The sequence below is a fragment of the Thiomicrospira cyclica ALM1 genome, from assembly GCF_000214825.1.
Classification (GTDB): Bacteria; Pseudomonadota; Gammaproteobacteria; order Thiomicrospirales; family Thiomicrospiraceae; genus Thiomicrospira; species Thiomicrospira cyclica.
The window spans coordinates 1,613,785-1,729,127 of the sequence record NC_015581.1 but is presented as its reverse complement, the minus strand read 5'-3'; the positions used below and the strand labels follow the sequence as shown (position 1 = coordinate 1,729,127).

The following is a 115,343-nucleotide window of genomic DNA, read 5'->3' as shown; positions in this document are numbered from 1 at the left end:
AAATTGATTGTGAACCCCGATGATGACGCAGCGTTTTTGCGCATTATTAATACGCCCCGGCGTGAAATTGGCGCGACCACCCTCGAAAAATTGGCGACCTATGCTACCAACCGCGGGATCAGTTTGTTTGATGCTACGCAAGAGTTTGGTTTAACCCAAATTCTGTCGGAAAAATCGCTCAAACGGGTGCAACTGTTCGGTCAGGTGTTGCTTGATTGGGTCAAAGAAGCTGAGGTGTTGGAAGGCGCAGAGATGGTCACCTTTGTTCGCGGTGTGCTGGATAAAATTGAATACGATAACTGGTTAATGGAAACGGCCAGTTCGGTCAAAACCGCAGAAAAGCGGATTGAAAATGTCCGTGATTTATTATTGTGGATTGAGCGGATTGTTAAAAAAGCCGATGAAGAAGATGGTGACCAGCTCAAACTGGCAAAAGTGGTCTCGCACATGACGTTGATGGATATTATGGAGCGCAATGAAGACGAAAAAGAGCATGACATGATTAGCCTGATGACCCTACACGCCTCAAAGGGCTTGGAGTTTCCGCATGTGTTTTTGGTCGGTGTCGAAGAAGAAATGCTGCCGCATAAACAAAACCTGGAGTCACCCGGCTTGGAAGAAGAACGGCGCTTAGCCTACGTGGGTATTACCCGGGCACAACGTTCGCTGACTATGACTTATGCCCAAAAACGGCGTAAATACGGCGAGGATATGCGCTGTGAACCGAGTCGTTTTTTATACGAACTGCCCGAGGATGTTCTGCAGTGGGAGGGCAAGCCGGGTGTTGAGTTAAGCAAAGAAGAAGCGAAGGCGCACGGCAATGCGCAATTAGAGCAAATTCGCGCGATGCTGGCGGCGAAGGCCAAGTAATCTATGCTAGGTTGGTCGTAAAATCTGGAATGTTATAACAGCACAGGACAAAACAAATGATCAATAGTTTTTCATTGGCACAAATGCCGGCGATTGAGTTTGGTTGGGGCTGTACCGATAGCCGCTTGGCGGATGCGATTTTGGCGCAAAGCCAAAACCAGGTCATGTTGATTAGTGGCGGTTATGCCGATGCGCATTTTGTGGAACCGCGTCTGGCTCGGGTGTTTGAGTGCCGTAAAGTGCATCGTGTGGTGGTGCGCGGAGAGCCATCGCCAGCGGTTGTGGATAAGTTAGTCGCTGAAGCGCCACAGGGCATTGAACTGGTCATTGGGTTTGGTGGTGGCAGTGTCTTGGATGCCGCCAAAGCAGTAGCAGGCCTGCTGCCAGAGCGTTTTTCGGTGGTCGATTATTTAGAAGGCGTGGGCTGTGGTCGCAAAATTCAGCACACGCCCGTGCCGTTTATGGCGGTGCCAACAACGGCAGGAACGGGGTCGGAAACCACCAAAAATGCGGTCATTTCCAAACTCGGCGAATACAAAAAATCCTTTCGTGATGACCGACTGCTGGCCAAGCAGGCCTGGTTAGATCCCGCGTTTTTGCCACATTGCCCGGCTTCGGTCCTATATCCTACTGCGATGGATGCCTTCACCCAGTTGTTAGAATCCTACGTGACGCTGAAGGCCAATCCGATCACCGATGCACTTGCATGGCAAGGTATGTGCTTGTTTAAAGGCGCATTTGATTTGATCGCATCAAATGACCCGACCTGCCAACAGCAGGGTTATGGTCAATTAATGTTAGCCGCCAGCCTTTCCGGGATGACCCTAGCTAATGCGGGTTTGGGTGCCGTGCATGGGTTGGCCGGACCCATTGGCGCCTATTTTGAAGCCCCGCACGGGGTGGTTTGTGCCCGATTGCTTGCGCCCATTACTCGCGCCAATATCGAAGCGTTACAAATCGCATCATCCGAGCAGGCTACGACGGCGCTCAATAAGTATGTCCAGGTTGCCGAATTGCTAACCGGGCATCGTGGGTTAGCAGGCCTGGTGGCTTATTTGGAGCAGATGTCGGCTGATTATGTGCCACAAGGTTTGGCTGAATTTGGCTTGCGTGCTGATAACTTGGCGCCGGTGTTAGCGTGTTGCCGGGCGGGTAGTATGCTAGGCAATCCGCTGGTGTTATCAGACCAAGCTTTAAAACAGGCGATGATGGCCGCGCTTTAAATCGGATGAATTAGTCGTCCGAGCGCTTGTTTTTGTTATACTTTTGAAATTGAAATACGTCAACTTTATAGGGAGTTAACGCAATGAAAAACGGATTGTTAGTCTTTGCTAGCTTAGTGCTAGGTGCTATTTTAATCATGCCACAGCCCGCTGAAGCCAAGCGTTTTGGCGGTGGCGGCAGTTTTGGCAAGCAACATTCTATGCCGGCTCATCAGCGTCAACAGCAGCAGGCCCAGCGTCAGCAACGTCAACAGCAACAACAGCAACGCCAAGCCCAGCGTCAGCAAGCGGTGGCCAATTCAGGTACCTCACGTTGGTTAGGCCCGTTAGCAGGTCTGGCGGCAGGTGGTTTATTGGCGTGGATGTTCTTTGGTGATGGTTTTGATGGCTTACAGTTTATGGACATTTTGCTATTCGGTGCTCTAGCATTCGGGCTGTATATGTTGCTTCGTACTTTGCGGGCGCGTCAGTCGGGGCAGTATGCCGGTACCCCTGGCGCTTCTGCACACAATACCTCATCGCAAGAGCGTGCCTCAGCTCAATCCCAGTATCGTGAGGCGCCCCCAGCGAGCCCGGTTAATCAAGCCCAGCAATACGATCCGAATTACAGCGGTTCGATGATTGGCTCAGGTTTAGGTATTAATGCGCTACATCATGTTGAAACCCCGAGCTGGTTTAACCCAGATGCGTTTGTGGAAGGGGCCAAACAGCATTTTGTTGCTGTGCAAAAGGCTTGGGATCAGGGGGATGCCTCCGAAATTGAAAGCTACTGTACGCCCGAATTGTTTGCTGAGCTTCAGGCATTGATGGCCGATATGGTGCCCGGTGAAAATTATACCGAAGTCGATACGCTACACAGTGAATTGGTTGATCAATCCATTGATGGCGACTACTTTGTGGTTAGTATTCGTTTCAGTGGCTATATTAAAGAAAGCCGCGATGATGATGCACACGCCTTTAATGAAATTTGGCATATTCGTCGATTACAGGCGGGCGAGGGTAACTGGCAGATCGCCGGTATTCAACAGCAATTCTGACCTCCACATGACGCACATGGCACAACTCCCTTATGCGTACGGTGGTCCTTTAGGCTGTGCGCAACTGAAACAACAGCCAGCGGACTTTCAGGTCGAAGAAGTTTTATCCTACCCGTTGACCGGTCAGGGCGAGCACTTGTGGTTGTGGGTCGAAAAGATCGGCCAAAATACCGACTGGGTGGCGCAACAACTGGCCAAGTCGGCCAATATTCGCTTACGAGATGTGGGTTTTGCCGGTCTTAAAGATCGTCATGGTATTACCCGTCAATGGTTTAGTTTGTATTTGCCAGGGCAAGCCGATCCGCAATGGGATCAGTGGTCTATCGAGGGTGTGCAAGTATTGTCGGCAACCCGCCATCAACGTAAATTACAAACCGGTGGCTTAAAAGGCAATCGGTTTATTATTCGGTTGCGCGATGTCACCGCGAATCAAGCGGCGCTTAATTCGCGGCTACAACAAATGGCAGGAGCGGGTGTACCCAATTATTTTGGTGCGCAACGCTTTGGCCGTAATGAGCATAATTTGGTGATGGCGCAACGTTTATTTCATGGTGAGCTCACCCGTTTGAAACCCGCACAGCGCAGTTTGTATATTTCCGCGGCGCGTTCTTTTCTTTTTAATCACCTGCTGGGCGAACGCGTCAAACAAGGCAACTGGAACCAGGCCTGCCTGGGCGACGTTTTTCAGCTTGAAGGGTCTGCGAAGTGGTTTGTCGATGATGCCAGTGCCGATTTGGCACAACGGGTAGCCAGCTTTGATATCCACCCAACAGGGCCGTTGGTCGGTTTTGAACCCACGCCGGCTCGGCAGGCGGTCCAACAAATCGAAGATCAGGTGCTGTCATCGCACCAGGCCTGGTGCCAAGGACTAACGGACTTAAAATTAAAAACCGATCGTCGTGCTTTACGGGTTATGGCGCAGGGTGTGCATTGGGAATGGCAGGCCACTGATGGGCAAAAGCAACCAGAGCAAAGCTCGCGCGATCTAATCATTCAATTTGAATTAGCCGCTGGACAATATGCCACTAATTGGTTGCGAGAAGCCTTAGAGGTTCTCCATGCATAGGCGGCCTAAACTATGACCTCCCGAGTAGCGTTTTTTTGCATGGCACTGGTTTGGTTCAGTGCTTCACTGCTTATCAACGCCGCATCTGCTTCACAACCGCAACCTCAAACGATTACCTTCAGTGTTTTTGAAGACAAAACTACTGAGCTGACTTTGGCGGATGTTTTTCAAGCCAGCGAGCATGGCGAATTTATTCCGCACCCCTCAACGTCATTTTTGGGTGGTTATACTCGTTCCGCATTTTGGTTTCAGCTAGATTTAAGACCGTTTAAACAGCAAGCGATATATGAAAACGGACTGTGGCTTGAAATCCAGCCGCCTTATTTGGATTTTCTAGATCTGCATTATCAAGACGATCATGGCCAGTGGCAGCATCACCAAGCGGGTAACAAACGGCCATACGCCGATCAGCTTCACCCTCACCGTAGCGCTTTATTTGTTATCGAAAACCTGCCCGACTATGCTTATTTACGTCTGCAAACCCATTCCACCACAATATTAATTATGAATGGCTGGTCGGAACAAGCATTTTTCAGCAATGCGCGTAACAGTTATGTTTTGTTTGCTTTGGTATTTGGGATTTTGTTAACACTGCTTGTTTTCAACCTGTTTCAGGGCGACTGGATTAAAAATCGACTTTATCAATTTTTTGTTATTTATCTCGCCATTTTTATATTAACCATGGTGAGTGTTAACGGTTTTTTAGGCTTGTATCTACTGCAAAATTGGCCGACATTGGATGCGATGCTGGTTCCGCTGTCGTTTATGATGTTGCTAGTTGCCGTTTCGGTAGTTTACATCGAGTTTTTAGAACTTTCTTTAAGGCGAACCCCAATATTATTTGGCATGACACTGCTAGCAATCGCTGCGGGTGCTATTGGTATTATTGGGGTTTTCTTCCATTTTTATGTTGATGTGATACCTTTTATTGGCCTGTATGTCATTCTGATGTACAGCACTTGGCTTATAAAAGCCTTCTATCTAACTTTTACCTCGGTTTTGAAATTTGAGCAAATACTGATTTTTTTAGCCACGCTTAGTGGTTTATTAGGCTCGATAACCATGATTTTGGTGTTATTGGGCTGGCTATCGGTTGAGGTATTTGGGCTGTATTTATTCCAGATGACCTCGTTTGTAGCGGTTTTGTTGCTGCAGTTTGTTATGGTGTTAAAAATACGCCACGCTATTACACAGCGGCAATCAATGGAGAAACAACATCAGATTTCTAGCGAGCGGTTGGCGATTACTGAAAAAGTAAAACTCGAAAAAGAACGCTTTTTAGCCATGTTAAGCCATGAACTAAAAACCCCTTTGTCGGTGATTCAAATTGCATTGGAACAGAACCTATCCCTACCCAATTCCAAGCCACACGCCTTGATGGCTTTAAAAGATATTGACCAGGTTATTGAGCGCTGTACCCATGTACAGCGGTTTGAAGAACGCAAAACTCTGGTTAATCCGGTTGAGTTTGAGCCTTACGAATTGCTGAAACGGGTTGTGGGCTACTATGCAACCATCGGCGATATTCGATTCACGGCACCAGCGACTCTAAAGTCATTAATTTGGGTGAGCGATAGCAATATTTTTCAGGTGATTTGCAATAACTTGATTGATAACGCAGTTAAGTATTCGCAAGACAATACCGAAATTTCCGTGTATTTGGGCCAAACAGATTCGGGTGAACTGTTGCTTGAGGTTAAAAATTGTGTCGGCGAATATGGTCCACCGGATATTGATCGCGTCTTTGAAAAATACTATCGCAGTCCGGCCGCTAAAAAAGTGACGGGTTCTGGGCTAGGGCTTTATCTTGTGCATGGTTCCGTTGATTTATTGGGTGGCCATATCCAGGTAAAAACCGACGACGATCTCGTTATTTTTACCGTTATCCTTCCTCGTTTGTAAGTCACTTCGTTTAGCTTGCAGTTTTCTGTAAGCTAGTTTTTTAAGCATGGGTTATTCTATTGGCATAATTATTAATTTTTGTCGTTTGGATGGTCTTATGCCGAAAGTCCTTTTAATTGAAGATCATAAAATGCTGCGTGATAGCCTTAAGCACTTGATGCTTAATCAGGGCTATGAGGTAACCGCGCTAGAGTCGGTTGAAGATTTGTTTGACCATGCTTTGGATTACTGGGATTTGGCGATATTAGATGTCGGATTACCCGGTGAGGATGGCCTTTCGTTCGCTTCACGCTTACGCAAAGCTCGACCTGACATGATTATTATCGTTCTAAGCGTTAATGACCATTCGGAAAATAGAGTGGCTTGCTACGAGAGTGATGCCGATTTATTTCTAGCCAAACCCTTGGATTCAGAAGAGCTTTTAGCCGCAATGGCAGCCTATTTGCGCAAAAAGAAACGCCGTCAAGACACAGCTCCGATGGTACTTAATTTAGAGGCTAACCTACTTACCTATCATAATCATTATGTGCGACTAACGGCGAACGAAACCCGTTTATTGCACGCTATGTTAATGGCGGAAGCGGACTTAGTGGAGGTTTGGCAACTGAAAGCTGCGCTAGGTTTTATCGATGATGATGGCAAAAACCGCCTAGAGGTCTTAATTTCACGGCTGCGAAAAAAACTATTCCAAGCTTTTGATCTTGGCGATTTAATTCAAGCTGAGCGAGGGCAGGGTTATAAACTCAGCCAAGCAATCGTGGCAGAGGATTAGCGGTCCGGTTTTCTTTAAGTTTTTTATAATATTTTCTCTAAAATCTTCTCAAAACCCCTAACCTTACAGTTTTCTGTAAGGGAATAAAAAAATTGTTTGCTAAGATTCGTATTAATTAAGTCTATTAATCGAATTTGCATACATTTGTTAGGGGTATTTTATGGCTATCAACCGCAGGTATTTTGGGCAAGCTAAACCGCTCACTGGGGCGTTGGCACTGGCATTCGCAGGCCTGCTAGCCAGCTCACCCGCTGTGGCACAAACCCAACCCGATGCCGGGTCGATTTTGCAACAACTTACCCCGCAGATTCCTCAAATCGCGCCTGCGCTCCCTTCAGTGGAGTCGCGTCAAGACGATCCGTTGGCGCCGATTCCGGCGGCCGGACCAACGGTATTGATCACATCCATGACCATTGTCGATGTGGACGGTGTGCTCACGGAGGAAGAAAAGTTCGCACTGGTGGGGGATGCGGCAGGGCAACGGTTGGATTACGCCGGTATGCTTAGCTACCGCGATAAGGTCACCGCCTATTTGCGTGCCAAAGGCTATTTAATGGCCCGTGCCTATTTGCCGCGTCAAGATGTCACCGACGGCACGGTCGAGATCCATATTCTGATTGGTCGGCTGGACGAACAGCAGTCGTTTTTATTTGAACGTGAAGACGCAAATGATGCCGCCGACGATGCGCGACCCAGCAGTGAGCTTGATGTGGATTTTCTTACCCGCATGGCCGCCGCACATCTCACCCCTGGTGAAGCGCTGAGTGAAGCGCCGCTCAATGCCAGCGTGTTAAAAATGAGCGATTTGCACGGCATTAACGCCACCGCCACGCTCACGCAAGGGGCGGAGTTGGGTGAGCTGCGGGTGCGTTATCAACTGCAAACCGAGCCGCGGCACAATCTGTTGGCCTGGGTGGATAACCAAGGCAATCGCAGTACCGGCGAAACCCAAGCGGCGGCGCAATACCGATTGGTCAACCCCAGTGGCAAGGGCGATCAGTTGAGCCTGTTTGCCAACCACAGCAACGGGGTCGATCTGGCGAACCTCAGTTATGCTACGCCTCTTAACCCACACGGCCTAATGCTCAATCTGGGCTATTTAAACCTCGATTACCGGGTGATGACCGAACTCGGCCGTACTCAGCAATCGCGTGGCTCGGTACAAGGCGTTAATGCTGGACTGACTTATGCGCTGATTCGCTCGCGAACGCACAACCTGTATCTGAGCGGGGAATTTAGCAAGCAACAACTACTCGATGAGCAGTTGGGTGAGCGCACCAAACAGCGCGACAAGCACAGCCTAAAGCTTGGCCTCAATGGCGACTGGCTCGACGGGCGCTATGGTGGCGGCTTTAACAGCTGGTCGTTCAACTGGACCCAAGGGCAATTAGACCTGCCGATTGGTTTAGACGCCGACCAAGGCGGTTTTCAAACTGCCGGCGCTTATACCAAGCTCAACCTGAGCTTTAACCGCATTCAACGACTTAACGCCGACTGGACCGCATCACTGGCCTATCGCGGTCAACGGGCGTTTAAAAACCTCGACTCCTCCGAACAAATGAGCCTCGGTGGTGTCAGTGGCGTGCGAGCCTATCCGGGGTCTGAGGCCAGTGGCGATGAAGCCGACCTGATTAATTTTGAACTGCGTTACGAACTGCCCCAAACCGGTTGGTTCGACAGCGCGCAACTGACCGCTTTTTATGACATTGGCTGGGTGCAGTTGCACAAAGATTTGGGCAACCAGCGCCCAAACAATCAACAAGAAATTAATGCCTACAGCTTACAAGGCGCGGGCTTGGGCATTCGGATGACTCGTCGTAATAACCTGATGCTGCAGTTGCAACTGGCCAGCAAAATCGGCACCAATCCCGGCGTGGATAGCAATGGCAATGACGCGGATGGTCGCACCGACGACACGCGGGTGTGGGCACAATTGGTCAAGTGGTTCTAAGCGAATTTAAGAGGGCAGGGCAATGAACAAGGCATATAAGTTAGTCTGGAGTGCGGTGAATCGGACTTGGGTAGCGGTCAGTGAAGTGATTAAGACCGCCCAAAAAGGCCGTGGCAAGGTGCGTCGGGCAAAAGATAACCGACCCGCCGAACCCCATGGTGGTTTAGCAGGCCTGCTGGCACCCCCCTTAGCGATCAAACCGCTGGCCTTTAGCCTACTGGTTGCCATGACGCCTGTCAGCACCGCCTATGCGCTGGATGCCAACGCCCTACCCACCGGTGGCCAGGTCAGCGCCGGCCAAGCCGACATCAGCCAAACCCACAATGCCTTAGTGGTTCAGCAACACAGCCATAAACTCATTACCAACTGGAACAGCTTTAACATTGGTCGAGATGCCAGTGTGACCTTCCAGCAACCCACCGGTGGCCATGCCCTGGCGCGGATTAGTGATAACAACCCCAGCCAAATCCTCGGTCAGCTCAATGCCAATGCCAACCTCACCCTAGTCAACCCCTCGGGGATTATTTTTGGTGCCGGTGCGCAAGTCAACGTCGGCTCGCTCGTAGCCACCACGCTCAATATCACCGACCAGGATTTTTTAAATGGCCAATACCGTTTTGATGGCCAAGGGGCGCTGGGACAAATCCTCAACGAAGGCCAGCTGGAAGCCTTTGAAGGCGGGCGGATTGTGCTAATGGCCAATCAGGTGACCAACCAAGGACAGATAACCGCGCCCAACGGCGATGTGGCGCTGATTGCCGCCAACAAAGTCACGCTCGATTTTAACGGCGATGGCAGTTTATTAGTTGAGATAGAACAAGGCACTTTAAATGCGTTGGTTGAAAACCAGAACGCCATACAGGTGGGCGGTGGCCAAATTCTACTCAGTGCGCGGGCGCTCGACCAGTTGAGTAAATCGGTGGTGAACAACACCGGCTTATTAGAAGCCAATAGCCTAACCGAACAAGGCGGGCGCATTATCCTTGAAGGCGATGACATTACCCTGACAGCCACCAGTAGCCTAACCGCGACCGGCGCCACCGGTGGCGGCCAAGTGCTGGTCGGTGGTGATTGGCAAGGTGGACAAAACGCAGAACGCCGCGTGTTTGACAACCCGAATGCCCTTTACCAAGCCACCACAGTCACCATGGAAGCGGGCGCAATCATCGACGCCAGCGCCACGGATAACGGCGATGGCGGTACGGTAGTGCTGTGGAGTGATATCAGCAAAGCCGACTCGGTCACTACCGCTAGCGGCACTATCTACGCCAAAGGTGGGGCCAACGGTGGTGATGGCGGGCAGATAGAAACCTCGGGTGCTGAGTTGATTTTTGACGATATAGTTGTTGACACCAGCGCAGCTGACGGTACTGCCGGTGACTGGCTGCTCGACCCCTGGAACTTCTTTTTTAATTCCAGTCAGTTAAATACATTGGCCTCTAACCTTGCTGGTGCCAATATCACGATTGCCACATCGAATTCCAGCGCATCAGGTGGTTCAACGACTCGTTTTGGAACAGGCCACATTGTTTTCCAATCGAATTTTAACTATTCGGGCAGTGCTGCGCGAACCTTAACACTCACATCTAATGCAGACATTTGGATCAACGGTAATATCACTTCAACAGGCGGTGGATTGAATTTGTCGTTTAATGCGCCTACAGGAAAAAGAGTTCTACTTGACGGTGATATTAACACCAATGGTGGTTCGGTTAGTTTTCAAAATGGCGCGTTCGTGCATTTTCAAAAAGCCAGTGGCGATCAAACGGTCACAGCCAACGGCATCAACTTTAATGGCGTTTCCAACTTGCGGCTATTGCGACACGACGGAACGCTAACACTAAATAGCGGAACGGGCAGCTTAAATATTTATGCCAATGGAACCGTAGAGCAAACCAATACCCGTTATACGATTAGCGCACCACAGACATTGATCGAATGGGGCGGAAGGCATACCAATGGTACCAAAGTTTATACGCCTGACATCGTAGCAGGGCAAGAATACACGGTTCAGATTTATTATTGGCCTAATTGGGTGACTGGTGATCTTGGTCGTCTTGGTATTCAAACAGGTGGAAGTACCAACAATGAGTACTATCGAGCCACCAAAAACTCGTCCACATCGCTTGGTAGCATCACAGTTCGTAGTGGCGTGCTGCACCAGCAATCCAATCCTTCCGGTAATGATGTTGTCGCTGAAATTGCCTTTGTTGCACAGCACACAGGAAAACTCTATACGATTTCCCCCTCAAGTGGTTCAGAGATCGAGTTAAGACTTTTAAGGGAAACCGCCTTTTCAACGACCACGCATTCTACGGGCAGTCGCTCTTTGGTCATGGCTTCTAATGGTGGTCAGCTGCAACTAAGGGAGACTGAGTTTAAGGACTTAGCCAATATTACGTTTAATATAGAAAATAATGATATTGCTTATTTAAATGGCGTTATTTCCGGTTCTACCAATGTCATCAAAGAAGGAACGGGGCGGATTCGTTTTTCCGGAGCCAATACCTATACCGGTACAACAACGGTTAACGCCGGTCGATTGAGGCTTGTTCCCTTTTATTCTGGAAGTACATCTTTAACAGGTGACTTCATCAATAATGCTGAGGTGACCTATGAAGCAGGAAGCGATAATAATCGCGCAGCCATCTTCTTAGACGGTAATATTTCCGGGACAGGCACTTGGACGATAGATAGTTTGGTAGCACCGTCAACCGATACTGCAAGCAGACTGATATTTAGAGGAAACGCCACAACATCCGGCCAGATTACGGTTACGAATAACGGAAATTTTTGGTTTGAAGGGAATGACATCAACCTGACCTCGGCTATCCACCTCGATGGTGAGAATACCAGGCTTAGGCTTTATGGTGCAGTGGGTGATGTTATCAAAACAGGAACCATTACGGGAACTGGAACGGTTGACTTCACAAGAGGCGGTGGCGGTAATAATCTGACCCTAGCCATTAATATAGGAAGTAGTGATGCGCAGTTTGATGGAGTTTTTTCAAACACAGGTATCTCTTCAGGCCCAACGACATTAAACATTCGTAAAGAGGGTAGTGGCACTTACACTTGGACGAACAACCATACTTATACTGGTATTACAACTATCCAAGACGGCATGCTGGTGCTGGCAAACAATGTGCCTGTTACAGACAGTGCGGAATTTGCGGGCACCGGCAAGTTACGTATTGAGCCGGCGGGCGCGTCTTTCACTAGTCCGTTCTCCACAGCTGGCTGGTCTTTTAACAGCACGCTAACCGGCTTAACCATCGGCAAACAAGACAATAGTGGTAATGTAACAATCGCTAATGCAATCAATATTGCTGGCCCGATTTCGGTGTATGGCGGAGTTGTTACGGTTAATGGCGCATTAACCGCAGCGGGTGACATCACCTTAAAAGCCAGCGGTAACAACGATGTATTGTTAAATGCCGCCATTACGAATACCGCAACCACAGCCACGGCACTGACAATCGAAGCCGGCCGGCATATCCGTTTGGGCAATACAGCCGCTATTACTTCAAACACTGCGGCTATGGCCACGCAATTATGGGCGGATACCAATAGCACGGGCGACGGTATTATTTATTTTGAATCAAGCGGCATTAATACACGTGGCGGCAGCTTAACTTTTGGTAAAGATGGGCAAACAAAAACTATCGGCGGTAATAGTGTATTGGTGGGTGGCGATGTGTTCTTCCAGAGAAGCACTGCGCAAACGCTGACCAGCGGCGGTGGAGCAATAAACATCTATGGTGAAACCATTGTTGCCAATACGGCTGGGTTAACCATTAATAGTGGTAATGGAAATGTGACACTGCACGGTTTGCTCAATTCCGGCAACCGATATGAAGGCATTAACCATGGTAGTGGCTTAACCTGGGGGACTGCGCGTGATCTAGCGAAAGGTAGCATTGGTGGTGCTGCAGGCGAAGGGGATAGTTACTTGGCCACCATTACCTCTAGGCTAGAAAACTCGATTGCCGGTTTGGCTGTCAACTACCAAGCCGCATGGCTAGGTGGCCAGCGAGTAACAGGGGTGGGAACAAATAGTCTATGGCGCTGGGTAACAGGCCCTGAGAGTTTGCAGGATACTCATGGGTTGGTGTTCCATGATGGCATTAATGGCGGGGTTGCTGTTAATAATGCCTATACCAATTGGAATACAGGTGAGCCTAATAACAACGGAAACAATGAAACAGTCTTACAATTTGTGGGCTCGCAAGGTCAATGGAATGATTTAAGGGACACAAGTACATCGCCTAGTCATTATGTGAAGGAAACCAACCTTGCCCCTTCATCAGTCACCATCAATGCCGGCACCGGTGAGGTGCATATTGACGGCGGGGTGGGTACGGCTAAAGCGCTGGGTTCGCTAACTGTCACCTCAAGCGCCACAACGGTCACCGGTAACGGCTTGGTAACCACCGGTGCGCAAAGCTACAGCAGCTCGCTGACGGTAAATACCAATGCAGCCAATAACCCGGATGTGCGCCTTGCCGCTGGCGAAACAGGCATTAGGGTAGCAGGGCCAATTTCGGTTTATGGCGGCACCATTGCCATTCAATCGAATTTGTCATCTACGGCTTCAAATGCGGCCATTTATCTTGAAGGCACACGCATTTCACAAAATTCTGGCGTGAAGGTAGAGACCAACGGCGGAAATATCACCTACAAGGTTGAAAATGCAGCTTGGACCAGCGCGGTTGACCAAGCCATCCTTATTGGCTCTGGTGATGGGACACTGACAGAAATACTCGCCAAGGGTGGTGATATTGAAATTACAGCGTCCTATGCCACAACCGGCACAACGGGTAACAATAATGATCACGCGATCTTTATTAATAATGCAAATATTGTGACCACTGGTGCGGGCACCATCAGCTTGGTGGGCGATGCGACCAACAACGCGAATGCAGGCAACTCTATTTGGGGTATTACGTTTAACGCCGGCGGAACACTCCGTACCGAAAGCGGAAGCATTACCCTTGAAGGAACCGGCGGCAAAGCAGGCAGCAATGTTCGTGGCATAGTCTCTGATGCCAGAAATGCGCAGATTTTGTCTAGTTCTGGCGATATTACGCTGATCGACCGCAAGCCTGTTGGTTTAACCGGAACTTATTTTGGACTCTATTTAAGACCTCGCAATGATAGTAATATCGTTATTGGCGCTGATGGCACAACGGTTGCAAGCAGTAGCTCAAATGTGACCATTCAGGCAGACAGGTTAACCTTTGAGCCGAATTCCACTAGCAAAGTCAACATCAACACCTCGGGTGATGTTGTTCTGGAGTCTTTGGCCGCGACTATCGAAGGTACGCCAAACTTTGACGCACTCACTATCACGGGCGCACCGTCAAGCTTGCGCATCGGTAAAACCACAAACGCATCGAACATCACCCTAAACAATGCCATTACAGCGGCAGGGCCGATTTCAGTTTATGGTAATGCGCTCCATATAAATCAAAATCTAGAAACAACGGCATCGGGCGCGAATATTCTGCTCAAAAGCTTTGGTGCAGGCACAGGGAATGACCACGGGTTTATTGTACTTGCCTCCGGCAAAGACCTAACCACCAATGGTGGCGATATTATTTTATGGTCCAATGCCGCCAATCGCACTAGCGGGACGGCAAACAACGAAATCATCCTGGCAGGCGCTAACACACTCACCTCCAATGGCGGACGCATTGTATTAGCCGGTGGTTTGGATGATGGCAGCAATGGCGGCACAGCGGGCGACGGCATTCCCGATGGCTATGCCTATCGGGGTGGTAATACCGGCAGTGCCGTTGAAATTAGAACCAATGTAAGTCTGCTTTCCGATGGCGGTGATGTGATTATTCGTGGTCATGCTAACCCGAGTGGCGTGGCGGGCAGCTACAACACCAACTTAAGGGGCTTTGGTGTAGCCGCTCGCGAGGGTTTTGTGTTGGATTCAGGCACTGGCACTGTGGGCGTTTACGGCCTAAACAACAGTGATCACGCCATTTGGTTAGGACCCAACGGAACTGTTGGCCCAAGTTCGATCGCCATTACTTCGGCCAGTACTGCAACAAGTGCTATTACCATTCATGGCGAATCAACCATAAATTTTGCGGGCTTTGGCGTTAATTGGGACGGGCAAGATGGTGGTAGTCGTGTACTAATACAGTCAACCGCAAGCTCTGGCGGTGGCGTTTCTATAACGGGTATGAATAACGGCAAGAATGATGGAATTATTTTGGGGCGTTTGGGGACTGATCAACCCATCCAAATATTGAGCCAGGCCGGCGATATTTCGCTCATATCTAACAGCCGAATTTACCTGCGTGGGCATGATATTTATTTAGGTAATCGCAAAGACGACATCGATGTTAACGGTATTACACCTACGCCAAATGCATCTAGCAGCAATGTTTTAATTCGGACGGATTATATAGATGAAGGCTCGAGTGCTAATAATTTTATAATTTCGACTACTGGCAGCTTCACCTTCGAGCCTTTTGGCACCGCTTGGAGTACTGAGGATGTGGGTACTACATTGGATGTTTCGGGAACGCTGGACAACAATAACTTTACAGGGTCTGGTGATGTAAGGTGGTTGAATATTCTTGGTGTCAGCAACCTTACCGGTTTAACAATTGGCAAAGAGGGTAACTTAAGTCACATTAAGACTTATACCCCATGGTCGATTAATGGCCCAATTTCATTGTATGGCAGCAATATCACCATCGATCAAAACCTCACCACCTCTGCAGCAGGCGCAGGTGTTTTACTGAAGGCTAGCGGCAACATCACGCTTGAGGCAAGCCGTGCCGTTGTTACCAATGGCGGGGATGTCACGTTTTGGTCAAATAGCGATGGCGAAACGATCAACGGTGGTTTTATCTATCTAAAAGATAACGTGACGTTGGATTCCCGTACCGCATCTGACAGAACCGCCAATAATGGTACGGCTGATGATGAAGGTGGCGGGTCTATTACCTTGGGCGGTGGTGCTGACTCGACCACGCTCACCAGTGGAACTATTGTACCGACAGGATATGCACTCAATACCAGCACTACGCTTAGAGGTGGCATTAACCTTGGAATAGAGAGTGGCGCCGGAAGACATAACAGTAATGTGACTGTGCTGTCCGGCGGTGGCGATATTTCATTTAAAGGGCGGCAAACATCGGTATCTGGGAAAACATCATCATATGACGGTGACTCTGCCGGGATTAATGCCTACGAAGGGTTTACCTTGGATGCGGGTAAGACAGGAAATATTACCTTAGTTGGAAGTGTGGAGTCAGCGGCTGCCTACTCAGATGGTTTGAACCTTGGTAATTATGCAACGACAGCTGGTGTTGGCTGGGCATCCTACATAAAAACGGTCAATGGTGATATCTCAATACAGGGCTCTGCTTCTAACGCCACTACACATAGCCGCGGTGTCATTCTTGCGGGCGGCGATGTGGGCATATTTATCCAGAGTACCGGCACAGGAAGCATTGATATTTCAGGCACGCCAGGGGGATCAGGCGACCAGTACAACATTCTGTTAATTGGCGCCAATATTCTTGCCAATAGCGGAGCAATCAATCTTACCGGCGGCAGTACAGGTAAGATATTCAGCAACAACTTTGCTTCGACTATTGGCTACAAACCTGGTTCAACTGTGACCAGTTCAACCAGCAATATTACGGTAACCGGCGATAACTTTGATTTAAGTTCCGGGTTTAACTTTAATACCGCGGGCACCTTGACGGTTAAGCCTTATAGCGCCTCATTTACATCGGCTTTCAACACCGATCAGTTGACCTACTCGGCGGATTTATCTGGCCTAACCATTGGTAAGTCAGGTAATACCGCCAATATTACCATCGGCAGCGCCACAGCTATTGCCGGTGATATTTCGCTGTATGGTGGCGATATTGCGATTAATGGCGCCTTGACTGCGACGAATGGTGCTACGCCTACTCCAGTTCTCAGCAATATTAATATTTTTGCCTCTGGCAATGTGACGCAAACGGCTGCGATTGCCGCGGATCGGTTGCGGTTATTCAACGGTGGCAATTTTAATCTGACGAACGCCAGTAATAGCGTGAACGTACTTACCGGCGGAATGACTATTCAGCGCCTTGGTAGTTTGGCGTTCACCAATGCCGGTGCGTTAACTGTTGGTGATAGCAATCCCACGGCTATTGCAGCTATTGGAACAGTGAATATCGCCACGCATACGGGTAACTTAACGCTAGCGCATAGTATTGACACGTTAAATGCCAGTAATACAGCAGTTGTGCTGAATGCTGAAAAGAATGCGGCAGCTGGCACGGCTGCTGGCGGTAATATTCTCTTAGGTGGCGGTAATCCATCTATTACCGTTGGATCGGGTGGCCGGGCAACGCTCTTTACTGGCAGTGTTACGGGTAGCACAGGCCTGGTTAGTGTGGGCAGTACTTATGGTCTGGTTGCAAATGGCTCAGGCCGTTTCCGCTACGGCAGTGATGAAACCACTACCAACTACACCGCTGCATTGGGTGGCGGCATTTACGCGATCTATCGTGAGCAACCCACGCTCACTTTAACACCGGAAGCGCAAGCCATCGTTTATGGTGAAGCACCAGCATTAACCGTGACTGCGGGCGGTTCCACCGTTAATGGCGACACCTTGGCACAAGCGGTACCGAATGCCCCGAATGCTGAGGTTTTTGCTGATGCCAATGCAGCCACGGCTGAAGTCTTAAATGCCTCTGGGTTTTATAATGCGGGTAGCTATGAATTGCGGGTTGAGCCTGTCACCACTTCGGCGTTGGGCTATTTATTAGCTACCACAACCAATACATTGACCATTGATAAACGGGCCGTGACGGTTACCGCGAACAATGCCTCGAAGTTCTATTCACAAACCGATCCAACGGGCTTTGCTGGGGTCAGCTTTACCAACTTGGCGGCGGGTGAATCGACTACGGGCAATACTATTACCCTAGCACGTATTTCTGGCGAAGCCCCTGGCGACTATGTAATTACTGCAAGCGGCGACTTAACTACGACCAACTACAACATTACCTATGCCCCTGGTACGTTCACCATTGTTCCGGTGCAAAAACTGCGGGTAGAAGTGGGGCAGCAAACCGCTACTTATGGCACCGAGGCCGTGTATACCGCCACCAGCGCTAAGTATGTGACTGGCCCGATTGTCACCTTAGGCAATGGTGAGGCCGCTGGTTTTGCTCAAAATGATATCGTGGAGTTGTTGGATAGTGGCAACAACGTTTTGACCACCGCGACCGTTCAACTGATAGAGGGCGATGTGGTGACTTTGGCCGCTGCTGATCCTAACAATTTTGCTGGGGTGGCGTCTATTCGTAAAGACGTTGGTGGTACTGTTACCATGGGCACTGTCAGCCAGGCAGATGTAGTGGAAATTGCTCTGACGCTAACCGACGCTTCCGGCAGTGCTTTTGCGGCTACGAACAACAACGCCCTAGTCTTTACCGATGCCAATGATCAAACCATCACTTTTAATATCGATGGCACAGGTACCCGCAACAGCAATGGCTGGTGGAATGTGGGCACCTATTCTCTGGCGGCAACGGATATTACAGATAATATTGTTGGGGTGACCAATGGCATTCACATTGATGGCAATTTGGTGGTTAATCCTAAGCTGCTAAATATCTCCACCACCAAGGTCTATGATGGTTCCCGCGCTTTTGATGGCACCATCGATACCGGCGTGACGGGTACTCTAGGTGCTGAAACCCTGACTTACACCAACGCGCAGGCCAACAGCGCCAATGTGGCTGATGCAACGCACTTCACCGCGATGACGTTGGTAGATGGTGCTCATGGTGGTGTGGTCAGCAACTATGTATTACCGTCCTTAACGGCATTCAGTGATGAAAATACCGTCAGCATTACCCGCAGGGAGCTGACATTGGCGGCCACTAAGGTGTATGACGGTACAATCAACCTGAGTGAATCCAATATCACGCTTACCGGGTTGGTCGAAGGTGAAACCTTGGCTATTACCGCAGCAACCGGTAGCTCGGCACGGGTGGCGGTTGAGGATAAGTTTATCGACTCCATTACCCTGGCCGATGCCAGTGGTTTGGTGGGTAACTACGTTATACAGGAGCTGAACCCAGTCAGTGGCGCAGCATTGGCACTGACTAACTTTGATGCAGCGAAAAACACCCTCACTATTACACCGCGCGAACTGCAAATCACGCTGGGCAATACCAATGTGAGCAAGGTGTATGACGGTACTACTGATGCTAAAGTCGGCGACGGGGTGCAGGCAAATGCCGATTTTGTACCGGTGTTTGTTATTGCTAATGCGGTGGGGGACGATAGCTTCGTTTTTGACTATACGGCGGTTTACAACTCAAAAGATGTGGTCAGTGCAAATAGCCTGGATGTCACCGGCATTGCCTTTAGCACTAACGGCATTACCACCAGCGTGGGCTCTGAAACATCGGATTACACCTTTAACACTGAGACCAGCGTCGCAGCCAGCATCACGCCGCGCCCACTCGCTGTTTCAGGTACGGGTGTTAGCAAGGTGTATGACGGCACCACCAGCATGGACAATGTTTCCGTGGGCTTGGTGGCGGTTAGCGGTCAGGTTGAGTCGGGTTTGATAAGTGGTGAAAGCATAACTGTATCGGGCGGGGTAGGTGCCTTTGACTCGGCTAATGCGGGTACAGGGATTCGTTACACCTTAACCAGCACAGTTGACAATCCGTTAACTGTGACTGCCGTTGGCAGCACCCTGGCTAGCAACTACAGCATTCCCGGCGGTGGCACCACCACCATCACCGGTAACGATGGAGTGATTTTCCAGCGTCCATTAGCGATTACCTTTACCGGCGACACGCGAGTGTATGACGGCTCAACAGCTGCAACCGTGTCGGTCAGCTTTGCCAACTCTGATTTTGCGCCAGTCGCGAATGACGACCTGGTGATTAATCGCACAGCGGTGTTTGACAGTAAAAATGTCGGCAGTGGTGATGAGCGTGTGACGGTCAGTAGTGTCAGCTTGTCAGGTGCCGCGGCGGATAACTATCGTATTACTTTTGATGAAAACAACGTATTGCACCTGCATACCAACGGCGGTTCGGGCAATGATGCGGCTGGTTATAACGCCGCTGCGGCTGGTGAAATCACCCGTCTTGATTCCGTCACCTGGATTGGCACCGCAGACGGCAATTGGTTTGATCCCGCTAACTGGGCCTCAACCGCTGACGAAACCATCACCGGGACTGTGCCCGATTTGGCCAACGTCGCCAATGTGGTCATCCCGACCGGTCATACGGTGAGTTTTGGCAGTACGGTGTTGGTACCGGCAGAAAGTGGTGCTGTGGACATTGAATCCCTGATCGGTTCAACAGCGACGCTGGATATCTCTGCAGGCACGCTTAACATCGGTAGCGGCGGCGCCACATTAGCAGACCTGGTTCAAACCGGCGGCAGCTTCACCAGTACAGGTGCGGTGACAATTAGTGACAGCTTTAGCCAAACCGCGGGTACCTTGACCACGACAGGTTCGGCTGCGCATCTGAGCATCACGCAAACAACGGGTGATTTAAGTTGGGTTAGCTTGACCTCCGGCGGCAACTTGACAATTACCAGCCCTGGTAAAACCCTGTTTGGTGATACCACAGTGGGCGGAAATCTTTTAAGTACCACGTCAGGTGCTGGCGCAGCGGGTGGTGTTTCTCAGGCGACAGGAAGATTGGTTGTTACCGGCACGTCAGCCTTTATCGCCGACACCGGCACTGCACAAATCGCCTTGCTAAATGCCGCCAGCAATAACTTTGGTGGCGCAGTATCGTTTGTGGGCGCTAATGACGGCAGCTGGCAAAACATCACGCTGGTTAATGGCGTGGGTGGTCTAACGCTAGGCACGATCAACGCGGCTGGCTTCCTAAATGTCACCAGCACCAGTGGGGCGATTGATCAGGAAGAAGACAGTGAGATTGTTGTCACCGGTGCCACCACACTGCTAGCCAGTAATGGCGGGGATCCGGCCACTTTCTACGACATCACGCTGGATGGTGACAATAATTTTGGCGGTGTTGTGAATGTTTTAGGCGGTAAGGATGTGACCCTCAATGACATCGACAGCCTAACGCTAGGCAACGTAACCACCACAGGCAAGCTGGATGCAACGGCTGGAACTAACCTTGCTCTTAATGGCACAGTCAATGTTCAAAGCTTGGATTTAGAGGCGACGGCGGGCAACATCACGCAGGGTGTTGACAGCACGCTGACAGTGACCCAAGGACCAACCAATCTTGAAGCCGGTAACGACATTACGTTGGATAAAGCGAACGACTTTAACGGCGTGGTGAATGTGTTGGGCGGTAAGGATGTGACCCTCAATGACATCGACAGCCTAACGCTAGGCAACGTGACCACCACAGGCAAGCTGGATGCAACGGCTGGAACTAACATTGCCCTTAATGGCACAGTCAATGTTCAAAGCTTGGATTTAGAGGCGACGGCGGGCAACATCACGCAGGGTGTTGACAGCACGCTGACAGTGACCCAAGGACCAACCAATCTTGAAGCCGGTAACGACATCACGTTGGATGGGAATAGCAATGCCTTTACAGGCAAAGTTACCGCCGACGGCGACAACGTGAATCTAGCCGCCACCGGTAACTTGGATGCGGATGTGACGGCCAAAACCGATGTGACGCTCAATGCCAGCGGTAATCTCACCGCCGAGGTTGAAGCGGGCGGAGATGCTGACCTCACCTCCGGCGGAAATATGACCGCTGATGTGAGCGCAGGTGGAAACGCCACCGTGGATGCGGGCGGTGTGTTGACTGCGGCACTGAATGTCACCGGCAACAGCACCCTAACCTCGGTGGGTAATATGGCGGTTTCTGGCAACAGCCAGAACCTGACCACGACCACCACCGGTGCGGGCAGTAGCACCAGTTTTGCCAATACGACAGTTCGTGGCAACTTAAATAGCACCACCAACAACGGCAACATTTCCCAAACTGGTCCGTTGAATGTGACCGGCACGACAAACCTGGTAGCAGGCACGGGTGACATCACCCTTAACAACGCGGCTAATGACTTTGTGGGTGCGGTGACGGCCAGTGGTAAGGATGTGGCGCTTAAAGATGCCAATAATCTGAACGCTACGGTCAATGCGACCGGGAATGCCACCGTGGATGCGGGCGGTGTGTTGACTGCAGCATTGAGTGTTGCCGGCAACAGCACCCTCACCTCTGTGGGCAATATGACGGTCTCCGGCAACAGCCAGAACCTGACCACGACCACAACCGGTGAAAACAGCACGACCACATTTGGGGTGACGACGGTGCGCGGTGATTTATTGACCACCACCAACAACGGCGCCATCACCCAAACCGGACCACTGAACGTGACCGGTACAGCAGGCCTGGTGGCAGGCACGGGTGACATCACCCTTAACAATGCGGGTAATGACTTTGGCGGCGCAGTAACCGCGACCGCTAAGGATGTGGCGCTTAAAGATGCCAATAATCTGAACGCTACGGTCAATGCGACCGGGAATGCCACCGTGGATGCGGGCGGTGCGTTGAATGCAGCACTGAATGTCACCGGCAACAGCGATCTGACCTCCGGCGGTAATATGACAGTCTCGGGCAACAGCCAGAATCTGACCACAACCACTACGGGCGCGGGCAGTAGCACCAGTTTTGCCAACACCACAGTGCGTGGCAACCTAAGCAGCACCACCAACAACGGCGCCATCACCCAAACCGGCCCGTTGAACGTGACCGGTACAGCTGACCTGGTATCAACCAATGGCGACATTGCGCTAACCGATTCAAGTAACGCCTTTGGCGATAAAGTCACGGTCGATGGCGACAACGTGAATCTAGCCGCCACCGGTAACTTGGATGCGGATGTGACGGCCAAAACCGATGTGACGCTCAATGCCAGCGGTAATCTCACCGCCGAGGTTGAAGCGGGCGGAGATGCCAACTTAAGCTCTGGTGGCACAATGACCGTAGCGTTAGATGTGGATGGCAACAGCGATTTGAGCTCTGGCGGTAACATGAGCGTTGAAGGCAGTGCAACGGATCTGAATATCACCAGCGGTGGCAGCACCACATTCGGTGAAACCACCTTAGCGGGCAATCTTGATGTCACGAGTGCCGAAAACATCACCCAAACCGGACCACTCAACGTGACCGGTACAGCCGGCCTGGTGGCCGGCAGCGGTGATATTGTGCTAACCGATGCCAATAATACCTTCAATAGTCCAGTCAATGCCGAGGGCAATAACATTGGCTTGACCGCCAAAACCAATCTGGCGCTAAACAATATTGCGGCCAGGGGTGACCTCAATGCGCGTTCGGTTGAGGGTGAGCTGACCCGAAACCGGGATGCTAACTTTACGGTAGGCGGTCGTCAAAGTCTGTTTGCCCGTGGTGGTGCGATCAGCTTTGATCCAGCACCGATTGTGCCGATGACCGATGTGAATGCGGCGGTAGCGGGCATGACATCCGGTAATGAATTGTTATTACCGACGCTGGTCAGTGCCGATGCCGGCAGTGATTCGGGCGGCTCCAGTGAGGGCGGTGCCGGCAGCACCAATGTGGGTTCTGCGACCAGCAGTAGCCAGTTCGGTGCCCGTCGTAACGACTTTAGTATTGAACTCAACGAAGTGGATGTGGTGGTGCAGTCAAGTCTGCAAGCCTCAGACATGGGAGCGGCGCCTGCGACCGCTAAGCTGCGTGTGGGCAATCAAACGCTTGAGTTGGGCGTGAGCTCGACGTCACAGACCAGTGTGGTGCGCACCAGCCAAGCCAGCTCGGATGTCAGTAGCGTGCGCACACTCAGTGTGACCCAAGTGAATGGTGCCGGCGCAAGTCGTACCGAGGTGTCGGTAGCGCAAAGTGGCGGTGTCTTGAGCGTCAATCAAGGTCAAACGGCGGTGAGTGAGTCGGTTGAGCCGGTGGCGTTGAACGCACTCAACGTGGTGGATCGCGTAGAAGCTCAGGTTGAGCTAGGGGTTGATGCGTTGGTGGACTTGGTGGTAGAAATCACCGATGATAACCAACTGATCCTCAATCTAACGGATGAGCAACTTGCGCGTTATCTGATGCCACAATTAGTATCCTTGGGCTTAATGGCCGCGAGCTATAGCTTTGGGATCACGGTTGAGGCGGTGAGCAACATCGTTATTCGTTCCGGTAATTAAGCTCTATTACATGGCTGTATTTTAAGGCCTCCGCGCGTTGAAACTGACGCGCTGGGGCTTTTTTCTTCGGACTGAGTAAGTAGCTGAGTTCGTAGCGCCGAGTTTATATGCCGCCATTCATCCTGCGGGTTGGTTTTTGTTATACTTAGTCACTATCTCATAGCGAAGAATCATTAGTAGAACTCTTATGTCGCTCAAAAAACTCCCAATTGGTATTCAAACCTTTAGCGAAATCCGTGAAGACGATTATCTGTACATCGATAAAACGGCGATGGCTTATGAGCTGTTGCAAACCTACAAATACGTGTTTCTAAGCCGTCCGCGTCGCTTCGGGAAGTCGTTGTTTTTGGATACGTTGCGCAATATATTTGAAGGCAATCAGCATTATTTTTCTGGCCTAGCGATTGAGGATCAATGGGATTGGTCGGTTAGTTATCCGGTGATTCGAATTAGTTTTGCGTCGGGCAAGATTGAAAACCGTACACAACTTGATGAAAGCATTTTACGCACGCTGAAAGAAAATCAGCAGTATCTAGGCATAGAGTGTGAAGAAAAAAACAGTGTTGCCGGCTGTTTTAGCGAACTGATTCGCAAGGCCCACGCCAAATACCAACAAAAAGTGGTGGTGTTGGTCGATGAATACGACAAACCGATTCTCGATAGCATCACCAATACACCTGTCGCGCAGCAAATCCGTGACGGCTTGGTCAATTTTTACAGTGTGATTAAGGGCAGTGACGAGTTTTTGCGCTTTGCGTTCTTAACTGGGGTGAGTAAGTTTACCAAAACCTCAATCTTTAGCGGCTTAAACAACATTACTGACATCTCGTTACAACGCAAATACGGCGATATTTGTGGTTACAGCCAGCAGGATGTGGAAACGAGCTTTGCACCCTACCTAGACGGTGTGGATATGGCGAAGCTGCAGGCCTGGTACAACGGCTATAACTTTTTGGGTAGTCAGATGTACAACCCATTTGACATTTTAAAGTTCATTGCTAATGAACACACGTTCAGAAATTACTGGTTTGAGAGCGGTACGCCGACCTTTTTAATTGAGTTGATAAAAACCCAGCATTACTTTTTGCCGAGCTTGGCGAATCTGCGGGTGGATGAAAAACTGCTGAACAGTTTTGATATCGATAACCTGGATTTAGAAGTGATTTTGTATCAGAGTGGGTATTTGACGATAGACCGGGTGCAGACCACCCTGTTTGACACGCTGGAATACACGCTAAAAATTCCCAACAAGGAAGTCAAACAATCTCTTCATGATTATATTATTGATCAGCTCGTGCAGGACAAACGCCCAATACCTACTAAAACAGATATTTACAAGAGCCTGTTAGAGGCCGATCTGGACAACTTCAAACACGCCTTAACCAGTATGTTTGCCAGCATTCCCTATCACAACTACATCCAAAACGACCTGAAGCACTACGAGGGCTTTTATGCCAGCGTGATCTATGTGTATTTACAAAGCCTCGGCCTCAACATAATTGGTGAAGATGTGACCAATAAAGGTCGGATTGATTTAACGATCATCATGGATCAGGCGATTTATATTTTGGAATTCAAAGTAGACCGCCCCGACCAACCCAACTCCAACGCCTTAGAACAAATCAAAGCCAAAGGCTACGCCGAAAAATACCTGAGCGCTCAAAAACCCATTTACCTGGTGGGCATTCACTTTGATGCCGAGCAAAAAAACCTCAGCCGGTTTGAATGGGAGACGGCTTATTAGCTCCCTTCTATTTAGCGGCGTTTTGGGCTCTTTTTAGCGGGTTGTTTAGCCAGCTTTTTAGCCAATTTCTTTTTGTGCGGCTTTTTCTTAGCGCGGGTGGGTTTGTTTAAGCTCAACCGGGCTTCTAAACCAGGCATGGTCGTCACATTCAAACGTTTATTCAGGTGATACTCTATCCGTGCGATGTCTTTGAGTTCATGCCCTTCGGCCAGGGTAATCGCCAAGCCGACCTGCTGTGCACGTCCGGTTCGTCCAATTCGATGAATATAGATATCACCGCGTAAAGGGACATCAAAATTAATAACGTGGGTTATGTTGGCAATATCAAGCCCTCGTGCCGCCACATCGGTGGCAACTAACACTTGTTTGGGGTGGTCAGTGAAGCGCTTTACCCGTTCTAAGCGAGCGGCTTGGATAAAATCACCATGAAGTACATCCGAAGCAAGTCCTTCCGCATTTAACCAGTCATTGAGCTCAATCGCACGTGATTTTTTATTACAAAAAACCAACGCTTTTTCACAGCTGGCATCTTGTAGTAGCGTTCGCAATAGCGTCTGTTTATGCTCGCGATCGTCTGCAAAGTACAACAGTTGTTGCACTTGATTGGAGTCGTGATTGGCCGCATCAACTTGAATAATTGTTGGATCATCAAGCATCCGTTGTGCAAAGCGTTCAATGCCACTCCCCGATAGGGTGGCTGAAAATAAACCGGCTTGAAAACTATCTGGAATCGCATCCAATAACGCATAGACATCGGGCCCTTGACCCATGTCGAGCATCCGGTCGGCCTCGTCAATCATAACTAGCTCAAGGTCGGACAGGTCAATGGCATCTTGTTCAATGAGATTCAGTAAGCGGCCTGGGGTGGCGATCAGGATTTGATACGGCTGGGTTAATAAGGCCCGTTGTTTATCTTGGGCAAGGCCACCGGTAATTGCGACCGAGCGAAGATCTAAGTGACGGCTGAGCGATTTAACCACCTGGCGAATTTGTAAGGCTAACTCTCGCGTTGGAGCCAGTAATAGCGCACGCGGGTTAGGCGAATAACCCTGAGGATTATCAATAATATGTTGCAGTACCGGGAGCACAAACGCAGCGGTTTTACCCGTGCCTGTTGCGGCGCCAGCTAGGACGTCTTCGCCGTTCATTAAGGCAGGAATCGCCTGCTGTTGAATGGGTGTAGGGCGATTAAAATGGACGTCAGCTAAGGCGTCAAGTAGGCGGTCATCAAGTTCAAAATCGGCAAAATTCATAGGGCACGCCTTGTTAGGTTTATTGGGTAGAACGTAAAATGTCATAGCAGGGCTGGTAGTCCTCGGCATCGAGTTTCATGCGTTTTTGATCCACCAAAAACGCAAGTAAATCATCCAGAGCCGCCATAATGTCAGGGTCGCCTTGTAATTGATAAGGGCCTTTTTCAGCAATGGCTCGAATCCCTTCCGCTTTGACATTACCCGCCACAATCCCAGAAAAGGCACAGCGTAATTGTGATGCCAATAAATGCAATGGTTGATTGCGCGTTAAGTTTAAACCGGCCATCGCTTCATGGGTCGGTTGAAAGGGTTGCTGTAAGGGTGGGTCGATATAAAGCTGCCAATTAAAGTAATAAGCATCGCTAGTATCTTTACGATCTTGGCGCACTAAATTCAGTTGCTCCTTCATATAAAGCGCGACAGCCTCGGGATCATTAATAATGATATTGAGCTTGGATAGGGCTTCTAATCCCAGGGTTAATTCAACAAACCGTTCAATTTTTTCAAAGTAAATGTCACTATGCCGGTTGCCTGTCAGCACTAATGGTAGAACTTGTTCTTGGTTGTTGGGGTGCAGTAGGATGCTTAAAATATAGAGCAGTTCTTCAAGCGTACCAGGCCCACCCGGGAAAATGATAATGCCATGTCCTAGTCGGACAAACGCCTCTAGGCGTTTTTCAATGTCGGGTAAAATCACTAACTCATTCACGACCGCGTTGGGAGCTTCGGCGGCAATGATGCCGGGTTCGGTTAAGCCCACATAGCGACGGTTAAAAAAGCGTTGATTATGATGGCCGACCGCTGCTCCTTTCATGGGTGCTTTCATAACGCCAGGACCACAGCCGGTACAGACATTCATTGTGCGTAAGCCCAACGAATAGCCGACATGTTTGGCATATTCATATTCGTGACGAGGTACGGCATGACCACCCCAACAGACCACCAGACTGGGTGGCTCGTTGGTGTGCATCACTTCAGCGTTACGCAGCATGTGAAATACCGCATTGGTGATACCGGCAGATTCATTTAAATTAAAATTGCCGGATTCTAGAATACTGTTTTGAGTATATAGCAGGTCGCGAACCACTGAAAAGAGGTGTTCTTTTAAACCAGCAATGAGTTCGCCATCAATAAAGGCTTTCGCCGGCGGGTTGCAGATGATCAACTCAATGCCTCGACCGCGGGTAGTGACTTTAATATCAAAGTCTTTATATTGTTCGAGGAGTTTTAAACCACTGTCTAAATCACTACCGGTATTGAGCACCGCTAGACAGCACTGGCGAAATAATTCGTTCAGCCCTCGCTCACTGGTATCACACAACTGTTCCGCTTCATGTTGTGATAGCACTTGTAGCGTGCCCTGGGGGCGAATGTATAACGCGTTTGGATGATCGCTCATAGAAACCTCAAAAGTCAGCTTGCCTATTATCAAGGGATTGACTGAATTGAGCAACTGCTAATAGTTGGGATTGAAAGCACAGGTCACTTGAAAACGGTGCGGCTCGTCCTTATAAATAGCTAATAAAATAGCAAAAGGGATGTCATGGAGTTTCAGGATTACTACAAAACGCTGGGTGTCGAGCGCAATGCTGATACCGCCACGATTAAAAAAGCCTATCGAAAATTGGCGGGGCGTTATCATCCGGATAAACCCGATGGCGACGAAAACAAATTTAAAGCGATCAGTGAAGCCTATGAAGTGCTTAGCGATGATAAAAAGCGTGCCATGTACGACCAGCTAGGCAGTAATTATCGCCAAGGTCAGCAGTTTGAGCCACCACCCGGGTTCGAGCAGATGTTTGGTGGTGGTATGGGTGGCGGCGGTGCCGGTGGTTTCAGCGATTTGTTTGAATCCTTGTTCCGAGGCCAAGGCGGTTTTGGTGGCGCCGGTGGCAGTCCCTTTGGGGGTGGGTTCGGTGGTCCACGTCCGCAAAAAGGGCAAGATCAGCAGGTGACTGTTAGCTTGACATTGGAAGAAGCCATGTCAGGTCAAGTACGTCGGATTAAGGTGCAAAAGGGTGCCGAATCACGGTCGTTAGAGGTAAAGATTCCTGCCGGTGTGAAGGATGGGCAAAAAATACGCTTGAGTGGTCAGGGTCAGCCTGGGCGTCATGGTGGTCCAAATGGTGATTTGTATTTGGCCGTTAGCCTATTGCCGCATAAAGTTTATCGGCTTGAGGGCGAGCAGCTGGTATTGGATTTGCCGGTTACGCCTTGGGAAGCCGCTTTGGGTGGCAAGGTTACGGTGCCGACCCTACAGGGCAAGATTCAATTAACCCTGCCAGCGAATACGCCATCCGGTAAACGCATGAGGTTAAAAGGGCGTGGCTATGGTAAGCCCGCCGGCGATTTGGTGGTGCAAATCTTTATTCAGATACCACCGGCAAATAGCGAAGCAGACCAGGCCTGGTATCAAACTATGGCGCAAGAGCGTGGCTTTAATCCGCGTGTCGATTGGGATTAATTTGAATTCACTTTTTGTGGCTATGGTTATGGCCGTAAAGGTCGTTTGGATCAATCATTGGATCTGACAAAATAGTCAGGTGTTGCTGATCGATACCGTTGTAGAAGCAATTTGAGCGCCCTGTGTGACAGGCTGGACCGGTTTGATCAACCTGCAGTAATAGTGTGTCGCCATCGCAATCAAGGCGCGCGGCAACTAGGCGTTGAATTTGCCCGGATGCCTCGCCCTTACGCCAAAAAGCTTGGCGTGAACGCGACCAGTAGCAGACGCGTCCGGTTGCCAGGGTTTCTTCTAAGGCGGTAAGGTTCATATAGGCTAACATCAGTACTTCGCCGGTATCATGCTGTTGCGCAATCGCCGGCATTAGCCCGTCTTGATCAAACTTGAGTTGGCTTTTAAATGCCGACCAATCGAATTGGTCGCCTTTTTTGGCGGCTTCCAGATCTAAAAAGGTTTTAGGTTGTTGCATGCTAGGACCTATTTTTTCTTGGCCTTGGCAAATGCCATGGCAAATAAATTATTTGAAACTTTCGCGTCAGTTTTTGGCGGCTCTTTCGCCTTAATATCTGATTTTGCACCCAATTTTAGCATGGTTTGCATTAACTCGGCCGTTGCGCGTGCATCGGCGAGGGCATCATGGGCGTCACCAGGAAACGGTTTATTCAAAATGCGCTCATAAGCCATGGTCAGTTTCGGCGTTTTCCAAAACCAATGCATTCGTTCTGAATGCCAGCGCATGGCACCGACCAATTCTTTACTTAATTCGGCCACATCAAGCCACTTTGCGTAATCCAGCTCAAATGGCAGTTGTTTTTTTTCTGCGCTATTTTTGAGATAGCTAAAATCACTTTCGGTGCTGTAGGCTAGGATAATGTCGGCTTGTTGTAACAAGGCATGAATCTCGGGCCAGCAATCTTCAATTTTAGGGGCATCGGCAACCATTTCTGTGGTGATGGCATGTTTTTCATTCGGTGGAATAGGATAGCCGGGGTTGTAAAGTTGATTGAGCTTTTCGTTACCCTCAAGGTCGCATACCGATAATTGCAGAATGTCAGCTTCCAGGTTAGTGGAAATGTCGGTTGCCTCAATATCTAAGCAGAGAATGGTTTTGTTATTGAGTTCTTTGGCCTGCTGTTTGAGTTTGTATAAGGCATCATTGCGGTTATCGCGAATCAAATCAGTCACACTGGATTGAGTAAACTCACTAATCAGTGCTTCAATAGCCAAGGCCAACTTATGCTTCGATTTTTGCAGATTGGTGCAAACCGTTTCGTCTTGACTGGCTTGGCTAATAAACTGATCACAGCTGACCAGTTGCTCATCTATAAGCAGTTGATCTAGGGTGTGTTGAGCTATTTTTCGGGTATCAAAATCAAAGTCTTCGAGCGGGGGGATTCGCAAGCCGGCCGTGAGTAGGGCTTTTTCACCTTTAGCGGGAGAGGCGATGATTTGTACGCCTTTAATATCCAGGCCATCAGAAGCGGCAACCGCCACAATATAGTCTTTAAGCGGTTGGTTGCGTTTATCAATAAGAATAAGTTGGGCTGTGTTCATGAAGATAGGGCGGGCTAAATTTTAAAAAAGTTTATTTTAGCAGTTATGCCCTGTTTTGCTCAGTTTTCTTTTGGTGATGTGGTTTGCAGTCCGCTCTGTAAACTATAGCAAATATTTATGACGCTAAAACCGGGGGTGATGTTTTAGCGTCAATAGAAAATGGAGCTTAGAATTAGTCTTCGTTTAGGGTTGAACGGGTGCGTTCTACACGTTTGGTTTTGATGTGCAGTGCCGCTTTGGCCATCAAGTGCGCACTGACCGGTGCGGTTATGAATAGAAACACGGTTACCAGTAATTCATGCAAACTAATCCCTTCACCGCGCACCGTAAAGAATATAGCTGATGCAATCAGAATGGCGCCGACGCCAAGTGTGGTGGCTTTAGTTGGACCGTGTAGGCGCATATAAAAATCGGGTAGTTTGAAAAGCCCAATCGAGCCGACCAGCGTAAAAAAAGCACCAATTAAAATTAACGCCGATATGATAACTTCTAACATAGTCTATCCTTATTCCATAATATCGCCGCGCAGCAAATATTTGCTGAGCGCAACGGTGCCTACAAAGCCCATGACTGCAATCAACAGCGCGGCTTCAAAATACAGCGCACTGCCTAAGTGAAGGCCGAGCAAAATCAGTAGAGCAATGGAGTTGATGTAAAGCGTATCTAAAGCCAAGATGCGATCGGGTAGCTCGGGTCCAATGATCACTCGATAAAGGCTTAGCAACAATGCCACGCTTACCATGGCAAAGGCAATCGGAATGACAATCTCTAGCATGGGGCAAATACCTCTTTCAATGGACGCTCATAGCGTTGTTTAATATCGGCAATCATTTGCGCTTGATCATCAATATGTAGCGCATGAATAATCAACTTGGTTTGATCGGGTGATAAATCACAAGATACCGTACCGGGTGTTAATGAAATGGTGTTTGCCAAGATACTAATTCCAATCGGGGTGGTGATGTCTAATGGGACTTCAAAAAAACCAGGCTGTAGTTTGTCATTACGTCCCAAAATCAACTTAGCCACTGCAAAGTTGGCAACCATAATATCCCACAAGACGACAGCAAGGAATTTAGCCAGGGTGCCCGGTTTTTGTACTTCGATTTTTTCAGGCCAGAAAGCGGCGGTAAACCATGGGATGAAAATAGCCAAAATCGCACCAAGTACCATATGACCGGGATCAAATGTATTGTTCAGTAGCAACCAGGCAACCCACAACACAAACGATAATATCGGATGAGGTAAGATTCGTTTTAACATTAGTTTCTCTCCGTGGCTGGCGTGCTCAATACCGCGTCAATATAGCTGCTGGCATCAAATACCTGAGCAGCAACCAAGTCTGTGTAGGCGGTAATGGGGTGTGCAAAAATAATCATAATTGGTGCCGTCGCAAATAAGGCTATAACGGCAACAAGTGCGGATTTATTTAAACGCTCACCTGGCGCCTGTTCGCTCGGTTGGGTGCGATAAAATAATAATGACCCTGAGCGAGCCATCGCAACAATGCTGAGTAAGCTGGCTACCAATACGATCGCAAATATTGCCGCTAACCAGGCATGCTCCATCGCCGCCGCTAAAATAAGTAGCTTGCCAAAGAAGCCCGATAGCGGCGGCATGCCGGTCATCGCAATGGCCCCAAACATAAAGGCACTGCCGATAATCACGCCGTTGGCCATAATCGGTGACGATTCAAAGCGATCATCCATGTCACCGCGTCCGCGCGCAATGATATCGGCTAACAAGAACATGCCACCGGCAATGAGTGTGGAATGAATCATATAGTAGATGGTCGCTGAAAGTGCCGCAGGCGTGGCAATACCGACACCAACCAGCAAGGTTGCAACCGATGCGAGGACTAAATAAGCCACCTGTTCACGTAACCCGCGAGCCGCCAAAATCCCCAGCGCCGCTAAGGCTAGCGTAATAATGCCCAGTCCTAATACCCAGGGCGCGAAATAGAAGGCGAGATCACCCGCGTCTTCGCCAAAAATGGTGCCATGTGCACGGATAATAGAATAGATACCAACCTTGGTCATAATCGCAAACAGTGCCGCGACTGGCGCCGAGGTGTTCGCATAGGCGGTGGGTAACCACAAATACAAAGGAAACATGGCGGCTTTAATGCCAAATACAATCAGCAGTAGCAGGCCTGCTGCGGCAATAAGCGCGCGATTTTCTGCCGGTGCTTCGGCAACTTTAACGGCCATATCGGCGATATTCATGGTGCCGGTTGCCCCATACAAGGCGCCTACGGCAAACAAGAACAGGGTCGCACCGATCATGTTAATCACCACATAATGCAAGCCAGCTTTGGTGCGCAAACGGCCGCCACCATGGAGCAGTAGTCCGTAAGAGGCGAGCAACATGACTTCAAAGAATACGAATAGGTTGAATAAGTCACCGGTCATAAAGGCGCCGTTTAGGCCAAAGACCTGTAGCTGGAACAGCACATGAAAGTGACTGCCTTTGGCATCATAATTGGTTGCAATGGCATACCAGAGTGAACCCAGTGCAAGAAGGGCGGTGATAAATATCATCACAGCCGATAAGCGGTCTAGTACAAACACAATGCCAAAAGGCGCAATCCAGTTACCAGACAGATACACTTCTTGCGCACCGGTGCTGGCCACTTTTAGCATTTCGATGCTGACAAAGATTAAACCAATTGTCAGTAATAGGTTAAGCGCACGCTGGAGCTTTAAGCCACCCATACGCGCAAACAATAGAATAAAACCGGCGACTAATGGCAGTAATACCGGAAAAGCGGTCAATTGCATCATTATTTAGTCTCCTGCTCATCATGGGCACGGTGTAGGCCGTCAACATGGTCGTTGCCAAGCTCACTGCGTGCTTTTAGCGCCAATACAATCAAGAATGCGGTCATGCCAAACGCAATAACAATCGCGGTTAAAACCAAGGCCTGAGGGAGTGGGTCAGCATAACCCGCCGCCGCGGCATCAATAACCGCTGGTTGACCAATCGTCAGGCGTCCCATGGTAAACAAGAAGACGTTTACGGCATAGGCCAGCAAAGTTAGCCCTAATACCACTGGGAACGTACGTGCCCGCAGGGTGAGATAGACACCGGCGCTAGTCATTACCCCAATTACAATTGCTACAAGCCATTCCATTAGTTTTTCTCCTGTTGGGGTACATAGCCATGAGAGGCGCGACTGAGTTTACCTAGCTGAACTAGACTTAAGACAGTTGCCCCTACAACGACTAAGAACACGCCAATATCGAATGCAATCGCACTGGCGACTTCAAACTTACCGACCACCGGCCAGGTTAAATATTCAAAGGTTGAGGTCAAGAATGGGAAGCCAATCGCAATCGAGACCAAACCGGTACCAGTTCCGATGAGAAGGCCATAAGCAATCACGGTATGCATATCCACTTTCATGCGTTCGCTAGTCCAGTCGATACCATTTGCTAAGTACTGAACAATGAGCGCCACTGAGGCGATCAAGCCGGCAATAAAGCCACCGCCGGGTAGGTTATGTCCGCGTAAGAAAATAAATACGGCGACTAATAACATTAACGGCAGTAGCAAGCGAGTTAGGGTTTGCATAATAGCTGGATGGGCATCAGGGTTCCAGAAACGGCCTTTGGCATCCTGGTCGGGTGCCGGCAGTTTCATGCCTTCCAGCATTGCATAGATACCCAGGCCTGCTAGGGCGAGAACCACAATTTCACCCAAGGTATCAATGCCACGGAAGTCAACCAGAATCACGTTAACCACGTTGGTTCCACCACCACCAGGCACCGAGTTTTCTAGGAAGAATTCGGAAATCGGCGCAAAGTCACGCGTCAACACCGCGAGGGTTAGCAGGGTTACGCCGACACCACTGATAACAGCAATCACCGCATCACGCCCTAAGCGGAGCTTGCCAATTTCTTTTGGGCTGGTCTGTGGCAAGAAATAGAGCGCCAGTAACAAGAGCACGATGGTGACAATTTCCACGGACAGTTGGGTTAAGGCCAGATCGGGTGCCGAGAACTTCACAAAACCTAACGCAATAATCAAACCCACCACACCAATCGAAATCAAGCTTAAGAAGCGTTGTTGGTGAATAACGACGGTCATAATCGTGGCGGCAATCAGGACAATCGCGGCGGTTAGAGTGACCGCATCAATAGGTAGTGCGGCACGGTCGCCAAATAATGGCGCATCCACCGTCATAAAGCCAATGATGCCAGCCACTAAGCTCGCGCCAATGATCCATACCGCAGCATGCTGTAATGAGCCTTTATCAAAGCGGCGAGTCACGCTGAGTGACAGGGTTAGGGTGGCATTCAGAAGTGCGTTGTAGCCGATACGCGCATCGACACGGCCGAGGATCTGGTCATGTAGTTTGTATAAACGCTCACGAATCATATACACCCCAACACCCAAAGCAAGCGCTAGCATACTCATGAATAAAGGCAGGTTAAAGCCGTGCCAAATTGACAGGCTATACTCTGGCGGGGTCGCCTGTAATGTACCGGCCACGGCCACCGCCAAAATGGGCGCCACAGTAAACATCGGTAAAATACCCACGGCTAAACAAATCACCACCAATAAATCGACCGGGATTTTCATAAAGCGGGGGGGTTCATGCGGCACTTTCGGCAAATCTTTCGGTTCGCCATCAAAGAACACATCATGAATAAAGCGCAATGAGTAAGCGACTGAGAAGATAGCTGCAAGGGTGACTAGGACGGGAATAGCCCATGCCCAAGCACTGGTTTCGGCAGCAAATACGGCTTGCTCAAAGAACATTTCTTTACTTAAGAAGCCGTTCATTAAAGGTACGCCGGCCATCGCCGCCGCAGCGATCATTGCGAGCACTGCGGTGTGAGGCATGTATTTTAGTAGTCCACTGAGTTTGCGCATGTCACGGGTGCCAGTTTCATGGTCGATAATCCCGGCGACCATGAACAGTGACGCCTTGAAGGTGGCGTGGTTGATAATATGGAAAATCGCCGCGACGGCGGCCATTTGGGTACCAAAACCAAACAACAGGGTAATTAAACCCAAGTGACTGATTGTGGAGTAGGCCAACAAGCCTTTCAAATCATGTTTAAACATGGCGGTATAGGCGCCAATCATAAAGGTTAGCAGGCCTGCTGTACCGACGATCCAAGTCCATTCTGGGGTGCCGGATAGCGCTGGGAAGAAACGCGCTAATAGGAAGATACCTGCTTTAACCATGGTCGCCGAATGCAGATAAGCCGATACCGGCGTTGGTGCCGCCATCGCGTGCGGTAACCAGAAGTGAAACGGAAATTGGGCTGACTTAGTAAAAACACCAAGCAGAATTAGGATCAGAATCGGCAAATAAAGTTCATGATTACGAATCATCTCACCTGCGGCTAGCACATCGGTTAGATTGTAACTGCCCACAATGTTACCGAGCAATAACACACCACCGAGTAACGCCAAACCACCGGCACCGGTGATGGCTAATGCCATCCGCGCGCCGTGTCGTGCATCTTGACGATGTTGCCAATAACTAATCAGTAAAAACGAGCTTAGGGATGTGAGCTCCCAAAATACCACCAGTTGTAGTAGGTTTTCAGATAATACTATCCCGAGCATCGAGCCCATAAACATCATCAGGTAAGCAAAGAAGCGTCCCATCGAGTCTTTTGCCGACAAATAGTAGCGAGCATAGATAATGATGAGTAGGCCAATCACTAAAATAAGTAAGGCAAATAAGAGTGCCAAGCCATCTAAGCGGAAGGCGAAGTCTAAGCCAATGCTAGGCATCCAGGCCCAACTTTGAATAAGCGTTTCACCTGCAAATGGCAGAGCCATAGCTGGGGCAAGGAAGGCAAGCGCAAGGACAGTGATCCCGGCTGATACCCAAGCCGATGCAACACGATGAAATTTTGAAGCCCAAGCGGCCAAAGCGGCGCCAAGGAAGGGCAACAAAGCTACTATGGGCAAGTTAAAGGCAAGTAGGCTCATGTTTTTCCTGATCGAAGTTATAAATAAAGTTTATTAGCCGAGAAGCTTACCATGTAGGGCGTGCAAGTCAATAATTTGTAAGCGAAATTGCCGTGTTTTGATAGGGTGGGATGCAAATAAAAAAGGCCGCATTATGCGGCCAAGTTGAAGCGCTTAAAACTGGTAGCGAACCCCCGCCGTAAAATTGCGACCGCTAATTGGTGCTTCGTTTTTAAAGAAGCTTTGATGTAAGCGACCACTTTCGTTGGTCAAGTTGCGCCCTTGTAAAAATAAACGCAGGTCTTTGATGTTTGCAGGATAGTAGGCTAAATCAAAGCCCAGCGTAGCAAAGCCATCGGTGGTGTCTTCCGCTTCTGCGGTTTGGGTTTGTTTAAAGTGATAACGATAATCGACACTCAACTTAAAGTCACTCCAGCGGGTATCGGCGCCTAGGCCAATACGCGGCGGGGTCATACGCGGCAGGTTGCCGCCGTCACGAAGTTCACCACGCAAGTAATCACCGCTGGCGCGAAGCGTTAGGGGTAGCTGAGTGGCTAGATCGACCGCACCGTTGAGTTCGACACCATAAAAAATCGCGTCATCTTGAGCGTTATAGACCAGTAGTTCTCCATCGGCTTTATCGTTACCATTACCATCCACACGGCGATTATCCGTGTCGTTTTGGTAATAAATAAAGTTATCCACCAGATTCACAAACGCGGTTGCTTCATAACGCAGGCTACCCTGTTGGCGCAATAAGCTGATTTCGGTATTTAAATAGGTTTCTTTGGTTAAATCCGGATTACCCACCTCAAACAGGCCGGCCGCACCATGGCGACCAAAGGCATAAAGCTGTTCCGGGCCGGGCGCGGCTTCAGAGCGGCTAATGCCGGCACGCAGTTTATGGTCACTATCCAGGTCAAATAACGCACCCAATGCGATTCCAGTGTTTAAATAAGATTTTGTGCCGGGATTAGGGTCAAAGTTAACGGTACCAATTGAGGCATTATCAAAGGTAACGCTATCGCCGGCTACAGTTGAATTACCTTGACGTTTTGGGTTGAAGTGATCGTAACCCAATCTAAACCCTAGCTCGAATTGTCCCCAGGATGTCGGTCTTTCTTGCATACTAAAAATGCCGATTGAATTGCGCTCGCTGGGGCGAATAAAAAAGGCATCACCATCGTCTTCAGCTTCGAACTTGGTGTTATTGAAGTCGAGCCCAATCACCCCTGTCCAGTTTGCAATCGGGTCATGGGTCAATTCCAAGCGCAAATCCAATTCTTGTTGTTTAAAAATCGCTTCAAGCTCTCGAGCGCCGACTTCGTATTCCCATTCTTCTTGATAGAAGTCGGTGTAAGCTAAGCTAAAGCGTGCGGTATTAAAACCGGGCAGCGGATCGTACAGCTCACCTTTTAGATCAAAGCGCTTGGATTCCGCTTCAATGCGGTCATAGTCATCCTCGTCGGCTTCTGGAATCCCATACTCGCTATTCCACTGACTAAAGCCTATGCCTAAAAATCCGCGCTCGCCCGCATAAATACCGGTTATGGCTAGATTGCGATTTTCGACATCACTGTTGAGTAGTTCATTGCGCTTGCCCTCGCCATCTGACGTTTGAAAACCGTTAATCGAGAAATTATCGGTTTGGCGATAATCGGCGTCTAAACGAATCGCCATTTCGCCGGATACTGGCAGCTCTAACGCCACACCGCTGCGGCGATCATGACCATTAAGCCCATAGGAGGCTTGCACCGCACCATTGGCGCGGTCGCCGATAATCGGACTAAAACGACCGGATACCACATTCACCACGCCACCGCTGGCGCCTGAGCCATAAAGCAAGGTCGCCGGGCCACGAATCACTTCAACCGAATCGGCACGTAAGGTTGAACTGGCGACCGCATGATCGGCACCTTCACCGGATACATCGCTGACTCGGGCACCGTCTTCTAGAATCGCCACCCGTGAACCTTGTAGGCCTCGAATCACCGGACGACCAACGCCTGGACCAAAATCAGCATTACTAATGCCAGGTAAGCCATCCAAGGCTTCACCAATCGTGCCAGCGCGGCGTTGTTCCATTTGTTCGCCTTCAATGACCGCTACCGGGCGCACCACTTCACTTTCGGTTTGGCTCATAATTGAGCCGGCTTGAATAACCGAAATACGTTCCAATGAGGTTTCGGTATTGGCAAACAGCTGTGGGCTAATCAAAGCAAGGCTGCTGCTTAGGCTAATAAAGCCTAGTGCGCGGGTAAGTCGTGCTGGTTTTAGCATATAAAAACTCCCGTTTTTTAATTTCAAAAATAAATTATTATCTGGGTTTATGTTTGAATATGCTATTTAAAATAAAATATTTAGTCAAGGCTAAATTATTATTTATATAGATTTGTGAGGCGATAAAACAACGGAATGGTAAACAGCGTTAGCAGGGTAGATACGCCAATGCCCCAGACAATAGCGGTCGCAACCGGACTAAACATTAACGAATGCCCACCCATGCCAATCGCTAAGCCCATCAAACCCGCCATAGTGGTGAAGGTGGTGATTAAGATGGGCACCAGTCGACGGCGGGCGGCATAAACAATAGCATGTAGGTTAGACATACCACTGGCACGACGCGAATTAGCGGCCGAAATCAACACAATCGCCGCATTGACCGCAATACCGGATAAGGCAACCACGCCATACAGGGTGTATAAACTTAATGGGTAACCACTCATCCAGAGGCCATAGGCGACACCGGTAAAGGCCATCGGAATAGTAAGCAAAATAATAAACGGTTGAAAATAGCTTCTGAATTGCGCGCCTAAAATCATATACATCAGCCCAACACCCATCACAAACAGCATCAGCATGGCGTTAAGTGATTCATTGATTTCATCGAGTTCGCCGGAAAAATCGAGGTTAATGCCAGGATGATTCGCAGCAATTTCGTTCCAGGCTGCCTGTAATTGCGCATTGGCACTGAGCGTATCAATTTGACTGCGATCGATGTCGGCTTCCAAGGTAATCGCGCGACTAAAGTTATGATGTCTTAAACTGACAAAACCCTGGCGAATTTCAACGGTTACCAGTTCAGCCAGGGCAATCCGCTGACCGCTTGGACTGGTAATTTGGGTCGATAACCAGGCCTGGATATCGTCGGTTTGGGGCAGGCTGCCACGCACGCGTAAATCGACTTGCTCACCTCGGTCATTCAGTTGCGCGACTACTTCACCATCGGTTAGTAAACGTAAACTGCGCACCACGGTCATTGGGTCCAGACCTGCTTGACGAATCGCCGGCATATTGAGTTGGGTCACCAGTTGCGGGCTACCCAGGGTGGCATCGTTTTGAATGTCTGTCACCCCCGGAGTTTGCTCGAGTAGCGCAGTGAGGTCAGCCACGGCAGCGGCAATTTCGGTGTAATCATCGCCTCTGACTTTGACGCTAATCGGTTTAGAGCTGGGTGGGCCGCCGGACAGTTTAAGTACACTCACCTCGGCAGGTGTGGGTGCATTAGCTACTATATAATCGCGCAGCCCATCAATGATGGTGTCGGCACTGCGCTCGCGCTGCGAGGCGGGGTGCAGGCTAATAAACACCTGCCCAAGGTTTTCGCCGATTAGCGGCTCGGTTTCGGTAAACATCTGTCCGGCGTAGCTGACTAGCGCACGGCTTTCGCCGTCCTGTAACCAGGCCTGGGAAAGTCCCTCTATTTCACGTGTCTTAGCCAGGGTTTGATCAATCGGCGTGCCAGTGGGGAGTTCGACATTTAAATAGAAAATATCCAGTGTGTCGGAGGCAAAGAAGTTGGTGGTGATGCGTTCTGAAGACACTAAATAAATAGCTGATGCAAAGGCACTGGTTAACACAAACAGGGTTAGCCAAGGGTGTCGAAAACTTTTCACCAATGCCCGCCCGTACAGGTTGCGCAGTTTCATTAAGCGTCGTTCGCGTCCAGGCGTCAGGTGGTGCTTTTGGTCGGCTTTCAGATGCAGAGCATGACTTTGCGAGGGTAACATCCAAAAGGCTTGAATCAGACTGATAATCAGTGCGATGGTTACCACCAGCGGCACAATGCGCATAAAGTCGCCCAAAATACCGGGCAATAGCATCAAGGGTAAAAAGGCCGCAATAGTGGTCAGTACGGCGGCTACTAGCGGCCAGCCCACCTCTTGCATGGCTTCAATCGCCGCATCCAGGGTGTTGCGACCTCGGTGCATCTGATGGTGCATGGCTTCAACCATCACCACCGCCACATCCACCAACATACCCAGCGCAATAATAACCCCTAACAAGACCGTCAAATTGAGGGTTTCGCCAGTAAGATTAAGCACGATAAAAACCCCGGTCAGCGAAAAAGGAATCGCCATCGCCACCAGTAGCCCAATACGCCAACCTAAAAATAACCAACTGACCAGCAATACCAGCGTTAAACCTTGCAGGGCATTAGTTTGCATCATACTAATGGCATCACGCGTGGATTGAGTTTGGTCATCGGCGAGGGTTAGGATTAAACCTTGCGCGGCATATTGGTGGTTGTAATCCGTGATAAAGTCGGTAAGACGTTCAACCAGTTCCAGGGTATTGGCTGTGCCGGATTTCATAACGGCGAGAATAACGGCCGGTTGGTCATTCATCGACACCATTTGAGTAGCGTCCTGGCGGGCACGCAAAATCTCTGCCACATCCTCTAGCAGCACATCACCTTGGGTGGTCGGGAGTGGCAGTTGTGCTAGGGCTTCTGGGTCGGCGCTTTGGCCTACATGACGAATTAACCACTGCTCTTGGCCAACGCGCAGCTTGCCTGCGGCTTGATCTTGCCACTGAGCGGCAATCATATCCGCGACTAAGGGTGGGCTGACCCCCAGTTGCGCCAGGCGATTAAAATCGAGGCGGACTTGTAATTCGGGGTCTTCGAGCCCAATAGTATCAATGCGATCGACACCCCGCAGGCGTTCTAATTCGCGTTTGAGTTGAAAGCCTTGTGCGCGAAGGGTTTCATCAAACGCTTGCCCTTTCAGTACCAGCGTAGCCGAGGGATAGGCGTTAGCGCTGGTAATTTCCATCACCATGGGCTCGACAATATCTGCAGGTAATTCTGGGCGTTTGTTTTGAATTTCGCGGCGTAAATCGTTAATGCGCTTGTCAAAGGTGCGATCATCTAAATCGCGAAAACGCACTAGGATATTAGATAGCCCGACTCGCGAGGTGCTGGAGACAAAGTTGACATCGTTGAGTTTTCGCAAAGCATCTTCAAGCGGTTGGGTGACGCGGGTTTCGATATCTTCGGCGCTAGCGCCCGGTAAAGCGGTCACAATAATAATCCAGTTGAAATTAATCGTAGGATCTTTTTGGCGCGGCATATCCAGATAGGACATGACGCCTAAAGCCAATATGAGCGCAAATACCAGATTGGCTAACACGGCATTGCTGATAAATCGCTTAATCATTGGGCGTGCGCTCGGCTTAGGCGTTGCTGGCCTTGGGTAACGATCAGCAGGTCATCAGCCCAATCGTCGGGCAGCGGGTGTGGGCGTCCTTCTTGGACATGAGCTAGGACCAGAAACCGCAGTTGATCTTGCTGGACTGCAAATACGCCCATTTCACCGTCTCGTTGCACAATCACTTGGGTGGGTAAAAATCGTTTGGGGTGGGTTAATGTCAGCTGCCCACTCAGCCCAATCGGTAGGTTTGTGTCGGCCTTAAACCAGACCGCTACACTGCGACTGTTCGGTTCAAGGTTGGGCGCTTGGCGTAGCAGGTTCACAGGTTGATCTGCAATGCCGAGTGCTTGAAACACCGCCTTTAGATGGCTGGGTTCTGCGATGTCACTCACGGAACGTAACCAACTGACCGGGAGTTGGCTGCGGATTTCGGCATCTTGGGTTTGCACCAGATTGAGCAGGGGTGTGCCGACACTGACCCATTGACCTTCACCAACTTGGTGGTTAACAATCGCACCATCAAAGGGTGCTTTAATCCGACAACGATCGATTTGACGTGCATTAATGGCTTGCTCAACCGATAGAATTCCTTGCTGGGCTTCGAGTTGATCGATCTGCGTGTTTAATTCATCCAACTGACTCAGCGTGGCTAAATCGCGGTTTTGCAAGGTTTTTAGCCGGGATAACGAGAGTTTGGCAAGGTCAAGTAACGCCTGATTTTGGCGTTGTTGAGCGATTAAACTCTCAGCGTGGAGTTGTTGGTCTTGGCAATCTAATTCGATCAATAGCTGATTTTGCAAAACCACAGCACCGGGGCGGGTGTGAATTCGCAAGATGCGAGCATTTAGCTCACTAGCCAGTTGTGATTCGTTGGGACTAATTACCTCGGCCGCAAAGGATTGTGACCGTGTAATGGTCACTTCAGATACGGGCTGGGTTTCTATAAAGCTGCGCCAATCATCATCGGCATGAGCGCTATTAGCCACACTACCTAAGACCAGCGCCCCGAAAAGACTGATTAATAAAAGCCTAGTCATTATCAACCCGTGCATGCAAGACTCCTGGATTCGATCAAATTAGGACTCAGCGTAATTCGATTTGATTGTAGCGTAATCATCACAGACCTGTTGCATCGCCTCATGGTCGTATTCACGTAAGCCGCTCAATAGCATGACTTTGTTCCCATAGCCTAGCAAGTTATTGCCATCTAATATAGAAAATTTTAGGGTCACTTGGGCGCGTTTTGCTTGTGAATCAATAGTATAACCGGCATATTCCAGACGCATGTTTGCGGTGGGTGTTTGTTCAAAATGGACAGCCATGCTTTCATACATCACCATGGGGCGAGCTGGGTTAATCATAATGTTATGCTCAGCCATAATTGGAACCAACAAATTAGGAAAACTTTCGCCCGAAAAGGCAACATAAGCTTCAATAAAGGGCGCGATAATCTGTGGGTCTTGGCTCAGCGTATTTTGGTGTGTCAAACTCAAAAAGGTTTTGGCATCACTATCTTGAATCAAGTAGCTGTGGTCTTGATCAGGTACAAAGTTGAGTTCACGGTTATCACTTAACATGCCAACAAATTTGACCGAGATGTATTTTGCTAAGCCCAGTTGCGCAAGGCTAATCGAAAACAACAGATCGCCAGGGACACAAAAACGTTTTGAATCGGGGTTATGCAAGGGATTAAAGTCACCCGCTACGCGCTTGGCAAAACGACTCGCTTGTTCTGGCTGAACAACAAATGACGGTAATTGGGTTGCGTTTGAGCGAGTTTGGTAGAAATCATCTAGAAACATGGCATAATCCGATTAAAAAGTTTAATGATACTGTAACCTAGCTAGGGAAGCTAGATTTCTGCGTAATCGCAACTATCACCCCTCAAAATAAAGGACATCGAATGACTCAGCAACGGAAAGCCCCATCAGTCCAGCCTATTGAAGCTATCAACACAAAGACGACTAGCGCCCTGGGGCGACGCGCGCTGTTAACGGGTGCGGTGGCGGTCACTGCGCTCGGACTATCCGGTTGCCAAAGCGAGGCGGATGGCGTCGTTATTGATCGTGAGCGGGTGTTTCATTGGAAAATGGTCACAGCATGGCCCAAAAATTTTCCAGGCCTCGGCACAGGCGCGAATGAGCTGGCCCAGCTGATTGAGCAAATGTCGGGTGGCAGGATCAAAATAACTGTCTTTGGTGCGGGTGAATTGGTCGGGCCATTTGAAGTTTTTGATGCGGTATCGCAAGGGCAAGCCGATTTAGGCCATGCCACCGCCTACTATTGGAAAGGAAAACTGCCTAGTGCCGACTTCTTCACCGTCGTACCTATGGGCTTAACGGCAGAAGAAATGAACAGTTGGTTATACTACGGTGGTGGTATGGCCTTATGGGAAGAGGCCTATAAGCCGTTTGGATTGATTCCGAATGCGGCGGGCAATACCGGCACTCAAATGGGCGGCTGGTTTAATCGAGAAATTACTAGCATCGCCGATTTGCGTGGTTTAAAAATTCGGATGCCAGGCCTGGGTGCCGAGGTTTATGAGAAAGTCGGCGCTGTCACGGTAAATCTGCCGGGCAACGAGCTTTTTCAAGGGATGCAAACCGGGCTGATTGACGCGGTTGAGTTTGTGGGACCCTATAACGATTTAGCGTTTGGTTTTCATCGTGTTGCCAAATATTACTATACGCCGGGCTGGCAAGAACCGGGTTCTGCGTTAGAGTGTATGATTAATGAAAAGGCTTTTGCAGAGCTGACACCTGATTTACAAGTGATTGTACGCAGCGCCATGAAGGTAGCGAATTTAAATATGCTCGCAGAATACACCGCACGCAATCAGCAGGCGCTTAATACCTTAGTTAATCAGCATGGCGTCCAGTTGCGTCACTTCCCGCAGGATGTGCTCCTTGCCTTGAAGAAAACGAGTGCTGAAGTGGTGGAAGCCGCCGCAGCGCGCGATCCGTTAGCACAAAAAGTCTGGGCATCACAAAAAGCGTTTCGGGATCAAGTGGCACCCTGGACGGAGCAGTCTTTAAAAGCCTTTTTAGATTTACGTTACCTGTAACGAGTGCCACATTAGGAGAGTTATATGAAAGTCGCCGTTTTTAGTACCAAGCCTTACGATAAAACCGCCTTGGGTCATTATGATAATGACGAGGTCGATCTTAATTTTCTGGAAGTCCCCTTAAATGAAGCCACTGTGCATTATGCGCAAGGTTTTCAAGCGGTCAGCGCTTTCGTAAATGATGATTTGAGTGAGCCAGTATTAACCAAGCTCGCGGCACATGGCGTCGGCTTAGTCACTTTGCGCTGTGCGGGTTTTAATAATGTTGATTTAGCAGTCGCAAAACAACTGGGTATTAAAATCACCCGCGTGCCGGCCTATTCTCCCTATGCGGTTGCCGAACATACCATCGGAATGATGCTCGCGTTGAGCCGGAAACTTTACAAAGCCTATAACCGCGTGCGCGAGGGCAATTTTTCGCTAAATGGACTGTTGGGGTTTGATTTTTATGGCAAAACCGTCGGCATTATTGGTGCCGGTAAAATTGGCTTGTTGGTCGCTAAACGTCTGCAAGCCTTTGGCTGTCGTGTGTTGATTTATGATCCCTATTTATGCGAATCATGTGCCGAGGAAGGTTTTGAGCAGGTCGAGCTTGACGTGCTTTACGCCGAATCACACATTATTTCGATGCATTGTCCGCTGACCGAGGAAACAACGCGCATGATCAATGCCGCTGCGATGGCTAAAATGCGCCAAGGGGTGATGATTATTAATACTGGCCGTGGTGCGCTGATTGATACTAAAGCCTTGATTAAAGGCCTAAAATCACGCCATATTGGCTACGTTGGTTTAGATGTTTATGAAGAAGAGGGACCGTTGTTTTTTGAAGACCATTCCGATGACATCATTCAAGACGATCATTTTGAACGCTTATTGACCTTCCCGAACGTGTTGGTGACCGGGCACCAGGCCTATTTCACCCATGAAGCGCTAGAGCATATTGCAGAAACGACCATTGAAAATCTGATGGCTTTCAAGTATCAGCGTCCTTTAACCAACGAAGTGCCCTTTAAGCCCGCCTAGAAAAAAGCCCCCGAATCCAAATGGAGACGGGGGCTTTTTTATTTGGCCTAGCTTATCACTAAGTAGGCCTGCTTAGGATAACTTAGGACGATTAAACCGAACCCATGCTACGCTTAGTGCGTGGAGCGCCAGCTGGCTTGCGGCTCAACTTTGGACGCGCACCCGGTGTCGCAGCGGTGTCACGAACTTCCGTTAAATCGGCAGGTTGGCCACAAATCCAGGTTTTCTTCAGTGTCGCTAATTGCGCTTTCGATAAATCAGCTGGCAAATCAACTAGGCTAAAGCCATCCTGAATATTCAACTGACGAATCGATGCGCCATCAATATTCGCTTCATTGGCAATCGCGCCAATAATATTGCCTGGCTTAACGCCATTGGCAAAACCAACATTAATGCGGTAACGCTTCATGCCAGACTCAGGTGGGCCGTCTACGCGTGGGCGACGTGGTGCGCGTTCTGTACGATCACCGCGCTCGCCACGGCCACGGGCTGGACGATCACGTCCAAAGTCGCGCGCCCCACGTGAGCCCCGATCGTCATCACGGAAGCTGGCTTGACGAATTGGCTTATCTTCTAAGAAGAAAGGTGCATCACCCTGAGCCAGTTTTGCTAAGGCGGCGGCAATTTCTAATGCTGGAACATTCGATGATTGCTGGAGGTCTTCAATCATTTGTTGATAGAATTCCAAACCTTCTTGCTCGAGGGCATCGGTAATGCGCGCCTTAAACTTTTCAACGCGTTGATCGTTGATATCTTGGGTGCTTGGTAGCGTTAACATATCAATTTTTTTGTTAGTCGCACGCTCAATTTGTTGTAACAAACGGCGTTCACGTGGTGCAACAAACAAAATCGCATTACCAGAGCGGCCAGCACGACCGGTACGACCGATACGGTGAACATAGCTTTCGGTATCATATGGAATGTCATAGTTCACCACGTGGGTAATACGCTCAACGTCAAGACCACGTGCGACCACGTCGGTTGCAATCAAAATATCAATTTTGCCTTTTTTAAGCTGGTCAACAATACGCTCACGGTGATTCTGCGCAATGTCACCATTTAAGGCGGCGGCGGCATAACCACGAGCTTCGAGTTTTTCAGCCAATTCAATGGTAGCGGTTTTAGTGCGCACAAAAATAATCATGCCATCAAACTCGGTGGCTTCTAAGATCCGGGTTAGCGCATCTAATTTGTGTAAACCACTGACCAACCAATAAGACTGGCTAATCGTTGAGGCGGTGCCGGTTTTTTGTTTGATAATCACTTCAACCGGATTGTTTAAATGCTTGCTGGCAATCTTATGAACTTCTTTTGGCATGGTCGCTGAGAACAAGGCAATTTGACGATCTTGTGGCGTTTGCTCTAGTACCCATTCAACATCATCAATAAAACCCATGCGTAGCATTTCATCGGCTTCGTCTAAGACTAAGGCTTGCAGATTATCAAGCTTAAGTGTGCCTTTGCGCATGTGATCCATTACGCGACCTGGCGTGCCGACAACCACTTGTGCGCCACGTTTAAGTGCGCGAATTTGACCGCCATACTCTTGACCACCGTAAATCGGCAGTACATGAAAACCTTTCATATGATGGGCAAAGCTTTGGAAAGCCTCAGCCACCTGAATCGCCAGTTCACGGGTTGGCGCTAAAACTAAAATTTGGGTGTTGGTGTTTTGAATATCAACACGTGATAGCAAAGGTAGCGCAAAAGCAGCGGTTTTACCGGTACCGGTTTGCGCCATACCTAAAATATCACGGCCTTCTAAAATAGGGGGAATCGCTTGTGCTTGAATCGGTGACGGGGTTTCATAGCCCACATCTTGTAAGGCTTTCAATACTTGTGGGATCAGGTTAAAGCTTTCGAATGTTACATCTTGGATAGTTTCGCTCATAGGGTTTTCCTTTTAGTGCTAATGAAAAAACGCTTATGGCTCAGATCAACGGAAAAACGGCGGTCTGGACAAGTCCTATGGCGATGGTGCGCACACCTAAACACTATGATGTGATGACATCGATGCTGGACTGATGCAGTAAGAAAGTAGAAATGACGCTATCAAAGGTCATTAAAAAGTTCCCGAGCTCCGTATGGCTCTCGGTCTAGCGAAATCAATCTGTGAGCTAGCACAGAGATAATAAGTCGTCACTAATGAGAGAGCAAAGCAATAAAGCTCGGCTAGAATAACAGAATCAGGGCAAGTTGCAACAAGTATATTGATTTTATTAATGGTGTTATTGGAAGATTTAGCGCATAAATGTCTTGAAACCTAGGGTTAAAAAAATAGAATGAAAGTTCATTCTATTAGTGACTAATTAGATTTTATGGTCTTTTCAAAAACGTTTTTTAAGCATCAGCAAGGTTCGCCGCTACAAACCAAAGTGCTTAATAGTGCGCTGAGGTTGTTTGTTGAACAGGGGTTTCACAAAACCTCTATTCCTGATTTAGTAGCCGACTCCGGTGTCAGCATTGGCAGTATATATAAACATTTTGGTGATAAAGAGGGTGTGGCGAAGATTTTAATGGTGCGGTTATTTGATGAATTGACCCAGCAACAGGAAGCGATTATTGCCCAATATGCTCTATCGCGTGACCAATATCGTGCCCTAGTGGAGTGGATGTTTGGCTTTGCGTTAGAGTTTCCGGATGTGATGGCATTTTTACTCTATGCCAGGCATCAGGATTTTTTGCCAGATACCCGTTCGGCCTGCTCTGCCAAGCCCTTTATGGTGTTGCGCGATGTGGTGGCTCGGGGCATTGCGCAAAATGAGATAAAGCAACAGGATGCGTTAATTATGGCGGCCGTGGCATTCGGTCCGGTATTGCGCATTTTGCAGCTTTATTTAGATGGTGTGTTACCTAAGCCCTTGGCTGACTATCGCGATGAACTGATTCAAACAAGTTGGCAGGCGATTGCACTCTAGACGATTCAAAACAAAAACTAGATAAAAACGACATTAAAGGAAGATAATCATGATGAAACGACGCGACTTTTTACTCGCTGGCCTTGGTGGTGCCGCCGCACTGACGAGTGGTAAAGCCTTAGCGCAAGATCCGCTAGCGCGAGCTTTACAGCACTATATGCAAGAGCTAGAGCGTGCCGAGCGCCAAGCCGGTTATTTAGGGCCACGCATTCAAATTCCGCAGGCTCGTAGAGTTACGGATGGTGTTTATACCGTGGTGGGCAGCATGATTTGGCATAACCCGACCAACTACGGCTTGAATAACAATTTAAGTTTCATGATTTTTGAAGATGGTGTTTTTGTCTTTAATGGCAGTGCTAACCCGGCGTTATCACAAGCACTGCATCGCCAAATCCAGCAGATAACCGATAAGCCGGTTAAATGGGTGGCGGTGGAAAACCACCAAGGTCACGCGCATTTAGGGTCCAGTTATTGGTATGACATGGGCGTGCGTAATTTCTACTCAAACCGTCAAGCTCATGCCGATTTTCATGCTAGCTGGGATATTATTAAAGACCGCTGGTCACGCGCAGTGGGCTATCAGTTAACTGCCCCAGCCTATGACATTTCTGATGAGTTTACTGTGTTTGATGACCGCATGGATATCGATGTGGGCGGCGGTGAAGTAGTACAGATGCACTACTTTGGTAAGGGTCATACGCCCGGTTCGACCTCCTTGTACATTCCATCACGCAATGTGATTTTCCCAGGCGACAACGCCTATGAAAGCAGGATGTTGGCTTTGTTCAGTTACACCGACACTCAAGAATGGGTGAAAACCTTTGAACGCTTTATGGACTTTACCCCTGAAGGGACGATTATTGTGCCAGGCCATGGTGTGCCGACCGATATGGCGACCGTTAAGCGTGATACCTATGACTATCTACAATGGATGCACCGTGAAATTCAGGCGATTATTGATCGGGGTGGCGATCTGCGTGATGCCGAGAACCTCGATCAGTCACAGTTTAGTCATCGTGAAGTCTATGCACAAACCTTTGCGGGTAACGCGCGGCACATTTATCGTGAACTCAAAGGGCTAGACTTAGGTGATTCCACCGATTAGTTAGCCTATTGTTGTTTAGATAGCCTTGTTAAGCCCCTTTTGATAGGGGCTTTTTCGTTATAATGCGGCTAACAAAAGAGGTTGGCTATATGATACAAGTGGCTATAGTGGGTGGTGGACCGGGTGGTTTGATGGTGGCAGAACAGCTGGCAACCGATCCCCGATTTAAGGTTACAGTCTATGATGGGATGCCATCACCAGGGCGTAAGTTTTTGCAGGCCGGGCGGGGTGGCTTAAATATTACCCATGATATGCCTTTCGAGCAATTTGTTGCGGGTTATGGTCAGCAAGCAGCACGGATTAGACCTTGGTTAAGCATGTTTGGCCCAGATCATGTTCGTGAGTGGGTGCATAGTTTTGGTCTAACGACCTTTGTCGGTTCGTCGGGTCGTGTGTATCCTCAGGATATGAAAGCCGCTCCCTTATTGCGTAAGTGGCTGCAGCGTTTGCGTCAGCAGGGCGTGCAGCTATTAATGAGACACCAGTGGCAAGGTTGGGATAACTTGTCTTCTTCTAAGCAGTTATTAAAATTTCAAACGCCCGATGGTGAGCAGGCTATCGCAGCTGATCGGGTTATTTTGGCACTCGGTGGCGCCAGTTGGCCACATTTGGGTTCAAACGGGGCTTGGATTGATTATTTTAATGACGATGAAATAGCACCGTTTTTACCGGCCAATTGTGGCTTTGAGCAGGCCTGGTCGCCGATTTTTCAACAGCAGTTTGCTGGTCAGCCGTTAAAAAACGTGCGTTTAACGGTAGTGGATGCCCAGCAGCAGGCCTGGTCGCAGCTTGGTGAATGTCTGATAACCCAAGCCGGTATCGAGGGCAGTTTGATCTACAGCCTATCTCGGATGATTCGTGATACCTTGATGCAGCAAGGACGGGTTCAGGCTCATTTGGATTTATTGCCAGCCTTAACCGAGGCGCAGTTGCTACAGCGTTTAAGTAAGCCGCGAGGCAAATTGAGTATCAGTAACTTTTTAAAGCGCACCGGTATTGATGGCGTGCGTTTGGGGCTATTGCGTGAACAATTAACCAGCGTGCAATTAAACCAAGCAGTGGCAGATCCTGCGGAGTTAACCGGTCTGCTGAAACACTATCAATTGCACTTAACCCAACCAAGACCTATTGCAGAGGCGATTAGTAGTGCCGGCGGTGTGCGTTTTAGTCAGGTTGATGGGGTGGGGCAGTTGATAACCAGACCTGGTTGTTATTGTGCTGGAGAGATGTTGGACTGGGAAGCACCTACAGGTGGCTTTTTGTTGACTGCGGTTTTATCGCAATCGGTTGCAGTGGCACAGCAGATAAAATCGACTGTGCCTTAGATTCCGCTGAGTAATTAGTCAGCCGCAGCTGATTCTAGTTCGCTGTCTTGATTATTCAAGCCAGGATCACCATCTTCTAATACTTCAAATTTATAGCCAATACCATAAACGGAATGAATGACATCCGTTGCCGGCCATACTTGATGCATTTTTTGACGCAATTTTTTAATATGACTATCGACTGTGCGATCAGAAACAATACGCCCATCTTGATAAATACGATTCATCAACTGAGTGCGCGAGAAGATTTGTCCTGGGTGCTCATAAAGCACTTGAAATAACGCAAATTCCACCGCGGTTAAGGCCACAGATTGCTCTTGGTAGTGAATTTGTGAGCGGGTTTCATCCAGTGTCCACTCGCTGGGTTGTTTCATCTCGTAATGACGACGAAGTACAGCGCGAACGCGAGCCATCACTTCGCGTGGGCTAAAGGGTTTGCAGATGTAATCATCGGCCCCCAAATCAAGCCCTAAAATGCGATCCATTTCTTCCACTTTTGCACTGATCATAATGATCGGAACCTGGGAGGTTTTACGCACGTTTTGACAAATGCTAATCCCGTCTACCTCGGGTAGCATAATATCCAGCAAAACCAAGTCTGGGTGCGATTCCCGAATGGTTTTAACCGCATTAGCGCCGGTGTTAAGTTGCTGAGTCGAATAGCCTTCAGCCTTGAGATAATCCTCGAGCAAATCGGCAATGCGTTTCTCATCTTCAATAATTAAAATGTTCATGATGCATAAGCCTCCTGAGGCAGGGTTAGAGTAAATTTAAGGCCGCCTAATTGGCTGGCAGAAACGGTCACATCACCTTGATGCGCTTGCACAATTTGTTGTACTAACGCCAAGCCAATCCCCGCCCCACCAAAGCGGCGGTTACGTGACCCTTCGGCACGATAAAAGCGTTCAAACAGATGTTGCATCGCTTCTTCGCTCACGGTCGGTGCCGTATCTTCTAGAGTTAAGTGTAACACTTTTTTGTTTTGGGTAAGCGTTAGGTGAATCTCGCCAGGCGCGTCAGTGTAGGCAATGCTGTTGGCGAGTAAATTTGCCAACATTTGATGTAAGCGGTCACTATCGCCGAGCAAAAACAGGTCCTGTTCGGGCAGGCGAGCGTAGAGTTTAAGACCTTTTGTTTCAGCCTGGCCATGGAAGTTATCAAGGGCATTTTTAATGAGGTTGGTGACGTTGACGCGATTCATTTGATAGCGTAGACCACCGACATCATTCAATGCGATTTGATAAAGATCGTCAATCAGTCGGTTTAGATGCACCACTTCACTATGCAGGTTATCGAGGGTTTGTTGGTTAAGCGGGCGAACACCGTCTTTCATTGCCTCAATATCGCCACGGATAATCGTTAATGGGGTGCGTAATTCATGCGAAATATCAGCAATCCATTGATTACGGCTTTGTTGGTTTTTTTTCAAGCTTTTGGCAAGATGATTAAAATCTTGTAACAGCTGCCCCATTTCATCCCGGCGGTTAACTTTTAAACGCGTATCAAAGCGCCCTGCGGTTAAAGCGCGCATCCCTTGGGTAACTGCTAGGACCGGGTGAATAAAATAATGGGCAATCGGGAGCAGGAGCAGGCCGGTGATGAGCACTAAAAAAGCAACGCTGTATGTAATGAGCTCGCGCTGACGCTTTTCTAGCTGAATATCCAAGCTTTCTGTGAGCTCTTCACGATGGGTATAGCCAATATAGCCAATTTTCTCATCATTCAGTTCGATAGGTAAAAACAAAGTACGGTTACTGGTTTCGTTGCCAAAAATGCACTGGCGTTCTGTTGTCATAAGACTCAAGCGCTTTTCGGTATAATCCGGATGAAAGCGTTTGAATTCCGAGAAAGGGTGAAATAAAAATACTTCGGCGGGTACCATGGTTTCGGCAAAATCGACTCTGCTGGAAATACCTACCAGGTTTTTCCAGGTAACTTCATCCATCTGCGATAGGTCATGCTCGCCACGTTGCGTAAGCACATGTTGCAGATTCTTTTTGATCCGTTCTAGATGCAGTTGATCGCGTTGATCGACATATTCAATCAAGCTGGTCTTGAGCATATAGTGGTTGGTGACAATCGTACCAATCACTAAAAATAGTCCAAACAGCAACGCGACTAAAATTAATTTTAGCTTAAAGCCTAGCATATGCTTGAGCGTTTCCTTGGCTGTCATCCATTGGGATGGCATATAGTCGTATTTAAAAATGCGATACAAGTATAGCGAGTCCTTTGCTAGGCATTAAGTAAATAGATGGAATGCTAAACGTCTCGTTTAACGCAGTCCATCGCATAAACCGTTTTGCCATCTTTTTCGATTTTTTCCAGACCATGAACATCCGTTTCAAAGCCAGGGAATTTCTCGTTAAACGTTTGCGCAAACTTTAAGTAGTTCAAAATCGTTTTATTGACGCGTTCGCCAGGGATCAGTAATGGAATACCCGGTGGATAAGGTGTCAATAGTACCGCGGTAATGCGGCCTTCTAGATCGTCAACTTCAACACGCTCGATTTTGTTATGCACCATCATCGCGTAGGCATCAGCGGGTTTCATCGCTGGCTCCATGTGCGAGGTATACATCTCGGTGGTTAAGCGCGCGACATCACTTTCACGATACATGTTGTGAATGGCATTACACAAATCACGCAGACCAATACGCTCATAACGAGGGTATTTTTTAATGAACCCAGGTAACACGCGCCATAACGGCATATTGCGATCATAGTCGTCTTTAAACTGCTGTAAGGCGGTTACCATCGTATTCCAACGGCCTTTGGTAATCCCAATGGTAAACATGATAAAGAAGGAGTAGAGCCCTGTTTTTTCAATAATAACTCCGTGTTCGGCGAGGTAGCGCGTCACGATGGCTGCTGGAATACCAGACTCTGAAAAATCGCCATTGACCGCCAGGCCGGGTGTAATGATGGTCGCTTTAATCGGATCGAGCATATTAAAGTTAGACGCTAAATTACCAAAGCCATGCCAGGGATCATCGGTGCGCAATACCCAATCATCACGTTCGCCAATCCCTTCTTCGGCTAACTCATCGGGACCCCAAACCTTAAACCACCAAGAGTCACCGTATTCTTCATCGACTTTGCGCATTGCGCGTCTAAAGTCAATCGCTTCAGCAATCGATTCCTCAACCAGTGCCGTACCACCCGGGGGCTCCATCATGGCCGCGGCGACGTCACAACTAGCAATAATCGCATATTGCGGGCTGGTGGAAACGTGCATTAAGTAGGCTTCGTTAAAGCGGCCGCGGTCTAGCATACGCTTGGGTGATTCTTGCACCAAAATTTGGCTGGCTTGGCTTAAGCCGGCAAGTAGTTTATGGGTGGATTGACAGGCATACACCATAGGGCCTTCGGAGCGATTGGTATCGCGTCCAATGGCGTGCATCCCTTTGTAGAATTCATGGAAGGTCGCGTGCGGTAACCAGGCTTCATCGAAGTGGAGGTTCTCAACCGACTCACCGAGAGTTTTTTTAATTTTATCGACGTTATACAAAATACCATCATAAGTACTTTGGGTGATGGTGAGCATTTGCGGTTTGGCATTGGGGTTTTTCACCAATGGGTTTGCGGCAATTTTCTGCTTAATGGTATCCGGGTGGAATTCGCTTTCCGGAATAGGGCCGATAATGCCGTAGTGGTTGCGGGTCGGCATCAAAAACACCGGCACGGCGCCAGTCATAATAATTGAGTGGAGAACGGATTTATGGCAGTTACGGTCCACTACCACCACGTCATTATCGGCGACATTGGCGTGCCAAACAATTTTGTTGGAAGTCGAGGTGCCATTGGTGACAAAAAACAAGTGATCGGCCCCGAAGATGCGTGCCGCATTGTGTTCGGAATCGGCCACCGCGCCGGTATGGTCGAGTAATTGACCCAGCTCATCCACTGCGTTACAGACATCGGCACGCAACATATTCTCACCAAAAAACTGATGGAACATTTGTCCCACTGGGCTTTTTAGAAATGCGACACCACCGGAATGGCCTGGGCAGTGCCAAGAGTAAGAACCATCAGCCGCATAGCCGGTTAGTGCACGGAAAAAGGGTGGCGCCAAGCCGTCTAAATAGACGCGCGCTTCACGCATAATATGCCGCGCCACAAATTCGGGCGTATCTTCAAACATATGAATAAAGCCGTGTAACTCTTTTAGCACGTCGTTTGGAATATGGCGCGAGGTGCGGGTTTCACCGTATAAAAAAATCGGGATATCCGAGTTACGGTTGCGGATTTCTTCAACAAACAGTCGTAGCTTGGCAATCGCACTGTCTTTGAGTTCTTCGTCGGCAAACTCATCATCGTCAATGGACAGGATAAAGCAGGAGGCTCGGTTTTGTTGCTGGGCAATCATGGCGGTGTCGTTAAAGCTTGTTACACCAAGGGTTTCCATTCCCGCCGATTCAATCGCATCGGCTAAAGCACGAACACCGGTGCCGGACGCATTTTCAGAGCGAAAGTCTTCATCAATAATGACGACGGGGAAGCGAAATTTCATAACCTGTCCAATCCTTATCCGAGTAGGAGAATAGTAATTTAATTGTTTTAGCATTATACAAAACGCCACTCAAAATGATATGAAAGTTTTGCGATGCTGTGCTTCCGTTTAGTAGCAGGCCTGCTTATACTGGGGCATCATTTTTGAACGGATAGGCAGGTTATGCCACGCGGTTACTTTTGGGTTGGGTTTCTACTAGCGGTTATCGGCACATTACTGTTTTCGGTCAAGTCTATTTTGATTAAGCTGGCGTATGAAGCGGGATCTGATGCCGATGGTGTTATGTTTTTGCGTATGCTATTTGCTTTACCGATTTATGCGCTAATAGCAGGCCTGCTATGGCAACGCTATCCAGGCAAGCGCGCGGTTATGCAGTGGCCATTATGGGCGAAATTGGTCGGCTTAGGGTTTATGGGTTATTTTTTATCCTCCTGGTTGGACTTAAAGGGTTTAGAAACCATTTCGGCGCAGCTAGAACGACTCACCTTATTTACCTATCCGATTATGGTGGCGATTTTAGGGGCGTTGTTTTTTAAACAACCGCTGACCCGCAAAATCATTGCCGCCTTAACCCTTTCCTATTTGGGTATATTAGCGATTTATGGCGAAGAAGCGCGCATGGCCGAAACCGGCACGGCATTAGGCACCATCTTAGTAGCCTTGGCGGCGCTCAGTTTTGCGTTTTATGTGTTATTTAGCCGCGCGATTATCGCCCAGGTGGGGAGTTTGTGGTTTACCTCTTGGGCAATGCTGGCGGCTTGTGTTTGGGTAGTGGTGTTTTTTGCTGTTTGGATTGATTTTGACAGCTGGGTGTTTAACCGTGAAATTTTACTCTGGACGTTTTTATTGGCCATTTTTAGCACGGTGATTCCGAGTTTTATGATTAGTGAGGCGATTGCCCGATTAGGCCCGGCACAGACTGGGATTATTGGTAGTTTAGGGCCGTTATTTACCATCGGTTTGGCGGTGTGGATTTTGGCCGAACCTTTTACGCTATGGCATTTATTGGGCTTTACATTGGTTATGCTTGGGGTGGGTTTGCTCACCCTTAAAAACCGCTAAAGCATAACCGTCACTAATTCACCATGGAATGGGGGTTTATTGTAAATAGCCCGGTAGCCAAGTAGCCAGACTGGGCCAGGCGGCGAGCAAGGCAAGCAAGCCCAGTTGTAGCAATATAAATGGTATAACACCTTTGTAAATATCGACTGTTTTTAAGACATCACTGGCCACACCGCGTAAATAAAACAGCGCAAAACCAAATGGCGGGGTTAAAAATGCGGTTTGGAGATTAATCGCGATCATAATTGCCAGCCAAATCGGGTCTGCGCCTAGCAGTAATAAGACCGGAGCGACAATCGGCACCACCACATAAGTGATTTCGATAAAGTCTAAAAAGAACCCTAAAATAAATAAAAACAGCATGGTCAGTAGCATGAGGGTAAATAACCCACCGGGCAAGTTGCCGAGGAGATCATGTGCTAGGTCGTCACCGCCTAAACCTCTAAATACCAGCGAGAAAAATGCCGCACCAATAAAAATTAAGAAGATCATACTGGTGAGCTTAAGGGTGTTACGCATGACATAGTTAAGCGTCGCCATAGAGAGTTGGTTTTTTAACAATGCTAAGGCCAGTGCGCCCAATGCACCTAATGCACCCGCTTCCGTTGGGGTGGCAATACCTAAAATAATCGAGCCTAACACCAATAAAATCAAAGCAATCGGCGGAATTAAACTTTTTACCACGCGAACCAGCAGGCCTGGTTGCGTTTGCGTCACACCGTGTTGTGTGGCTGCTACAAACTTTGGAACGCGATGCGGTTGAAAGAAAGCAACGCCGAGCATGTAAAGCAAATACAACCCCACCAATACCAGGCCTGGTATCAGTGCACCGGCAAATAAATCCCCTACCGATACGGTTTCGGGCGCAAAAATGCCTTGCTGCAGTTGCGCTTGTTGATAGGCGTTAGAAATCACATCGGCCAGTAAAATTAAAATAATCGACGGTGGGATAATTTGACCGAGTGTGCCGCTGGCGCAAATGGTGCCACTAGCCAACTTGGGGCAATAACCTTGATGCAACATGGTCGGTAAGGCTAATAAACCGAGCATCACCACGGTTGCACCAACCAATCCGGTGCTCGCCGCTAATAAAGCGCCGACTAAAATCACCGCAATACCCAAACCGCCACGTACGCCCTTAAAGACCTCGGCCAATGTGAGTAGTAACTGATCGGCAATTTTGGATTTTTCTAGCATCAATCCCATAAAGATAAATAACGGCACCGCGAGTAATGTTGAATGGGTCATTATCGAATAGATGCGGCTGGGTATCGCATTGATAAACGCCATATCAAATACACCGACTAGGATGGCACCAAAGGCAAATAACAAAGATACGCCGGCTAGGGTAAAGGCCACGGGAAAACCGATCATTAGTGCGACTAGCACCAGTAAAAATAAGACTAACGACAACCATTCCATATTATTTGGTGTCCTTTGAAGTGTCCAAAAGCGCTAAGCTGTACTGCGCGATAAAACCCAGCGTTTGCAGGATCACCAGGCCTGGCATAATTAAAATCAAGGTTTTTAGTAAATACACATAGGCTAGGCCACTGGCATCGAGCGACTTTTCTTGAATCGCCCAGCTGGCACCAACATAGCTCCATCCCGCCCATAAAATAAACCCCATCACCGGCAACACAAACAACACCGCACCAAGCAAGTTTACCCAGGTCTGGTGGCGTGGGGATAGGCGCTGGTAGAACACATCCACGCGCACATGCTGATTTTGTTGATAGGTATAGGCAATACCCAGCATAAACAGCGTGGCGTGAATATATATCAAACTTTCGTCCAGTTTACTGGCGCTAAAATTGAAACCGTAACGCAGTAATACCGCCGCCGCCGTTGTTAGAACCAGCGCCAGTGTTAGCCACGCAACGCCATGCCCAAGGGTGCGCTGAAAGCGATTTTGGTAGGTTATAAAAAGTGCTATTGCTTGCATATAAAGTCTATTAAACACTCGGGTTTTTTTAGGGTTAAAATAAAGGCTTTAAAAGCTTCTATCAAATTATTGTGCTTATAGTTTTACTGTGCGCTTTTGGTGTATACAGCCTATTTTTGTTCTGCTACCTTAGCTCAGTTTTATCAGTCATAAAAATAAACCAACAGTATAAAGTATTTGGGAAAATGGTCTTGCATAAAAATTTACTGCAGCAGCCTCTACTATTTGGTAATGAGGAAAGTCAAACTTTCACCAATCTAACGGCATTGGTTGATAATATTGAACCGCATGTGACTTCGGTAAGCTCGAGAAACGAACAAGAGTGCTTTTACAAATATAGCCAGATTAAAGTTAATGACATCAAGGTTACTTCCGAGCTATTAAGCTATTTTGAGGTAGGCGCGGTCGTGAATAGCCACAGTTTGTTAATTGCGTTAGATGGTCACTATGAAATCAAGACCAAAAAGACCTCGCATCAAGCCTACAAAGCACATGGATTAATAATCCCGCCAACCAGTGAAATCCCTTTGTCATCGTCTAGGAATGAGATGACCAGCGGTTTAGTCATTAATTTTGATTTAGAGCATCTTAACAAAACCAGTTTAATCATGCGCGGTGAGCCTATCGATCGGACGAGCATTCAGCCTATTTCATTACAAATTAATCAAGTTGATTTTTTGCATCTGTTGCTGGCATTAGTGGCTCAAATTAATGGCGTAAATGGTAATACGCAATTACTCGCCTTAAATGGATTTGATGATCAATGTTACCGGCTGCTGGTAATGATGATGCAGCCTGAATTTTTTTTGAATGCCAAGCCCACGCAGCAAGACGAAGTCATTATCAGTAAAGATTTTATTAAGATGATAGAGAACTATCTTGAGCAACAGGTTCACCGACCCATCAATGTTACGCAATTGCAAGAGTATTTAGGCTTATCGGCGCGAGGGCTTCAATATGCCACCAATAAATATTTTGGTTGCTCACCAAGACAGTATCTCAATAACAAAAAACTGGATTTAGCTTACGAGTTATTACGGGATATCAATAACCAGAAAACCATTCTCGAAATCAGTTCAGATCTCGGTTTTTCCAGTCAATCGCGTTTTACGACATTTTTTGTCAAACGCTTCGGTTTAAAGCCTTCTGAGATCGTCAAAAAACGAGTCATTGGGTAGGGCTTTCAGCTCACTTGGTTTAATGTTCTGCTAAACCTTCTTCGGGTATCCCCATTGATCGCTAACAGCTGTTCAGACTATACCTTGCATATACTCCATCTTCTTCAGTTTTCTTGTTTCTCTTACTCTTCTTTGTAGTGCTCTTTTTTTTAATCAATTAATCCGTAAAAATAACTTATTAATAAAATTATTTAATTAATTAGCGCTAGTTAGCGAGTATTTTATGCTTTTAGTGATAATTTATGATAATTTATGATAAATCGTGATAATGAGTAACATTAGGTTATTTTGCGTGTTTTTTAGTCGAAATTTAATGTTATTCTCCTGTTATATTTATCAATCTAAATTGCGTGTTTGGTGTATTTGGTTGCAGTAAATCCGGAATTAACTCAATTAAGCTAATTGTATTGGCAGGAGCCTCTGATGAACGGTCGTCAAAGTAAAATCAAGCGCGCGTCACTCAATCACACCTATCGCTTAGTTTGGTCCGATAACAAACAAATGTATATTGCTGTTGCCGAAATTACCCCGGGCAAGGGCAAGCGTAAGGGTGGTGTGGTCGGTGCCATCGCGGCAATCATGATGGGCTTTGGCGGCATGGCTCATGCGCTCGACCCCGGCACTCTGCCAGAGGGTGGCAAGGTCACCTATGGTCAAGTGGATATGACCTATTCAAAAAATTTGTTGCAAATGAATCAGCATTCGCAGCGTGCGATTACCGAGTTTAACAGCTTTAACATCGGTCGAGATGCTGAGGTGAGCGTTTCCCAGCTTAATAACGCGACGATGTTAATTCGCGACAAAAATCACGACCCTTCTCAAATCATGGGGCGAATGAACGCAACCGGCAATATCGTTTTGGTCAATCCGAATGGGGTGTTGTTTGGGAAAAATGCACAGGTTGATGTCGGCAGTTTAATTGCCTCTACCTTAGAAATTAACGACCAAGACTTTATCAACGGTAACCTGATGTTTAAAAACCTCGGTTTTAGCGATGGTGAAATTGTGAACTTGGGTCATATTCGTGCCAATGGTGGTGTTGTAGCGCTGATTGCCAACACGGTGGTAAACCAGGGTGTTATTGAGGCACCGCAAGGCCAGGTTGCCTTAGCCGCAGGTAATCATGTGTCATTAGACTTCAGTGGCGACGGCTTGATGACGGTGACCGTGGAAGAGGGCGTGATTGATGCGTTGATTGAAAACGGCGGTTTAATCCGCTCGCCAGAAGGTGTGGTGATTATGACCACCCAGGCCAGAAATGATATTTATCGTAACGTTATTAACAATACCGGCGTGGTTGAGGCAACCAGCCTAAACCGTGATGCGAGCGGGCGGGTGATGCTTTTTGCCGGCAGTCAACAAGGCCAAGTGAATCAAGCAGGCCTGGTTGATGTGAGTAACGAACAGGGCGTGGGTGGTCAGGTTGATATTACCGCTAATCGAGTTGGTCTATGGGCAGAATCGACCATAAACGCTAGCGGGAAAGAGGGTGGCGGTAGCGTACGCCTGGGCGGGGGTTATCAGGGTAATGAAGCGGATATAGCTAATGCGCAAGCGGTTTATGTTGCACAAACAGCACAGATTAATGCTAATGCACACCAAACTGGTGACGGCGGAAGGGTCATTGTCTGGGCCGATGAAACTACCCGCTATTACGGCCATATTAACGCCACCGGCGGCGCCCAAGGCGGCGATGGTGGTTTTGCTGAGGTGTCGGGCAAGGCGTTCCTAGACTTCCGCGGCACGGCCGATATGACCGCGGCGGCGGGGCAGACGGGGACGTTGTTGTTGGATCCGACGGATTTAAAAATTAGTGATGAAACACAGTCCAATATCGATGATAGTGGTGACCAGCAGTTTGCCCCGCATACCGCTGGTTCTGAATCAATTTTAAATGTATCCACTCTCACAGATGCGTTAAATTTAGGCAATGTTATCGTCACCACGGTGAATTCGCCAGACAGTGACCAAACCGGAAATATCACCGTAGCGTCTGCCATAATTTTTGATGGGCCTACCAGCACGCTAACGTTAGACGCCGCTGGCAGTGTATTTGTGAATGCTGTGATTTCTAGTAATAGCGGCAATCTCACGATTAACGCGCAAACAAATATTTCAGGTTCATCACCCATTAGTATTGCTGGCGCTACTACATTGACCGCTACTGATGGCTTTATCAATTTGACCAGTAGTTCGAGCAACTATGAGGTGCTCACAGCAACGGCTGAAGGCAATATTAGTTTGCGCGACGCCACGGGTATTGAACTTGGTGACATTCGTGCGGGCGGGAATTTTACGCTGGTTACAGGCTCGCTGATTCGGCAGGCTGCTGGCAAAACTATTAATGTGGATGGGGTAACTACCCTGACTGCTGGTGGTGGTGGTGGGTTGGGGTTAGATACTGCCAATATCACATTGAATAACGAAGGTAATGAATTTGGTACCGCGTTAGCCATCGAAGCTGGCAACGATGTCATTATTCGCTCAGCACAATCTACATTGACACTGTCTGGCAACACCGCGGTGGATGGTGCGCTGACGTTGACAACCACGAATACGACAGACGGCAATATTGCTTTTGGTAGTGGTTCCGTAACTGCTGGTCAGGTATTAACGATAACTGCAAAGGGCGACATAACGGGTAGCGGCGACCTAACCAGCACCAACCGAAATATTAAAATCTCTGCCGACGGCAGTGTAGATCTCTCTGGCAAGCTTTCCGCAACAAAGGCATATGCCGCTGAAATTGTGGGTAGTAGTGTTATTTTCCGTGGTGGGTATATTCAGATCGATAGTAAGGGGGGTGGCGGTATTGTATTGGGCGGTGAATTAGATACCGATTATTTGATCGGCCTAACTGCCACTGGCGGACCTATTAGCGCGACTGGTGCGCTGAAAATTCAGCAGGCTAATCTGTTATCCGCCACATTTTTCGGCCAAACATTTGACAGTCGCGTTGAAGGTGAATTAAAACAATCGCCTGGCCTTAACTTATCGGCCCCAACGGCCAGTGATATTACTGCAACCGATATAGGTAATGCCGTCCAAAACCTAATGGTGAGTGGGGGCAATAATGTCAAATTTTTTGATAGTGGTAGTTTGTTCGTACAGAGCGCTAGCTCGGTTGCTGGAAACCTAACGCTGACAGCAGATAATGATCTTACGGTTAATAGTGCAAATGTTACTGGTGATGCCACTCTAACTGCGAAAAATATTCTCCGCGTTGATGGTGCAAATGTTACTGGAAACGCCACACTCAAGGCAGAAACAGGCAATATTGTTCACCGTTCGGTAACTATTGATGGTGATCTTTCCCTTACCGCAGCTGAAGCTGTCACAGGTACATTTTCAGGAACGTCCACTGTTGGTGGTAACTTTTCTGTTACCGCGGGTGACCATATCAATTACGGCACTAGTTTTGCTTTCAATGTGACAGGAGATTCCACATTTACGGTCACAGCTGCCAATAAAAACCTGACTCTGAGTGCTGCTTCAAACGTTTTTTCTGGGAACGTTACCATGGCAACATTGAATGGTGGTACTTATCAGGATCTCAACTTCAGTAATAGCACCAGCAGTGCTAGTGTCATCAATGGGTTTCCATCGAGCTCTTTGCGCAATGTCACATTCACGTTTGCTAACTTGAATACTTTTGAAATCCCGACCATGTTGTTGACCGGGACCCTGAATGTACAGGTGCCAACAGGCAGCATTACCCAGGAAGTGGGTGGTATTGTTATGAATGAAACTGCTACAACTGTTACCGCAACTTTTAGGGCCGGTTCAAACAGCATTACGTTGTTAGACAATAACAATCGAATTAACAATTTGATTGTTCAGAGTGCGAATGGGTTGGATTTTTATAATGGCCGTGCCCTAGTCATCCAAAACATGGAATCACTTTCAGGTACCATCACCATCGAAGCGAAAGGGGCTATTACTCAAAATACCACGTCATCTTCTGGGCGGATTAATGCATCAGGCACTATAGCAGCGTCTTTTATAGCCCGTGAAGGTAGTGCAGCTAATGACGCGCGATATGATATTACACTCAATAACTCCAGTAATCTTTGGAGTACCTTGGCGTTTGATGGCGAAAATGTTGCTATTCAGAGTAACAGCAATCTTGTTTTGGCCGAAGCTGAGGCGAAAGGCACGCTGACATTGCAAGCCAGCACAACGAGTCGCGATCTTACGCAGTCAGGCACGGTTATTTCTGGTTCGACAACGACCCTCAACAATTGGAATGTGGTTACGCTTGACAATGCAGCAAATAAGTTTGGGCCGTTAAGCATTTCTGTCAATTCTAGCTCTAGTAATTCAGGGCAGATTACCATTCGTGAGGATGACGCCATTACCCAGGCGTCTGGCTGGAATCTGAGTTATGGTTCTTCCTCCTCTTTATTACGGTCTGTGGAACTTACCACCAATGGTCAGGCCATTGATCTTGATAACGCAGGAAACCGACTCGGGGCTTTGAAGTTAACCCAATTGGGTGAGGGCGACTCACCTGGCGATGTCACCGTGCGCAATGAGCGGGCAATCACGCAATTTGGTGCTTGGGATACACGCGGTGTTACTATCCTAAAAACAGATAATAACGCTAGCATCACCCTTAACCAAAATACCAGTACACTCGGTCCGCTTCAGATATTGAGCGGCAGCGGTTTGGTATTTATTGATCTGAATGCGCCTGACGCTTCGACGGCAGCCATCAGCGACTTCTTCGATACGAATTACACCAACAATGGGGCATGGCGGACTGGCACCACCACCTTATTGGCGCGCGATGCAAGCGGAACAGCTCGGGGTGGTGATATCAGTCTGACGAATAAGGGCAATGTGCTGGGCGGCCTGCGCATTGAAGCGAACGCGGTAACGATTACAGAGAATGATGCGATCACGGATCATAGCTACTGGAACACAGGAAATACTGTACTAAGAGCAGCTGCCGGTAAGTCTATAACCCTTGATTCTTGGTCTGGAACAGTTGGCAATGTTCTTGGCGATATTACTATTGAGGCGTTTGATACTAATGGTGATAGTGGGGCGACGCTAACGTCGGTCACCATTTCGGAGCAAGATGATATAACCCAAGGCGCAGCATGGAAGATTGGCGATACTCCGGTGACCCTAAATGTTGTCGGCTCTGGTTCCAATCCGGAGTTTTATAATGGGAAATACGCCATCGACCTTAGCCAGTCTGGGAATGTCCTCGGTGACATCAACATCGTTACCATCAAATCTGGTACGACCCCCACCGCACGACCAAAATCGGTTGCGATCACCGAAAATGACGCAATAACGCAGGGAAGCGCTTGGGAGCTCAGTGCATCTGGCAAGGCACCCGTTACACTGATCGCTGAAAACAACAATGCGGTGACCCTTACGCACGCAGCGAACATTCTTGGTGACCTGTCTGTAACGGGAGGAACCGTATCGATTACCGAAAATGATGCCATTGAGGATGGGGCCACGCCCTGGAACACTACGGGAACCACCACACTTAATTCATCCGGTCATGCAATTAAGTTGGTTAATGAAGAAAACGTCTTTGGCGATATTGCTATTACTAATGGCGCCGCGATCACATTGGTTGAAAATAGTCATTTAACACAGGCATCTGCATGGAATGTGGGTAGTAATGCGGTTTCTGTGACCGCGCGTAACGGCAATGATATCGTGCTCAATCAGCTCAATGTGTTTGGTAATTTAAGCGTCGTCACTGAGACCTCAGGTGAGATTTCGGGAAATGCCACCATTTACGAAAATGACGCCATTGTTGAGGGAGATGCTTGGTCAGTACCTGGACTACTCACCTTGCGTGCGGGAGACAGTAGTTCAACCAATGAAGCAATTACGTTAGGCGCATCGGACACCGATATTGGCAGACTACAAATTGTTGCAGCCAGTACAGTTAATATCACTGAATCGAACGCCATCATGTTTGATGGAGGTGTCAGTTTTGTTGATGGTGACTTTAGTTTGCAGGCAGGTGGAGAAATCACAAACACTATCGATGGCTCCATCAAGGCGGAACGTTTAATTATTACCGGCGCAGACGCATCTGTGACTTTGGATAATGAGCTCAATGAAGTGGCAACACTTGATGTAGAACACGGCGGTGGCAACTTAACTTTCGTCAATAGCGACACTTTCGCACTTGCTAAAGCAATTATTGGGGCAAACGAGGTCGATTTAACGGCAGCTACGGGTACGATCAACGGTCTAAATCTCATCCAGAACATTGCAACCGGATTGACACTTACCGCTGATACCTTAACGCTACCTGACCTGTCGGTAGCCGGACCGATGACATTTAATACGACCAACATCGATGGTGATGCCATCAAGATTAATGGCAGTTCAGGAACCATTACCAGCACGGCCACGGGGAAAATTACCTTCAACGGTAATATCACTCTTGGTAGAAGTGTAACTGTTCAAAGTAACGGTGCTGTTGGTGATGAAATTATCTTTAATGGACCAATTTTAGGCGCTGGGAATCGGCTAACAATTGATGCTGGTGCCGCGACCACCACGTTTGAGAATAGCCTTAGCGATATTGGTAGCTCCGGGGATAATACCGCTCTTAATTTGCTGAGCACTGGCGAGACTATTTTTAAAGCGACGTTGGGTGCCGCAAGTGGCATCAATGCATCCGGTGCCGTGGCGTTCCAAGACACGGTAACTCTGGCCGATGGGGCGGGTGGCTCGACGTTTACCGGTGTGGTTACGCTGGGTAAGTCCGGTGGTATGGATTTCAGTGGTTTTGACAATCTAACGTTTAGCAGTGGGCTGGTGTTGGCAACTGGCGCGGCGACGATTGATTCCAACAACTCCACATTAACAATTGGAGGCGCAGTTTCTGGTGCCTTTGACCTCACTTTAAATGCCGGGAATGGCACTATCACCGGGTTAAGTGAAGTGGGTAGTTCTAATTTGACTTCCTTGACCGCGAGCGCTAGAAATCTGGCGATTTCCGGAGACTTTTCGATTGCTGGAGCTCAGACCTATACGGCAACTGACGGAACTCAAATTACGCTTAATGGCAGCGTCACCAGCACAGCGGCTGGCGATATTACCTTTAATTCAGCGATTAATTTAAACGCTGCAGCAACTGTTTCGTTTGACAGTTCTGGCACAGGTGTTGATTTCAGCAACTCAAAAATTGTTTTCAAACAATCGATTCGTGAGAACTTCGCGCTCGTAGTTGATGCGGGTGCTGGTGATGTTGCATTTGAATCTGCAATTGGCCAAGTTAAGTTAGCCAGCGTTGATGTGACTGCCGCCAACATTACTCTGAATGATGTAGCGACAGTGGGCTCGCAAAGCTATGTGGGCGCAATCAACACCAACAGCACGTATACCTCTGATGGCTCCAGCATTACCTTTACGGGTGCCACGGTCGCTAACTCGGCGCTGGTGATTGATACGGGTGCTGGCGCGGGCGATGTGACCTTTACCAGCACGCTGAACTCCAGTGATGGTGGTTTTAATGATGTCACCATTACAGCGGGAACAGGCAGTATTGCGTTTGATGCAGCCGTGGGTGCCGCGGGCACAGAAAACGACGGTCGCTTGGGTGCCGTGACCATCCACAGCGCTGAAGATGTGACCGTGGCCAATGGTGCAGCCTTCAATGCCCTGAGCATTGAGCAGGTAGCGGGCACAGGCATCACCACCTTCGGTGGCACCGTGAGCACCACAGGCCAGATCGGTGGTAGCTCAAGCAACGATAACGGCATTGATCTGAACGGCAACAACGTTCGCTTTTTGGCGGGTGTTACCACCACCAACGACGGTGCAGTGCGCATCAACAACGCAGGTCTCTTGACCATCGATAACGGCGCGAACTTCGACCTCGATGGCGCCTTTGCTCAGGTCAGCACCGCCAACTCCGGTTCGGTGAATCTCGGTGGCAACATCACCACCGCCGATGCCAACATCAGCTTCGCGAAGGGTGTGACCCTGACTCAGGCCGTAACTCTGGATACCGACACTGATGGTGGCAATATCACCTTCAGCGAGACCCTTGATGGCACGCACAACCTGACACTGACCGCTGGCACGGGCGATATCACCTTCAGTGATGTTGTCGGTGGCAGTGGCAATGCACTGGGTGCGGTTTTGATCACGAGTGCAGACGTGACCTTTGCTGCTGAAGCGTTCAATGCCGCGAGTTTGGTTCAGTCAGCTGGCACGCGCACGCAACTCTCAGGCAATGTAACGACGACGACATCCGCGGGCTTGGACCTCACGGCTGGTGTTATTGAGTTGGGCACACAGCAGATCGATACCTCGGCGGGCAACGGCATCGTACGTATGAATGGCGCCACCGAGTTGGCGGTGTCCAATGTCACAATCACTCGTGGCTCAGGTGCGGTGACCTTTACCGGGACGCTTGATAGCTTGCCTAACCCATCTGAAACTGACTCAGCCTTTAATAGCCTGACCATCAACGGCACAGATGGTGGCGCTGTTACTTTCCAAGATAACGTCGGTGCGGGCACCAACGGTCGCTTGGGAGTGGTGACGATTGCGACAGCAACTGACGTTACGGTTGTTGATGGCAAGTCGTTTAACGCGGTGAGCTTCGAACAGCAAGCGGGCACCGGCGCCACCACCTTCGGCGGCACCGTGGATCTGAGTGGTGCATTTGACTTCACCGGTCAGGCGCTGACCTTCAACGCCAGTGGCAGCACCATCGGTGGCACCATGGATGTGACCAACGCAGGTCTGTTCACCACGGCTGATGTGGCAGATATCACAGTCACCGGTCAGTTCACGCAAGACGGCACTGGCACCAGCAGCTTGGGCGGCAACCTGACAGCTACCGCAGGCATGCGCTTCGATACCGCCATTGCACTGACCGGTACTGACGCTGTGGTGCTGAGCACCGGCGGCGCTTCGGGCCAGAACATGGTGCTGGGTGCTACCAATACCGCGACCATCACCGGCGCCGCTCAGGCCTTGACCTTGGATGCTGGTACGGATGGCAACATCACAGTGCGCGGTGCAGTGGGTGCCGCGGGTGCCGACGCGCTCGGTGCGATCGTTGTGACTGAAGCCAACGAGGCTACATTTGAGCAAAGCGTCACTGCAGCCAGCTTCACGCAGTCTGCCGCGAACACGACCACCGGCCTGACCACCTTTGATGGCACCGTGGCTCTGAGTGGCGCCTTTGATTTCACAGGCCGTTCGTTGACGTTGAATGCGGCGAACAACACGGTCGGTGACACGATGACGGTTAATAACACCGGTGTGTTCACCACCGCCGATGTGGCCAACATCACCGTGACCAATGCCTTCCAGCAGTTGGGCGGCGGCACAGTGACCTTGGGTGCGAATCTGCAGAGTACGAGCGCTGGCGTGACCTTCGCCGATGCCGTCACACTCAATAGCAGTGATTTGATTACTGTGACCTCAGGTGGCGCGTCGGGTAACAACATTAGTTTCTTGAGCACGATCACCAGTGCGGATAACGAGTCACTGACCCTGAACGCTGGTTCGGATGACGATATCTCTGTGACCGGTGCCGTGGATCTGGGTACAGGCAACCTGACGATCACTAATGCGTCAGCGGTCATCTTCAGCAACCAGATCACCGCAGGTCGCTTTACGCAATTAGCTGGTAGTGACTTAACCGCATTGGCAGAAGTGCTGCTGTCAAACGATTTTGCGTTCACCGGTCAGAACCTGAAGATCAATGGTCACATTGACAGCGCTGGTACGGTCACCGTGACCAATGAAGGCACATTTGCAACTTTAGGCGGTCGCTACATCACCGCCGATCAAGGCTTTACTCAGAACGGCGCGGGCACGAGCACCATTGGCGGTAATATCACGACCACCAACAGTGCCATCAGTTTTGCCACCGGTGTGACCCTAGCTAATGCAAGTGCGATAGCAATGTCGACGGGCACAGGCGCCGGCAACATCACCTTCTCCAGCACCTTGAACGGTGGTCCGAACCTCACCCTCACCGCTGGCGAAGGCAACATCACCTTCACCGGCCCAGTTGGGGGTACGACCCCTCTGGGCGCTATCCTGATTAAGAGCGCCAACCAGACGCTGGCTTCGAGCACGATTAATGCCGCGAGCCTGGTGCAAGAAGGCGGCACGCAGACCACGTTGACGGGTAATGTGACCACCACGGCGGAAGAGGGCGTTGACATCACCGCCACCAACATCCGTCTGGATGGTCTGACCATCGATACCACCAACAACAACGGCATCGTCCGCATGAACGGCGCCACACGCCTGGATAACGACGTCACTATCACCCGCGGCACGGGTGCGGTGACCTTCACCGGTACCGTTGACAGCATTGCCAACGATACCGACACCGCCAGCGAGCTCCACAACCTGACCATCAACGGTACCGATGGCGCGACCATTGCCTTCCAGGACAACGTCGGTGCGGCGAATAATGGCCGCCTGGGAGCCGTCACCATCGCTACAGCGACCGGTGTCACGGTTTCCGACGGCAAGTCGTTTAACGCGGTGAGCTTCGAACAAGTTGCAGGTACAGGCGCGACCACCTTCGGCGGCACAGTCAACACCAGTGGCGAGATTGGTGGCACCCCTGCTAACACGAACGGCATCGACATCACGACCACCGGCACGGTGCAGTTCAAGCAAGCGGTGACCACCACCGGCAGCGGTGCGGTGCGCATCAGCAATGCCGACACCCTGACCATTAATAACGGTGCGCACTTCAACCTGGCTGGTGCGTTTGATCAGCTAGGCGGAGGTACGGTGAACCTGGGCGGTGACATCACCACGGCCGATGCCGCAATTGACTTTACCAATGCCATCACACTGACCAATGGTGTGACGGTTGATAGCGGCGCAGGTGCTGGCAACATCACGTTTGGCACTACCATTAACGGTGCGCAGGCTCTGACCTTGACCGCTGGCACTGGCAATGTCGTGTTCCAGACGCTTGCCCATGTGGGTGCTGGCACAGCCCTGACCTCACTGGATATCACCGCGGCCAACATCACCCTGCGTGATGTGACCACCACGAGCACTCAGCATTACACTGCTGGTGGCACGATTGACACCAGCAGCACCTACACGACCGATGGCTCGAACATCACCTTTGCCGGTGCCACGATGGCCAACTCGGCGCTGGTGATTGATACGGGTGCTGGCGCGGGCGATGTGACCTTTACCAGCACGCTGAACTCCAGTGATGGTGGTTTTAATGATGTCACCATTACAGCGGGAACAGGCAGTATTGCGTTTGATGCAGCCGTGGGTGCCGCGGGCACAGAAAACGACGGTCGCTTGGGTGCCGTGACCATCCACAGCGCTGAAGATGTGACCGTGGCCAATGGTGCAGCCTTCAATGCCCTGAGCATTGAGCAGGTAGCGGGCACAGGCATCACCACCTTCGGTGGCACCGTGAGCACCACAGGCCAGATCGGTGGTAGCTCAAGCAACGATAACGGCATTGATCTGAACGGCAACAACGTTCGCTTTTTGGCGGGTGTTACCACCACCAACGACGGTGCAGTGCGCATTAACAACGCCGGCACGCTGACCATCGACAATGGTGCGAACTTCACCCTAGATGGCGCCTTTGCTCAGGTCAGCACGGCTGATACGGGTTCCGTGAGCTTGGGTGGCAACATCACGACGACTAACGATGCGATCAGCTTTGCCAAGGCCGTGACCTTGACCCAGGGCGTAACACTGGATACCGACACGGCGGGTGGCGACATCACCTTCAGCGAAACGCTGAACTCGGCCGCCGAAACCGCACACACGCTGGGTCTCACCGCTGGCAGCGGCGACATCACCTTCACCGGCCTGGTAGGGGGTACGACCCCTCTGGGTGCGGTGACCGTGAGCAATGCCCGCGACGTGACGGTCAACGGCCTGCGTGCTGCCAGCTTCGTGCAGACGACTGGCACCGGCACCACCACCTTAAACGCGGGCACCTTCGGCTCCGATACCGAAGCCATGGCGACGACCACCAGCGCAGGTGTGCAGATCAACAACCAGGCGATTACAGTCAACCATGGCATCAATACCACTGATGATGGCGTCGTGACCTTGAATGCCACCGCAGGCCAGCTAATCATTGCAGCCGACGGTGACATCAACGCTGACGGCGCTGTGCATCTGACTGGCGACGACGGCATCGAAACCGCGGGTGACATCATCACCAATGCAGATGAAGTCACCTTCGTCTCGGCCACGACCCTGACCGGTGCGGTCGACATCGACACTGGATCCGCCAACATCAAGTTTAAACAAGCGCTTGATGGTCGTCACAGACTTACCTTGACGGCAGGATCAGCAGGGATTGACTTTGAGGGTGCGGTCGGTAGTTCGTCAGGATTGGGTGATGTTCTTATTCAATCTGCTGAGTTCCTAACCGCTGAAAGCACTATGAGAGTCGGCAGCCTCATTCAAGTAAACACCGGAGAGACAAGTCGTCTAAAAGGTCATGTAACGACCACTGATAGTGGCGGTTTGCAGCTGAATACACGGCAAATCTTTTTGGAAGCATTGACAATCGGTGCCACTGAAGGCGATGGCATTGTTCGCCTAGCTGGTAGCACGGATCTTGAAGGTGATGTCGTCATCACTCGAGGCACGGGTCCAGTCACTTTTGCGGGTTCAGTTTTTAGCTCTGCAAATCATTCGCTTCAAATAAACGAAGACGGCTCTGGCGGTGATGTCACCTTTGAAGAAACGATTGGGAATTTGGCTAACAGTGAACTCAGTAGCCTCACCGTAAATGGCGGCAATGATGCACTCATCACAGTTATGGGTAATGTCACCACCACGGGTGTGCAGGATTACCAGCAGCAGGTCGTGATTGCCGATGATCTGACCATGAAAGGCTCACAGATTGATTTTGGCAGCACGGTCAATTCGAGTGCGACGGATTCCAATTCAGACAACCACAACCTGACCATTGATGGTGGCGCCAGCTTTGCCGCGTCTGTGGGTGAGACAGCCATCGGCGACCTAGAAGTAACAGGAACGGCAGCCCTGAATGGCGGCACGGTCACAACAAGTGGCACCCAAACCTACAAGAACACGGTCACTTTGGGTGCCGCCACGGTTCTCACGGCCACCACGGTGACCACCGAGGGTACTGTTGTTGGCACTACAAACAGCTTGAAAGTGTCTGGTAATGCGGTGTTTGGTGATGGTGCAGCCGACACTCTGACCGGTTTAACGACGCTTGAGGTAACGGGTACCACACGGATCAATACAAAAACCATTACCAGCCGCGATGCCCAGACTTATGGCGGCGCAGTCACGCTGGGTGAAACCACCACGCTTACCACGACAAATGCTAATGTCACCTTTAACAGCAACATCGATTCAGTAGCCAGCGGCAGCAAAGCGCTAACCGTTTTGGCTGGCACGGGCGACATAGAACTCGGAGCCGCAGCAGGTTTGGCCGAAAACGGCGCACTGGGTAGCATCGACTTAACGGGTGCCAACATCCAGTTGAGTGACGTGACCACCACGGGCACCCAGACCTACACCGGCGCGATTACCACCAATAGCACCTACACCAGTGATGGCAATAACATCACTTTTGACGGAAACCTCATTATTAATGATGCTTTGGTGGTGACGACTGGTGCCGGTGCGGGTGATATCACCTTTAAGGGCACTCTAGATAGTCAAGCCAGCGGAAACTATAACGTTACCCTGACCGCCGGCACTGGCAACATCGGTTTTGAACAAGCGGTTGGTTCTACAGATGCCATCGGTGATCTGCTGATTCACTCGGCTACTGCTGTAACCGCCGATAGCACAATCGAGGTCAATAGTTTCATTCAGAGTGCTGGGTCGGGCACAACAACGTTAAGTGGCAACTTGACAGCCAGTGGCAGCAATTCGAGCGGTGATGCCGTAAATATTACTGCCAACGTCATCGCAATACCTAGCATTGTTATCGACGCCTCGGCTGATAGCGGTAATGTGGTATTCAACGCGCCGGTAACGATTGGTGCGGCGAACACTATATCCGAAATTATAACCGCTGATGGTGTTATTACTTTCGAAAACACCTTAAATGGTCCTGGAAACCTTACGCTTCAAACCGATGGCACGGCTACCATTACCTTCATTGGTAACGTCGGTTCATTAGAGCGTCTTGGCTCAATTTGGATTAAAGACGCTGGTTCAATCGTAGGGGGTGCCAATGGCGGCAGCTCCTTCAAGGCCGAAGCCTTCGGTGCCAACGTCGCACAGTCACTCACCTTGGATAACGCTGACAATAACTTGAACATTTTGGCTGTTGCATTAGGCGCAGGTTCTAACCTGACCTATGTCGATAGCGCTGGCGTCGAGATTGGCATTGTTGGCACCGGCGACTCACAAGTGACCGGTATTACAGGCGGCTCGGATAATGGCAACAATTCGGATGCCACCCTCACGCTCAAAGGTGGTGCATTGACCCAAGCTGCAGGCGCGTTAATCAACTTGCCAGGTTCTTTCACCGTTGATACGTCTGAATTTGATGCCGGTGATGTATCGCTCACAAATGTTAACGCCGATGGCACAGTGCTCGACGACACCTTTGTGGGTGGAAACTTCACCATCAATAGCACCAATGGCGACATCACTCAGCTTGACAGCAAATTCCTGCGAGTGGGCGGTAATTTCATAATCACGTCGGATAACTTCGTTGAGGGTGAAAACAGCACTAACTTCTTCGCCGGCTCGACGGGTGAGAGCGATGCCAATGTCATCAGTCTCAGCGGCATCATTACGTTGTCGATGGATGGTGATAATCTTGTTGGATCAGCTGGCACAAATACAATTACCATTAGCGCTGCAGATCTAACCAACGCAGTGCAGGTTATTAGCACCTCTGGTGGAGAGTCCATTAGTGCGCCAACATCCGGGCCTGCAATTACTTTAAATGAAAACAACAGCATTGCCGGCCCGGTTGCTTTTACGACGAGTGGCTCTTTCGACGGAACAGGTACTCCTGTTGCAACGGGTATTAAGCAACACGGTGCACTTACCCTAACGGATGCCATCAATTTCCGCGTCGAAAGCAGTGATGAGAACCAAGAATCAAATATTGTCGGCGCTGGCCAGATCAATTTAGGCCTTTCGACAAATAGCTTCGGTGGAGATGTCAGTATTGATGCATCTAGCATTGATGTGCTTTTAGCGAGCAATCAAGCGTTAACGCTGGGCGATGTATCAGCGAAAAGCCTTGAGTTACTCAATGCTGGCGATGCAAGCTTCACGCAAAGCACGAATCGATTCATTACTACCGAGACACTGCTGCTGCTTGGTTCGACAAATGCCAATGGCACCTTCGACCTCACCAACAACAATGTGATCAGCAAAGTCGCAGCCGATGTTCAGGGTGAGGTTTCACTCAAAGTAACGAATACCTTTAATGGCACCTCAGCGTTAGAAGTTGCTCAAGAGGGGCTGACCGGCATTTCGAATGACTCCTATAGCGGATTTGTTGCTCATAATGCTGATTTCAATCTCACGACCGCTGTTGATTTTGCATTTAGTGACCCCATCAATTTGGGTACAGGATCGTTCAGTCTAACGGCAATTGATCAAGATATATATTTGGTTGCTAACTCAGCGGGTAACGGGATTGCGTTGCTCCCCAGTGATCCAAATTTATTGACAGCAAGTAGCGCCAAATTCAACGCAACGAACATTGAATTGGGTGGGTCGATAACGACCAGTGACGTTAGCTTGATTTTCAATGCGCCAGTGCGCTTATCAGGTAACACGACGCTGAATGTTGCCTCGGGTTCAGTGAGCTTGCGTGATAATGTGACAACAAATGGACATAACTTAGCCTTCAGTTCATCGCTCAATCTTCTTGCGGATGCAGACGCAAATACTCAGACGATTGAGATTTCCTCGGTATCAGAAACAGGTGACGGTAACCTGCAGTTTGCCGCCATTGAAGGAAACAATAAAAGCTTGTCGCTTATTTCTGGCACAGGCACCACCACGGTTTCTGGTGCAGCGACTGGTATTGATGCCCTGACATTGCAAGACTCCGGCGCAACGGGTGCCGTGACCTTTGAAGACAATTTGACGGCCACCAGCCTGACCACGGCAGCCGGTGGCTATGACTTAAGCCTGTTGGGTGATCAGACCACCATTACCGACAACGTCGAATTCAGCAACATCGGCGACTTGACGCTCGGTAACGACGACACCGATACCCTGGTGTTCAAAGGCGGCATGACGGCGGCGACCCAAACGGGCGTTGAAGTCCAGGGTATCGTGCGTGGTGAAGGCGCCTCCCAGATCAGCTTAGGCGACGCCACCACTGGCGTTACCGTAAGGGGTACGACCCTCATTGGCGGCGTGTCCACAGGTAACATCACGGTGGCTGCCGTGACCTTGGCTGACGGCGCCGATCTGACGATTGGTGACAACACAGCTAGCAACATCACCGTGACTTCCGTCACCGGTACCACGGGTGGCGCGGTGTCTGACCTGACTTTTAACACCGCGGGCACAGTGACAGTGACCGGCAGGGTCGGCACCGACATCGGCACCATCACATTGACGCGCGGTGAAGGCATCACGTTTGCAGATACCGTGGATGCTGGCACCCTAACGATTGCCAACGACGTAGCGCAAAGCGGTGAGTTGCTGTCATTTGAAGACAACGTCACCATTACCACGGGCATGACCGTGGACACCGGTAGCTACGACATCAGCTTCACCGGCAGTGACAACACCATCGGTGGCACAACCGATTTTGCCAACACGGGCAAAGTGACCTTGGGTGCAACTGATGCGAGCAACGTCTTTGTGTTTACTGATGGCTTGAGTGTTGGCAACAACGCCGCCATTGATTTGGCTGCGACCATCCGCAGCGCTGGCGGCACCCTGGACTTCGGCAACAGCACATTGACGCTGTTGACTGATAGCACGGTTGATTCAACTAATGATGGTGCAGCCACAGCTGGCGCCAACCTGGACTTTAATGGCGCGATCAGCGGCGCGGGCAAGGTCCTTACTATCAATGCCGGTGAATCCCAAGCCAGCTTCACCGAAAACGTCACGCTAGCCAATCTGGTGACAGAGGCCAATGCCTTTTCTGTCAGCCTGATCGGCTCTTCCAACACCTTCACCAGCGCTGTGAACTTCTTGAATACTGGTTCGGTGACGCTGGGTGATACTGCAGGTGATCACTTCAACTTCAATGCTGGCCTGGCTGTGGATGGCAACGGCCCAGTGAACTTAAGTGGAACGATACTCAGCATCGATGATGCAATGAACTTCGGCACTGGCGCGCTAACATTGTTAGCAGATACAACCATCGATACCACCAATAACGCCAACAACGGCACTGGAGCGAACCTTACACTGGGTGGCTCAGTTAACGGCGCCTTTGCGCTGACGCTGGCGGCGGGCACCGGCGACATTGAAGCGGTCGGCGTGATGGGTACCAGTGCCAATAGCACTGATCGCCTAGCCAGCCTGACCATCAACAGTGCCGCCAATGCCACGCTGAACAATGTGTTCACCAGCGGCAACCAGACCGTGACGGCCGGCAACATCAATCTGACCAACGGCACTTATACCGCGACGGCGGGTGATATCACCTTCACCGGTGCGACCACGCTCGAGCAGAACACCACCTTCACTGCGGGCACCACCACCTTTGCGGGTACGTTGGATAGCATTGAAAATGCCGGCAATTCGGCGCTACGCACTCTGACAGTAACCGGCAACGCCACGTTTGAGGGCAATGTCGGTCAACTGTTCAAAATGGGCACCATTGAAGTAACCCAAGACAGCACTTTCGGCAAGACGGGTGTAGCGGCGATTTCGGTCAACACCGATGGCACCCAGACTTATACGGGTGCGGCGACGTTGTTGAGCGATGCGACCTTAGCAACGAATAACAACACCATTCTGTTTAGCAACACCATCAAGGGTGCAAAGGTGCTGTCCTTGACTGCAGGCACGGGTGACGTGACCTTGAGCGGCGTGGTGGGCACAGCGGCGGATAGTGCGAATCGCCTCGCTAGCCTAACGGTCAACAGAGCAGGCACCGCTAGCCTGAACAACGTGTTCACCACGGGTGCGCAGTCTGTAACGGCCGGTGCGATTACGTTGGCTGGTGGCGAGTATGCGGCGGGCGGTACAGCGACCTACAGCGGCCCAGTGACTCTCAGCCAAGTCACAACTCTGGCAGGCACCACCGTCACCTTTAACGACACACTCGACAGCAGTGCAACCGGTGCATCGAGCGACGAAGATACGCTTGAGATCACTGGCAACACCGTATTCAACGCGTTGGTGGGTGATACTGCAAAGCTCGGTAGCCTGACCGTTTTCGGCGCAACCGCCCTGAATGGCGATGGCACGACCATGTCGGTCTCAACCACTGGTGGCCAGGCCTACAGCAACACGGTCACACTCGGTGCTAACACCACCTTGAATGTCACGGGCCTGGATGCTCAGGCCATCAGCCTAGGCTCGAATACGCTGACCGTTAATGAGTCTGGTAGTGATGCTGATGCAGGTGAGATTGCCGGCATCATCAGTGGCGGCGGCGAATTCACCATGACCGGTGCGGGCGAGCTCACGCTCTCGGGTAGCAACAGTAATGACGGCGACATCACCATCGATGATGGCCGCGTGATTGTGACTGGTAGCGTGAACAACAACGTGAACGTCATTGTGAACAGTGACGGCACCTATGAGGTCGGCTCAACCGACACTGTCGGTTCGATTGAAGGCGCGGGCAACCTGGTGCTGGGTAGCACCGTTACCCTAAGTGCCGGCGCTAACAATAACTCCACGGAGTTCTCAGGCGTGATCTCGGGCGATGGCGCCTTTGAGAAGCTGGGCACTGGCACCCTGACCTTAACCGGCACCAACACCTATACCGGCAAGACCGCGATTGATACCGGTACCTTGCAGTTGGGCGCGGGCGGCACAGAGGGCAGTCTGGCATCAAATAGCAATGCCGACTTTGTGAACAACGGCACATTCATCATCAACCGCAGCGACGCGGTAACGATCTTCCAGAACATCAGTGGCACGGGTAACTTGGTGCAGGCGGGCACGGGTACGACCACCTTGACCGGCACCAACACCCACACGGGTATCACCACCATTAATGATGGTACTTTGGTGGCGGGTTCTGCAGAGGCTTTGACCAACGCGCGCGTGGTGATTGCGAATGCGGCCAACGCTACGTTGCAGTTGATTGATTTCGATAGCACCATTGATCGCTTAAGCGGTGATGGCAGCACAGGTGGTACGGTGAATCTCGGATCGCGCACCTTGCGTGTGGGTCGTGACGATCAAAGCACCACCTTCGCTGGTGTGATCCAGGGTACTGGCGCACTGGTCAAGCAGGGCACGGGCACCTTCACCCTATCGGGCGATAACACCTTCAGTGGTGGCACCACGGTTGAAGCGGGTGTGTTGCAAGCCGGTGTTTCCAGCACGGAGAGCCCAAGCTTTACCGATGGACCATTCGGTGTGGGGCGCGTGACTGTTGAGAGCGGAGCAGGCCTGGATCTGAATGGCTTGACGGTTGCCAACAACCTGACTCTGGCTGGCACGGGCCATGACGTAGCGGGTGACGGCAGTGATTTGACCGGCGCCTTGTTTAACTCGGCGGCGGATACGGCTACGGTCAATGGCAACATTGAGCTGTCCGATAACGTGACGGTACGCAATGTCGGTGCCTTGGTGATCAACGGCACTATCAACCAAGCTACTGGTGCTGCTAACTCAGCACTGACCTTCGCGAATACCGGTTTGGTGACGCTGTCCGGCGTTGTCGGTGCAGGCTCTGCGATTGCTAGCCTGCAGATCGATGACGCCAGCGTGATTGACGCCAATATCACCACCGCAGGTACGCAAACATTCGGTGGTGCGGTGACCTTGGGCTCCTCGGTGACATTGGCTACGACCAACACCGCGGTTCACTTACAGAACACGTTGAATTCTGAAGCAACCGAAGGCTACAACCTGACGATTAACGCCGGCACAGGTGACGTGACCTTTGACGGTATCGTCGGTGGTGCAACCGATGGCGCGTTGGGTGATTTGACCGTGAATAGTGACGGCCAGACCTGGTTTAAGTCGGCCGTGACGGCGGCGACCATCACTACCGATGTGGGTGGTACGGTTCGGATTGATGGTGGTTCGATGACCACCACCGGCACCCAGAGCTATGGCGAGGCCATGACGCTTGGGGCTAACACGACCTTCTCGGTCACCAACTTCAGTGCAGCCGCCATTAATAACGCGGGCTTTGACCTGACGGTGGAAGAGTTCGGCAACAATGGCTTGATTGCAGCAGCCATTAGCGGTGGCGGTAACTTCATCAAGCAAGGCCCTGGCACGCTGCGTATGGCGGGCGTGAGCACCTACAGCGGTAACACCACCGTGGCAGACGGTATCTTGCAAGCCGGCGCCAACAGCACCTTGGATGGTCATACGCTGACAGGCGGTGCGTTCGGTACTGGCGCTGTTACCATTCAAAGCGATGCCGCGCTGGATCTGGATGGCCGCACCGTCGCCAATACCATCGCCGCTCAGGGGCAGGGCGTTGACCAATCCGGCACCCGCACCGGCGCCATCTTTAACACCAGCAACACACTGGGCACCGCCTCGGGCGCCATCACCCTCGATGGCAACACCCTGATTCGCAACAACGGTGCACTCACAATTTCCGGCACCATTAATGCCGCTTCCGCAGGCAGCGCTTCGGCACTGACTCTTGGCAACACGGCTACGGGCACAGGCCTGATCACCCTCTCGGGCACGATTGGTGGCACCCACGCCATTACCAGCCTGAGCGTTGAAGATGACTTGGCTTTGCTGGCAAATGTAACGACTTCGGGCACCCAGACCTATCAAGATACGGTCACCGCCACCAGCACTACGCTAACCGGTGCCGCAATCAACATTGACCAGGCCTGGAGCAGTACAGGTAGTACAACGATTACCAATGCCGGTCTACTGACCGTAGCGGCGGGTGCCAACATCACCGCTGACGGTGGCTTTACTCAAAACGGCGCCGGCCTAATGAACTTGGGTGCGAACATCACCACTGACAATGCCGCTCTGACTATCGGCAGTGCGCTGACATTGTTGGTTGATGCCGATAGCGACGAACAAACCATTACGTTGTCTAGCGGATCAGGCGCGGGTGCGATTCAATTGGCCAGTGTGACGGGCGCTAATAACAGCCTGACGCTTATTTCTGGCACAGGCACCACCACGGTCTCGGGCGTAGTGTCAGGCATTGATGCGCTGTCATTGCAAGCAACTGGCGCCAGCGGTGCGGTGACCTTTGAACAGAATTTGACGGCCACCAGCCTGACCACAGCAGCCGGTGGCTATGCGCTGAGCCTGTTGGGTGATCAGACCACCATCACCGACAACGTCGAATTCACCAATACCGGCGCCTTGACGCTCGGTAATGACGAGACCGACACACTCACCTTCACCAGTGGTCTAGATACAACGGCTGTCACTGGCACAGTCAGTTTGGGTGGAACGATTGTGACCTCAAACAGCGCGATGGCGCTGGGGGATGTGAGTCTCGCGGCAAATACAACCCTTGCCAGCGGCAGTGGCAAACTTTCAGTTGCTGCAGTGAATGGCAGTTCCGAGACTCTTACTTTGGGGGATGCAAGCCAGAGCGGCACTATCACAATCAATGGTCACACCACGCTGGGTGGTTTGAGCGCAGCGAGTGGAGGTTTCGATATTGCTCTGCTCGGTGAAACTAACGCTAGTGCTGGACTCACTACCTTTGCCAACACCGGCAAGGTGACCTTGGGCAATGCCAATGGTGATGCGTTTGATTTCACCGGTGGTGTTGTGGCCACTGCACCAAGCAACGTGTCTGTGCATGGTCTGATCCGTGCGGCTGGGTTGGGTGTTATTACTCTCGGCGATGGTGATACGGATGTAACGATTGTCGGTGATACCACTATTGGTGGCTCCTCTACCGGCACCATCACCTTGGGTGATGTGATTTTAGAAGGTGGCGTAACGCTGACGGTGGGCTACGGATCTGCTGCGGATCTGAACCTTGCTTCGGTTAGCGGCGGGGGCACAGCGGCCAACTTAACACTGAATACCACGGGTGAAGTTACCGTCGGTGGTTCAGTTGGTACTGATTTTGATACGTTGACGCTCACCAACACAGGTGGCGCCACCTTCCAGGCCGTGACAGCAAATACCGTCACACTCACAGATACCAGCGGCACCATCGCTTTTGCAGGCAACTTCTCAACAACGACGCTGAACACGACAGCCGCAGGTTATGCCGTGAGCTTCACAGGGGCAACGACTCAAGTCACCAATGCGGTCACCTTCAGCAACTCAGGTGGTGTCACGCTAGGGGATGCTGATACCGACATACTCACCTTCACAGGTGGACTTGTGAGCACGGCAAGCGCAACAACCGTTGCAGGTTCGCTTGCTACGTCAAATACGGCGATGACCTTGGGGCAGGTCACCCTCTCAACTGATACGGTTTTGCGCTCTGGCAGTGGTTCGATCACAGTCGCATCCATCGACGGTGGTGTCACGCATGGCCTCACGCTTCATGACAATACCGCTGCTTCAACAGGTTATGTCAGTTTTACTGGCACAGTCACCGCAAAATCACTGACCACATTTGGTGAAGATGCTGGTTATGGCCTCGACTTTAATGGTGATGTGACCATTGTTGATGCGGTGACATTGAATGTGACTACACTTACATTAGGCAATGATTCAGACGATGTGTTGACTTTTGAAGGCGGGTTAACGACGAATATCGCTTCTTCGAACTTTATAAATATTGGAGGTCTCATTCAAACTGAGGGTAATGAGCTTCGGTTGGGTGATGAAAACTCAGAACTGCTATTGCGTGGCACTACAATTTTATCAACAGGCTCAGATGTTGGTGGAGATATCATAGTTGCTGGCGCTATAGAAAATCAGTCATCACTCACGATTGATGCTGGCACTGGTGGCGTTGAACTTTTGAAAAATTTAGGTCAAAGTTTTTCGCTTGCAAGCGTAACTGTTAGTGGCGCTTCAATTTCGATGAAGGATGTGACCACCACAGGCCAACAAACCTACACGGCTAATAGCATCACGAATCAAAATATCATTCTACGGAGTACCTACACTTCTGCCGGCAGCGAAATTCGCTTCACAGGCGACGTCATTATTGGTGACAGCTTTACAGCGGACACCACGGGTGGTTCGAATCCATCAGGTGCCAACATCATCATAGACGGTGAACTGCGTAGCGTAGATGGTGAAAGCAATAGTGCGAGCTTTAATGCAGGTACCACTGGACATCTAACAGTGACCGGCGCAGTGGGTCTGAATCAACATGGTGAAGATAATAAACTGGGTTCTTTAACGATTGTTCAGGCTGCGAAAGCAACTTTTGCTGACTCGCTAAAAGCGGCCACGGTGAACATCACGGATACTCAGGATACGGTCGCGTTTGAAGGCGATACATCGCTATCAACAGGGTTGAATACCTCGGCTGAAGCGTATTCGGTGAATTTTACAGGTGCAAACAATCATATTGCTGGGCTCACCACATTTCTTAATACGGGCAGCCTGATACTGGGTGATGATGCGGCTGATTCAATCACATTTGAAGGTGGTGTGTTAGCGACGGCACCGAGTCAAATTGAGCTAGCCGGGGTAATCGAGGCGACTAATGGTGACGCTAAGATCACCTTGGGTGGCACAAGCACGGCTATTTCAGTGACCGCAAATACCACAGTGGGTGGCGCTGCAACGGGCGACATTGACCTGAGTGCTACAACACTTCTGAGCGGGGTAGAACTTACGCTGGGTACCGGTATTAGCAACGACATAAATTTGGGCTCGGTCTCCGGCACCAGCACAGGCTCAACTTCTGATCTCACTTTGAATACGGATGGTTCAGTGGTGGTATCTGGTGCTATCGGCACCAGCATGGGTACGTTATCAGTAATGAATACGTCCAGCACCACATTTGAACAGAGCATTGCCGTGAACGTATTTGACTTTACTGGGGGTGCGCTGACGTTAAATGCGGCTGGCAACACCGTGGGCGGGGCCATGACGGTCACCAACTCGGGTCTGTTCACCACCGCTGATGCAGCAGAGCTAACAGTTACTGGTCTGTTCAAGCAAGATGGCACTGCAACTAATCGTCTCGGCGGCAAACTGACGGGCACCGGTGGCATAGACTTTGCTTCAGCCATTGAACTGACCGGTAACGACGCAGTGGTGCTGAGCACCGGCGGCGCGAGTGGTCAGGACATTGTGTTGGGTGCGACCAATACTGCAACCGTCACCGGCGCCGGCCAGGCCTTGACCTTGGATGCGGGTACGGATGGCAACATCACGGTGCGTGGTGCAGTGGGTGCCGCGGATGCCGACGCGCTCGGTGCGATCGTTGTGACGGATGCCAATGAGGCCACGTTTGAGCAGAGCGTGACTGCAGCCAGCTTCACGCAGGACGCCGGTACCACACTGACCACCTTTAGTGGCCCAGTGACCCTAAGTGGCGCCTTTGCTTTCACCGGTGAAGCCCTGGCCCTGAATGCAGCCCTAGGCAGCGGCAGCACGGTTACAGTGACCAACGAAGGGGCCTTCACCACAGCCGCCGCAGGCAACATCACCGCACCTGGCGCCTTCAGCCAAAACGGCAACGGCACCAACAGCCTGGCCGGCGACATCACGACCACGAACAACGACATCAGCTTTGCAACGGCTGTGACGCTGACCGGTTCCGCCGCCATGACCACCAACATCGGTGCCGGCGACATCACCTTCACCGGCACTCTGAACGGTGGCGAGAATCTGACGCTGACCGCAGGCGAAGGCAACATCACCTTCACCGGAGTCGTCGGTGACGATGAACGCCTAGGTGCGATGACCTTAGTGAGCGCCGCCAATGTGACCGCGAATGCGATCGACGCTGCCAGCTTCACCCAGCAAGCCGGCACAGGCACAACCACTTTCAACGGTGCTACAGACTTCACCGGTGCGGTTGCTTTCACCGGTCAGAACTTGACCGTGAACCAAGCCTTGAGCGCGGGCGGTAGCATGACGGTGACCAATGATGGCACTTTCAGCACAGCCGCGGCGGGCAACATCACCGCCACAACAGGCTTCACCCAGAATGGTACGGGCACTAGCAGCTTGGCCGGTGACATCACCACCACTAATAGTAATATCGATTTCACCACGGCAGTCACGCTGACCAATGATCTGTTGATGACTACAGGCAATGCTTCAAATAGTGCGGGCGACATCACCTTCGGTCATACCATCAACGGTGCACAGGATCTGACCCTGACTGCAGGCACGGGTAACGTGACCTTGAACGATGTGGTAGGCACAGCGGCGGATAGTGCGAATCGCCTAGCCAGCTTGACCATCAACAGCGCCACCACCGCTAGCCTGAACAACGTGTTCACCACCGGTGCACAGGCCATCACCGCAACGGGTATTACCTTGGCCGGTGATGAGTATGCAGCGGGCGGTACAGCGACCTATAACGGTCCGGTGACGCTGAGTCAGAACACCACCATTGCAGGTACGACCGTCACTTTCAACGACACGCTCGACAGCAGTGTCACCAGTGGAACAAACAACGAAGATACGCTTGAGATCACTGGCAACGCGGTCTTTAACGCGTTGGTTGGATTCTTTGAGGAACTCGGCAGCTTGTCCGTCTCAGGCACCACCGCCCTGAATGGCGATGGCACGACCATGTCGGTCTCAACCACCGGTGGCCAGACCTACAGCAACACGGTCACGCTCGGTGCTGACACCACTTTGGATGTCACGGGTCTAGATGCACAGGCCATTGGCATGGGCAACAACACCCTGACGATTAATGAGTCGGGCACGGCTGCAGGTTCGGATGCAGGTGAGATCGCTGGCACCATCAGCGGTAATGGCGAATTCACCATGACCGGTACGGGTGAACTGAACCTAACGGGTATCAATACTTACAGCGGCGTGACCACCGTCAACAGCGGTCGACTGATTGTTAGCGGCAGCTTGAATGACAACGTGCGTGTCATCATCAATGAAGATGGCACCTATGAGGTCGGATCAACCGACACCGTCGGTTCGATTGAAGGCGCGGGTAACCTGGTGTTGGGTGATGGCTTTACCTTTGGTACCGGCGCTAACAATAACTCCACGGAGTTCTCAGGCGTGATCTCGGGCGATGGCGCCTTCGAGAAGCTCGGCACTGGCACTTTAACGTTGTCGGGCAGCAACACCTACACCGGGGAAACCAAGATCACCGAAGGGACTTTATTGTTGGTCAATAATGCGCCGACAAGCCAAAGTAGTGCTTTCACTGGAGCCGGTCATTTGCGGATTGAGTCCGCGGGTGATGACTTCACCAGCGCCTTTAATACGGCTGACGCTGGCTTTGTTTTTGGATCTACACTGGGCAGCTTGACCCTGGGTAAAGCAAGCAATGCTAATGGTACGAATGACCAAGCCGTCACACTCGGCAGTGCAACTAATTCAATTGCAATCGCTGGTCCCATTACTGTATTTGCGGGCGACTTGGTGGTTGCCGGAGATTTAATCGCGAGCACGATTAATCTGCACGCTTCTGGCAATGTCACCCAAACAGCAGCAATGAGCGCTAGTGCGTTGGGCTTGAATGGCTCAGGCAACTTTACACTGACGCATCAAAATAACGTTATCGCAACGCTGGCGGCGGGTAGTGCTGGTGCGCGTGTGGGTGCATTGTCATTCGTTGATGCCAGTGGTGGCTTGACGATTGGTTCAGTGAACCCTACGGGCATTTATTCCAGTGGTGATGTGTTTATTCGTACGCTGGAAGGTGATCTCACGATTGCAGAAAACATTAGCACCACAAGTACTTCAGCGACTGCAATTAGAGTGGCCGCGGGTACCAGTGCGCCTCGTGGGGGTGATGGCACCCCGGCTTCAGGCAACATTTTGATTGATACCACGAGCGGAACACCGGTTTTGACGGTCGGTACTGGTGGCACGATTGCCCTCTACAGCGGTAGCGTGGCCGGTAGCTCAGGGCTGACGAATATGGTTGGTTCAGGTACAGGGCGGTTCCGCTATTTCACGGACATTGACTCAGCGGGAATCGAAACAGCGGGTTATGCCACGTCACTCGACCCCAATGTCATTAATGCGTTGTACCGTGAGCAGCCAACAATCACCGTCACACCAGGCGCGCAGACCATCACCTATGGTGATGATGATGCGACAAACTTTACGGCCACTTTTAGTAGTGCAGTCAATGGAGATAGCATTGCCGAAATCGTCACGGGCGAGGCAATTTGGACTGTTGAATCCTTAACACCCGAGACTACTTCTAGCGCAGGTAAGCGTATTGTTGGAGATTACGATGTCGCTTATGCAAGTGGGCTAGCGACTGGTTTGGGCTACGCCTTTACAGACAATGCAGGCAGTGTTGGTGAGCTGACTGTAATAAAACTGTCACTTGAGACGGTTGTTGCTGATGTCACAACAACTTACGGTACCTCGGCAAATGCCGGTGCAGTGAGTTTTGCTAATCTGCTGTCGGGTGATGCAGTAATCGCCAACGCGTTTATTGATAACCAGAAGTTGAGCAACAGTGGCAATCTGAGGGCGGGTAGCTACACACAAAGCGTGGCGGCGAACAGTCAGACCGGTGCAGATGCTGCTAACTACAGTTTGTCTGCTTTCACGACCGACACCGAAAATTACGTGGTTAGCAAGCGTAACCTGAATGGTGTGATTGCGACTAGCACTACCACTTATGGTGAAAGCTTGGTTGATGGTGTCGTGAGCTTCAGTAACCTTGTGAGCGGCGATGAATTGGCTACGCCCACCATAACCATCAACACCGCAGGCAACACCAGCACTAGTGGCAACCTCAATGCGGGTACCTATGAAGGTATCCAAAGCATCGCGGCATTGCTCGGTGATGATGCGGCCAACTACAGCATTGGCAGCTTCACCGGTGGTGATTACACCGTTGATAAGCTTGACCTGAATGGTGCGATTGCGACTAGCACTACCACTTATGGTGAAAGCTTGGTTGATGGTGTCGTGAGCTTCAGTAACCTGGTCAGTGGCGATGTATTGGCTACGCCCACCATAACCATTAACACCGCAGGCAACACCAGCACCAGTGGCAACCTTAATGCGGGCACCTATGAGGGCATCCAAAGTATCGTGGGATTGCTCGGTGATGATGCGGCCAACTACAGCATTGGCAGCTTCAGCGGTGGTGATTACACCGTTGATAAGCTGGCCCTAAGTGGTACGGCGATCGCGGGTGTCACCACCACCTACAGCACGGCGGCTGCAACGGGTGCTGTGAGCTTCAACAACGTGGTCGGCGCGGATGTGATCAGCGTGACAGCGCTCATTGACGATCAACAACTCAGTAGCAGTAACAACCTGAACGCGGGTAGCTACACACAGAGTGTAGCGGCGGATAGCCTGACCGGCACAGACGCTGGCAACTACACACTCGCAGCGTTCACCACGGATAGCAGCAACTACGTGGTCAATCAGTTGGTGCTGACGGGTGAGATTGCAGCCAGCAGTAACGTGTATGGTTTTGATCTGGTGGAGGGCGCAGTCAGCTTCGACAATCTGATTGCTAATGATGTACTTGAGTTGCCCACAGTGTCGTTCGACACCCAAGGCAAGACCAGTACCAGCGGTAACCTGCGTGCAGGTGAGTACACCGGCATTCAGAGTGTGACCGCACTAAGCGGCACCGATGCCGCCAACTACAGCATTGGCAGCTTCAGCGGTGGTGATTACACCGTTGATAAGCGTAACCTGAATGGTGCGATTACGACTAGCACTACTACTTATGGTGAAAGCTTGGTTGATGGTGTCGTGAGCTTCAGTAACCTGGTCAGTGGCGATGTATTGGCTACGCCCACCATAACCATTAACACCGCAGGCAACACCAGCACCAGTGGCAACCTTAATGCGGGCACCTATGAAGGTATCCAAAGCATCGCGGCATTGCTCGGTGATGATGCGGCCAACTACAGCATTGGCAGCTTCAGCGGTGGTGATTACACCGTTGCTCAAAAAGAGTTATCAGTCGTAGGTTTGGTCGCTTTAAACAAAGTTTATGATGGCACCGATGTTGCTCAAATTAGCTCCTCAGTGGCTTCCTTGGGCAGCGGGGTAATTGGAGATGATGAAGTTTTTATTATTCAAAGACTCGATGGTGCAACAGGAACTTTTGACTCTAAAAATGTCGGTAATCACGAGGTGACTGCGACAGGTGTTGAATTGAGGGGTGAAGATGCGGGTAATTACACATTGGCACCTGTGAGCGGTTTGTCTGCCGGTATCACACCGTTCACCTTATCAGCTAAAGCTATTGCGGCACAAAGTCGTGTTTTTGATGGCACAACCGATGCGAATGATATTGTTACGCTGACCTTAAACACTTTTGGTAATGATGAAGTCGAAGCAACCTTTACTGCCAGTTTCCTAGATGCCAATGTTGGACTAAATAAATTTATTCAGATCGGTGTGACGGGTATTACTGGCACAGATATCGGTAACTATATTGCCCCGACCAGTGCTTCGACCTTTTCGAGTATTACATCAGGGTCAATTGGCACTGTGGCAGATGAGGATAGTGAAGCTAGAGCTATGCCCAGTTTGCCGACTCAACTCGACGAGCAGTTGATCACTACCCCTGCCGCACCGTTGGTTACAACCCCTGCCGCACCGTTGGTCATAGTGCCTGCCGCACCATCACGCGTAGGTGGTGATCCAATTGTTATGACGGTAACAGTCACGCCAATTGGCTTGCGGTTAACTCAACCAGACCTAGCACCCGAGCCAACGCAGCGTAATGCGGGGCTAACGGTCTTTGTTGCCGAAGGCCAGGAACTATCAACTCGCCAAGTTGTTGGGTTAGAGGATCGCGGTAATGAATTATCGTCAACGAAAGAGGATGTTGCGCCTTCCGCACCACCGTCCTTAGCAGGCCTGGTGATTAGTAGTCGCACGGATGTATCGCATCGTTTAGCTTACGGTCCGTCGGTTAATCTTGCTGTTTCGGTCGCGGAAGATGGCACTCTAATTATCGATTTAGTAGACGCTAGTATCGACCTAGATCGTGCTGAAGATGAAATAATTTTATTAGGTGTCGCCGCCGCCAAACGTATGGGTGTTACCGTAGATCGGTTAACATCGGTGGTCATTCAACAACCGCGTTTAGCATCAGTCATTTAACAGGATTAGGTAAAGGATTTAGTGATGAATAAATCGATTAAAACGGCCATAGCGCTGGTTATCAGTGGTGGTGTATTGGCGCTACCAAGCCTGGTGTATGCGCAAACGCCACCGGATGCCGGGTCATTGTTACGTGATATTGAGTCGCAGCGTTTAGATATTGCGCCACCGATTCGTTTTGGCAGTGAACTACCTCCACCTTTGCCTGATACCGGAGAAACCATTACCTTGGTTGGTTTGGTTTTTCAGGGTCACGAAGGTTTGGTATCGGAGGCTGAGTTACAGAGTCTTTTAGCCGATGCCATCGGCCGTAATCTTGGCTTTAATGGGCTAATGTTTTTAGCCGACCGCGTCACTGAGTATGTTAAAAATAAAGGCTACTTTTTGGCTTTTGCGTATTTACCTGAGCAGGATATCAGTGATGGCGTGTTGTTAATAACTATTCAACCGGGTCGTATTGAAGGGGGCGGGGACTGGCAGCATTTACTGGATAATAAAACGGTCAATTTAACCGACCGTCGCATCGTTAATACGTTAAATAACGCGCTTAAAGCGGATACGTCGGGGATTATTCAAGCGAATCAAATGGAGCGCGGCTTATTGCTGTTTAATGACTTGGCGGGTATCAGTGCCCGTTCAGATTTGCAGGCGGGTAGCGAGCCGGGCACCACCCGAGTCAATGTTATTTTTAATGACACGGATCGCTATACGGGCTTGGCTTGGGTTGATAATTATGGCAACTTTTATACCGGTACCAATCGCATCAACTTGATGGCTAATGTCAATAATCTCAGCGGTATGGGCGATCAGTTCAATGCCATGGTATCAATTACTTCTGGCCTAACTTATGGGCGATTGGGCTATCAAGCTCCGCTAGGTTATAGCGGTTTAACGATAAATCCCTACGTGAGTCATTTAAATTACAAATTAGGTGAGGATTTTGCAAACCAAGATTTGACAGGTCAGGCGACAACCTATGGCGCAGATTTGCGTTACCCAATCATTCGATCACGTACGGCGAATGTTAATGCTATTGCCGGTTTAGAGTATAAAAAGCTTGAAGATGATACGGTTGAAAATATTACTGGTAAGCGCGATTTCAACCGCGCACATTTACGTTTACAAGGAAACCACACGAATACTAAAGCGCGTGGCGGCTTTACTCAGTATCAAATGACGGTTCAGTATGGTGATGTTAAAAACAGCTTAAATGCTAATAAGACAGAAACGTTTGGCTATGTCATGGCGAATATTTCGCGGTTGCAGAACATTAGTTCGCAGTGGAATGTGTTTGTATCGGCAGAAACGCAGCAAATGCCTTCTCGAAACCTTGATTCGAGTGAAAAATTTAGTATTGGCGGTATTAGTGGTGTGCGAGCATACCCCAGTGGCGAGGCAGCAGGAGATTCGGGTTATAAATTAACCGCCGAGGCGCGTTATGATTTTTCTGGTCCCCAGGGCTTGGGTGGTGATTGGCAGTTGCAAGTGTTTGTTGACCATGGGGTGGTTTTGCGCAATAAGGAAACTACCAGCCCGTTTGATACTTTGCCCAATCGCAATGAATTAACAGGTGCTGGGCTAGGTATGTCCTGGTCCAAGCCGAATGCTTATAGTGTCAGAGCTACTTATGCCCACAAGATCAATGATAACCCCTTTCAGCGACGTAGCAGTGGCTTAGATTCGGAAGCTAAAAATGACAATGGGCGTTTTTGGTTACAAGCGATGGTTTGGTTTTAATGCTGTTTTTTACCCCTTAATCAAGCCTGCTCATGCAGGCTTTTCTCTGTGCTAAACTTAGTTAAAGTTTTTGCTCAAAGAATCTTCTTATTATTATGACGCCCTCGCTCCGTGTTCAAGTCGCACTTCCCGGCCCATTTTGGCAGCCGTTAAGCTATCTGTTGCCCGACGATGTTGCTAATCAAGCCACTGTCGACCTCCAGGCCTGGTCGCAGGGTTGGCTTGGTTGGCGCGTTGCGGTGCCTTTTCGTAATCAGACCAAAATCGCGGTGGTGGTAGGGGTTAATCAAGACGATGGTGTCGATGCAAGTAAGCTGAAACCCTTGTTGCACAAGCTTGATGACGAGCCACTATTCAACGCACAGGATTTGGCCTTTTTGCACTGGGCGGCCAGCTATTATCATGAACCCTTAGGTGAGGTGGTGATGGCGGCTTTGCCGAAACGCTTGCGGGTGGGCAAACCCTTATCCTTACCAGGGGTGGTGACCTGGCAGCGCTCGGTATTAGGCCAGACGGTCAGTGTCGATCAACTCAGTGCGCGGGCGCACAAACAACGAGCTCTGTGGCAGGCCTTTTGCGATGACCAGGCCTGGTCATCCAGTCAACTGAATGCGGCATTTAGTCAATGGCAACCTTTAGTGAAGCGATGGGTTGAGCAGGGCTGGTTAGTGGTCAGTGAAGGTGCCTGTTTGGCGCAAAAAACTCTGCCGGCATCGGTGCGCCACTCTTTAAATGAAGAACAGGCTGCGGCGGTAGCGCAGGTGCAGGCTTCGAAGGGTTTTCGTTGTTTTTTGCTTGACGGTGTTACTGGTAGCGGTAAAACCGAGGTGTATTTGGCTTTAATTGAACAGGTGTTGGCGCAGGGTAAACAAGTTTTGGTGTTGGTGCCGGAAATCGGTTTAACCCCGCAAACAGCGGCCCGCTTTGAGGCCTATTTGCAACAACCGGTGGTGGCTTTGCACTCGGGCCTTAATGATCAAGAGCGTCACTGTGCCTGGCAGGTGATGCGTCGCGGTGAGGCTCAGGTGATGCTGGGTACGCGCTCGGCTTTGTTTACGCCTTTTGCTAATTTGGGCTTGTGCATTTTGGATGAAGAACATGATCTGTCCTTTAAACAACAAGATGGTTTTCGTTATTACGCACGGGATTTACTCATTCGGCGCGCGCAGATGTTGCAAATTCCGGTGGTGCTGGGCTCAGCAACGCCCAGCATGGAAAGTTTGCATAATGCGCAATCGGGGCGCTTTGGCTATTTGCGCCTGAGTCAGCGAGCGGCCAATGCGCAACCACCGCAGTTGCGTTTGTTAGATGTGCGTGGTGATCGTTTGCAAGAAGGCTTGTCGAACAAAGCCTTGCACCAGATGCGCGAAGCCTTAGCCGCCGGTGGGCAGGTGTTGGTGTTTTTAAACCGTCGTGGTTTTGCGCCCGTGTTGCTATGCCATAGCTGTGGTTGGCAGGGGAGTTGTTCGCACTGTGATGCCAATTTAACCTATCATCAGGCTAGCGATAGCTTAAAGTGCCACCATTGCGGGTTTCAACAGCCAAAACCTAAGGCTTGTCCAGCTTGTGGCGCCACCCAATTTGTGGCTTTGGGGCAGGGAACCGAGCGTTTAGAGCAGTTTTTAACCCAGCAATTTCCAACTCATAGCATTTTGCGGATTGACCGAGATACCACGCGGTTAAAAGGCAGTTTGGCGGAAAAAGTGGGGCAGGCGCGGGATGGCGCTGCCGACATTTTGATTGGCACTCAAATGTTGGCTAAAGGTCATCATTTTCCTAAGCTGACCTTGGTGGTGATGCTCGATTTAGATCAGGGCTTGTTTAGTGTCGATTTTCGTGGTGCCGAGCGCATGGCGCAACTGTTGGTTCAGGTGGCCGGTCGCGCGGGGCGAGCCAGTCAACCTGGACGAGTCTTGATTCAAACCCACCAACCCGAACATCCGACCTATCAACAATTATTGCGCGAAGGTTATGCCGGTTTTGCCGCGGATACCTTGCGCGATCGACAATTAGCGAACCTGCCGCCGTTTGGGTTTCAGTTGTTGGTGCGAGTAGAGGCGGTCGATTCCAACCAAGCGGTCGCGTTTTTAGAGGCGATTAAAGACTTATTATTGGCTGTGCCGGTTAGCCAGCCCTGCGAGGTGTGGGGCCCGGTGACTGCGCCGATGGCGAAACGGCAAAACCGCTGGCGTTATCAATTGTTATTGCAAGCAGAAACCCGAGGCAGTCTGCAGGCCTGGTGGCAAGCAGTTGCGGCAGACGTTTATGCCCATCCGTTGGCGAACCGGATTCGTTGGAGCATTGATGTCGATCCGCAAGAAACCAGTTAAAAAAGGCGCCTGGTGGCGCCTTAGTTGGGTTTGCGGGATGAGATTACATGGGGCAGCCAAGTGCACGGGCGCGTTCTTTGACAATCGCGCGTTCTGCGGCATCGGCTTCACTATCAAAGCCATCACGCTCGTACCAGCCCTGGGTGTGTTGTAATAGCACATCGGTTAGGGCATCGGTGTGATCTTCACGATAGTTAAGGGCCTTAATGTAGCTGAACTTTTCGCCACCGGCTTCTTCGAAGTATTCGCGGTTTTCACCGTCAATTTCTTCAATGGTTTCTAAGCAGTCCGCCGAAAAGCCAGGACACATAACCTGAACGTGCTTATAGCCCAGGCCTGGTAACGACATCATGGTTTCATCCGTGTAAGGCTTCAACCATTCTTCTCTACCAAACAGCGACTGAAAGGTCACCTTATATTGGTGCGGTTCAAGGCCGAGCTCTTTAGCCAGCAAGCGTGATGTGACTTGACATTCACAATGGTAAGGGTCGCCATTGGTTAAGTAGCGTTTTGGTACACCGTGATAAGACATTACCAATAAATCGGGCACACCGTGCTCCGCTTGATGCTCGCGAACTGAGTTGGCCAAGGCTTTAATATATCCCGGGTTACGGTGATAGTGATTAATGAAACGAAGCTCAGGAATCCAGCGCCATTTACGAAGTACATCGGTGACTTCGTCAAAGGTTGATGCCGAGGTCGCTCCAGCATATTGCGGATACAGTGGCATCACCACTAAACGTTGTACCCCAAGTTGTTCAAATTTTTTTAACGCTGATTCAATCGATGGGTTGCCGTAGCGCATCGCAATGTCAAACACGACTTTGCCTTTAAAATGCGGCGCCAGTTTTTTTTCAATCGCTTCTTTCTGCTTCACTGTAATATTAAGCAGAGGAGAGCCAGGGCCTTCCGAATCCCAGACTTCCTCATAGGCTTCGGCAGACTTGGCTGGACGCGTATTAAGGATAATGCCATTGAGAACCAACCACCATAACCAGCGGGCGGGTGGTGGCTCAACAACGCGCGGATCCCACAAGAACTGCTTCAGATAAGGGCGCAATGCTTGTTTGGTTGGGGCATCGGGTGTACCAAGATTTGTGATAAGAACACCAGTGGCGGCTTCATCACCATGGCGGTAGGTCGTGTTATTATGGTATTTCATCCAAGCTTCCTTTTAAGACCAGCCAAAATTAATTTATTTAAAGCCTATTGTATAAGATTTGCATAAAAAATGTTTTGTGCTTTTAGGTTTGAAATCGTTGCTACACATTACATTCTTTTTTAAATTAGCTAATATAACTACACTGAATTGAAAATAAAAACTATCAAAAGTTATACACCAAGGATACTGCAAAATGTCGAATTTGTCAGGTAAACAATGGCTAGTTGCCCTTGGGCTATCATTCGCGAGTCTCGGTTTTACATCCAACAGCGTTGCCAACCAGTTGGTCATAAAAAGTGTTGTCGAAGAAGCCAGCGTAACCGAGTCGATCATGGGCTTGGGTGAGGTCATTGCCAAGCGCCATGTTGAATTACAGCCCAGCGTAACGGAGCGTGTGGTTGCGGTGCATTTTAGCGATGGTGATTGGGTAGAAGCTGGGCAGTTATTGGTGACCTTGGATCAAGCCGAGGTGCGCGCGCAGTTAGCTGAGCTTGAGGTACGCTTGGTCGATGCTGAGCGTCAATTGATTCGTTTACAAACTTTGCAGGCACGCGGTGATGTGTCGCAAGCGGCGGTTGATGAAGCCGACTTAATGCGTCAAACCTTACGAGCGCAACGCGAGTTACTGAATGTGCGTCTCTCGCGTCTTGAGTTGCGTGCCCCTTTCGCGGGACGACTCGGTGTGCGTCAAGTGAATGAGGGCGCTATGGCGTCACCAGGCCTGGTGATTACCGATTTAATTGAGTTAGATGACGTGTTGGTTGATTTTAATTTACCCGCGCGCTTTTTGTTGGATGTTGCTGTGGGCCAGCGAGTCCTGCTAGAAAGCAGTTTAGTGGCAACCGACAATTTAGTGGGCGAGGTGGTTACGGTCTTTTCGAGTCTTGATCCGGCAACGCGGACATTTGCGGTACGTGCTAAATTTACTAATGCCGATTATCGCTTATTGCCAGGTATGGGTATGACGGTGCGCTTGAATAAAACACCGCGTAGGTTATTACGAGTGCCCGAAACGGCGGTCGTGCCGATGGCTGATCAGAATTTTGTTTATGTGCTGAAACCACAAGCGGATTCAGAGTTATTTGAAGTAGAGCGTCGAGAGGTGGTGCTAGGCGCGCGAGAACCCGGTTGGGTTGAGCTGGTGAGTGGCGCTGAATTGGGCGAAGCCGTAATAAGCCAAGGCGCTTTACGTGTTCGACCTGGTCAGCAGGTGAAGGTGGCCGACCAATTGCGTCAAATTTCTGAATTCGCGCAATAGGGGGCGTTATGTTACTGTCTGATACGGCTGTTAAGCGTCCCGTTTTGGCGGCGGTGGTGTCTTTATTGTTGGTCGCTTTTGGTTTGTTGGCCTTTGACCGTTTGCCCTTGCGTGAATATCCCAATATTGATCCGCCGATTGTATCGATTACCACTGGTTACCCGGGTGCGTCGGCCGCGGTCATTGAATCGCGCATCACCAAACTCATCGAAGACCAAATTGCCGGTATTGAAGGCATTTCATTTATAGAATCAACATCCAGTGATGGACGTTCACGAATTCGGATTGAATTTAACATTAATCGTGATATTGATGCGGCGGCGAATGATGTGCGTGACCGTGTTGCACGGGTTGCGCGTAATTTACCCGATGGCGCGGATCAGCCTCAAGTACAAAAAGTCGATGGTGATGACGACGTTATCGTGTGGTTTAACTTAACCTCCGATAACATGACGGTGCCCGAGCTTACTGATTATGCGCGTCGATATCTGGTCGATCGTTTTTCTGTTCTAGACGGTGTGGCTCGCGTCAGGATTGGTGGTGGGCAAGAATATGCGATGCGCCTGTGGTTAGATGCCAGCGAAATGGCGATGCGTGGTATTACCGTGGGTGATGTTGAGCGTACGCTACGCAGTGCTAATGTTGAATTACCAGCTGGCACTGTTAGCATGGCCGATGCCTCATTTAGTGTTAGGGTGGATCGTCAACTAACCAGTGTGGCCGATTTTGAGCGCCTGGTGGTGAAGCGGGGTGCGACACAAACCCAGGTTCGCCTAGCCGACATTGCCCGCATCGAGTTGGGCTCGATTGAAAACCGCAGTTTTTTCCGTGGCAATGGTTTGCCAATGATCGGACTGGGAATTATCAAACAATCGACCGCAAATACCATCAGTGTTGCCGAAGCTGCCGCCGCTGAGGTGGCGCGTTTAAATGCGATTTTGCCTGAGGGGTTAGAAATAAAAGCCAGCTTTGATAGCTCGGTATTTATCAAAAGCGCGATTAAGGAGGTATACAAAACCCTTACGATTGCGATTGTACTTGTCATGCTGGTTATTTTGCTATTCCTTCGCAGTGTGCGTGTTGCCTTAATTCCATTAGTCACTGTACCTGTATCCATTATTGCGACCTTTTGGGTGTTGTGGATGCTCGGATTTTCTATCAATTTGCTGACTTTGTTAGCCTTAGTATTAGCTATTGGCTTGGTGGTCGATGATGCGATTGTGGTACTTGAGAACGTACAGCGTCACATTGAAAAAGGCTTCTCACCGCTCGCTGCGGCGTTTTTGGGCACGCGTCAAGTCGGCTTTGCGGTTATTGCCACTACACTGGTATTGGTTGCGGTCTTCTTCCCGATCAGTTTTTTACAAGGCACCCTGGGTCGGTTGTTTTCCGAGTTTGCCATTACGCTCACCGTAGCGGTGATTTTTTCAAGTTTTGTCGCGCTGACATTGTCACCGGCACTGGCGTCTAAATTACTGAAACCTCGAAAAGTGAAAGCGAAAGCGGCTAAAGATGATGATATCGCTATGGTGCAAACAAGCTCGATTGAATCGGATGCGGCTAAGCGGGGTGAGATGAAACTGGCCGATGGATGGCTGATCCGTGCTTACCGACCGGTGTTACGAGGCATTGTTAATGCGCCTTGGCTGATCTTACCGGTGCTGTTAGCCGCCTTTTATGCCAGTTATTGGCTATTTCAACAACTGCCTGAGGAGTATGCACCCCGTGAAGATCGTGGTGCGTTCTTTATTTTTGTATCCGGTCCTGAAGGGGCAACGCACGATTATATGAAAACCTACCTTGATGAGGTCGAGGCGCGATTAATGCCGCTGGTAGAAAATGGTGAAGTAAATCGTTTGTTAATTCGTTCACCGCGTGCGTTTGGTAATACGGAAATTTTTAATAGCGGTTTTGGCATTGTTGTCTTAAATGACTGGGCTGAACGCAGGCCTGCTAATGAAATTATGCAGGATGTGCGTGAACGCCTTGCCGATTTACCGGGAATTCGGGCCAATCCGGTGATGCGTCAGGGTATTGGTGGTCGTGTTCAGAAACCAGTGCAGTTTGTGCTCGGTGGCGGAAGTTATGCCGAGTTGGCCGAGTGGCGACGAATTATCACCGACGCTATTAACGACGACAACCCCGGTTTCGAAGCTATAGATTGGGATTACAAAGAAACCAAGCCCCAGTTAAAAGTGAATATTGACTATGAAAAAGCGTTTGATATGGGGGTTACTACCGAGGAAATCGGTCGCACCCTGCAGACTCTTTTAGGTTCAACACGGGTGACAACATTTGTTGATCAGGGTGAGGAGTATGACATTATTCTTCAAGCCGACCGTCGCTTATATCGTTCACCAGTCAGTTTGGATTTAATTCATGTGCGTTCCAGCACGACGGGTGAATTAATTCCATTAGCCAGCTTGGTGAGTTACGAGGAGTTTGCCGACTCGGGGTCGTTGAATCGCTACAACCGGATGCGCTCGGTGACGATTGATGCCAATTTAGCACCACATTTAAGCTTAGGCGCCGGACTTGCACATTTGGAAGGTTTGGCTCGAGAGCTATTGCCGGCTGATGCGATGATCGATTATAAAGGGCAATCGCGAGACTTCCAAACCTCAGGGAATGCGGTGTTTTTTGTATTTTTGTTGGGACTTGTGGTGGTTTTTTTAGTGCTATCGGCACAATTTGAAAGTTTTGTCAGTCCATTTATCATCATGTTTACTGTCCCCTTAGCCGTTTTGGGTGGGTTGTTGGGTTTGTGGCTATATGGTCTATCCTTGAATCTCTATACACAAATAGGTTTGGTAATGCTTATTGGCTTAGCGACCAAAAATGGTATATTGATTGTTGAATTTGCTAATCAGTTGCGCGATCAAGGAATCGCATTTAAAGAGGCACTGGTAGAGGCGTCTTGTCTGCGGTTACGTCCCATCCTGATGACCGCAATTACAACCTGCGTGGGCGCGTTGCCATTAATTTTGAGCTCTGGGGCAGGATCTGAAACGCGCTATGTGTTGGGGATGGTGTTACTCTGGGGCGTTTCAATTGCAACCATTTTAACGCTCGTTGTGATTCCCGCTGTGTATGCGTTGTTGGGCCGTTTTAGCCAACCTGCCGGTGTGAATAAGCGAGCACTTATTGCCGAGCTTGGAAGCGATTTCGAGCAATATAAGAAGTAACCTAGCATAAACTATGCGCTTTTACGGGTTTATAGTCGAGTTAGTAGTATTAGGCTTTCGATATGCTTGGTGTGGCTAAACATATCGAATTGTTGTGCCTGTGCTATCACAAAGCCTTGCGCTATTAGCAGTCTCAAATCGCGGATTAAGGTGCCAGGATGGCAGGAGACATAAACAACACGTTTTAGCTGGGTTTTACCCAGTTTTTCGCACAGTGCTTCTGCCCCCGCTCTACCTGGGTCGAGAACAGCAGAATCCGCCGTCCACGACCACCAGGCCTGCTGATCAGGCTCATCAAATAGATTGCTCATTAGAAATTCTACATTGCGTAAGTTATTGGCTTGCGCGTTATGTTTGGCCAAGGTTACTGCTTCGGCATTGCCTTCTAAACCCAGTACCGCTGCGGATCTTTGTGCTAGGGGTAGGCTGAAATTTCCAATCCCCGCAAAAAAGTCAATAACCCGCGTTTGCGGTGTCAGTGCTAACCAATTAAGTGTCTGTGCCACGAGTTGTTCATTCACCGCCTGGTTCACTTGAATAAAGCTGGTGACCGAAAAATAGAATTTGAGATCCAGTAACCGATAGCAACTCATTTGGGTCGATGCGTCTTTCGTGGTCGCATCATGGGAATGATCGCCAAGCTTGGTAAGGGTTTGTTCATCGCCGGCCGTTAACCAAAGAGTTTGATTACGGGCGCTGGCTTCGGCAAGCCATTGAGGGCGTTGTTGCACAAGCTGTTGATTAAGTGGTTTTGCTAGGATAGGGCATTCAGCGACATCAACTAGCTGGTGACTTTGCGGGCTACGAAAGCCGAGCAAGGGTGATTGATCTTGCCAGTCGCGACCAAGAATCAGCTTGGCCCGCCGACGATAGGCGCGATCAGGTGTATTTGGGGTGTCGTGCCATTGAATCGAGGGTTGCGGTTGCAGTTTGCTAAGCGCCAGCATCAGATGTTGCTGTTTCCAATGGCGTTGCGCTGCAATACTAAGGTGTTGCAATTGACAGCCACCACAGGCTTCATAAATAGCACAGAAGGGCGTTGTCCTATCATTTGAGGGTTGCTCAATTGCAACCAGCTTAGCTTGGGCGTAGCTCGGTAAATCGTCGCTAATTTGTAGGGTGACTTGGTCGCCAGGTACGGCGTGGTCTACAAACAGTGTTTTACCCTCTAGCTTCGCAACCCCGTGACCGTCATCTGACAGGTCGATGATCTTAACAGCAGTGAGAATCTGGCCGGGTTTAAAGTGGGTTTTAGTCTGTCGTTTGACAGGCTTGGCATCACGCCGATTCGGCAATTTCAATTAGTGGATTCCGATCACATCGCCCACGGTCGCTTGAAAATAGACAGGATCAAAGGATGGCGGGAGTTGTTGGTGAATAATAAAGTACGTATAGACTGCGTGCAGGGCACCAAACTTATAAAACCAATGCCCCAGCCATCGCTTAACCAGGCCTGGTTCAACACGGCGTAGCTTCAGTTTGCTTTTAGCGGTGCCAAACAAATAACCATAGGTTGCGCCTGTGATAGTTTGTTGCGGATTAAGTCGGCCGCTTTTCACGAGCTCTTTTGATAGGCGCACCGCATCTCGAATCGATTTCGCCAGCGCTAGGCTTAAATGTTTTGATACCTGTGCACTGTCGGTTTTTCCCTTAATCAGTTGTTGGCGCAGATAGGCATGTTTTTGCGCAAGCACATGGTGGGCTTTCGCCAAATGAAGGGTGATTTGTCCACCACTGTCTTGGCTGTAAAAAACATGGTCGCTGAGATTGGTGAATATTCGTCGTCCTGCTAATCTTAAGCTGATTTTATTAACCAAGTCTTTAAAAGAGAAGAAGGGCATGGTCGCAAGAGGGTAGATGATTAAGAAGGTCAGCAATAAAGAGAAGCTGATGGCTACGGAGCGACGACGCATGGGCGTACCTTCGTAAAAGCCAAACATCACAATGAAAAAAGATAACGTCAGCAAGCCTGCGATAAGTAGCGTATTGAGTAAGTGTTGCCATAAAAAGTGTCGACCTGGCTGGCTGGCCACCAAGGCCTTTGTAAAGCGCCAGGTTTCATTGACACGAAATAGCCACTCATTGTTCATGATGTTGATCACCCTACCAAATTTTGAACGAAAAAATTGCGAAATACTTTACGCACTGCTAACCTTGAGATTATAGGCTGACTTGAGTTGGATGGCAATCAATTGCGGTTATGTTGGCGGATCAAAATGGGAATGAGGATGGTGCGCTTAGGAGGAATCGAACCTCCACTTAGGCCTCCGGAGGGCCTCGTGATATCCATTTCACTATAAGCGCGTACTTTATGAAAGTGCCGTCATTATAAGGGTTTGCGCAAATCTTTGTAAAAATTTCTTTCGTTTTAACGGCGGGCGCAAACAGGTGTGGCCCTATGGATTGTTAGGCTAGGCGCATAAACTGGTCGATACGATCCAACGCTTCTTCCAATTGGGCCATGCTGGTTGCAAACGAAATTCGTAAATGTCCTTCACTACCAAAGCCTGAGCCAGGTACCGCAGCCACTTCAGCATGATCTAATATCGCACTGGCGAGTTCGGCATCATTGGCCAAACCTTTCATTTTGACCGCGTCGCTGACATTGATAAACATATAAAAAGCGCCATCGGCCGGTAGGCACTTAAAACCGGGAATTTGGTTAATCCGTTGCACCACAAATTGATGACGCTCTTTAAATGCGGTTAGCATGGTTTGGATGCAGGCCTGGTCACCGTTTAGCGCTGCCACGGCCGCGGCTTGTGAAATCGAGCAGGGGTTGGAGGTACTTTGCGATTGAACGGTTTTCATGGCCTTGATAATGGCTTTCGGGCCACCGGCATAACCAATCCGCCAGCCGGTCATGGAATAGGCTTTGGATACGCCATTTAACACAATGGTGCGCTCGCGCAGTGCTGGGCAGACTTCTAAAATATTGGTGAAGCCTTGCTCGCCTAAAATGATGTGTTCATACATATCATCGGACGCAATCAAAATGTTAGGGTGCTGTAATAACAGATCGGCCAGTGCTTTAAGCTCATCAGCGGTGTAAATCGCACCGGTTGGATTCGATGGGCTGTTAATTACCACCATCCGCGTGTTAGGTGTAATGGCTTGTGCCAATTGTTGGGTACTAATTTTAAAATTTTGTTCAAGATTAGTTTCTATAATGACTGGGTTTGCACCGGCGAGTAACGCCATGTCAGGGTAAGATACCCAGTAAGGTGCTGGAATAATGACTTCATCGCCATCATTGAGCACGGCTTGGCAAAGGTTATAAAAACTTTGTTTACCACCGCTAGAGACTAAAATTTCGTCAGCGGCATAGTCGAGACCATTGTCACGTTTAAATTTTGCTTGTATGGCCTGCTTCAGTTCTGGAATGCCATCAACTGCTGTGTAGCGTGTTTGCCCGCCTTCAATGGCTTGAATTCCGGCTGCTTTGATATGTTCTGGGGTGTCAAAGTCCGGTTCGCCCGCACCAAGGCTTATAATAGCTTTCCCGGCTCGTTTAAGTTCAGCAGCTTTGGCTGAAATTACCAGAGTTAAAGAAGGTTTTACACGTTGCACACGATCAGAAAGCAAGGCCATGAATTTCTCTCAGCTGATAGTATGATGCTATTAACAGCACCGGAATTTAAATTTACATGAAATAACCCTTTATTTTACTGTTTTTATAGGTTAATAAAAGCTGTTTGTAAAAAATTTACCGTTTATTAAGGAGCCGTCATGGCAAAAGCGTTTGAACTGGTATCACATTATCAACCTGCCGGAGATCAACCCGCAGCCATAGCCGGCCTGTTGGAAGGTCTGCAGGACGGCGAAGCTTATCAAACGCTGCTGGGCGTAACCGGGTCAGGTAAAACCTTTACGATGGCCAATGTGATTCAGCAGGTACAGCGCCCAACCATTATTATGGCGCACAATAAAACCTTGGCGGCACAGTTGTATGGTGAGATGAAGGGCTTTTTCCCGAACAATGCGGTTGAGTATTTTGTGTCCTATTATGACTATTATCAACCCGAGGCCTATGTGCCAGCATCGGATACCTATATCGCCAAAGACGCCGCCGTCAACGAGCAGATTGAGCAGTTGCGTTTGTCGGCCACCAAGGCGTTAATGGAACGTGAAGATGTTATTTTGATTGCCACGGTATCAGCCATTTATGGTTTGGGTGATCCGGATCAATATTTAAGCATGATGTTGCAACTACGCTTGGGCGATAAAATCAGTCAACGCGATATTTTGGCGCGTTTGGCGACCATGCAATATAGTCGCAATGATATTGAAATGTACCGGGGTATGTTTCGGGTGCGTGGTGATGTAGTGGATGTGTACCCAGCGGAGGCCGAGCAATATGCGGTGCGCATTGAACTGTTTGATGATGAGGTTGAGCAGTTGAGTTGGTTCGATCCCTTAACCGGTGAGCAGGTCGCGAAGGTGACGCGGATTAGTGTGTATCCCAAATCCCATTATGTTACTCCGCGCGAACGGGTGCTAGAAACCATTGATCAGGTCAAAATTGAGCTTAAAGCGCGGCTAGAAGAGTTACGCAGTCTGAGTAAATTAGTGGAAGCCCAGCGGCTCGAAGAACGTACTCGCATGGATATCGAGATGATGCTAGAGCTCGGCTATTGCCAGGGCATCGAAAACTATTCTCGCTATTTATCGGGTCGTGGCCCGGGTGAGGCGCCACCGACCTTGATTGATTATTTACCTAAAAACGCTTTGATGTTTGTAGATGAAAGTCATGCCACCATTCCGCAAATTGGCGGGATGTATAAAGGCGACCGTTCACGGAAAGAAAACCTGGTCAACTACGGTTTTCGACTACCTTCGGCGATGGATAATCGTCCGATGAAGTTTGAAGAGTTTGAGCATTTAATGCCGCAGACGATCTTTGTCTCGGCCACCCCTGCGGCTTATGAATTTGAACACAGCTCTAAAATTGTGGAGCAGGTGGTACGACCAACAGGCCTGGTGGACCCGGTGCTGGAAGTGCGCCCCGCCACCACCCAGGTCGATGATTTGCTTGGCGAGATACGTTTGTGCGTGGCCAAAACTGAGCGGGTGCTGGTAACCACCCTGACCAAACGAATGGCGGAAGATTTAACCGATTACCTAGAAGATCATCAAGTGCGGGTACGCTATTTGCATTCGGATATTGATACGGTGGAGCGGATTGAAATTATTCGCGATTTACGCCAGGGCGAGTTTGATGTATTGGTCGGGATTAACCTGTTGCGTGAGGGTTTGGATATTCCAGAAGTCGCACTGGTAGCGATTTTGGATGCCGATAAAGAAGGCTTTTTGCGCTCCGAGCGTTCGCTGATTCAAACCATCGGCAGGGCGGCACGAAATACCGAAGGGCGGGCGATATTGTATGCCGATAAAATGACCAAATCCATGCAAAAAGCGATCGATGAATCGCAGCGTCGACGTGAAAAACAACTGGCCTTTAACGAAGTGCACGGCATTACCCCGACGGCATTGAATAAAAAGGTCACCGATATTTTGGAACATTCGCCCTATGCTTCTAGGGCTGAACGCAATACAGCACGTAGTGGCATTGTTGCCGAGGTGAATGCGGACTTTGATGTGGCGAGTATCGCACTCTTGAAGCCGGCGGAATTGGCGAAGAAAATCAAGCAAACCGAAAAGCAGATGTACGAGGCAGCGAAGGCATTGGACTTTGAACTGGCCGCACAATTGCGCGATCAAGTGAGGCAGTTGAAAGCCGGCATGGTGGGTGTTGGCGATTTAAGATAAATCTTTTTTTAAGAAACATAAAAACTCCGTATCTAATGAGTCCCTTATGCAGGGTTCTTTTAATCTATACTTAAATCTAAGGTTGGGTTGCGCGGGTAGAGGGAGGTTGGCATGGTTAATAAGGTTTTATTAGTTGAGGATGATTCGGCGTATCGACAAATACTCGCTAAAATATTGGCTAATCATGGCTATTTGGTTACAGAAGCTGCGGACCGTCATGATGCTTTAGCCCAGCATGACCAAGATACCCATGGTTTTTTTTGTGTGTTACAAGATTTGGGGTTGCCGCCAGATGCGCTCAGTATTAATGAAGGTTTAGCCTGCATGCAAGCCCTGTTAGCGAAACAGCCTAGCCTAAAGGTGATTGTGCTGACCTGTCGTGATCGTGAAGAGGCGGGTAGTCGGGCAATCATGCAAGGTGCATTTGACTATTTGGAAAAGCCCATTGCTTTAGATGCGCTGTTAGCGGCTGTTGAGAGAGCGTTGTTATTTTCCCAAACAGAGCATAACTTGGTATCAGAAGGGGTTGTGCCTGTTCAGTTTAATGCGCAATTAGACCAGGGTTTGCGCCAATCTTGTGAAGTGTTCGAGGCTGCCGTAGTTAGGCGTGTCTTGGAGGAGTGTGATTTTAACATTCGTCTTGCAGCTGAGCATTTGGGTGTTAAGCGCGAAAACCTATATTATTTGATTAAAAAACACGATATTAATACCTTGCGAGCTGTGCCTGTGGCGAATTCAGCGCAAGAGCCGGCTTGATCAGCCGTTAATCTTATGCACAACGGGTGTGAGTCCTTGCTGTTTGTATTGACGCCAGCGCTCGCGACCCGGTTCAATCCGTTCTGGTGACTGATCTAATACTTCTATGGTGCGTTGAAAACCACTTAACTCCGTATAGGGCTCAGGGTGAAGATTAATTAACACATCACCTTGAGGTTTGATCAGCTCTGGACCATGCAATTGAATGTGGCTCGGAAAATGACCAGCCAAGCTATGACCGAGATAGCGATCAGGCGGTAACTGCCAAGCAATATGGTCAAAGCGCTCCGCTTGATCAAGCGTTTCAAAACGCACATCGGCGCGCCGTCGTTGTTGCTGTATTTTCAACAACAACTTGGCAAGAAACAACTCCCGACTCTGCGCATCGGCCGTTTCTAATACATAAAAGACTAAATTTGGCTCAACTGCTGTGTTCATTGCTGCCTCGTTATGCTTGTTTCGAGAGTAAATAGGCAACGAGCGCAGGCACAGGTCGTCCACTAGCACCCTTGTTAGCCCCAGATTGCCAGGCCGTACCCGCAATGTCTAAATGCGCCCAAGGAACGTTTTTGGTAAAGCGAGCTAAAAATTGCGATGCGGTAATGGTGCCAGCTTCACGGCCACCAATATTGGCCATATCGGCAAAGTTGGACTTCAGTTGTTCATCCCATTCTTCACCCAGTGGTAGCTGCCATAAACGATCGTAGGTATAGTCACTGGCGGCTTTGAGTTCGTCAACCAAGGTTTGATCATTGCCCAATACTGCCGAGACATGATGTCCTAAGGCAATAATGCAGGCGCCGGTTAGCGTTGCCATATCAATCACACATTTAGGCTGATAGGTTTGTTGGGCATAGGTGAGCGCATCGCACAAAATTAAGCGACCTTCTGCGTCGGTATTTAGAATTTCGATGGTTTGACCTGATAGGGAGGTCACCACATCGCCAGGCTTAATCGCATTGCCAGCGGGCATATTGTCTGTGGCCGGGATAACGCCTACCACATTGACCTTTGGCTTGAGTTCGCCCAGTGATTTAAATACACCGAGTACCGTTGCGGCACCACACATGTCGTATTTCATTTCGTCCATTGCCGCTCCGGGCTTCAGCGAAATCCCGCCAGTATCGAAGGTAACCCCTTTGCCAACCAGTGTAATCGGTGCGTCTTGGTTGTTAGCGCCCCAGTATTCTAGGCAAATCATTTTTGGCGGTGTTTCTGTGCCCTGCGCTACGGCCATAAAGGAGCCCATGCCCATCGCAATCATTTCATCGCGTTCTAAGACCGTTGCTTTAAAGCCATAGTCTTTTGCTAGTTGCGTGGCGGTATCGGCAAGGTAGGCTGGTGTGCAAATATTACTCGGTAGGTTGCCCAGATCTTGAGTTAGCGCCATACCTAAAGCGGTCGCTTGACCTTGCTGAGCGGCCAAGGCTAGGCTATCCGTTGACGCGAGTGGGTAAGTAATGCTGGTAATAGCCGATTGTTTTGGGGTGTGTTCACCGCGGCTAGGGTGGCTGTAGTCATAAAAGCTACGTTGCCAACTTTGGGTATGCTGTAATACTGACCAGGCCTGGTCACAATGGCTTGGAAAGTATAGAACACTGGCATCAATAATATGTTTAGCACCGGTGTTTTCAAGTGCTTTAACCGCGGCTGCTTGTGCACTGAGCACTTTCTTAACCGTGAGTTTGTCGCGCTCACCGAGTCCCACAAGCACTAAGCGTTGAGAATGACTGCCTGAGGCAAATACAAGGCGTGTTTCGGCTAATTTGCCAATAAAGTCGCCCTGTGTCACTAGGGCAGCGACCAAATCTTCAACACCAAATTGCGCCAGTAACGGATCATTGAGCTCGTTTTGATAGAGGGCGATGATTAGGGTGTCTGCTGTTTGATTGTTAGTTGCAAAGTCGATCGCTACTGTTTTCATGGCCAAATTCCTATAGGTTGTTGAGTGGGTCTAGAATGCGATTAGAGTCCCGCTAAGTCGTTAGATTCTGCTGTTATAATGGTCACTATTCTAACGTGAGAAGCAATGATTGTGCGTATTCTCGATAAATATCTTTATAAAGAACTTCTGCTGACCCTCTTGGCAGTATTGCTGGTGTTATTGCTGATTGTTTTTGGCACCGAGGCCACGCGATTATTGGCCATGGCCGTGGAAGGTAAGTTATCGTCGGCGATTCTTGGTCAGGTTTTATTATTGCAACTTCCTGCGGCACTTGAGATGGTCTTACCCTTAGTGGTTTTGTTAAGTGTGTTGATTGCATTTGGGCGTTGGTATCAGGATCGAGAAATGGTGGTCTTGCAAGCCTGTGCCGTGTCGCCTGGATATTTACAGCAGCGTCTCATTTGGTTTTTGGTGCCTGTTGCGATCGCCTTGGCCTTTGTGAGTTTGCTGTTAACCCCTTGGGCCGTTAAGCAAGAGCGCGAGCTGATATACCTGGCCAGCGTCCAGGCGCCCTTAGCGGGCTTGGTGGCTGGGCGCTTTAATAGTCTGCCACAGGGGCAAGGCGTCCTGTATGCTCAGCGCATCGAGAGTGATGGTCAAATGCAGCAGGTCTGGTTGCAACAGCAAACTTCGGAAGGGGATCGACTTGTTATGGCACCGAATGCTCGTTTTGAGTGGATTGATGACCGTCTGGCATTGGTGTTACTGGATGGTTGGGCCTATGAGGGTGTCGTGCGCGGCGAGACTTTACGGGTGCGGCAGTTTGAGCGGTTTGAAGGATTTTTGCCGGCGTTACCGGTACCCAATATGACACCGCTTCAAGAAGAAATGACCATCACTGAGCTTTGGCACGCGGGAACACCGGAGGCGATGGCATTATTGCAGTGGCGATTGGTTTTACCTTTGAGTGTGTTGGTATTGGGTTTAGTGGCTTGGCGAATGAGTAAAACCGATCCGCGCCAGGGACGGTTTGGCAAAATTTTCTTAGCAATCTTTATTTATATTCTCTATCTACAATTATTATTTACCTTTAATAGCTGGGTACGCCAAGGCATCTGGCCGGCATTACCAGGCCTGTTTATTGTGCCAGCGATGACACTATTTTTGTTATGGTTGTTGCCGAGACTGCGTGTTATTAGGAGACTGGCTTGAAAAAAATCGAGTGGTATTTAGCGCAGCAGCTGGTCCTGCATATTGGTTTGGTGATGATGGTGGTTCTGATTATTCTCGGATTTTCAGAGTTTATGAATCAAGTGACCAATTTACGTGAAGATTACACACTGAACAAAGCGGCCGTTTTTTCGCTGTTAAAAATGGTGGTGTTTTCCTATGAAGTTTTCCCGATAGCTTTGCTAATCGGTACTCTTTTAGCCTTAGGAGGGCTGGCTAACCGCGCGGAGTTAACCGTTTTACGTGTCACCGGCTGGTCGGTAAAGCGGCTCTATTGGGCGGTGATGAAGGTGGTATTGGTGTTGTGGCTGTTAATGGCATTGGTCGGTGAGTTTTTGGCGCCGATTAGTGAAAGTTACGCCACTCAGTTGCGAGCCGAATCATTAAATCGCTCGCTATCAGTCGGCGGGCGAGAAGGATTTTGGTTGAAAGAGCCGCATCAGGTAATTCATATAGAGCGCGTAGTGTCGCCAACCCATTTGCGCAATGTAACCCTTTATCAGCTTGAAAGCGAGCGTTTAACTGGCTGGGTTCAAGCTTCAAACGCCTATTTTATAGGCCAAGATAAGTGGCAACTGGAACGTCCGAATTTACAAGCCATCTCATGGCAAACTGTGCCCGATTTACCCAAGTTACAAGATCAGGGGGTCAGAATGTCACTGACGCAACAAACGTTGCAGAATGCCACTTTCCCATTACCCATTAGCGCAGATTTAATTCAACGACTTCAGCTTGACCCACGCTATATGCGGGTCGATGAATTACAGCGCTATATCCGATTTCTTGATGCGAATGATTTGGATGGTCATGTATATAAGTTGGCCTATTGGCAAAAATGGGCGGTACCCATAACAGTGATGGCGATGATTGCGCTCGTGTTGCCTTTAGTATTAGGTTCGACTCGATCTGTCAGTATGGGACAGCGTATTTTTGTGGGCTCACTGATTGGTTTGAGCTTTTATTTGGTTAACCAATTTGTGGGCAATATGGCGGTGGTGTATCAGTTGTCGCCGTTACTGGGCGCCTTTCTTCCTTCATGTTTATTATTAGTGATTGCGTTGCTGGCGTTACGACGGGTGCGATAAGCAAGGTTGCAGGTGCCAGTCTATGTTGACACCAGAAGGAGTGACTTTTTTCTCATGGTTTTATCCTTAAGGGGCGTGTAAATAAATTGTTGGGATATTACAATAAGAAATATTGATGGTTACATCATTGTTGTTTATGAAAATTAATAAGTTTTTTATCTGGGTATAAAAAAGCCTGCTTTAAGCAGGCCTGGTGATGGTTATTAATGCTGTCGATGCGTTTAGAATTGGAAGCTATTCGGGCGTATTTGTAGACTGTGCAAGGGGGCTACGTCTGTTTCAAATAAAGACTCTTCAATCCATTCTTCATCACTGATACGGGTTACCAGTGTAGCTGAGATAGCTGGAGTTTGACCAACAAAGGCCAATAGACGGCCACCGAGTGTTAGTTTGTCATAATAGGCTTTGGGGATACTTGTAATTGCCCCGGTGATTAATATGGCATCGTAGCTTTCCCCGTCAGGCCAATCTTGGCTAGCATCACCCTGGTGCACGGTTACATTGTCAATACTGGTCAAGTTCGCCTTGGCTTGTTCTGCAATACTGGCGTACCATTCGACGCTGGTAACCTGTTGAGCTAGTTGGCTGATTAAGCGGGTTAAATAGCCAACACCGGTGCCTACTTCGAGAACGCGGTCTTGCGGATCGAGGTCAATGGCTTGCAAAATTTTTGCTTCAATTTTCGGGCTGAGCATGAACTCGCCTTCGCCGATTGGAATTTCTAAGTCACTGTAGGCCAGTTTATGCTGGCTTTCTGGTACGTAAAGGTGGCGAGGTGTGGATTCCAGAAGTGCAAGAATTTCTGGATCTAGAACATCCCAAGGACGAATTTGTTGTTCAATCATAAAAAAACGGGCTTGGTCAAAATTCATCGCGCCTCCTTACTGTCTAGATTTTTTAAAGTGGCATGATTATAACGATTTTGAAGCATAAGTTCGTGACTTTTAATCATTTTTCTCAACAACAATGCACTAAAAAAGTCTTGTGTGGTATCATTATCGGCTTACTTTTATTCCGTTTCTTATCTTTCTAATGTGTCAGGTGACGTAATCATGCCAGTTATAACTTTGCCGGATGGGGCTCAGAAAATCTTTGATCAAGCCGTAAGTGTGCTTGATGTTGCACAATCGATAGGCGCAGGCTTGGCGAAAGCGACGCTTGCCGGTCGAGTTAATGGTCGCCTGGTTGATGCAAAAGATATGATTACTGAGGACGCCACGTTAGAGATTGTGACGCTTAAAGATCCGGCGGGCTTAGCGATCATGCGCCACTCCTGTGCGCACCTGTTGGGTCACGCGCTTAAGCAATTGTTTCCACAGGTTAAAATGGCTATCGGTCCGGTCATTGACAATGGTTTTTACTATGACGTAGATGCCACTGAGTCACTAACCCCTGATGATTTGGTGGCGCTTGAGCAGCGTATGAAGGCTCTAGCGAAGACGGGCTATGCGGTTAATAAAGTGATGACGCCACGTGATCAGGTGATCGAGACCTTTAAAGAGCGCGGTGAAGAATACAAGCTTGAATTGGTCAATGATATGCCCAATGAAACCGAGTTTGGTCTTTATCACCATGAAGAATATATCGATATGTGTCGTGGGCCGCATGTGCCGAATATGACGCATATTAAAGCCTTTAAATTAACCCATTTAGCGGGTGCTTATTGGCGCGGTGATTCCAATAACAAGATGCTACAACGTATTTATGGGGTGGCGTTTGCATCGAAGCAAGAATTGGATGCTTACCTAACGATGATGGAAGAGGCTGAAAAACGCGATCATCGTAAATTGGGTAAGTTGCTAGACTTGTTTCATCTTGAAGATATTGCACCAGGTATGGCGTTTTGGCATCCAAAAGGGACCATGCTGTACCGAGTGGTTGAAGACTATATGCGTCAGCAAATCCATGAAAATGGCTATGAGGAAATTCGTACGCCATTCATTATGGATCGTATTCTTTGGGAAAAATCAGGGCACTGGGATAAGTTTAAAGACAACATGTTTACCACCCATACCGAGCACCGCGATTATGCCGTTAAACCTATGAACTGCCCAGGTCATATCATGGTTTATAACCGTCAGTTGCACAGTTATCGTGATTTGCCAGTACGTGTGGCTGAATTTGGTACCGTGCATCGTAATGAATCGTCGGGTACGTTACATGGCTTAATGCGAGTGCGCTCTTTTACGCAAGACGACGCGCATATTTTCTGTACCGAAGACCAAATTAAAGATGAAGTGCAAGGTTGTATTGACCTGGTTTACCAAACTTACGAAGACTTTGGCTTTGATAAGATTGAAGTTAAGTTCTCCACGCGTCCAGAACAGCGCGTTGGTAGTGATGAAGTATGGGACCAGGCGGAAGCAGCGCTCGAGCAAACCTTGCGTGATGCTGGACTTGAGTATGACCTACAGCCGGGCGAAGGCGCATTTTATGGCCCGAAAATCGAGTTTTCATTGCGCGATTGTATCGGGCGTGTTTGGCAGTGCGGTACGATTCAGTTGGACTTTTCTATGACTCAAGGCGAGCGTTTAAATGCCGTTTATGTGGGTCAGGATAACGACAAACATCATCCAGTAATGATTCATCGGGCTATTCTAGGTTCGTTGGAGCGTTTTGTTGGGATTTTGATTGAACATTATGAAGGGCGATTCCCAACCTGGCTGGCGCCAGTGCAATTGATTGTCGCGCCAATTTCACAATCTCATAGTGATTATGTGACCGAATTTGCTGAAAAACTAAAAAAACAAGGGTTTAGAGTCGAAACAGACTTGAGAAATGAGAAGGTTGGGTTTAAAATTCGCGAGCATACTCTTCAGCGCGTACCCTATATTCTTGTCGCAGGTGATCAGGAAGTGGCCGATCAAACCATTACGGTTCGGGCGCGAAATGGTGAAAACCTCGGTTCGATGACGCTAGACGCATTGTTGAGTCATTTGTCTGCCGATGTGGCCCAGTTAGGCCGCAGTAATGGGCAGCCGCACGATTAATTTAGCTGGAGGATAAGGCTATCGCTGTAAGAAGAGGTCGTCCAAGACCGCAACAACCCGAGTTACCGAAAGATAATATTAACGACGCTATTTCGGCTAAAGAAGTGCGTTTAATTGATGCCGAAGGCGAGCAGGTGGGCGTGGTGGCTACACCCGAAGCGCTGGCTATGGCCGAAGCAGCGGGATTGGATTTGGTTGAAATTGCAGCGAAGGCCGAGCCGCCAGTTTGCCGGATAATGGATTACGGTAAGTTCATTTATCAGCAACAAAAGAAACAGCACGATGCTAAGAAAAATCAAAAGCAAGTGCAGGTTAAAGAAGTTAAGTTTCGCCCAGGAACTGAGGAAGGGGACTATCAGGTCAAGCTTCGCAACCTGATGCGTTTCCTTGAGCAGGGTGATCGGGTTAAGGTAACCATATGGTTCCGTGGCCGTGAAATCACTCATAAGGAACTGGGAATGAAGATGTTGGATCGTATCAAAGGTGATGTTGAAGAGGTTGCGACCGTTGAACAAGAGCCTAAGATGGAAGGTCGTCAAATGCAAATGATGATCGCGCCAACAAAAAAAGGTAAATAGCTTCGGCTAATTACCGCTACAACAATCGGCTTCAGTAGCAATACTGTCGACTGGTGCAGCTCCCTCAGTGCTGTTCGTTGTTCCGACCGATTTTGCGTGTAAACGCCAAATCATATTGTTTAAGGCAGATAGTGAAAGCTATCCAAATGCGGAGTTTGCAATGCCAAAAATTAAATCACACAGTGGCGCAGCTAAGCGCTTCAAAAAGACCGGTTCAGGCCGTTTCAAGTGTAAACAATCTCACTTGCGTCATATCCTGACTAAAAAATCAACGAAGCGTAAGCGTCAGTTGCGTGCGCCTAACATGATCCATGACCATGATGTGGCAATGGTTCGTCGTATGTTACCGTACCTATAGTCAAGGAGTTAAATCATGGCAAGAGTTAAGAGAGGCGTTACCGCCCGTGCTGCGCACAAAAAAGTAATGAAGGCTGCGAAAGGTTACTACGGTGCCCGTCGCAAGCAATTTACCACGGCTAACCAAGCGGTTATTAAGGCTGGTCAATATGCTTATCGTGACCGTCGTCAAAGAAAGCGTCAATTCCGTCGTTTATGGATTGCACGTATCAATGCGGCCGCACGTATCAATGGTATGACCTATAGCCGTT

At 49.6% G+C, this 115,343-nt stretch carries 57 protein-coding genes and 1 tRNA gene (2 of these 58 only partly in view); 30 read left to right on the top strand and 28 right to left on the bottom strand.

The features are described 5' to 3' along the window. From THICY_RS07530 to THICY_RS07490, 9 genes are all read left to right on the top strand, one after another. Positions 1-870 carry the 3' end of a UvrD-helicase domain-containing protein gene (locus tag THICY_RS07530; RefSeq protein ID WP_456154840.1) on the top strand. The gene continues 1,170 nt to the left of window position 1, outside the view, so the window shows 870 of its 2,040 coding nt (coding positions 1,171-2,040); its start codon lies off the left edge, out of view; it ends in the stop codon at positions 868-870. A 56-nt stretch (positions 871-926) separates the two neighbouring features. After that, positions 927-2,093, top strand: a complete 1,167-nt coding sequence (locus tag THICY_RS07525) for an iron-containing alcohol dehydrogenase (RefSeq protein ID WP_013836016.1) — start codon at positions 927-929, stop codon at positions 2,091-2,093. Between the two features lie 83 nt (positions 2,094-2,176). Then, positions 2,177-3,130: a Tim44 domain-containing protein gene (locus THICY_RS07520; protein WP_013836015.1), complete on the top strand. Its 954-nt coding sequence runs from the start codon at positions 2,177-2,179 to the stop codon at positions 3,128-3,130. A gap of 7 nt (positions 3,131-3,137) precedes the next feature. Then, entirely contained in the window at positions 3,138-4,196 is a 1,059-nt protein-coding gene (gene truD, locus THICY_RS07515; RefSeq protein ID WP_013836014.1) for a tRNA pseudouridine(13) synthase TruD, read from the top strand. 39 nt (positions 4,197-4,235) lie between these two features. Further along, positions 4,236-6,098 carry a sensor histidine kinase gene (locus THICY_RS07510; protein WP_162093959.1) on the top strand — a complete coding sequence of 621 codons (1,863 nt, stop codon included), beginning with the start codon at positions 4,236-4,238 and terminating at the stop codon, positions 6,096-6,098. 97 nt (positions 6,099-6,195) lie between these two features. Further along, a complete protein-coding gene (locus tag THICY_RS07505) occupies positions 6,196-6,870 on the top strand; it encodes a response regulator transcription factor (RefSeq protein ID WP_013836012.1) in 675 nt (224 codons plus the stop codon). A gap of 160 nt (positions 6,871-7,030) precedes the next feature. After that, complete coding sequence (locus tag THICY_RS07500) at positions 7,031-8,821, top strand: ShlB/FhaC/HecB family hemolysin secretion/activation protein (RefSeq protein ID WP_013836011.1); 1,791 nt, start codon at positions 7,031-7,033, stop codon at positions 8,819-8,821. Between the two features lie 22 nt (positions 8,822-8,843). Further along, positions 8,844-24,008, top strand: coding sequence for a YDG domain-containing protein (locus THICY_RS07495; protein WP_013836010.1), 15,165 nt, complete (start codon positions 8,844-8,846; stop codon positions 24,006-24,008). Positions 24,009-24,195: 187 nt separating this feature from the next. Beyond that, positions 24,196-25,752, top strand: a complete 1,557-nt coding sequence (locus THICY_RS07490) for an ATP-binding protein (RefSeq protein WP_013836009.1) — start codon at positions 24,196-24,198, stop codon at positions 25,750-25,752. Positions 25,753-25,763: 11 nt separating this feature from the next. Here the strand turns inward: THICY_RS07490 and THICY_RS07485 are convergent, their stop codons facing one another. Further along, entirely contained in the window at positions 25,764-27,005 is a 1,242-nt protein-coding gene (locus THICY_RS07485) for a DEAD/DEAH box helicase (RefSeq protein WP_013836008.1), read from the bottom strand. Positions 27,006-27,024: 19 nt separating this feature from the next. Beyond that, complete coding sequence (gene ppnN / locus THICY_RS07480) at positions 27,025-28,404, bottom strand: nucleotide 5'-monophosphate nucleosidase PpnN (protein ID WP_013836007.1); 1,380 nt, start codon at positions 28,402-28,404, stop codon at positions 27,025-27,027. A gap of 144 nt (positions 28,405-28,548) precedes the next feature. On the opposite strand from ppnN, the gene THICY_RS07475 reads away from it, so the two are divergent. Next, the gene (locus THICY_RS07475) at positions 28,549-29,469 is read left to right on the top strand and encodes a DnaJ C-terminal domain-containing protein (RefSeq protein WP_013836006.1); all 921 of its coding nucleotides are present in this window, start codon (positions 28,549-28,551) and stop codon (positions 29,467-29,469) included. Between the two features lie 7 nt (positions 29,470-29,476). Here THICY_RS07475 and hisI read toward each other — a convergent pair whose 3' ends face one another. From hisI to THICY_RS07415, 12 genes are all read right to left on the bottom strand, one after another. After that, positions 29,477-29,938, bottom strand: coding sequence for a phosphoribosyl-AMP cyclohydrolase (gene hisI, locus THICY_RS07470; RefSeq protein WP_013836005.1), 462 nt, complete (start codon positions 29,936-29,938; stop codon positions 29,477-29,479). An 8-nt stretch (positions 29,939-29,946) separates the two neighbouring features. Then, positions 29,947-31,023: a 3'-5' exonuclease gene (locus THICY_RS07465; RefSeq protein WP_013836004.1), complete on the bottom strand. Its 1,077-nt coding sequence runs from the start codon at positions 31,021-31,023 to the stop codon at positions 29,947-29,949. A 172-nt stretch (positions 31,024-31,195) separates the two neighbouring features. Further along, the gene (locus THICY_RS07460; protein ID WP_013836003.1) at positions 31,196-31,519 is read right to left on the bottom strand and encodes a Na+/H+ antiporter subunit G; all 324 of its coding nucleotides are present in this window, start codon (positions 31,517-31,519) and stop codon (positions 31,196-31,198) included. Positions 31,520-31,528: 9 nt separating this feature from the next. After that, a complete protein-coding gene (locus tag THICY_RS07455; RefSeq protein ID WP_013836002.1) occupies positions 31,529-31,798 on the bottom strand; it encodes a K+/H+ antiporter subunit F in 270 nt (89 codons plus the stop codon). Continuing rightward, on the bottom strand, positions 31,792-32,286 hold the full coding sequence (locus tag THICY_RS07450; RefSeq protein ID WP_013836001.1) for a Na+/H+ antiporter subunit E: 495 nt from the start codon (positions 32,284-32,286) through the stop codon (positions 31,792-31,794). Before THICY_RS07450 ends, THICY_RS07455 begins: the two co-directional genes overlap by 7 nt. Continuing rightward, positions 32,286-33,806, bottom strand: a complete 1,521-nt coding sequence (locus THICY_RS07445; protein ID WP_013836000.1) for a monovalent cation/H+ antiporter subunit D — start codon at positions 33,804-33,806, stop codon at positions 32,286-32,288. Before THICY_RS07445 ends, THICY_RS07450 begins: the two co-directional genes overlap by 1 nt. After that, on the bottom strand, positions 33,806-34,156 hold the full coding sequence (locus THICY_RS07440; protein WP_013835999.1) for a Na+/H+ antiporter subunit C: 351 nt from the start codon (positions 34,154-34,156) through the stop codon (positions 33,806-33,808). Before THICY_RS07440 ends, THICY_RS07445 begins: the two co-directional genes overlap by 1 nt. Beyond that, complete coding sequence (locus tag THICY_RS07435) at positions 34,156-36,978, bottom strand: monovalent cation/H+ antiporter subunit A (protein WP_013835998.1); 2,823 nt, start codon at positions 36,976-36,978, stop codon at positions 34,156-34,158. Before THICY_RS07435 ends, THICY_RS07440 begins: the two co-directional genes overlap by 1 nt. Before the next feature lie 153 nt (positions 36,979-37,131). Beyond that, positions 37,132-39,237, bottom strand: a complete 2,106-nt coding sequence (locus THICY_RS07430) for a TonB-dependent receptor (protein WP_013835997.1) — start codon at positions 39,235-39,237, stop codon at positions 37,132-37,134. A 98-nt stretch (positions 39,238-39,335) separates the two neighbouring features. Then, entirely contained in the window at positions 39,336-42,398 is a 3,063-nt protein-coding gene (locus THICY_RS07425; protein WP_013835996.1) for an efflux RND transporter permease subunit, read from the bottom strand. Then, the gene (locus THICY_RS07420) at positions 42,395-43,444 is read right to left on the bottom strand and encodes an efflux RND transporter periplasmic adaptor subunit (protein ID WP_013835995.1); all 1,050 of its coding nucleotides are present in this window, start codon (positions 43,442-43,444) and stop codon (positions 42,395-42,397) included. The genes THICY_RS07425 and THICY_RS07420 overlap by 4 nt, the downstream gene beginning before the upstream one ends. A 24-nt stretch (positions 43,445-43,468) precedes the next feature. Beyond that, positions 43,469-44,194: a DUF3581 family protein gene (locus tag THICY_RS07415; RefSeq protein ID WP_013835994.1), complete on the bottom strand. Its 726-nt coding sequence runs from the start codon at positions 44,192-44,194 to the stop codon at positions 43,469-43,471. A 101-nt stretch (positions 44,195-44,295) separates the two neighbouring features. Here THICY_RS07415 and THICY_RS07410 point away from each other — a divergent pair, with 101 nt between their 5' ends. Beyond that, positions 44,296-45,456, top strand: a complete 1,161-nt coding sequence (locus tag THICY_RS07410) for a TRAP transporter substrate-binding protein (RefSeq protein WP_013835993.1) — start codon at positions 44,296-44,298, stop codon at positions 45,454-45,456. 24 nt (positions 45,457-45,480) lie between these two features. Beyond that, positions 45,481-46,479, top strand: coding sequence for a 2-hydroxyacid dehydrogenase (locus THICY_RS07405; protein ID WP_013835992.1), 999 nt, complete (start codon positions 45,481-45,483; stop codon positions 46,477-46,479). Between the two features lie 91 nt (positions 46,480-46,570). Here THICY_RS07405 and THICY_RS07400 read toward each other — a convergent pair whose 3' ends face one another. Further along, positions 46,571-48,370, bottom strand: a complete 1,800-nt coding sequence (locus THICY_RS07400; protein WP_013835991.1) for a DEAD/DEAH box helicase — start codon at positions 48,368-48,370, stop codon at positions 46,571-46,573. A gap of 427 nt (positions 48,371-48,797) precedes the next feature. Here THICY_RS07400 and THICY_RS07395 point away from each other — a divergent pair, with 427 nt between their 5' ends. The 3 genes from THICY_RS07395 to THICY_RS07385 all read left to right on the top strand — a co-directional run bounded on the left by THICY_RS07395 (position 48,798) and on the right by THICY_RS07385 (position 51,827). Beyond that, positions 48,798-49,397, top strand: a complete 600-nt coding sequence (locus THICY_RS07395; protein ID WP_013835990.1) for a TetR/AcrR family transcriptional regulator — start codon at positions 48,798-48,800, stop codon at positions 49,395-49,397. 49 nt (positions 49,398-49,446) lie between these two features. Beyond that, on the top strand, positions 49,447-50,502 hold the full coding sequence (locus THICY_RS07390; RefSeq protein WP_013835989.1) for an MBL fold metallo-hydrolase: 1,056 nt from the start codon (positions 49,447-49,449) through the stop codon (positions 50,500-50,502). Positions 50,503-50,591: 89 nt separating this feature from the next. Beyond that, positions 50,592-51,827, top strand: coding sequence for a BaiN/RdsA family NAD(P)/FAD-dependent oxidoreductase (locus tag THICY_RS07385; protein ID WP_013835988.1), 1,236 nt, complete (start codon positions 50,592-50,594; stop codon positions 51,825-51,827). Positions 51,828-51,841: 14 nt separating this feature from the next. On the opposite strand, the gene THICY_RS07380 is transcribed toward THICY_RS07385, so the two are convergent. Genes THICY_RS07380 through THICY_RS07370 form a run of 3 tightly spaced genes read right to left on the bottom strand, consistent with a single transcriptional unit; the run spans position 51,842 to position 56,339 of the window. Beyond that, positions 51,842-52,561, bottom strand: coding sequence for a response regulator (locus tag THICY_RS07380; protein WP_013835987.1), 720 nt, complete (start codon positions 52,559-52,561; stop codon positions 51,842-51,844). Beyond that, positions 52,558-54,045 carry an ATP-binding protein gene (locus THICY_RS07375; protein ID WP_013835986.1) on the bottom strand — a complete coding sequence of 496 codons (1,488 nt, stop codon included), beginning with the start codon at positions 54,043-54,045 and terminating at the stop codon, positions 52,558-52,560. Before THICY_RS07375 ends, THICY_RS07380 begins: the two co-directional genes overlap by 4 nt. A gap of 44 nt (positions 54,046-54,089) precedes the next feature. Further along, positions 54,090-56,339 (bottom strand): arginine/lysine/ornithine decarboxylase, encoded by a 2,250-nt coding sequence (locus tag THICY_RS07370; protein ID WP_013835985.1) that lies wholly within the window; start codon positions 56,337-56,339, stop codon positions 54,090-54,092. Positions 56,340-56,501: 162 nt separating this feature from the next. On the opposite strand from THICY_RS07370, the gene THICY_RS07365 reads away from it, so the two are divergent. After that, complete coding sequence (locus tag THICY_RS07365; RefSeq protein ID WP_013835984.1) at positions 56,502-57,401, top strand: DMT family transporter; 900 nt, start codon at positions 56,502-56,504, stop codon at positions 57,399-57,401. A gap of 36 nt (positions 57,402-57,437) precedes the next feature. Here the strand turns inward: THICY_RS07365 and THICY_RS07360 are convergent, their stop codons facing one another. Next, positions 57,438-58,823 carry a TRAP transporter large permease gene (locus THICY_RS07360; RefSeq protein WP_013835983.1) on the bottom strand — a complete coding sequence of 462 codons (1,386 nt, stop codon included), beginning with the start codon at positions 58,821-58,823 and terminating at the stop codon, positions 57,438-57,440. A 1-nt stretch (position 58,824) separates the two neighbouring features. Next, positions 58,825-59,346 carry a TRAP transporter small permease subunit gene (locus THICY_RS07355; protein ID WP_013835982.1) on the bottom strand — a complete coding sequence of 174 codons (522 nt, stop codon included), beginning with the start codon at positions 59,344-59,346 and terminating at the stop codon, positions 58,825-58,827. 191 nt (positions 59,347-59,537) lie between these two features. Here THICY_RS07355 and THICY_RS07350 point away from each other — a divergent pair, with 191 nt between their 5' ends. The 4 genes from THICY_RS07350 to THICY_RS07335 all read left to right on the top strand — a co-directional run bounded on the left by THICY_RS07350 (position 59,538) and on the right by THICY_RS07335 (position 94,837). Next, complete coding sequence (locus tag THICY_RS07350) at positions 59,538-60,524, top strand: helix-turn-helix domain-containing protein (RefSeq protein WP_157862733.1); 987 nt, start codon at positions 59,538-59,540, stop codon at positions 60,522-60,524. Positions 60,525-60,947: 423 nt separating this feature from the next. Then, entirely contained in the window at positions 60,948-90,770 is a 29,823-nt protein-coding gene (locus tag THICY_RS07345; protein ID WP_013835980.1) for an autotransporter-associated beta strand repeat-containing protein, read from the top strand. Between the two features lie 24 nt (positions 90,771-90,794). Next, positions 90,795-92,507, top strand: a complete 1,713-nt coding sequence (locus THICY_RS07340) for a ShlB/FhaC/HecB family hemolysin secretion/activation protein (RefSeq protein ID WP_013835979.1) — start codon at positions 90,795-90,797, stop codon at positions 92,505-92,507. 95 nt (positions 92,508-92,602) lie between these two features. Continuing rightward, a complete protein-coding gene (locus THICY_RS07335; RefSeq protein ID WP_013835978.1) occupies positions 92,603-94,837 on the top strand; it encodes a primosomal protein N' in 2,235 nt (744 codons plus the stop codon). A gap of 43 nt (positions 94,838-94,880) precedes the next feature. Here THICY_RS07335 and hemH read toward each other — a convergent pair whose 3' ends face one another. Continuing rightward, positions 94,881-95,999: a ferrochelatase gene (gene hemH / locus THICY_RS07330; protein WP_013835977.1), complete on the bottom strand. Its 1,119-nt coding sequence runs from the start codon at positions 95,997-95,999 to the stop codon at positions 94,881-94,883. Positions 96,000-96,192: 193 nt separating this feature from the next. Here hemH and THICY_RS07325 point away from each other — a divergent pair, with 193 nt between their 5' ends. Further along, positions 96,193-97,257, top strand: coding sequence for an efflux RND transporter periplasmic adaptor subunit (locus THICY_RS07325; RefSeq protein WP_013835976.1), 1,065 nt, complete (start codon positions 96,193-96,195; stop codon positions 97,255-97,257). An 8-nt stretch (positions 97,258-97,265) separates the two neighbouring features. Then, complete coding sequence (locus THICY_RS07320) at positions 97,266-100,442, top strand: efflux RND transporter permease subunit (RefSeq protein WP_013835975.1); 3,177 nt, start codon at positions 97,266-97,268, stop codon at positions 100,440-100,442. Between the two features lie 29 nt (positions 100,443-100,471). Here the strand turns inward: THICY_RS07320 and rlmD are convergent, their stop codons facing one another. From rlmD to THICY_RS07300, 4 genes are all read right to left on the bottom strand, one after another. Further along, complete coding sequence (rlmD, locus tag THICY_RS07315; protein ID WP_013835974.1) at positions 100,472-101,743, bottom strand: 23S rRNA (uracil(1939)-C(5))-methyltransferase RlmD; 1,272 nt, start codon at positions 101,741-101,743, stop codon at positions 100,472-100,474. Next, complete coding sequence (locus THICY_RS07310) at positions 101,744-102,532, bottom strand: hypothetical protein (RefSeq protein ID WP_013835973.1); 789 nt, start codon at positions 102,530-102,532, stop codon at positions 101,744-101,746. It lies immediately after the preceding gene. A gap of 139 nt (positions 102,533-102,671) precedes the next feature. Beyond that, positions 102,672-102,746: transfer RNA gene (locus THICY_RS07305), tRNA-Arg, on the bottom strand. Positions 102,747-102,848: 102 nt separating this feature from the next. After that, positions 102,849-104,033, bottom strand: a complete 1,185-nt coding sequence (locus THICY_RS07300) for a pyridoxal phosphate-dependent aminotransferase (RefSeq protein ID WP_013835972.1) — start codon at positions 104,031-104,033, stop codon at positions 102,849-102,851. A gap of 138 nt (positions 104,034-104,171) precedes the next feature. On the opposite strand from THICY_RS07300, the gene uvrB reads away from it, so the two are divergent. Further along, positions 104,172-106,211 (top strand): excinuclease ABC subunit UvrB, encoded by a 2,040-nt coding sequence (gene uvrB, locus THICY_RS07295; protein WP_013835971.1) that lies wholly within the window; start codon positions 104,172-104,174, stop codon positions 106,209-106,211. Between the two features lie 111 nt (positions 106,212-106,322). Beyond that, on the top strand, positions 106,323-106,967 hold the full coding sequence (locus tag THICY_RS07290) for a response regulator (protein WP_013835970.1): 645 nt from the start codon (positions 106,323-106,325) through the stop codon (positions 106,965-106,967). Here THICY_RS07290 and THICY_RS07285 read toward each other — a convergent pair whose 3' ends face one another. Further along, entirely contained in the window at positions 106,968-107,405 is a 438-nt protein-coding gene (locus THICY_RS07285; RefSeq protein WP_013835969.1) for a DNA polymerase III subunit chi, read from the bottom strand. It abuts the gene before it with no gap. A 10-nt stretch (positions 107,406-107,415) separates the two neighbouring features. Continuing rightward, positions 107,416-108,891 carry a leucyl aminopeptidase gene (locus THICY_RS07280; protein ID WP_013835968.1) on the bottom strand — a complete coding sequence of 492 codons (1,476 nt, stop codon included), beginning with the start codon at positions 108,889-108,891 and terminating at the stop codon, positions 107,416-107,418. Positions 108,892-108,996: 105 nt separating this feature from the next. Here THICY_RS07280 and lptF point away from each other — a divergent pair, with 105 nt between their 5' ends. Both lptF and lptG read left to right on the top strand, forming a co-directional pair. Then, positions 108,997-110,064, top strand: a complete 1,068-nt coding sequence (gene lptF, locus THICY_RS07275; protein ID WP_013835967.1) for an LPS export ABC transporter permease LptF — start codon at positions 108,997-108,999, stop codon at positions 110,062-110,064. Continuing rightward, positions 110,061-111,167 carry an LPS export ABC transporter permease LptG gene (lptG, locus tag THICY_RS07270; RefSeq protein ID WP_013835966.1) on the top strand — a complete coding sequence of 369 codons (1,107 nt, stop codon included), beginning with the start codon at positions 110,061-110,063 and terminating at the stop codon, positions 111,165-111,167. Before lptF ends, lptG begins: the two co-directional genes overlap by 4 nt. A gap of 221 nt (positions 111,168-111,388) precedes the next feature. On the opposite strand, the gene THICY_RS07265 is transcribed toward lptG, so the two are convergent. Next, positions 111,389-112,039 (bottom strand): protein-L-isoaspartate O-methyltransferase family protein, encoded by a 651-nt coding sequence (locus THICY_RS07265; RefSeq protein WP_013835965.1) that lies wholly within the window; start codon positions 112,037-112,039, stop codon positions 111,389-111,391. A gap of 180 nt (positions 112,040-112,219) precedes the next feature. Between THICY_RS07265 and thrS the strand changes: the two genes are divergently transcribed. The 4 genes from thrS to rplT form a co-directional block, all read left to right on the top strand. Next, positions 112,220-114,157 (top strand): threonine--tRNA ligase, encoded by a 1,938-nt coding sequence (thrS, locus tag THICY_RS07260; protein ID WP_013835964.1) that lies wholly within the window; start codon positions 112,220-112,222, stop codon positions 114,155-114,157. Between the two features lie 20 nt (positions 114,158-114,177). Beyond that, positions 114,178-114,735 carry a translation initiation factor IF-3 gene (gene infC, locus THICY_RS07255; protein WP_083816664.1) on the top strand — a complete coding sequence of 186 codons (558 nt, stop codon included), beginning with the start codon at positions 114,178-114,180 and terminating at the stop codon, positions 114,733-114,735. Between the two features lie 160 nt (positions 114,736-114,895). Next, positions 114,896-115,093 carry a 50S ribosomal protein L35 gene (gene rpmI / locus THICY_RS07250; protein ID WP_013835962.1) on the top strand — a complete coding sequence of 66 codons (198 nt, stop codon included), beginning with the start codon at positions 114,896-114,898 and terminating at the stop codon, positions 115,091-115,093. A gap of 15 nt (positions 115,094-115,108) precedes the next feature. Further along, positions 115,109-115,343, top strand: the 5' portion of a protein-coding gene (gene rplT / locus THICY_RS07245; RefSeq protein ID WP_013835961.1) for a 50S ribosomal protein L20. 122 nt of this gene lie beyond the right edge of the window; only the first 235 of its 357 coding nucleotides appear in the window; the start codon lies at positions 115,109-115,111; the stop codon falls past the right edge of the window.

Coding starts and splice junctions, on each gene's coding strand:
- THICY_RS07525 (WP_013836016.1), top strand. CDS start 927: ATGATCAATAGTTTTTCATTGGCACAAATGCCGGCGATTGAGTTTGGT.
- THICY_RS07520 (WP_013836015.1), top strand. CDS start 2,177: ATGAAAAACGGATTGTTAGTCTTTGCTAGCTTAGTGCTAGGTGCTATT.
- truD (WP_013836014.1), top strand. CDS start 3,138: ATGACGCACATGGCACAACTCCCTTATGCGTACGGTGGTCCTTTAGGC.
- THICY_RS07510 (WP_162093959.1), top strand. CDS start 4,236: ATGGCACTGGTTTGGTTCAGTGCTTCACTGCTTATCAACGCCGCATCT.
- THICY_RS07505 (WP_013836012.1), top strand. CDS start 6,196: ATGCCGAAAGTCCTTTTAATTGAAGATCATAAAATGCTGCGTGATAGC.
- THICY_RS07500 (WP_013836011.1), top strand. CDS start 7,031: ATGGCTATCAACCGCAGGTATTTTGGGCAAGCTAAACCGCTCACTGGG.
- THICY_RS07495 (WP_013836010.1), top strand. CDS start 8,844: ATGAACAAGGCATATAAGTTAGTCTGGAGTGCGGTGAATCGGACTTGG.
- THICY_RS07490 (WP_013836009.1), top strand. CDS start 24,196: ATGTCGCTCAAAAAACTCCCAATTGGTATTCAAACCTTTAGCGAAATC.
- THICY_RS07485 (WP_013836008.1), bottom strand. CDS start 27,005: ATGAATTTTGCCGATTTTGAACTTGATGACCGCCTACTTGACGCCTTA.
- ppnN (WP_013836007.1), bottom strand. CDS start 28,404: ATGAGCGATCATCCAAACGCGTTATACATTCGCCCCCAGGGCACGCTA.
- THICY_RS07475 (WP_013836006.1), top strand. CDS start 28,549: ATGGAGTTTCAGGATTACTACAAAACGCTGGGTGTCGAGCGCAATGCT.
- hisI (WP_013836005.1), bottom strand. CDS start 29,938: ATGCAACAACCTAAAACCTTTTTAGATCTGGAAGCCGCCAAAAAAGGC.
- THICY_RS07465 (WP_013836004.1), bottom strand. CDS start 31,023: ATGAACACAGCCCAACTTATTCTTATTGATAAACGCAACCAACCGCTT.
- THICY_RS07460 (WP_013836003.1), bottom strand. CDS start 31,519: ATGTTAGAAGTTATCATATCGGCGTTAATTTTAATTGGTGCTTTTTTT.
- THICY_RS07455 (WP_013836002.1), bottom strand. CDS start 31,798: ATGCTAGAGATTGTCATTCCGATTGCCTTTGCCATGGTAAGCGTGGCA.
- THICY_RS07450 (WP_013836001.1), bottom strand. CDS start 32,286: ATGTTAAAACGAATCTTACCTCATCCGATATTATCGTTTGTGTTGTGG.
- THICY_RS07445 (WP_013836000.1), bottom strand. CDS start 33,806: ATGATGCAATTGACCGCTTTTCCGGTATTACTGCCATTAGTCGCCGGT.
- THICY_RS07440 (WP_013835999.1), bottom strand. CDS start 34,156: ATGGAATGGCTTGTAGCAATTGTAATTGGGGTAATGACTAGCGCCGGT.
- THICY_RS07435 (WP_013835998.1), bottom strand. CDS start 36,978: ATGAGCCTACTTGCCTTTAACTTGCCCATAGTAGCTTTGTTGCCCTTC.
- THICY_RS07430 (WP_013835997.1), bottom strand. CDS start 39,237: ATGCTAAAACCAGCACGACTTACCCGCGCACTAGGCTTTATTAGCCTA.
- THICY_RS07425 (WP_013835996.1), bottom strand. CDS start 42,398: ATGATTAAGCGATTTATCAGCAATGCCGTGTTAGCCAATCTGGTATTT.
- THICY_RS07420 (WP_013835995.1), bottom strand. CDS start 43,444: ATGCACGGGTTGATAATGACTAGGCTTTTATTAATCAGTCTTTTCGGG.
- THICY_RS07415 (WP_013835994.1), bottom strand. CDS start 44,194: ATGTTTCTAGATGATTTCTACCAAACTCGCTCAAACGCAACCCAATTA.
- THICY_RS07410 (WP_013835993.1), top strand. CDS start 44,296: ATGACTCAGCAACGGAAAGCCCCATCAGTCCAGCCTATTGAAGCTATC.
- THICY_RS07405 (WP_013835992.1), top strand. CDS start 45,481: ATGAAAGTCGCCGTTTTTAGTACCAAGCCTTACGATAAAACCGCCTTG.
- THICY_RS07400 (WP_013835991.1), bottom strand. CDS start 48,370: ATGAGCGAAACTATCCAAGATGTAACATTCGAAAGCTTTAACCTGATC.
- THICY_RS07395 (WP_013835990.1), top strand. CDS start 48,798: ATGGTCTTTTCAAAAACGTTTTTTAAGCATCAGCAAGGTTCGCCGCTA.
- THICY_RS07390 (WP_013835989.1), top strand. CDS start 49,447: ATGATGAAACGACGCGACTTTTTACTCGCTGGCCTTGGTGGTGCCGCC.
- THICY_RS07385 (WP_013835988.1), top strand. CDS start 50,592: ATGATACAAGTGGCTATAGTGGGTGGTGGACCGGGTGGTTTGATGGTG.
- THICY_RS07380 (WP_013835987.1), bottom strand. CDS start 52,561: ATGAACATTTTAATTATTGAAGATGAGAAACGCATTGCCGATTTGCTC.
- THICY_RS07370 (WP_013835985.1), bottom strand. CDS start 56,339: ATGAAATTTCGCTTCCCCGTCGTCATTATTGATGAAGACTTTCGCTCT.
- THICY_RS07365 (WP_013835984.1), top strand. CDS start 56,502: ATGCCACGCGGTTACTTTTGGGTTGGGTTTCTACTAGCGGTTATCGGC.
- THICY_RS07360 (WP_013835983.1), bottom strand. CDS start 58,823: ATGGAATGGTTGTCGTTAGTCTTATTTTTACTGGTGCTAGTCGCACTA.
- THICY_RS07355 (WP_013835982.1), bottom strand. CDS start 59,346: ATGCAAGCAATAGCACTTTTTATAACCTACCAAAATCGCTTTCAGCGC.
- THICY_RS07345 (WP_013835980.1), top strand. CDS start 60,948: ATGAACGGTCGTCAAAGTAAAATCAAGCGCGCGTCACTCAATCACACC.
- THICY_RS07340 (WP_013835979.1), top strand. CDS start 90,795: ATGAATAAATCGATTAAAACGGCCATAGCGCTGGTTATCAGTGGTGGT.
- THICY_RS07335 (WP_013835978.1), top strand. CDS start 92,603: ATGACGCCCTCGCTCCGTGTTCAAGTCGCACTTCCCGGCCCATTTTGG.
- hemH (WP_013835977.1), bottom strand. CDS start 95,999: ATGAAATACCATAATAACACGACCTACCGCCATGGTGATGAAGCCGCC.
- THICY_RS07325 (WP_013835976.1), top strand. CDS start 96,193: ATGTCGAATTTGTCAGGTAAACAATGGCTAGTTGCCCTTGGGCTATCA.
- THICY_RS07320 (WP_013835975.1), top strand. CDS start 97,266: ATGTTACTGTCTGATACGGCTGTTAAGCGTCCCGTTTTGGCGGCGGTG.
- THICY_RS07310 (WP_013835973.1), bottom strand. CDS start 102,532: ATGAACAATGAGTGGCTATTTCGTGTCAATGAAACCTGGCGCTTTACA.
- THICY_RS07300 (WP_013835972.1), bottom strand. CDS start 104,033: ATGGCCTTGCTTTCTGATCGTGTGCAACGTGTAAAACCTTCTTTAACT.
- uvrB (WP_013835971.1), top strand. CDS start 104,172: ATGGCAAAAGCGTTTGAACTGGTATCACATTATCAACCTGCCGGAGAT.
- THICY_RS07290 (WP_013835970.1), top strand. CDS start 106,323: ATGGTTAATAAGGTTTTATTAGTTGAGGATGATTCGGCGTATCGACAA.
- THICY_RS07285 (WP_013835969.1), bottom strand. CDS start 107,405: ATGAACACAGCAGTTGAGCCAAATTTAGTCTTTTATGTATTAGAAACG.
- THICY_RS07280 (WP_013835968.1), bottom strand. CDS start 108,891: ATGAAAACAGTAGCGATCGACTTTGCAACTAACAATCAAACAGCAGAC.
- lptF (WP_013835967.1), top strand. CDS start 108,997: ATGATTGTGCGTATTCTCGATAAATATCTTTATAAAGAACTTCTGCTG.
- THICY_RS07265 (WP_013835965.1), bottom strand. CDS start 112,039: ATGAATTTTGACCAAGCCCGTTTTTTTATGATTGAACAACAAATTCGT.
- thrS (WP_013835964.1), top strand. CDS start 112,220: ATGCCAGTTATAACTTTGCCGGATGGGGCTCAGAAAATCTTTGATCAA.
- rpmI (WP_013835962.1), top strand. CDS start 114,896: ATGCCAAAAATTAAATCACACAGTGGCGCAGCTAAGCGCTTCAAAAAG.